112 protein-coding genes (2 of these 112 running past the window's edge) are annotated in these 112981 nt (G+C 65.0%); 54 read left to right on the forward strand and 58 right to left on the reverse strand.

All coding sequences use genetic code 11. From position 1 onward, the window contains the following. The 3 genes from Q0330_RS15360 to Q0330_RS15370 all read left to right on the forward strand — a co-directional run. On the forward strand, positions 1 to 524 hold the 3' portion of the coding sequence (locus Q0330_RS15360; protein WP_299481319.1) for an enoyl-CoA hydratase/isomerase family protein. 481 nt of this gene lie to the left of the window's left edge; only the last 524 of its 1005 coding nucleotides appear in the window; its start codon lies off the left edge, out of view; it ends in the stop codon at positions 522 to 524. 10 nt (positions 525 to 534) lie between these two features. Further along, entirely contained in the window at positions 535 to 1410 is an 876-nt protein-coding gene (mmsB, locus tag Q0330_RS15365) for a 3-hydroxyisobutyrate dehydrogenase (RefSeq protein ID WP_299481322.1), read from the forward strand. A gap of 99 nt (positions 1411 to 1509) precedes the next feature. Continuing rightward, positions 1510 to 1794, forward strand: coding sequence for a hypothetical protein (locus Q0330_RS15370; protein ID WP_299481325.1), 285 nt, complete (start codon positions 1510 to 1512; stop codon positions 1792 to 1794). Positions 1795 to 1796: 2 nt separating this feature from the next. On the opposite strand, the gene recN is transcribed toward Q0330_RS15370, so the two are convergent. From recN to Q0330_RS15415, 9 genes are all read right to left on the reverse strand, one after another. Continuing rightward, positions 1797 to 3437, reverse strand: coding sequence for a DNA repair protein RecN (recN, locus tag Q0330_RS15375; protein ID WP_299481328.1), 1641 nt, complete (start codon positions 3435 to 3437; stop codon positions 1797 to 1799). A 33-nt stretch (positions 3438 to 3470) separates the two neighbouring features. Continuing rightward, positions 3471 to 4319 carry an outer membrane protein assembly factor BamD gene (locus Q0330_RS15380; protein WP_299481331.1) on the reverse strand — a complete coding sequence of 283 codons (849 nt, stop codon included), beginning with the start codon at positions 4317 to 4319 and terminating at the stop codon, positions 3471 to 3473. A 139-nt stretch (positions 4320 to 4458) separates the two neighbouring features. Beyond that, on the reverse strand, positions 4459 to 5397 hold the full coding sequence (lpxC, locus tag Q0330_RS15385; RefSeq protein WP_299481648.1) for a UDP-3-O-acyl-N-acetylglucosamine deacetylase: 939 nt from the start codon (positions 5395 to 5397) through the stop codon (positions 4459 to 4461). Positions 5398 to 5628: 231 nt separating this feature from the next. Further along, a complete protein-coding gene (ftsZ, locus tag Q0330_RS15390) occupies positions 5629 to 7209 on the reverse strand; it encodes a cell division protein FtsZ (protein WP_299481334.1) in 1581 nt (526 codons plus the stop codon). A 221-nt stretch (positions 7210 to 7430) separates the two neighbouring features. Further along, positions 7431 to 8765 carry a cell division protein FtsA gene (gene ftsA / locus Q0330_RS15395; protein ID WP_299481337.1) on the reverse strand — a complete coding sequence of 445 codons (1335 nt, stop codon included), beginning with the start codon at positions 8763 to 8765 and terminating at the stop codon, positions 7431 to 7433. 15 nt (positions 8766 to 8780) lie between these two features. Beyond that, positions 8781 to 9743, reverse strand: coding sequence for a cell division protein FtsQ/DivIB (locus Q0330_RS15400; protein WP_299481340.1), 963 nt, complete (start codon positions 9741 to 9743; stop codon positions 8781 to 8783). A gap of 11 nt (positions 9744 to 9754) precedes the next feature. Next, positions 9755 to 10678 (reverse strand): D-alanine--D-alanine ligase, encoded by a 924-nt coding sequence (locus Q0330_RS15405; protein WP_299481343.1) that lies wholly within the window; start codon positions 10676 to 10678, stop codon positions 9755 to 9757. Between the two features lie 109 nt (positions 10679 to 10787). After that, positions 10788 to 11660, reverse strand: a complete 873-nt coding sequence (locus Q0330_RS15410; protein WP_299481346.1) for an NAD(P)-dependent oxidoreductase — start codon at positions 11658 to 11660, stop codon at positions 10788 to 10790. Further along, entirely contained in the window at positions 11657 to 12490 is an 834-nt protein-coding gene (locus Q0330_RS15415) for a glycosyltransferase family 8 protein (protein WP_299481349.1), read from the reverse strand. The genes Q0330_RS15410 and Q0330_RS15415 overlap by 4 nt, the downstream gene beginning before the upstream one ends. Before the next feature lie 120 nt (positions 12491 to 12610). On the opposite strand from Q0330_RS15415, the gene Q0330_RS15420 reads away from it, so the two are divergent. Beyond that, entirely contained in the window at positions 12611 to 13267 is a 657-nt protein-coding gene (locus Q0330_RS15420; protein WP_299481351.1) for a MarC family protein, read from the forward strand. A gap of 6 nt (positions 13268 to 13273) precedes the next feature. Here Q0330_RS15420 and murB read toward each other — a convergent pair whose 3' ends face one another. After that, positions 13274 to 14197, reverse strand: coding sequence for a UDP-N-acetylmuramate dehydrogenase (murB, locus tag Q0330_RS15425; RefSeq protein WP_299481354.1), 924 nt, complete (start codon positions 14195 to 14197; stop codon positions 13274 to 13276). 392 nt (positions 14198 to 14589) lie between these two features. On the opposite strand from murB, the gene Q0330_RS15430 reads away from it, so the two are divergent. Beyond that, complete coding sequence (locus Q0330_RS15430) at positions 14590 to 15771, forward strand: ester cyclase (protein ID WP_299481357.1); 1182 nt, start codon at positions 14590 to 14592, stop codon at positions 15769 to 15771. A 61-nt stretch (positions 15772 to 15832) separates the two neighbouring features. On the opposite strand, the gene Q0330_RS15435 is transcribed toward Q0330_RS15430, so the two are convergent. Then, complete coding sequence (locus Q0330_RS15435; RefSeq protein ID WP_299481360.1) at positions 15833 to 16882, reverse strand: nuclear transport factor 2 family protein; 1050 nt, start codon at positions 16880 to 16882, stop codon at positions 15833 to 15835. 222 nt (positions 16883 to 17104) lie between these two features. Between Q0330_RS15435 and Q0330_RS15440 the strand changes: the two genes are divergently transcribed. From Q0330_RS15440 to Q0330_RS15510, 15 genes are all read left to right on the forward strand, one after another. Further along, positions 17105 to 18340, forward strand: coding sequence for an extracellular solute-binding protein (locus tag Q0330_RS15440; RefSeq protein WP_299481363.1), 1236 nt, complete (start codon positions 17105 to 17107; stop codon positions 18338 to 18340). A gap of 154 nt (positions 18341 to 18494) precedes the next feature. Next, positions 18495 to 19523 (forward strand): sugar ABC transporter permease, encoded by a 1029-nt coding sequence (locus Q0330_RS15445; protein WP_299481366.1) that lies wholly within the window; start codon positions 18495 to 18497, stop codon positions 19521 to 19523. Between the two features lie 4 nt (positions 19524 to 19527). Next, complete coding sequence (locus Q0330_RS15450) at positions 19528 to 20409, forward strand: carbohydrate ABC transporter permease (protein ID WP_299481369.1); 882 nt, start codon at positions 19528 to 19530, stop codon at positions 20407 to 20409. 4 nt (positions 20410 to 20413) lie between these two features. Then, complete coding sequence (gene ugpC, locus Q0330_RS15455) at positions 20414 to 21466, forward strand: sn-glycerol-3-phosphate ABC transporter ATP-binding protein UgpC (protein WP_299481372.1); 1053 nt, start codon at positions 20414 to 20416, stop codon at positions 21464 to 21466. Between the two features lie 18 nt (positions 21467 to 21484). Further along, positions 21485 to 22813, forward strand: coding sequence for a histidinol dehydrogenase (gene hisD, locus Q0330_RS15460; protein WP_299481375.1), 1329 nt, complete (start codon positions 21485 to 21487; stop codon positions 22811 to 22813). Positions 22814 to 22816: 3 nt separating this feature from the next. Then, positions 22817 to 23581 (forward strand): SDR family oxidoreductase, encoded by a 765-nt coding sequence (locus Q0330_RS15465; protein WP_299481378.1) that lies wholly within the window; start codon positions 22817 to 22819, stop codon positions 23579 to 23581. Beyond that, positions 23581 to 24603 carry a LacI family DNA-binding transcriptional regulator gene (locus tag Q0330_RS15470; RefSeq protein WP_299481381.1) on the forward strand — a complete coding sequence of 341 codons (1023 nt, stop codon included), beginning with the start codon at positions 23581 to 23583 and terminating at the stop codon, positions 24601 to 24603. Before Q0330_RS15465 ends, Q0330_RS15470 begins: the two co-directional genes overlap by 1 nt. Further along, positions 24600 to 25571, forward strand: a complete 972-nt coding sequence (locus Q0330_RS15475; protein WP_299481384.1) for an ester cyclase — start codon at positions 24600 to 24602, stop codon at positions 25569 to 25571. The genes Q0330_RS15470 and Q0330_RS15475 overlap by 4 nt, the downstream gene beginning before the upstream one ends. Next, positions 25568 to 26536, forward strand: coding sequence for an ester cyclase (locus Q0330_RS15480; RefSeq protein WP_299481387.1), 969 nt, complete (start codon positions 25568 to 25570; stop codon positions 26534 to 26536). Before Q0330_RS15475 ends, Q0330_RS15480 begins: the two co-directional genes overlap by 4 nt. Before the next feature lie 138 nt (positions 26537 to 26674). After that, positions 26675 to 27640 carry a cupin domain-containing protein gene (locus Q0330_RS15485; RefSeq protein ID WP_299481390.1) on the forward strand — a complete coding sequence of 322 codons (966 nt, stop codon included), beginning with the start codon at positions 26675 to 26677 and terminating at the stop codon, positions 27638 to 27640. A 45-nt stretch (positions 27641 to 27685) separates the two neighbouring features. Further along, on the forward strand, positions 27686 to 28807 hold the full coding sequence (locus Q0330_RS15490; RefSeq protein ID WP_299481393.1) for a cobalamin-independent methionine synthase II family protein: 1122 nt from the start codon (positions 27686 to 27688) through the stop codon (positions 28805 to 28807). Further along, the gene (locus Q0330_RS15495) at positions 28804 to 29496 is read left to right on the forward strand and encodes an alpha/beta fold hydrolase (RefSeq protein WP_299481396.1); all 693 of its coding nucleotides are present in this window, start codon (positions 28804 to 28806) and stop codon (positions 29494 to 29496) included. Before Q0330_RS15490 ends, Q0330_RS15495 begins: the two co-directional genes overlap by 4 nt. After that, positions 29496 to 30191 carry an RraA family protein gene (locus Q0330_RS15500; protein ID WP_299481399.1) on the forward strand — a complete coding sequence of 232 codons (696 nt, stop codon included), beginning with the start codon at positions 29496 to 29498 and terminating at the stop codon, positions 30189 to 30191. Before Q0330_RS15495 ends, Q0330_RS15500 begins: the two co-directional genes overlap by 1 nt. 1 nt (position 30192) lies before the next feature. Continuing rightward, complete coding sequence (locus tag Q0330_RS15505; protein WP_299481402.1) at positions 30193 to 30348, forward strand: hypothetical protein; 156 nt, start codon at positions 30193 to 30195, stop codon at positions 30346 to 30348. Next, complete coding sequence (locus tag Q0330_RS15510) at positions 30335 to 31687, forward strand: amidase (RefSeq protein WP_299481406.1); 1353 nt, start codon at positions 30335 to 30337, stop codon at positions 31685 to 31687. Before Q0330_RS15505 ends, Q0330_RS15510 begins: the two co-directional genes overlap by 14 nt. Here the strand turns inward: Q0330_RS15510 and hisD (Q0330_RS15515) are convergent. Beyond that, complete coding sequence (gene hisD, locus Q0330_RS15515; protein ID WP_299481409.1) at positions 31675 to 32955, reverse strand: histidinol dehydrogenase; 1281 nt, start codon at positions 32953 to 32955, stop codon at positions 31675 to 31677. The two genes, Q0330_RS15510 and hisD (Q0330_RS15515), sit on opposite strands and share 13 nt — an antisense overlap. Positions 32956 to 33104: 149 nt before the next feature. Here hisD (Q0330_RS15515) and Q0330_RS15520 point away from each other — a divergent pair, with 149 nt between their 5' ends. Beyond that, complete coding sequence (locus Q0330_RS15520; protein WP_299481412.1) at positions 33105 to 33650, forward strand: cupin domain-containing protein; 546 nt, start codon at positions 33105 to 33107, stop codon at positions 33648 to 33650. A 140-nt stretch (positions 33651 to 33790) separates the two neighbouring features. Here the strand turns inward: Q0330_RS15520 and Q0330_RS15525 are convergent, their stop codons facing one another. The 5 genes from Q0330_RS15525 to Q0330_RS15545 all read right to left on the reverse strand — a co-directional run bounded on the left by Q0330_RS15525 (position 33791) and on the right by Q0330_RS15545 (position 39256). Next, positions 33791 to 35392, reverse strand: coding sequence for an ATP-dependent acyl-CoA ligase (locus Q0330_RS15525; protein WP_299481415.1), 1602 nt, complete (start codon positions 35390 to 35392; stop codon positions 33791 to 33793). 19 nt (positions 35393 to 35411) lie between these two features. Beyond that, positions 35412 to 36185 (reverse strand): cyclase family protein, encoded by a 774-nt coding sequence (locus tag Q0330_RS15530; protein ID WP_299481418.1) that lies wholly within the window; start codon positions 36183 to 36185, stop codon positions 35412 to 35414. Between the two features lie 15 nt (positions 36186 to 36200). Continuing rightward, positions 36201 to 37451: an SDR family NAD(P)-dependent oxidoreductase gene (locus Q0330_RS15535; protein WP_299481421.1), complete on the reverse strand. Its 1251-nt coding sequence runs from the start codon at positions 37449 to 37451 to the stop codon at positions 36201 to 36203. Continuing rightward, on the reverse strand, positions 37448 to 38620 hold the full coding sequence (locus tag Q0330_RS15540) for a thiolase family protein (RefSeq protein WP_299481424.1): 1173 nt from the start codon (positions 38618 to 38620) through the stop codon (positions 37448 to 37450). Before Q0330_RS15540 ends, Q0330_RS15535 begins: the two co-directional genes overlap by 4 nt. A gap of 165 nt (positions 38621 to 38785) precedes the next feature. Then, on the reverse strand, positions 38786 to 39256 hold the full coding sequence (locus tag Q0330_RS15545; RefSeq protein WP_299481427.1) for a MarR family transcriptional regulator: 471 nt from the start codon (positions 39254 to 39256) through the stop codon (positions 38786 to 38788). A 154-nt stretch (positions 39257 to 39410) separates the two neighbouring features. Here Q0330_RS15545 and Q0330_RS15550 point away from each other — a divergent pair, with 154 nt between their 5' ends. Together Q0330_RS15550 and Q0330_RS15555 are read left to right on the forward strand one after the other, a co-directional pair. Beyond that, positions 39411 to 41558 carry an indolepyruvate ferredoxin oxidoreductase subunit alpha gene (locus Q0330_RS15550; protein WP_299481430.1) on the forward strand — a complete coding sequence of 716 codons (2148 nt, stop codon included), beginning with the start codon at positions 39411 to 39413 and terminating at the stop codon, positions 41556 to 41558. Beyond that, complete coding sequence (locus tag Q0330_RS15555; RefSeq protein ID WP_299481433.1) at positions 41555 to 43072, forward strand: indolepyruvate oxidoreductase subunit beta family protein; 1518 nt, start codon at positions 41555 to 41557, stop codon at positions 43070 to 43072. The genes Q0330_RS15550 and Q0330_RS15555 overlap by 4 nt, the downstream gene beginning before the upstream one ends. A 7-nt stretch (positions 43073 to 43079) precedes the next feature. Here the strand turns inward: Q0330_RS15555 and Q0330_RS15560 are convergent, their stop codons facing one another. From Q0330_RS15560 to Q0330_RS15580, 5 genes are all read right to left on the reverse strand, one after another. Further along, complete coding sequence (locus tag Q0330_RS15560) at positions 43080 to 43598, reverse strand: MarR family transcriptional regulator (protein WP_299481436.1); 519 nt, start codon at positions 43596 to 43598, stop codon at positions 43080 to 43082. Between the two features lie 79 nt (positions 43599 to 43677). Beyond that, a complete protein-coding gene (locus Q0330_RS15565) occupies positions 43678 to 44397 on the reverse strand; it encodes an SDR family oxidoreductase (protein ID WP_299481439.1) in 720 nt (239 codons plus the stop codon). Continuing rightward, on the reverse strand, positions 44394 to 44861 hold the full coding sequence (locus tag Q0330_RS15570; RefSeq protein ID WP_299481442.1) for an aromatic-ring-hydroxylating dioxygenase subunit beta: 468 nt from the start codon (positions 44859 to 44861) through the stop codon (positions 44394 to 44396). The genes Q0330_RS15565 and Q0330_RS15570 overlap by 4 nt, the downstream gene beginning before the upstream one ends. Continuing rightward, a complete protein-coding gene (locus tag Q0330_RS15575; RefSeq protein WP_299481445.1) occupies positions 44858 to 46177 on the reverse strand; it encodes an aromatic ring-hydroxylating dioxygenase subunit alpha in 1320 nt (439 codons plus the stop codon). The genes Q0330_RS15570 and Q0330_RS15575 overlap by 4 nt, the downstream gene beginning before the upstream one ends. Positions 46178 to 46187: 10 nt before the next feature. Beyond that, positions 46188 to 47153 carry a PDR/VanB family oxidoreductase gene (locus tag Q0330_RS15580; protein WP_299481448.1) on the reverse strand — a complete coding sequence of 322 codons (966 nt, stop codon included), beginning with the start codon at positions 47151 to 47153 and terminating at the stop codon, positions 46188 to 46190. 90 nt (positions 47154 to 47243) lie between these two features. On the opposite strand from Q0330_RS15580, the gene Q0330_RS15585 reads away from it, so the two are divergent. The 5 genes from Q0330_RS15585 to Q0330_RS15605 all read left to right on the forward strand — a co-directional run bounded on the left by Q0330_RS15585 (position 47244) and on the right by Q0330_RS15605 (position 51339). Then, positions 47244 to 47960 (forward strand): nucleoside/nucleotide kinase family protein, encoded by a 717-nt coding sequence (locus tag Q0330_RS15585; RefSeq protein ID WP_299481451.1) that lies wholly within the window; start codon positions 47244 to 47246, stop codon positions 47958 to 47960. A gap of 118 nt (positions 47961 to 48078) precedes the next feature. After that, positions 48079 to 49098 carry a TRAP transporter substrate-binding protein gene (locus Q0330_RS15590; RefSeq protein WP_299481454.1) on the forward strand — a complete coding sequence of 340 codons (1020 nt, stop codon included), beginning with the start codon at positions 48079 to 48081 and terminating at the stop codon, positions 49096 to 49098. Next, positions 49095 to 49574 (forward strand): TRAP transporter small permease, encoded by a 480-nt coding sequence (locus tag Q0330_RS15595; protein ID WP_299481457.1) that lies wholly within the window; start codon positions 49095 to 49097, stop codon positions 49572 to 49574. Before Q0330_RS15590 ends, Q0330_RS15595 begins: the two co-directional genes overlap by 4 nt. 13 nt (positions 49575 to 49587) lie before the next feature. Next, a complete protein-coding gene (locus Q0330_RS15600) occupies positions 49588 to 50877 on the forward strand; it encodes a TRAP transporter large permease (protein ID WP_299481651.1) in 1290 nt (429 codons plus the stop codon). Positions 50878 to 50886: 9 nt separating this feature from the next. Next, positions 50887 to 51339, forward strand: a complete 453-nt coding sequence (locus tag Q0330_RS15605; RefSeq protein WP_299481460.1) for a MarR family transcriptional regulator — start codon at positions 50887 to 50889, stop codon at positions 51337 to 51339. A 12-nt stretch (positions 51340 to 51351) separates the two neighbouring features. Here the strand turns inward: Q0330_RS15605 and Q0330_RS15610 are convergent, their stop codons facing one another. The 8 genes from Q0330_RS15610 to Q0330_RS15645 form a co-directional block, all read right to left on the reverse strand. After that, positions 51352 to 51750 (reverse strand): RidA family protein, encoded by a 399-nt coding sequence (locus tag Q0330_RS15610; RefSeq protein ID WP_299481463.1) that lies wholly within the window; start codon positions 51748 to 51750, stop codon positions 51352 to 51354. Then, positions 51740 to 52159: a thioesterase family protein gene (locus Q0330_RS15615; protein WP_299481466.1), complete on the reverse strand. Its 420-nt coding sequence runs from the start codon at positions 52157 to 52159 to the stop codon at positions 51740 to 51742. The genes Q0330_RS15610 and Q0330_RS15615 overlap by 11 nt, the downstream gene beginning before the upstream one ends. Further along, a complete protein-coding gene (locus Q0330_RS15620; RefSeq protein WP_299481654.1) occupies positions 52156 to 53280 on the reverse strand; it encodes an acyl-CoA dehydrogenase family protein in 1125 nt (374 codons plus the stop codon). The genes Q0330_RS15615 and Q0330_RS15620 overlap by 4 nt, the downstream gene beginning before the upstream one ends. 43 nt (positions 53281 to 53323) lie before the next feature. Next, positions 53324 to 54136, reverse strand: a complete 813-nt coding sequence (locus Q0330_RS15625; protein WP_299481469.1) for an enoyl-CoA hydratase family protein — start codon at positions 54134 to 54136, stop codon at positions 53324 to 53326. A 30-nt stretch (positions 54137 to 54166) separates the two neighbouring features. Further along, positions 54167 to 54907, reverse strand: a complete 741-nt coding sequence (locus Q0330_RS15630; protein WP_299481657.1) for an SDR family NAD(P)-dependent oxidoreductase — start codon at positions 54905 to 54907, stop codon at positions 54167 to 54169. 98 nt (positions 54908 to 55005) lie between these two features. Continuing rightward, a complete protein-coding gene (locus tag Q0330_RS15635) occupies positions 55006 to 56193 on the reverse strand; it encodes an acyl-CoA dehydrogenase (protein ID WP_299481472.1) in 1188 nt (395 codons plus the stop codon). A gap of 10 nt (positions 56194 to 56203) precedes the next feature. Further along, entirely contained in the window at positions 56204 to 58552 is a 2349-nt protein-coding gene (locus Q0330_RS15640) for an FAD-dependent monooxygenase (protein WP_299481475.1), read from the reverse strand. Positions 58553 to 58670: 118 nt separating this feature from the next. After that, complete coding sequence (locus Q0330_RS15645) at positions 58671 to 59663, reverse strand: LacI family DNA-binding transcriptional regulator (RefSeq protein ID WP_299481478.1); 993 nt, start codon at positions 59661 to 59663, stop codon at positions 58671 to 58673. 196 nt (positions 59664 to 59859) lie between these two features. Between Q0330_RS15645 and Q0330_RS15650 the strand changes: the two genes are divergently transcribed. Genes Q0330_RS15650 through Q0330_RS15675 form a run of 6 tightly spaced genes read left to right on the forward strand, consistent with a single transcriptional unit; the run spans position 59860 to position 65729 of the window. Then, entirely contained in the window at positions 59860 to 60876 is a 1017-nt protein-coding gene (locus Q0330_RS15650) for a TRAP transporter substrate-binding protein (protein WP_299481481.1), read from the forward strand. Continuing rightward, on the forward strand, positions 60876 to 61409 hold the full coding sequence (locus Q0330_RS15655) for a TRAP transporter small permease (protein ID WP_299481485.1): 534 nt from the start codon (positions 60876 to 60878) through the stop codon (positions 61407 to 61409). Before Q0330_RS15650 ends, Q0330_RS15655 begins: the two co-directional genes overlap by 1 nt. Beyond that, on the forward strand, positions 61406 to 62683 hold the full coding sequence (locus Q0330_RS15660; RefSeq protein ID WP_299481488.1) for a TRAP transporter large permease: 1278 nt from the start codon (positions 61406 to 61408) through the stop codon (positions 62681 to 62683). Before Q0330_RS15655 ends, Q0330_RS15660 begins: the two co-directional genes overlap by 4 nt. 10 nt (positions 62684 to 62693) lie before the next feature. Continuing rightward, positions 62694 to 63233, forward strand: a complete 540-nt coding sequence (locus Q0330_RS15665; RefSeq protein WP_299481491.1) for a VOC family protein — start codon at positions 62694 to 62696, stop codon at positions 63231 to 63233. A gap of 1 nt (position 63234) precedes the next feature. Continuing rightward, the gene (locus Q0330_RS15670) at positions 63235 to 64500 is read left to right on the forward strand and encodes a ribulose-bisphosphate carboxylase large subunit family protein (protein ID WP_299481494.1); all 1266 of its coding nucleotides are present in this window, start codon (positions 63235 to 63237) and stop codon (positions 64498 to 64500) included. Next, positions 64500 to 65729 (forward strand): four-carbon acid sugar kinase family protein, encoded by a 1230-nt coding sequence (locus tag Q0330_RS15675; RefSeq protein ID WP_299481497.1) that lies wholly within the window; start codon positions 64500 to 64502, stop codon positions 65727 to 65729. Before Q0330_RS15670 ends, Q0330_RS15675 begins: the two co-directional genes overlap by 1 nt. A 103-nt stretch (positions 65730 to 65832) precedes the next feature. Here the strand turns inward: Q0330_RS15675 and murC are convergent, their stop codons facing one another. Genes murC through ftsW form a run of 3 tightly spaced genes read right to left on the reverse strand, consistent with a single transcriptional unit; the run spans position 65833 to position 69505 of the window. Next, complete coding sequence (gene murC, locus Q0330_RS15680; RefSeq protein ID WP_299481500.1) at positions 65833 to 67263, reverse strand: UDP-N-acetylmuramate--L-alanine ligase; 1431 nt, start codon at positions 67261 to 67263, stop codon at positions 65833 to 65835. Further along, positions 67260 to 68342 carry an undecaprenyldiphospho-muramoylpentapeptide beta-N-acetylglucosaminyltransferase gene (gene murG / locus Q0330_RS15685; protein ID WP_299481503.1) on the reverse strand — a complete coding sequence of 361 codons (1083 nt, stop codon included), beginning with the start codon at positions 68340 to 68342 and terminating at the stop codon, positions 67260 to 67262. Before murG ends, murC begins: the two co-directional genes overlap by 4 nt. After that, positions 68342 to 69505, reverse strand: coding sequence for a putative lipid II flippase FtsW (ftsW, locus tag Q0330_RS15690; RefSeq protein ID WP_299481506.1), 1164 nt, complete (start codon positions 69503 to 69505; stop codon positions 68342 to 68344). Before ftsW ends, murG begins: the two co-directional genes overlap by 1 nt. 207 nt (positions 69506 to 69712) lie before the next feature. Here ftsW and Q0330_RS15695 point away from each other — a divergent pair, with 207 nt between their 5' ends. The 5 genes from Q0330_RS15695 (at position 69713) to Q0330_RS15715 (ending at position 73308) form a co-directional block, all read left to right on the forward strand. After that, complete coding sequence (locus tag Q0330_RS15695) at positions 69713 to 69910, forward strand: twin transmembrane helix small protein (protein WP_299481509.1); 198 nt, start codon at positions 69713 to 69715, stop codon at positions 69908 to 69910. Next, positions 69910 to 70491, forward strand: coding sequence for a cob(I)yrinic acid a,c-diamide adenosyltransferase (locus Q0330_RS15700; RefSeq protein ID WP_299481511.1), 582 nt, complete (start codon positions 69910 to 69912; stop codon positions 70489 to 70491). The genes Q0330_RS15695 and Q0330_RS15700 overlap by 1 nt, the downstream gene beginning before the upstream one ends. Before the next feature lie 105 nt (positions 70492 to 70596). Then, positions 70597 to 71355, forward strand: coding sequence for an electron transfer flavoprotein subunit beta/FixA family protein (locus Q0330_RS15705; protein ID WP_299481513.1), 759 nt, complete (start codon positions 70597 to 70599; stop codon positions 71353 to 71355). Next, entirely contained in the window at positions 71355 to 72281 is a 927-nt protein-coding gene (locus Q0330_RS15710) for an FAD-binding protein (RefSeq protein WP_299481514.1), read from the forward strand. Before Q0330_RS15705 ends, Q0330_RS15710 begins: the two co-directional genes overlap by 1 nt. A 151-nt stretch (positions 72282 to 72432) precedes the next feature. Next, positions 72433 to 73308 carry a 3-hydroxybutyryl-CoA dehydrogenase gene (locus Q0330_RS15715; RefSeq protein ID WP_299481660.1) on the forward strand — a complete coding sequence of 292 codons (876 nt, stop codon included), beginning with the start codon at positions 72433 to 72435 and terminating at the stop codon, positions 73306 to 73308. A 69-nt stretch (positions 73309 to 73377) separates the two neighbouring features. On the opposite strand, the gene Q0330_RS15720 is transcribed toward Q0330_RS15715, so the two are convergent. From Q0330_RS15720 to Q0330_RS15745, 6 genes are all read right to left on the reverse strand, one after another. Beyond that, a complete protein-coding gene (locus Q0330_RS15720; RefSeq protein ID WP_299481517.1) occupies positions 73378 to 73794 on the reverse strand; it encodes a DUF2852 domain-containing protein in 417 nt (138 codons plus the stop codon). 161 nt (positions 73795 to 73955) lie between these two features. Further along, positions 73956 to 74570, reverse strand: a complete 615-nt coding sequence (locus Q0330_RS15725; protein ID WP_299481520.1) for a TetR/AcrR family transcriptional regulator — start codon at positions 74568 to 74570, stop codon at positions 73956 to 73958. A gap of 3 nt (positions 74571 to 74573) precedes the next feature. After that, positions 74574 to 74852, reverse strand: coding sequence for an HPr family phosphocarrier protein (locus Q0330_RS15730; protein ID WP_299481523.1), 279 nt, complete (start codon positions 74850 to 74852; stop codon positions 74574 to 74576). Further along, the gene (locus Q0330_RS15735; protein ID WP_299481526.1) at positions 74849 to 75265 is read right to left on the reverse strand and encodes a PTS fructose transporter subunit IIA; all 417 of its coding nucleotides are present in this window, start codon (positions 75263 to 75265) and stop codon (positions 74849 to 74851) included. Before Q0330_RS15735 ends, Q0330_RS15730 begins: the two co-directional genes overlap by 4 nt. Then, positions 75262 to 76215: an RNase adapter RapZ gene (rapZ, locus tag Q0330_RS15740; protein ID WP_299481529.1), complete on the reverse strand. Its 954-nt coding sequence runs from the start codon at positions 76213 to 76215 to the stop codon at positions 75262 to 75264. Before rapZ ends, Q0330_RS15735 begins: the two co-directional genes overlap by 4 nt. A gap of 30 nt (positions 76216 to 76245) precedes the next feature. Beyond that, entirely contained in the window at positions 76246 to 76674 is a 429-nt protein-coding gene (locus tag Q0330_RS15745) for a serine kinase (RefSeq protein WP_299481532.1), read from the reverse strand. Between the two features lie 165 nt (positions 76675 to 76839). Between Q0330_RS15745 and Q0330_RS15750 the strand changes: the two genes are divergently transcribed. Continuing rightward, entirely contained in the window at positions 76840 to 78438 is a 1599-nt protein-coding gene (locus Q0330_RS15750; protein WP_299481536.1) for a phosphoenolpyruvate carboxykinase, read from the forward strand. Positions 78439 to 78566: 128 nt separating this feature from the next. Here the strand turns inward: Q0330_RS15750 and Q0330_RS15755 are convergent, their stop codons facing one another. Both Q0330_RS15755 and cobT read right to left on the reverse strand, forming a co-directional pair. Further along, positions 78567 to 80357: an aminopeptidase P family protein gene (locus tag Q0330_RS15755; protein WP_299481539.1), complete on the reverse strand. Its 1791-nt coding sequence runs from the start codon at positions 80355 to 80357 to the stop codon at positions 78567 to 78569. A 26-nt stretch (positions 80358 to 80383) separates the two neighbouring features. Then, on the reverse strand, positions 80384 to 82255 hold the full coding sequence (gene cobT, locus Q0330_RS15760) for a cobaltochelatase subunit CobT (protein WP_299481542.1): 1872 nt from the start codon (positions 82253 to 82255) through the stop codon (positions 80384 to 80386). Positions 82256 to 82627: 372 nt separating this feature from the next. Here cobT and Q0330_RS15765 point away from each other — a divergent pair, with 372 nt between their 5' ends. Further along, positions 82628 to 83683 carry a Hint domain-containing protein gene (locus tag Q0330_RS15765; RefSeq protein ID WP_299481545.1) on the forward strand — a complete coding sequence of 352 codons (1056 nt, stop codon included), beginning with the start codon at positions 82628 to 82630 and terminating at the stop codon, positions 83681 to 83683. Positions 83684 to 83703: 20 nt separating this feature from the next. Here Q0330_RS15765 and Q0330_RS15770 read toward each other — a convergent pair whose 3' ends face one another. After that, positions 83704 to 84627, reverse strand: coding sequence for a glutaminase (locus Q0330_RS15770; RefSeq protein WP_299481548.1), 924 nt, complete (start codon positions 84625 to 84627; stop codon positions 83704 to 83706). Positions 84628 to 84776: 149 nt separating this feature from the next. Next, positions 84777 to 85754 carry a cobaltochelatase subunit CobS gene (cobS, locus tag Q0330_RS15775; RefSeq protein WP_299481551.1) on the reverse strand — a complete coding sequence of 326 codons (978 nt, stop codon included), beginning with the start codon at positions 85752 to 85754 and terminating at the stop codon, positions 84777 to 84779. A gap of 126 nt (positions 85755 to 85880) precedes the next feature. Between cobS and Q0330_RS15780 the strand changes: the two genes are divergently transcribed. From Q0330_RS15780 to Q0330_RS15800, 5 genes are all read left to right on the forward strand, one after another. After that, positions 85881 to 86906, forward strand: a complete 1026-nt coding sequence (locus Q0330_RS15780; protein WP_299481554.1) for a DUF808 domain-containing protein — start codon at positions 85881 to 85883, stop codon at positions 86904 to 86906. 249 nt (positions 86907 to 87155) lie between these two features. Continuing rightward, positions 87156 to 87659, forward strand: a complete 504-nt coding sequence (locus tag Q0330_RS15785; protein WP_299481557.1) for a YbjN domain-containing protein — start codon at positions 87156 to 87158, stop codon at positions 87657 to 87659. Between the two features lie 41 nt (positions 87660 to 87700). Further along, positions 87701 to 88504: a pyrroline-5-carboxylate reductase gene (proC, locus tag Q0330_RS15790; protein ID WP_299481560.1), complete on the forward strand. Its 804-nt coding sequence runs from the start codon at positions 87701 to 87703 to the stop codon at positions 88502 to 88504. Continuing rightward, positions 88501 to 88836 (forward strand): tRNA-binding protein, encoded by a 336-nt coding sequence (locus Q0330_RS15795; protein WP_299481563.1) that lies wholly within the window; start codon positions 88501 to 88503, stop codon positions 88834 to 88836. Before proC ends, Q0330_RS15795 begins: the two co-directional genes overlap by 4 nt. Beyond that, complete coding sequence (locus Q0330_RS15800) at positions 88836 to 89789, forward strand: D-glycerate dehydrogenase (RefSeq protein ID WP_299481566.1); 954 nt, start codon at positions 88836 to 88838, stop codon at positions 89787 to 89789. The genes Q0330_RS15795 and Q0330_RS15800 overlap by 1 nt, the downstream gene beginning before the upstream one ends. Before the next feature lie 47 nt (positions 89790 to 89836). On the opposite strand, the gene Q0330_RS15805 is transcribed toward Q0330_RS15800, so the two are convergent. Both Q0330_RS15805 and Q0330_RS15810 read right to left on the reverse strand, forming a co-directional pair. Further along, positions 89837 to 90430 (reverse strand): outer membrane lipoprotein carrier protein LolA, encoded by a 594-nt coding sequence (locus tag Q0330_RS15805; RefSeq protein ID WP_299481569.1) that lies wholly within the window; start codon positions 90428 to 90430, stop codon positions 89837 to 89839. Positions 90431 to 90598: 168 nt separating this feature from the next. Further along, on the reverse strand, positions 90599 to 91012 hold the full coding sequence (locus tag Q0330_RS15810; protein WP_299481571.1) for a VOC family protein: 414 nt from the start codon (positions 91010 to 91012) through the stop codon (positions 90599 to 90601). 342 nt (positions 91013 to 91354) lie between these two features. Between Q0330_RS15810 and Q0330_RS15815 the strand changes: the two genes are divergently transcribed. Beyond that, complete coding sequence (locus tag Q0330_RS15815) at positions 91355 to 92215, forward strand: D-amino-acid transaminase (RefSeq protein ID WP_299481574.1); 861 nt, start codon at positions 91355 to 91357, stop codon at positions 92213 to 92215. 37 nt (positions 92216 to 92252) lie between these two features. Here Q0330_RS15815 and Q0330_RS15820 read toward each other — a convergent pair whose 3' ends face one another. After that, entirely contained in the window at positions 92253 to 93440 is a 1188-nt protein-coding gene (locus tag Q0330_RS15820; protein ID WP_299481577.1) for an MFS transporter, read from the reverse strand. A gap of 309 nt (positions 93441 to 93749) precedes the next feature. Here Q0330_RS15820 and Q0330_RS15825 point away from each other — a divergent pair, with 309 nt between their 5' ends. Together Q0330_RS15825 and Q0330_RS15830 are read left to right on the forward strand one after the other, a co-directional pair. After that, positions 93750 to 95624: an extracellular solute-binding protein gene (locus Q0330_RS15825; protein ID WP_299481580.1), complete on the forward strand. Its 1875-nt coding sequence runs from the start codon at positions 93750 to 93752 to the stop codon at positions 95622 to 95624. A 72-nt stretch (positions 95625 to 95696) separates the two neighbouring features. Then, positions 95697 to 96032 (forward strand): hypothetical protein, encoded by a 336-nt coding sequence (locus Q0330_RS15830; RefSeq protein ID WP_299481582.1) that lies wholly within the window; start codon positions 95697 to 95699, stop codon positions 96030 to 96032. A 24-nt stretch (positions 96033 to 96056) separates the two neighbouring features. Here Q0330_RS15830 and Q0330_RS15835 read toward each other — a convergent pair whose 3' ends face one another. The 3 genes from Q0330_RS15835 to recA form a co-directional block, all read right to left on the reverse strand. Further along, positions 96057 to 97130, reverse strand: coding sequence for a DUF1513 domain-containing protein (locus tag Q0330_RS15835; RefSeq protein WP_299481585.1), 1074 nt, complete (start codon positions 97128 to 97130; stop codon positions 96057 to 96059). Further along, the gene (locus Q0330_RS15840) at positions 97130 to 98116 is read right to left on the reverse strand and encodes an imelysin family protein (RefSeq protein ID WP_299481588.1); all 987 of its coding nucleotides are present in this window, start codon (positions 98114 to 98116) and stop codon (positions 97130 to 97132) included. The genes Q0330_RS15835 and Q0330_RS15840 overlap by 1 nt, the downstream gene beginning before the upstream one ends. Positions 98117 to 98431: 315 nt before the next feature. Continuing rightward, positions 98432 to 99490 carry a recombinase RecA gene (recA, locus tag Q0330_RS15845; RefSeq protein WP_299481591.1) on the reverse strand — a complete coding sequence of 353 codons (1059 nt, stop codon included), beginning with the start codon at positions 99488 to 99490 and terminating at the stop codon, positions 98432 to 98434. 201 nt (positions 99491 to 99691) lie between these two features. On the opposite strand from recA, the gene Q0330_RS15850 reads away from it, so the two are divergent. Then, positions 99692 to 100261 carry a hypothetical protein gene (locus tag Q0330_RS15850; RefSeq protein ID WP_299481594.1) on the forward strand — a complete coding sequence of 190 codons (570 nt, stop codon included), beginning with the start codon at positions 99692 to 99694 and terminating at the stop codon, positions 100259 to 100261. On the opposite strand, the gene Q0330_RS15855 is transcribed toward Q0330_RS15850, so the two are convergent. Genes Q0330_RS15855 through Q0330_RS15875 form a run of 5 tightly spaced genes read right to left on the reverse strand, consistent with a single transcriptional unit; the run spans position 100258 to position 107779 of the window. Further along, positions 100258 to 102285, reverse strand: coding sequence for a PAS domain-containing sensor histidine kinase (locus Q0330_RS15855; protein ID WP_299481596.1), 2028 nt, complete (start codon positions 102283 to 102285; stop codon positions 100258 to 100260). The genes Q0330_RS15850 and Q0330_RS15855 overlap by 4 nt on opposite strands. Before the next feature lie 54 nt (positions 102286 to 102339). After that, the gene (locus tag Q0330_RS15860) at positions 102340 to 103509 is read right to left on the reverse strand and encodes an RsmB/NOP family class I SAM-dependent RNA methyltransferase (RefSeq protein ID WP_299481599.1); all 1170 of its coding nucleotides are present in this window, start codon (positions 103507 to 103509) and stop codon (positions 102340 to 102342) included. Positions 103510 to 103532: 23 nt separating this feature from the next. Next, the gene (locus Q0330_RS15865; RefSeq protein ID WP_299481602.1) at positions 103533 to 104843 is read right to left on the reverse strand and encodes a F390 synthetase-related protein; all 1311 of its coding nucleotides are present in this window, start codon (positions 104841 to 104843) and stop codon (positions 103533 to 103535) included. Beyond that, on the reverse strand, positions 104818 to 106689 hold the full coding sequence (locus Q0330_RS15870; protein WP_299481605.1) for an NAD-dependent epimerase/dehydratase family protein: 1872 nt from the start codon (positions 106687 to 106689) through the stop codon (positions 104818 to 104820). The genes Q0330_RS15865 and Q0330_RS15870 overlap by 26 nt, the downstream gene beginning before the upstream one ends. Before the next feature lie 19 nt (positions 106690 to 106708). Continuing rightward, the gene (locus Q0330_RS15875) at positions 106709 to 107779 is read right to left on the reverse strand and encodes a 3-oxoacyl-[acyl-carrier-protein] synthase III C-terminal domain-containing protein (RefSeq protein WP_299481608.1); all 1071 of its coding nucleotides are present in this window, start codon (positions 107777 to 107779) and stop codon (positions 106709 to 106711) included. Between the two features lie 148 nt (positions 107780 to 107927). Between Q0330_RS15875 and Q0330_RS15880 the strand changes: the two genes are divergently transcribed. Beyond that, positions 107928 to 108539 carry a TetR/AcrR family transcriptional regulator gene (locus Q0330_RS15880; protein WP_299481611.1) on the forward strand — a complete coding sequence of 204 codons (612 nt, stop codon included), beginning with the start codon at positions 107928 to 107930 and terminating at the stop codon, positions 108537 to 108539. Here the strand turns inward: Q0330_RS15880 and Q0330_RS19245 are convergent. Then, on the reverse strand, positions 108527 to 109171 hold the full coding sequence (locus Q0330_RS19245; protein ID WP_366518339.1) for a DUF6545 domain-containing protein: 645 nt from the start codon (positions 109169 to 109171) through the stop codon (positions 108527 to 108529). The genes Q0330_RS15880 and Q0330_RS19245 overlap by 13 nt on opposite strands. Here Q0330_RS19245 and Q0330_RS19250 point away from each other — a divergent pair. From Q0330_RS19250 to Q0330_RS15895, 3 genes are all read left to right on the forward strand, one after another. After that, positions 109088 to 109612, forward strand: coding sequence for a hypothetical protein (locus Q0330_RS19250; RefSeq protein WP_366518340.1), 525 nt, complete (start codon positions 109088 to 109090; stop codon positions 109610 to 109612). The genes Q0330_RS19245 and Q0330_RS19250 overlap by 84 nt on opposite strands. A gap of 94 nt (positions 109613 to 109706) precedes the next feature. After that, positions 109707 to 110930, forward strand: a complete 1224-nt coding sequence (locus Q0330_RS15890) for a glutathionylspermidine synthase family protein (protein ID WP_299481617.1) — start codon at positions 109707 to 109709, stop codon at positions 110928 to 110930. A 2-nt stretch (positions 110931 to 110932) separates the two neighbouring features. Beyond that, positions 110933 to 111538, forward strand: coding sequence for a DUF1190 domain-containing protein (locus tag Q0330_RS15895; protein ID WP_299481620.1), 606 nt, complete (start codon positions 110933 to 110935; stop codon positions 111536 to 111538). A 104-nt stretch (positions 111539 to 111642) separates the two neighbouring features. Here Q0330_RS15895 and Q0330_RS15900 read toward each other — a convergent pair whose 3' ends face one another. The 3 genes from Q0330_RS15900 to Q0330_RS15910 all read right to left on the reverse strand — a co-directional run. Next, positions 111643 to 111876, reverse strand: a complete 234-nt coding sequence (locus Q0330_RS15900; RefSeq protein WP_299481624.1) for an acyl carrier protein — start codon at positions 111874 to 111876, stop codon at positions 111643 to 111645. 160 nt (positions 111877 to 112036) lie between these two features. After that, positions 112037 to 112774 carry a 3-oxoacyl-ACP reductase FabG gene (gene fabG / locus Q0330_RS15905; protein ID WP_299481627.1) on the reverse strand — a complete coding sequence of 246 codons (738 nt, stop codon included), beginning with the start codon at positions 112772 to 112774 and terminating at the stop codon, positions 112037 to 112039. Beyond that, positions 112767 to 112981, reverse strand: partial view of an aspartate/glutamate racemase family protein gene (locus tag Q0330_RS15910; RefSeq protein WP_299481630.1) — the end only. Its footprint extends 496 nt past the window's final position; the window shows 215 of its 711 coding nt (coding positions 497-711); its start codon lies off the right edge, out of view; the stop codon is at positions 112767 to 112769. The genes fabG and Q0330_RS15910 overlap by 8 nt, the downstream gene beginning before the upstream one ends.

Consider the following 112981-nt stretch of genomic DNA (forward strand, 5'->3'; position numbering starts at 1 on the left):
AATATCTGATGCTGACCGCCGACCGCATGGGTCCGGGCGACGCGATCAAGGCCGGTTTCGCCGATTTCTACCTGCCCGAGGCCGAATGGCCGGCGCTGATCGAAACGCTGATCCAGACCGGCGATCTGTCGGTCCTGCACGGTCAGACCCCGCCCGAGGCCCCGCTTTCGGCGCGCGATCTTTCGGCCTTTGCCGGCGCGGATACGGCTGCGATCATAGCCGTCCTTGAAACGCAGGGCGACGAGGCGGCGCTGAAACCGATCCGCCGCAACTCGCCCCTTTCCATGGCCGCCGGGCTGCGGCTGGTGCGCGAATCGCGCGGCGATGCCCGGATCGAGGACAGTCTGGCGCGCGAATACCGCTTCACCCATCGCGCCACCCAGCTTGGCGATTTCGTCGAGGGGGTGCGCGCCCAGGTCATCGACAAGGATCGCAATCCGCAATGGACCGCCGATGCCTCGGACGCGGCGGTCGATGCCATCCTGGCCCCGCTCGGGGCCGAAGAACTGCATTTCGACAGATAGAGAGGACGCCATGAAGATCGGATTCATCGGATTGGGCAATATGGGCCTGCCCATGGCAGGAAACCTCGCCGGGGCCGGCCATCAGGTCACCGGCTTCGACACCGTCGCCCCGGTGCAGCCCCCGCTGAGTGCCGCGAGCTCGGCAGCCGAAGCCGCAGCCGGTGCCGATATCGTCATCACCATGCTGCCCAATGGCGATATCCTGCGCGCCGTCGCGGCCGAGGTGATCCCGGCCATGCGCAAGGGTGCGCTGCTCTGCGATTGCTCGACGGTCGATGTGGCCTCGGCCCGCGCTGTGGCGGAGCAGGCGAAGGCCGCCGGTCTCGGCGCGCTGGATGCGCCGGTTTCGGGCGGGGTCGCGGGGGCTTCTGCCGGCACGCTGACCTTCATGGCTGGCGGCGGTGATGCGGATTTCGAGACCATGCGCCCGCTTTTCGAGATCATGGGCGCGCGCGCCATCCATTGCGGCGCTTCGGGCGCGGGACAGGCGGCGAAGCTGTGCAACAACATGATCCTCGGCGTGACCATGATCGCCACCTGCGAGGCCTTCGCCCTTGCCGACAAGCTGGGGCTGGACCGGCAGAAGCTGTATGACGTGGCCTCGACCTCCTCGGGCAGCAGCTGGTCGATGAACGCCTATTGCCCGGCACCGGGCATCGGCCCCGATTCGCCCTCGGATCACGACTATCGCCCCGGTTTCGCAGCCGAACTGATGCTGAAGGACCTGAACCTGTCGCAGCAGGCCGCCGAGGGCGTCGATGCCGACACGCCGATGGGCCAGCTTGCCCGCCAGCTTTACGCGACATTCGTCGAGGAGGAAGGCGGGCGCGGGCGCGACTTCTCGGCCATGCTGCCGCGTTTTTCGGATCGGGGCAGAAAAGGCTGAAACCAGGGGCGCCGCCGTCGCAAGAAAATCTGACCCAGGCGGGGAACCGGGGCGGCTGCCCTGCGTTTCGTCAGACCGCATCAACCGCTGGGCCTATTCGTGAAGTTGCCAAGTAACCTCGTCCTGACACTGTCTCTTGCAACGCTTAGCCCTGCCGCGCTGCTGCCCGACATCGCATCCGCACAGGCCGAACAAGCGGTGGTCGTGGGCCAGCCTGCCCCCGCCGACAAGCTGCATATCGTGACCGAGCCGGGGCGTTACGGCCTTGGTCCCGAACTGCCGGGCAGCCATTATGCCGTGGTCGGCGACCAGTTGATCCGCATCGACGCGAAAACCAATGTCGTGCAATCCATCATCCGCAAGGTCGACGGCATCCTCGACTAGAATCAGCCGATCAGCGCCCGCGCCGCGTCGCGGGCGGCAGCGGTGATCTGCTCTCCCGAGAGCATCCGCGCGATTTCATCCACCCGCTCATCCGCGTTCAACGCATGGACACGGCTGGTGGTCATCTCGCCCTCGACCTCCTTAGCGACGCGGAAATGGGTCGCACCAAGGGCCGCCACCTGCGGCGAATGCGTCACCACCAGCACCTGAGCCCCTTCGGCCAGCCGCGCCAGCCGGCGCCCGACCGCATCGGCGGTGGCCCCGCCCACGCCCCGGTCGATCTCGTCGAAGATCAGGGTCAGCGCATCGTTGCCGCGCGCGAGACTGACCTTCAGCGCCAGCAGAAACCGCGACAGCTCGCCGCCCGAGGCGATCTTGTCCAATGCCCCCGCCGGCGCACCGGGATTGGTGGCCACGGTGAAGGAGACGACATCCCGCCCCTCCGGCCCGAATTCGCCCTCGTCCAACCGGGTCTCGAACACCGCGCGCTCCATCTTCAAGGGCGCGAGTTCCGCCGCCATGGCCGCATCGAGTTGCCCCGCCGCTTCCAGCCGCGCAGCGCTGAGCGCATCGGCGGCGGCCTCGTAGGATTGCCGGCGCTGAGCGGCTTCGTGCCTCATCTCTCCAAGCAGTTCCTCGCTGCCCGAGAGAAGGCTCCAACGGTTGCGCAGCTCAGTCGACAGATCGGCAAGCCCGTCAGGCTGGACATCGTGCTTGCGCGCCAGTGCCCGCAGCGCGAACAGCCGCTCTTCGGTGCGCTCCAGCTCGGACGGGTCGAAATCCATCGCCTCCAGCGCCGATTCGACACCGCCGAATGCCTCGCCCAACTCGATCAGCGCGCGGGACAGCGCCTCAAGCGGCGCATCGAAGCGCCCCTCGGCCTGATCGGCGGCACCTTCCAGCCAGCGCGTCGCATCCAGCATCGCGCCCTCGGCACCATCGGCGCCAAGCGCCTGCAATGCACGGGCCACATCGCCCCGGATCCGCTCCGCCGCCTGCATCTTGCGCCGTGCCGTATCCAGCGCCGCATCCTCGCCCGGCTGAGGATCGAGCTTGTCGAGTTCCTCTAACGAATGGGTCAGGAATTCCTCTTCCTTGCGCCGCGCCTCCTGCTCGGCCTCAAGCCTGTCGATTTCGGCCTGCAGGCTGCGCAACTCGCGCCATTCGCCGCGGATCTGAGCAAGGTCGATCCCGGCAAATGCGTCCAGCAATTGCCGGTGACCGCGCGGGTTCAGAAGCCCGCGATCGTCGTGCTGGCCGTGAAGTTCGACCAGCGTTTCCGACAGCGCCCGCAGCACCTCGCCCGAGGCGCGGCGGTCGTTGATCCAGGCGCTCTTGCGGCCATCGGCGCTGTTCACGCGGCGCAGGATCAACTCGTCCCCCGGCTCGATCCCGGCCTCGGCCAGAACCGCGCGCGCCGGATGACCCGCAGGCAATGAGAAAACCGCCGTCACCTCTCCCTGCATGGCACCCGCGCGGACCAGTTCCGCCCGACCGCGCCAGCCCAGCACGAAACCCAGACAATCGAGCAGGATGGACTTGCCGGCCCCGGTCTCGCCGGTCAGCACGTTCAGGCCGGGGCCGAATTCCAGATCCAGCCGGTCGATCAGCAGAATGTCGCGGATTTGCAATTCGCGCAGCATCGCCCGCCTCGTTGGATGCGCGTCAGCGCACCGTCACAGCCATTTGCCCCGGACCATCTGGCGATAGACATTGGTCAGCCAGCTATTGCCCTGCACCGTCGCCGTCAGGCCACGTCCGCGCAACTGATCATAGGCATCCTGATAGAAGGGCGAGGATTGGAAGTTATACCCCAGGATTGCACCAGCCGTCTGCGCCTCGTCGACCAGACCAAGTGCCAGATAGGCCTCGACCAGACGCATCAGGGCTTCGGGCGTATGGGTCGTGGTCTGAAAATCCTCGACGACGACACGGAAGCGGTTGATCGCCGCCGTATAGTGACCGCGCTTCAGGTAATAGCGCCCGATTTCCATTTCCTTGCCGGCCAGATGGTCGAAGGCGAGGTCGAATTTCAGGATCGAGCTGCGCGCATATTCGCTGTCGGGATATTCCTCGATCACCTCGCGCAGCGCCTGCAGCGCCTGAAAGGTCAGGCCCTGATCGCGGCCGATCTCGTCGATCTGGTCGTAATAGCTGAGGGCCAGCAGATATTTCGCGTAAGCCGCGTCGTCATCGCCGGGATAGGTGTCGATAAAGCGCTGCGCAGCGCCACGCGCATCTTCGTATTTCTTGGCCTTGTGATAACCATAGGCCTGCATGATCAGCGCCCGCTTCGCCCATTCCGAATAGGGATAAAGGCGCTCGATCTCGGAGAAATAGTAAACCGCGTTATCGGGCTTGCGGTTGTTTTCCAACTCGTATTCGCCGCGCTTGTAGATTTCCTCGGCGGTGAAATTGTCCACCGGCACACGGCCACCATTCGCCTCGCGCCCCGCGCAACCAGCGAGAACACTGCCCGCCACAATCAGCGCAACAAGGGACTTGGACGAAACGAAGCGGACCATCGAAACCTGCCTGTCAGAACTTAACGCCGGAAAAACGAGTCGAGCCCGTGCACAGCCCGGTCGTCCTAGCACAGAACATCAGGGGGCGCAAAATGGCAATGTGGTGATTTTACCGGGGCTTGCAGGTTGCCCCACAAGCTCAGGCTACGGCGGTGAGCGCCGGCGCGTTGACCGGGCCATAGGCGGCAACGCCGGCGCCCGGCAGCCGGCATTCCAGATCAGAGGCGCAGATCTCCCATTCCCAGGCGTCAGGCTGCGAAAACAGCGCGTGCAGAAGCTTGTTGGTCATGGCATGGCCGGCACGGTTGCCGGTATAGCGGGCCAGAAGCGGCGCACCGGCCAGGGCCAGGTCGCCCATGGCATCCAGCATCTTGTGGCGCACGGCCTCGTCCTGATGGCGCAACCCGCCCGGCGACAGCACCTTGTCGCCATCAACAACGACGGCGTTCATATAGGAACCGCCGAGGGCGAGGCCATTGGCGCGCATCGCCTCGACATCGGATTGGCGGCAGAAGGTGCGACTGTCCATCAGCTCACGCACAAAGGCGCCATTTGCCATGTCCAGTGCCTTCTCCTGCCGCCCAATGGCCGGGTCTACGAAATCGATATGAAAGTCGATTTCCAGATGATCGGCCGGCTCCAGCCGCGCCACGGCCTCACCTTCGCGCACCTCAACGGGGCGCTTGACGCGGATGGCATGCTGTTGGGCATCCTGCTCACGAATACCGACATTCAGGATTCCCGCCACGAATTCCGCCGACGACCCGTCAAGGATCGGGACTTCCGGCCCATTGATGCGGATCAGAAGGTTGCGGATGCCGGTCCCGGAAAGGGCCGCCATGATATGTTCGATGGTGGAGACCCGGGCGCCGTGATCATTCTCGATCAGCGTACACAGCTTCGAAGGCACGACATGATCCCAGAGCGCCGGAATACGGTTCCGACCGGTCGGCAGGTCGCTGCGTTCGAAGACGATACCATGACCGGCAGGTGCAGGCACCAGTTCCATGCGCACGGCAGCACCGGAATGAAGTCCGACACCCCGAAACTCTGTCACTCTTGCAATGGTCGCCTGCATGGTACTGCCCGTGTTCATTATTTACCGGGAATTAACTTTCCCCGTAACTTCCACCTAGGCGCAGAGGGCGGTCCACTCAATTAACGATTTGTGACTCTCTGTAACAATGGTGGCGACGAAAACACCAGAATTTCCGCAGATTGCAGCGTTTCCACGAAAAAGGGCCGCCCCGGGGCGGCCCTTCGGATCTCGTTCACACGTGGCCGTGACCGGCCCCGGATGCCCTCGTGATCAGTTCGCCTGACGGCGCAGGAAGGCCGGGATTTCCGAGCTGCCGGTTTGCGAATCGTCGGCCAGCTCGTCGAATTCCGCATCCTGATTTCTCGGGCGGTGGGACAAAACACGTTCGTTCACGCGATCCGCAATCGACGCTGCCGAGGGCTTTTCGGCATTATGGCCGGCCATGCGCTCGATCATGCGACCAAGCCCGGCCATGCGGCTTTCATTGCGGGCAGGCGCCGCCGGCGCCGGATTGCGCGCCTGCGCCAAAGGGGCACGAGCGCCCGCGCCGAGCTGGGCTTCGGCGATACGGCGCATCCGTTCCAGCACATCGGCAGGCGGCGTGCCACGCGGGGCGGCACCGCTGCGCGGGGCGATGAAGTTCTCGGCCTCGTCGCCGATCGGATTGGCAGGGGCGCTGGCACGGCTCGTCTCGCGCGGCTGATAGGCCGGGGCCGGCATCTCGTCCTCGATCCGGGCAGTCGGGGCCTGCTCCTCGGTGCGGGCGACGGGCGGCGCGGCGCGGCGCGGCGGCAGGTCGTCCAGCTCGGCCCGGGTCTCGACCTCGGGCTGATGTGCAACTGCCTCGACCCGGCGACGGGGTGCGGGCGGGGCGGCTTCCTCGATTGCGGCGTCGATGCCGGTGGCGACGACCGACACGCGGATCGTGCCTTCCATCGACGGATCCAGCGTCGAGCCGACGATGATATTGGCGTCGCCATCGACCTTGTCGCGGATGATATTCGCGGCCTCGTCCAGTTCGAACAGCGTCAGGTCGGTGCTGCCGGTGATGTTGATCAGCACGCCCTTGGCGCCGTTCAGGCTGATCTCGTCCAGAAGCGGGTTGGCGATGGCCTTCTCGGCGGCCTGCACGGCGCGGTTTTCGCCGGTGGCCTCGCCGGTGCCCATCATCGCCTTGCCCATCTCGTCCATGACGGCGCGCACGTCGGCGAAATCGAGGTTGATCAGGCCCGGGCGCACCATCAGGTCGGTCACACCCTTGACGCCCTGATAGAGCACGTCATCGGCCATGGCGAAGGCTTCGGTGAAGGTGGTCTTCTCATTCGCGAGGCGGAACAGGTTCTGGTTCGGAATGATGATCAGCGTATCGACATGCTTCTGCAGCTCGGCCACGCCGCTATCGGCCTGACGCATCCGCTTGGTGCCTTCGAACTGGAAGGGCTTGGTCACCACGCCGACGGTCAGGATGCCCATCTGGCGGGCGGCCTGGGCGATGATCGGGGCCGCGCCGGTGCCGGTGCCGCCGCCCATCCCGGCGGTGATGAAGCACATATGCGCGCCCTGCAGGTGATCGACGATATCTTCGATCGTTTCCTCGGCGGCGCGGGCGCCGACTTCGGGCTTGGCGCCGGCACCGAGCCCCTCGGTCACTTTCGGACCCAGCTGGATGCGGCTTTCCGATTTCGACTGCTTGAGCGCCTGCGCGTCGGTATTGGCGACCACGAAAACGCAACCCTCAAGCTGCTGTTCGATCATGTTGTTGACCGCGTTGCCGCCCGCGCCACCGACACCGAACACGGTGATGCGCGGCTTCAGATCGTCGTCGTCGTTCATCATCAGATTGAGGTTCATGGTTTCCGCCTGTTTTATCGCTACGTTCCGGGTCTTGTGCCCGACCGAATCCACCGTATTCGTCAAACTCTACCCAAGCCGGTGCCCAACGTCACCCGAAAAACACGATTCAACCCCAAAATCTTGTGGGCAATCCATGTGGTTCCGGCGGTATCTTGCCGACACCGCAGGATATAGCGGAGACCTCGAAAGCCGCCGCTACCAATGATTTCAGAGGCCTGTCACCAGTTGTTGCGAAACCAGCGATAGGCCCGGCGCAGGGAACGCCCCGGATAGTTTTCGGCAGGCATTTCGAAATCCCACCATTCGTCCTGCGGATGGGCGGCGAAAAGCGCCAGTCCGACGGTCGAAGCGAAGTTCGGACCGGTCAGTTGATGCGGCAGGCCCTGAATGCGCAGCGGCCGACCGATGCGCACATTGCGCCCCAGCATCCGCGCCGCCAGCCCGTCGAGACCGGGGATCTGGCTGCCGCCACCGGTCAGCACGACCTGCTGGCTGGGCATGTGGTCGAAGCCTGCGGCGTCAAGGATGGCCGCGACCTCCTCCAGAATTTCCTCGACCCGGGGGCGCATGATCCCGATCAGGTCGGCGCGGCTGACGCAGCGACGGTCGGTTTCCCAATCGCCGGTCTCGCCGCCCAACTCGATCAGGTCGCGGTCGTCGCGGCCGGTGGCCTCGACCCCGCCATTCAGCGTCTTCAACCGCTCGGCCACCGACAGCGGCACCCGCAGCCCCTTGGCGATATCCTGGGTCACCAGATCGCCGCCCATCGGCACGGCATCGGCAAAGATCATGTGCTTGCGCACGAAGATCGAGACGCCCGTGGCGCCCCCGCCCATATCGACGCAGGCCGCACCCAGTTCCTGCTCGTCCTCGACCAGCGAGGACAGCGCCGACATGTAAGAGCCAGAGGCCACGCCCGCCAGTTCCATGTCGCAGCGGCGGATGACGTGGATCAGGTTGTCGATGGCGTCGCCGTCGACGGTCAGCACATGCATGTCGACGCCGAGGTCCTGGCCCGAATGATCGCGCGGGTCCATCAGGCCCGAGCGCCCGTCGACCATGAAATTCACCGGCTGCGCATGAAGCACCTGCCGACCGCGCCCAAAATTCGGCACCTCGCAGGATGCCAGCACATGGGCGATATCGCCCTGCCCGACCTTGCCGTTCTTCAGCGGGATCTCTCCGGCCAGACCATAGGAAGCCGGGCGCGCGCCCGAGATGCAGGCGATGGCGTGATCGACGCGGACCCCGGCCAGCTTCTGGGCGGCCTGAACGGCGGTGCGGATGGCACGCTCGGTCTCGGCCATGGTCTCGATCTCGCCGAAACGCACCCCGCGCGAACGCGTGGTCGCCGCCCCGATGACACGGAAATTCGACTGCCCGGCCATGGGGCCGACCCCGTCGGTCTCGCGATAGATGCCGGGGCCGTCGAACTGCAGCACGAAACAGGCCACCTTCGAGCTGCCGATATCGAGAACCGCGATCACACCGCGCTGCAAGGCGGCCTGACGCATGTTCCGCATCGCGCGCTGCTGTTGATAGATGTCCTTCATCATCCGCCCTCGCCCTCAGCTTTTCTTGTCTTTTTGCGGGATCTCGCGCCCATCCGGGCCCAGCAGAGGCTGGCCGCGCAGTGCACGGATCTCGTTTAGCGCGTTGATTCCGATCCGCGCCACCGGCCTTGTGCCGTCACGCAGGTCCACCACCGCGACATCGCGGCCCAGCAGATCCTCGGCCCCGTCGAGCGCGATCAGCCGTTCCAGCGCCCCCACCGCGCCCTCGGCCGGCAGCAGGATGCGCTGCCCGCGATCCAGCACCAGATCCCAGCGGCGTTCACCCACCCGTTGCAGGCCGCGAAGCCGGGGCAGCAGCGGACCGGCGGCGCTGAAGATCTGGATCGCCTCGGCACTGGCCTTGTCGGCGCCCTCGCCCGCGATCAGCGGCAGTTCCGCGCGCACCGAGCGTTCGGTGACCGAAGCGACGCGATGGCCCTGCTCGTCCAGCATCTCGATCCCGCGGGCATGACGCCAGAGCATGACCGGCTTGCGCTCGATCACCGTCGCCGCCAGCACCCCGTCGGGCTTGATGCGCAGCTCGACATCCTTGACCGCGTCCAGCATCAGAATGTCGCGGCGCAGCTGATCCAGGTCGATATCGAAGCTCGATGCCGGCAGGTCCACCGGCAGCATCATCCTGAGCGCCTTGTCGACCGGCCCCGACGCGCCGTCGATGGTCATGACCTTGACCATGAACTGCTCTCGATTCTGCACCGCCTCGACCATGCCGGTCAGACCGCCGGCCAGACTGGCGCGGCGGTCGTCATCCGACAGCCACAGCAACGCGGTAAAGGCCAGCAGGAAGGCCGGCACGCCGATCCGCATCAGCCGCCGGAAATAGGGCGTTAGCCACATCCGCTGCAGCCGGTAGGCCAGCCGCGACGGCGCCGGATCGCGCTTCGGCTTCGCCGCCGGCTGCTGCGGGCGCGGCCAGCCCTTGCGGGGCGGCGTCGGCTGCGGAGAGAAACCCTGCATATGATCCTGATCTAGGCCCTGCACAGCGCATCCTCGACCAGCCATTTGCACAGGGCGGGGAAATCCATCCCCACCGCCGCCGCCTGTTCGGGCGCCAGCGAGGTCGGGGTCATGCCGGGCTGGGTATTGGTTTCCAGAAGGTAAAGCCCATCCAACCCGCGCGCCTCGTCCCAGCGGAAATCGGTTCGGCTGAGGCCCGCACAGCCAAGCGCCCGATGCGCGCGCAGCGCGTAATCCAGACAGGCCGCCGTGATATCCGCCGGAATATCGGCCGGGATCACATGGCGCGAGCCGCCGGTCTTGTATTTGGCGTCGTAATCGTACCAGCCCTCGGTCACGATATCGGTCACCCCGAGCGCCCGGTCGCCCAGAACGGCGGTGGTCAGTTCGCGCCCCGGCACATAGGTCTCGACCATCACCATCTCGGGCATCTGTTCGCCGATCTGCGCAGGGCCGTTGGCGCCGTCCTGCACGATATAGATGCCGACGCTCGATCCTTCGGCATTCGGCTTCACCACATAGGGCGGCGGCAGCGGATGGGTTTTCCGGGCGATCTCGGTCGGCACGATGATGCTTTCGACCACCGGCAGCCCGGCATCGCGGTAAACCTGCTTCGAGCGCGTCTTGTCCATCGCCAGTGCCGAGGCCAGCACCCCGGAATGGGTATAGGGAATGCGCAGCCATTCGAGGATGCCCTGAACGCAGCCATCCTCGCCCCAGCGGCCATGCAGGGCGTTGAAGACGACATCGGGCGCGGCCTCGGCCAGCCGCGCGGGCAGGTCCGCCCCCGCGTCGATCTCGGTGACCTCATAGCCCGCCTGCCGCAGCGCCTTGGCGCATTCCGCCCCCGAAGACAGCGACACCTCGCGCTCTGCCGAGGGGCCGCCCTTGAGGACTGCGACTTTCGGGGCTGCCCTGCTCGACTCGCCCGCCAATTTCGCCTTTCTGCCCGGTTGATCCCGGGTCCGGTTCGCCGCCCGGGTTGTCCCGGGTCATGCCTGTATCCGGCGATTCTAGCGAAGCATTGCGAATCAGGGAAGGGGCTTATGCGCCTCGGGGCGAAATTCCTGCCTGTTCGGCGATCCCGCGCAGGACATGGCGCAGCCCGTCCCGGCCTGCGGCCCGCCAGCCCAGAGCCTCCAGCCGGTCGGTGCGCATGGCGTTATAGCCGCTGGCATCGGCGCGTTCGGGCAGCGTCCCGACGATCCCGGTCACCGCCTGCCACTCAGTCAGCAGGTCGCGCCGGTCCAGAAGCAGGTCCGAGACATTATAAATCCCCTCTGCCCCCGCCAGCCCCAGCCGGACCGCAGCGGCAAGATCGTCGCCCAGAACCTCGGTCCCGGCGCGGGGCGCAATCGGGCGCCCGGCAGCGAAATCGTCAAAAGGATCGGCCCATTTGTGCCGCTGTCCCGGCCCCGGCACCCCGTAAACACCCGTCGCCCGCAGCACCGTGGCCGGTTGGCCAGAGGCCAGCAGCGCCTGTTCGGCGGCCAGTTTCGCCTGCCCATAAAGCGTGTCCGGGTGGCATTCCATATCCTCGGTCAATGCCCCCGGCTGAGGCCCATATACCGCCCGGGTCGAGATGAAGACGACCCACGCCCCGGCCTGCCGCGCCGCCTCGAACAGTCGCAGCGAACCGTCGAGATTGCGCTGCAAGAAGCCCTGCGCGTCGTCCCCCTCGCCACCGCGATAGCGACCGGGGATATGATCGAAGGCCGCATGGACGATGGCATCGAGCCCCGCGAGTTGGGGCGTAGCCGCGCCGAGATCGTAGGGCAGATCCGCCACCTGCCCATCGAAGAAACCCATGCGCGGCGGATTGCGCGTCATCACCGTCACCTCATGCCCGTCGCGCAACAGGCCGTTGACGATAAAACGCCCGACCAGCCCGGTGCCGCCGGTGACCGCGACCCTCATGCGGGCGCGGGCAGGCTGGCGATATCCAGCCTCGGCCCCTGCCCCGCGAACCCGCGCCAGATGTCGATCAGCGGGCGCAGACGCCCGGCCTTCTCATGGTCCTGCCAGGGCTTTTCGTATTGGTAATGCAGGATGTGGATCTCCTCCCACGACCACAGGTCGGGCATATTGAACCAGACATATTGCAGCATGTTGTAGAAGACCGGCAGCCCGTGCCAGTCGGGGAAGAAGCTTTCCAGGAAGGTCTGATCGGTGCGCCGCCAGAACATGCCGGGCCGGTCCAGCCGGTCCAGCATGAGTTGAAACGTCTCCGCCGAGGGCTGCGCCGTGAACACGCCAGAGTTCAGGCGGTGAAAATCCGTGAGGCTTTCATAGACATTCGGCGCGGCGCAGAATTCGGGATAGGCGAACAGCTTGTCGCAATTCCTCAGCATCACCGCATCGGCGTCGATGAAGACCACGGCCTCGTATTCGACCAACTGCCACAGCCGCAGCTTGGCGAAATTGTCCAGGGGCGTATGGAAAGGCGGCTTCACGCCCTTGGTAAATGCCGCGCGGGCGTGAAGCGCCTCGCGGGCATGGGTGGCGTTGAATTCGGTCGAGGTGTCCAGCAGATCCACCCCGATCAGCCGCGCCCCAACCTGTCGCAGCGGTTCCAGCCCGGCCTCGGGCACGGCGGTATGCAGCACCACGCAATCGGCCCCGGTTCCGGTGGCCTTGATCGAGTTCACCAATGCCAGCGCCCCAAGCGCGTAATCGGCATTGGTAGCCAGCGTGACATAGGCGAAACGGCTGGCGGGCGGGCCTTCCGGCATCAGACCGACGGACATGTGACCTCCTGCATGCTGGCGGCCCTTGCTATGGGCCGCGCGCGATTGATACTGCAAGCGACCGCCCGCCCGCAAACCCTTCCCGGCAGCAGCCCCGCCCGCCACGATGACAGGACCCGCATGGATCTGAACACCATCTTCCGCGAATTCATCACGCTTTTCGTGGTCATCGACCCGATCGGCTCGATCCCGGTCTTCCTGTTCGCGACGAAATACGTGCCGCGCGCCCTGCATCGCCGCTTTGCCATCCGCGCGGTGGCCGTGGCGACGGCGGTGCTGCTCGGGTTCCTGTTCTTCGGCCAGCTGGTGCTGGAGGCGATGGGGCTGCGCCTCGGTTCCTTCCAGATCGCCGGGGGAATCGTGCTCTTCATCTTCGCGATGACGATGATCTTCGGCGATAGCAAACCCCAGCGTGAGATCGAGGAAGCCGAACGCGACCACCTGGAAGGCGCGGTCTTTCCGCTGGCGATCCCTTCCATCGCCTCGCCCGGAGCCATGCTGGGCGTCGTCGTTCTGACCGACAACCATCAGAATTCGTTCGGAGATCAGCTAATTACAGCCGGCGCCCTGCTGGTCGTGCTGGCGATCACCCTGGCGCTGCTTCTGGCGGCGACCCGGGTCTATAAATATATAGGCAATACCGGAGCGAACATCATCAGCCGGGTGATGGGCATGCTGCTGGCCGCTGTCGCGGTCGATGCCATCCTGGGCGGCATGGATGTCATGGGGCTGGCCAATGTGGTCGGTGGCGCAGGCGAGATGCTGGCACCGAATTAGCCGGTCTCAGGCGGGATCGCCGATGCGGATCACTTCCCATTGCAACTCGTGGCCCGAGCTTTCGCGGACGCGGGTGCGGACCAACTCGCCCAATTCCTCCAGTTCCGCCGCCGTAGCGCCGCCGGCGTTCAGCAGGAAATTCGGATGTTTTTCAGACATTTGCGCCCCGCCGAGGCGATAGCCGCGCAGGCCCGCTTCCTCGATCAGTTTCCAGGCCTTCAATTCGTGCGTGTCGTCCTCGCGCCCGGTGGAGCTATAGCCGGCGGGGTTGCGGAAGGTCGAGCCGGCGGTGCGGTCCTTCGTCGGCTGGGTGGCGTCGCGCCTGGCCAGTTGATCTTCCATTTTCGCGTGCAATTGCTGGGGATCGCCGCGTTCCGCGCGGAAGCGGGCCTGGGTCAGAACCCAGCCCTCGGGCAAGTCGCTGTGGCGATAGGCGAAGCCCAGATCCCGGGGCGAGAGCGTCACCATGCGACCGTCGCGGGTCACCGCCTGGGCGTCGATCAGGTGGTCGGCGACATAGCTGCCATAGCAGCCGGCATTCATGCGCAGCGCGCCGCCGATGCTGCCGGGAATGGTGCGCAGGAAGGTCAGATCGAAGCCCGCATCGGCCGCCTTCCGCGCCACATGCGCATCCAGCGCCGCCGCCCCGACGATCACGGTTTCATCAGCGAAATCAATGCCATTAAAGCCGCGCCCCAGCCGCACCACGACCCCGCGAATGCCGCCGTCGCGCACGATGAGGTTCGAGCCGACACCGATTGGAAAGACCGGCATGGCGGGGTCGAGATCCTTGAGGAAGGCGGCCAGATCCTGCGCATCTGCGGGCTGGAACAGCCAGTCGGCGGGGCCGCCGACGCGCAGCCAGGTCAGCCCGTCCAGCGGGCGGTCAGGGGTCAGGGCGCCGCGCGGCGTGGGAAGGTCGATGCTCATGCCCCAAGCTGGTAGCCAGCCCGGCGCGAGGCGTCAACATCGCGCGCAACGGCAGCGTCCGCAGCCCGGCGCAACAGAGCCGGCGCGAGGGCGGATTCGGCCCGCAATTGCTGGATTTTCGAGGGGATTATTGCGTGCATTTCGCGTACATACCCCGTGCATATCCCGTCGATACGACGACAGGCCGCAATCATGCCGGCATGAGGCGAGATTTCGGGGACAGGGCTGCATCCTGACCGGGCCGGCCCCGGCGTCGGGGCAGGACCGGAAGACCGGCCCGAAAGCCGGCTTTGCGCAGTATCGCATCGCGCCGACAGAATCTCTTTGCATTCGTATGCAGTAACGATAGTATCCCGGCAGAGCTTTACCCAACAGCGTCAGCGAGGTGCAGAATGGCCAGTGAGGACAAGACAGGCGGCAAGGAGGAGGCGCGCGGCGCCAGACAGGCATCCGAGCCGGTCTTGCAGGTCGAACGGCGCGACTTCATCGAACTGGTTCCCGACGGCCGCAAGCGGGTTCAACCGATGCAGGGTTTCGACGACATCTATACCGATATCGTCGATTACATCATCCGCTGCACCCACAAGATCTGGGACGAGCGCGATATCGGGCTGATCTATACCCATTACACGCATAACTGCGTGCTCTATGGCACCATGGGCACGATCTATGACCGCGAGGATGTGGTGCGCGACACCATCCAGCGCCTGGTCAGCCTGCCCGAGAGGCGCGGCATGGCCACCCATGTCATCTGGGGCGGCAACGATCAGGACGGGTTCTATACCTCGCATCTGGTCACCGGCTCGGGCCGGCATACGCAGCATGGTCATTACGGCCCGCCCACGGGTCGCAATTTCGTCTCGCGGACCATCGCCGATTGCATGGTCCATGCCAACAAGATCTATCGCGAATGGGTGGTCTCGGACCAGATGGCGATCATCCAGCAGCTCGGGCTGGACCCCCATGCCTTCGCCGAGAAGGTTGCGAAACGGCTGTTCGACAAGGGGCTGGTCAATATCGATATCGGCGAGAACCGGCGCATGCTGGGGCAATATCCGCCCGATGCGGATGCCGATCTGAGCATTGCCAACACGGATCTGGAGCGCGAGACGCTGCAATGGCTGCACGCGGTCTGGAACCAGCGGATGCTGGGCCGGATCAAGGATGTCTATGCCGAGACCTGCCAGTATCACGGCCCGCTGATGGTCGAACTTTACGGGATCGCGGCGGTCACCCATCAGACGCTGGGGCTCATAGGTTCCCTGCCCGATGCGCGCTTCCGACCGCAGCATATCTGCTCGACCCCCTGCGAGGAGGGCGGCACCAAGGTCGCGGTGCGCTGGATCCTTGAGGGGCATCACCTCGGTTACGGGCTGCTGCACGAGTTGGGAGAGCCGACCGGCAAGCATGTGCAGATCATGGGGATCAGCCATTTCCACTACAAGAACGGCAAAATCGTCGACGAATGGCGCGTCTATGACGAGTTGTCGATCCTGATGCAGGTGAAGCTGGCGCAGATGGCCGACACGCCGGCGGCGCAGCCCGCGCCGCAAGCGGAAGCACAGGAAGACTGAACCCCGGACTCCCCGACTGCCCGGCGCGCATATGAATGCCGCCGGGCTTTTTTTGTTCGGATCAGGGCCTGAGGCCCAGTTGTTCCTGCAGGCGCCCGAGCACGTCGACGCCCATCTGCAACAGCAGGTCGAGGATATCGAGCGGCACCCAGTTCTCTCGGATCAGGCCTTCGTCATGGAGGTAGAAATCCATCACCCGCATGGTCACGGCGCGCCCGGTCGGCGGCAGGCCCATGAAGCCGCCGCCGGCATGTCTGGCAAAGACGCTCGGCCAGCCGCCGGTGACGGAATAGGGGCCGTCGCCGATGCGGATGTAATGGCCGCCGCCATGTTCGGCCTTCAGGGAAGCGATCTCGTCCCATTGGCCGCCGCCCTTGCGATTCGGGAAAGCGGTGCGGAAGGGCAGTTGATGGCAATCGACAAAGCCCGCCAGCCCGCGCGCGGTGCCGATGCCGCTGGGGCCATACCACATCATCTTCGGGTGCCAATGCTGCTTTTGCGGCATGTTCAGAAGCCCGTCGCGACCCTCTTTCGCCTCATCGTCATAGGCCCCCAGCGTTGCGTGCATGGCCAGCGTCTGCGCGATGCTGGCCGCGCCCTGCGCGGGGTCCTGCGGGGCAAGCACGATGCCGTCGCAGGTGATCGGGCCGGGCCACATCCCCTCGACCCCGAGGCTGGGGGCGACCGGCCAGAAGCCCGCCTGCCGGATCAGGTCGAGCACGTCCCATAGGCAATTGGACTGCACGATCTGGCCCCCGCGCAGCTCGTGCACCTCGCCATAGCGCAGGAAGATGGCACCGCCGGTGGCGGGGATGCCCAGCCAGTCCCTTTCGAAGGTGCCGCAATAATGACCGAGTGCTGCGATATAGTCCCGGCCCTGATAGCTGCCGCCAACGAAGATCGTGTCGCGCCGTTCCAGATCCGGGAAGGCCTGCAGAAGCGGCGCCCAGACGCGTTCCGCAATCGCCGCGGTCCCGCGCATCTCGTTCAGCGGATGCGCGCCGCGCCATTCGGCATCGCTTGCGTAAAGATCTGCCAGCGCCTCGCCCGGACCCGCAGGCCCCGCCCCGGCCAGCCGTTTCAACCCTTCCAGAATTCGTTTTCGTTCCATGCATCACCCATCTGCCTGACGATCATGTCTCTGACGATCCGAAATCCGGATCTTCGCCATCTAAATTTTTATTGCATTCGTATGCAAGTCTTGTTAGCGTCAATCTGCGACGGGTTATTTCCGCCCGGTTCGCCAACAAGAAACATTATTCCGACCGGCCCCATAGTCATGGTGCCGACCTGCCGCCCCGGGGCGGAAGCTGTTCTCAACAGGAGACGAAGAATGAACGGATTTCTGAAGGCCTCTGTCGCGATTGCCGCCCTTGTCGGCGGTGCCGGTATGGCGATGGCCGATTGCGGGATCGAAAAGGGATCGGTGCGCATCCTGTCGAACGATTTCGCGGCACTGCATGTCGTCGCAAGCGCGGCCGAGACCTGCGCCAGCGGCACCGTCACGGTGACCAAGAACCAGACGACCGAGCACAAGGACATTCAGGTGCCGGCGCTGACCACCAATCCGGCCAATTACACCGTCGCCATGATCGCGACCAACTCGGTCACGCCGCTTCTGACCAACGATCTGGTGCGCCCGCTGGATGAATATGTCGAGAAATGGGGGCAGGATCTTCAGGAAAGCCAGTTGATCCGCGTCGACGGCAAGATCATGGCCATCGCCTATATGGTCAATGCCGAACACCTGTTCTACCGCGAGGATATCCTGGCCGAGAACGGCATCGAGGTGCCGACATCCTTCGACGAGATGCTGGCCGCCGGCCAGAAGCTGCGCGATGCCGGGATCGCAAACCCGCTCGCTGTCGCTTATCAGTCGGGCTGGTATCTGGGCGCGGCCTTCGTGAACACCTATCTCGGCACCGGGGGCGAGTTCTTCAAGGACGGCACCGCCGAGGTCGATATCAACAACGAAAACGGCATCAGGACGCTGGAAACCCTGAAGGCGATGAGCGGCTACATGTCGCCCGATTTCATCACCTACAGCACCAATTCGCTGCGCCCGATGTGGGAAGCGGGCGATACCGCGATCCAGATCAGCTGGGGCTCGACCACCGGCCAGTATATCGCCGATGACAGCGCCGTGCCGGAAGTGGCCAAGGCGACGAAATTCGCCGCAGCCCCCACGATCAATGGCGGCAGCATCCCTTCGGCTGCGCTGTGGTGGGACGGGTTCGTGATCGCGAAGAACGTCTCGGACGAGGATGCCGAGGCCTCGTTCCGGGCGATGATGGTCGGGATCTCGCCCGACACCGCCGCGGCCAACCCGGAAGTCGCCGTCTGGCTGGTGAAGGGCTATGAGCCGACACCGGCAGCCGTCGGCGTCGTGGCCGACCTTGAAGGCGGCGCCCGGCCCTATCCGATGCTGCCCTATATGGGGCTTCTGCACACCGCGCTTGGCGACAACCTGGCCGAGTTCATGCAGGGCAAGGAAAGCGCCGAGCAGGCACTGGCCGATGTGACCGCCGCCTATACCACCGCCGCCAAGGAAGCCGGCTTCATCGAATAAGCAGCTTTGACGGGGGCGCCCTTGACGGGTCGCCCCCTTCTGTCCGCCGCAACCGGCCTGCGGGTTGAACCCCCCGCGCGCCTTGCATCCGCCCCTGCCCGAATGCGCAGGTGCGGGCGCAGGACCAGGGCCGCCACATCCGACGGAGTAACCAATGCCCCACAGGACGTTCATGGCCTTCATCTGGCCCTCGCTTCTGGCGATGATCCTGTTCATCGCGGTGCCGATCGTTTCGGTCGCCTATCAATCGCTGTTCGTCGAACATCAGCAGATCATGACCCAGGTCGAAAGCTGCGGCCCCTTCGGCTGCAAATCGGAAGCCCGCGTCGATGCCGCCGCCATGGCCGAACTGCGCACCGAAGAGCCGATGGGCCGCTATAACGGCCTTGGCACCTATACCAATGCCAGCCACCTGGCCTTCGGGGAACTCCGCGCCGCATGGGCGGCCAGCGAGGGCTTCGGCGATTTCTTCGACAAGGTGATGAACCTGCCCTTCTACAAGGCGCTGATCTTCACGCTGTGCTATACGTTCATCGTCACGCCGCTGGTGATCGTGCTGGGCTTCTGCATCGCTGTTGCGGTCAATGCGGTCTCGGCGCGGCTGAAGGGGCCGGTGATCTTCTTCTCATTGCTGCCGATGATCGTGACGCCGCTGATCGGGGCGCTGGTGCTGTTCTGGATGATCGATTCGCGCGGGATCATCGGGGCCACGCTGCAGGTGCTGTTCAACGATCCGCAACTGTCGCTGAAAGCCTCGCCCACGCTGACCTGGGTCACGCTGTTCGTGTACGGCGTCTGGCACAGCGCGCCCTTTGCCTTCGTGGTCTTCTATGCCGGTCTGCAGACCGTGCCGCAGGACACACTGGAAAGCGCCATGGTCGATGGCGCGAGCCGCTGGGAGCGGATCAAATATGTGACCATTCCCTATCTGATGCCGCTGGCGACCTTCATCGCGCTGATGCAGCTCATGGACAATTTCCGCGTCTTCGAGCCGGTCATCGGTTTCTCGGCCGAGGCAAGCGCCTCCTCGCTGAGCACGCTGATCTATTCCGATCTGCGATCCGGGGATTTCCCGCTGTTCGGATCGGCTGCGGCTACATCGCTGCTGACCATCTTCGGCGTGGTGATCCTTCTGTCTCCGGTGCTGATCCGCACCTGGCGCGAATTCAAGCACAAGGGCTGATCCAATGTCCCAGAGCATAAACCGGAAACCCATGCCCCTCGTCGCACTGTCCACGGGATTCGTGCTGCTATGGCTGTTCCTTGCCGCCTTCCCCTTCATCTGGACGGCCTGGGGATCGTTCAAGGTCGAGGCCGACTTCTTCTCTCGGACCGACTGGATGAACGCCTTCACCGGCCCGGCAACCGAGGCCCAGACCGGCAGTTCCTTCACCGGCAGCGGCTATCATGGCGCCTGGATCGAGCAGGAGTTCTGGCGCGCGGTGCTGAACACCTCGATCGTGGTCTTCTGCGTCGTCACCATTTCGCTGACCTTCGGCACGCTTGGCGGCTATGCGCTGGCACGGTCGGGGTTCAAATATACCTTCTGGATCCTGATCGCGGCGCTGATCTTCCGGGCCATGCCGCATGTGACGCTGGTGTCGGGCTATCTGCTGCCCTTCTTCGAGATGAATATCTGGGGCTACCTGCCGACCACGATCATCGTGCTGGTGGCGATCAACCAGCCCTTCACGCTGTGGATGCTGCACAGCTTCTTCATGACCATTCCCAAGGATCTGGACGAAAGCGCCATGGTCGATGGCTGCACCCGCTTCCAGGCCTTCCGGCTGGCGGTGATCCCGGTCATGTGGCCGGGCGTCGTGACCACGGGCCTGTTCAGCTTCCTGCTGGCCTATAACGATTTCACCGTCACCTCGATGCTGCTGAGCCAGGAAAACCAGACCATGATCCCCAAGATCAACAGCTTCCTCGGTTCCACCCAGCAGGAGGGCAAGGTCATGTATGCCGTCGCCGCCGCGGTTTCCGCGATGGCACCCCTGTTCGTGCTGGTGATGGTGTTCCAGCGTCAGATTGTCAGCGGCCTGACCGCCGGCGCAGTGAAAGGATAACCCAATGGCCGAGATCCATCTGAAAAATGTGAACAAACGCTGGGGCAATTTCGTCGGCGTCGACAATTTCGACCTGCATATCGCGGATGAGGAATTCATCGTCCTGCTGGGCCCGTCGGGCTGCGGCAAGTCCACCACCATGCGCATGATCGCCGGGCTGGAGGACGTGACCGATGGCGAGATCTGGATCGGCGACAGCATGGTCAACCGGCTGGAACCCAAGGACCGCGACATCGCCATGGTGTTCCAGTCCTATGGCCTCTATCCGCAGTTGTCGGTCTATGAGAACATCCGCTTCCCCCTGAAGGTCCGCAAGACCCCGAAGGAAGAGCACCACGAACGCGTCATGCGCGCCGCCGAGATGGTCGAACTGACCGAGCTGCTGGAGCGTCGCCCCGCCGCGCTCTCGGGCGGGCAGCGGCAGCGCGTGGCGCTTGGCCGGGCGATTGTCAGGAAGCCCACGGTCTTCCTGATGGACGAACCGCTGTCGAACCTTGATGCCAAGCTGCGTGTCTCGACCCGGGCGCAGATCAAGAACCTGCAGCACAAGCTGCGCACGACCACGATCTATGTCACCCATGACCAGATCGAGGCGATGACGCTGGCCGATCGCGTCGTGGTCATGAACAAGGGCCGCATCCAGCAGGTCGGCACGCCCACGGACATCTACGATTATCCGGCCAATACCTTCGTCGCCAGCTTCATCGGCAGCCCGGCCATGAACCTGGTCGATGGCCGGATCGCAAACGGCACCTTCGAGGCGCCCGGCATCCGCGTGCCCGGACTTGCCAGCGACCGCTCCGGCCCGATCACCCTGGGCTTCCGGGCCGAGGATGTGACCCTGGCACCGGATGGCGAGGGCGAATTGCGCGCCCCGGTCTATTCGATGGAGCTTCTGGGCGAGGCCTCGATGATCTCCTATCGGATCGGCGATTCGCTGGTGTCCATCAAGGCCCCCAAGGATTTCCGCATCGAGATCGGCGAGGAGGTCGGCACCGCGATCCCCGCCGAGATGTGCCACCTGTTCGACGCCGAAACCGGCGAACGCATTGCCTGACCCCTGAAGGAACCCGATATGGCCATTGAACATCTGAAATCCGGCAAACCCGCCGAGGCGCGGGCCGAGGACGACGCCAAGGTCCGGGCCACGGTCGAGGCCACCCTGAAGGATATCGAGACGCGCGGCGATGCGGCCGTGCGCGAGCTTTCGGCAAAATTCGACGGCTATGCGCCGCAGAGCTTCCGCCTGTCGCCCTCGGAAATCGAGGCCGCGATGGCTCAGGTCAGCACGCGCGATATGGAGGACATCCGTTTCGCGCAGACCCAGATCCGCCGCTTCGCCGAGGCGCAGCGGGCCTCGATGACCGATATCGAGGTGGAAACGATGCCGGGCGTGATCCTCGGCCATCGCAATATCCCGGTGCAATCGGTCGGCTGCTATGTGCCCGGCGGCAAGTTTCCGATGGTGGCCTCGGCCCATATGTCGGTGCTGACCGCCTCGGTCGCGGGGGTGCCGCGCATCATCGCCTCGGCGCCGCCGGTCAAGGGCGCGCCGCATCCGGCCATCGTCGCCGCCATGCATCTGGGCGGCGCGCATGAGATCTATGTCATGGGCGGCATTCAGGCGGTGGGTGCGATGGCGCTCGGGACCGAAAGCATCGAGCCGGTGCATATGCTGGTCGGCCCCGGCAATGCCTTCGTGGCCGAGGCGAAGCGCCAGCTTTACGGCCGCGTCGGTATCGACCTGTTCGCCGGCCCGACCGAGACGATGGTCATCGCCGATGACACGGTCGATGCCGAACTGGTCGCGACCGACCTGCTGGGACAGGCCGAACACGGCTATAACTCTCCCGCCTGCCTGATCACCACTTCCCGCAAGCTGGCGGACGGCACCCAGGCCGAGATCGACCGGCTGCTGGACCTGCTGCCGACGCGCGAAACCGCCGAGACCTCGTGGCGGGATTACGGCGATATCTACCTCTGCGACACGCATGAGGAGATGCTGGAGCTGGCCAATGAGCTTGCCTATGAGCATGTCCAGATCATGACCGACCGCGACGACTGGTATCTGGAGAACATGCATTCCTATGGCGCGCTGTTCCTTGGCCCGCGCACCAATGTCGCCAATGGCGACAAGGTGATCGGCACCAACCACACCCTGCCGACGAAAAAGGCCGGGCGCTATACCGGCGGGCTCTGGGTCGGGAAGTTCCTGAAAACCCACAGCTATCAGAAGGTCACCACGGATGAGGCGGCGACCCTGATCGGCGAATACGGATCGCGCCTGTGCCTGCTGGAAGGCTTTGTCGGTCATGCCGAACAATGCAATATCCGGGTGCGACGCTATGGCGGGATCAACGTCCCTTACGGCGAACCGGCACCCTATCACGAAGCGGCGGAGTAGCCCATGAGCCTGCCAAAGACCCCGTCCTTCCGGCTGGAGGAGCGCCGCGCGCTTGTCACCGGCGCGTCCTCGGGCATCGGCGCCGCCTGCGCCTCGGCCCTGGCGGAAATGGGCGCGCATGTGGTCTGCGCGGCGCGCGGGGCCGACCGGCTGCAGGCCGTGGTCGATGAGATCAACGCCCGTGGCGACAGCGCCGAGGCGCTGCCGCTCGACATGGCCGATCTCGATGCGCTTGGTGCCGCACTTGAGGCACAGCCGGCCTTTGACGTGGTGGTCAACTCTGCCGGGCTGGCGCGACACTCGGCGGCGCTTGAGACGCTGCCGCAGGATTTCGACGCAGTCATGGCGCTGAACCTGCGCGCGGCCTATTTCCTGTCCACCGGTGCGGCGCGCAAGATGATCGCGGCGGGCAAGGGCGGCTCGATCATCCATGTCTCCAGCCAGATGGGCCATGTCGGCGGCATCGACCGGGCGGTCTATTGCGCCTCGAAACACGCGCTTGAAGGCATGGTGAAATCCATGGCCATCGAATGGGGCCGCGACCGGGTGCGGATCAATACCGTCTGCCCGACCTTCATCCGCACGCCGCTGACCGCATCGACCTTCGACAACCCCGAGCGGGTGGCCTGGATCGAGGAGAAGATCAAGCTCGGCCGCGTCGGCGAGGTCGAGGATATCATGGGCGCGGTCGCCTATCTGGCGTCCGATGCCTCGTCGCTGGTGACGGGGACGGCGCTGATGGTCGATGGCGGATGGACGGCGGACTGATGGCAAACGAGAAGGTGACATCGCAGGACGTGGCGAAGCTGGCAGGTGTCAGCCAATCGGCGGTCAGCCGGGTATTCACGCCCGGTGCCTCGGTCTCGCAGGCGATGGCCAAGAAGGTGCGCGCGGCGGCGGCAGAGCTGGGATACCGGCCCAATGTGCTGGCGCGCTCGCTGATCACGGGTCGGTCGCGGATCATCGGGCTGGTGGTCGCCTATCTGGAAAACCAGTTCTATCCCATCGCCATCGAGAACCTGTCCCGCGCCCTGCAGGCCGAAGGCTATCACATCCTGATCTTCATGGCCGAGAACTCTGAAAGCCAGGTTGCCGAGGTCATTCAGGAGCTGATGGATTATCAGGTCGACGGGATCATCGCGGCCTCGGTGGCGATGACGCATGACCTGTCGGAACGCTGTGCGGCGGCGGGCATTCCGGTGGTGCTGTTCAACCGCGATCAGGACGGGCAGTCCCATTCCGCCGTGACCTCGGCCAATGTGCTTGGCGGGGCCAAGGTGGCGGAATTCCTGATCGCCGGCGGGCATGAGCGCATCGCCCATATCGCCGGCTGGCAGGGGGCTTCGACCGGGCGCGACCGGCAGAGGGGTTTCCTCGACGCGCTTGCCGCTGCCGGACGCGAACCGGTGGCGGTGATCGACGGCATGTATGCGCGCGACGGCGCGGCTGAAGCCGCACGGCAGATGATGGCCATGGCCGCGCCGCCGGACGCGATCTTCGTCGGCAATGACCATATGGCCTTCGCGGTGATGGATGTGCTGCGCAGCGAATTGGGGCTGTCGGTTCCGGGCGATGTGTCCATCGTCGGCTATGACGATGTGCCGCTGTCGGCATGGCCGGCCTTCGATCTGACCACGATCCGCCAGCCGGTGAACCGCATGGTCACGGCGACCGTGGAAACCATCCTCGCCAAGATCGAGGACCCCGCGCAAAAGCCCCGCCGCATCGAAATCGACGGCCCGCTGATCCTGCGCGGATCGGCCCGCATACCCGAAGGATGGCCCGCATGAGCGCCTATGAACGCTGGCAGGATTTCCCCGATTACATCATCGGCATCACCCGGGAGATCTGGGAAGATCGCGGCGTCGAGACGCTGAACCGCTATTACGCGCCCGATATTCCCGTGCGCTCTCCCATGGGCGTATCGCGCGGGAACCAGGCGGTGATCGCCGCGACGATGGGCACGATCCATGAGTTCCCCGACCGCAGCCTGCTGGCCGAGGATGTGATCTGGTCCAACGATCCGCAGGCGGGGCATCTGTCCTCGCACCGGCTGATCAGCATGGGCACGCATCTGCGCGATGGCCAGTTCGGCCCGGCCACCGGGCGCAAATGGACGGTGCGCGTCATCGCCGATTGCGCGGCGAAGGGCGAGGCGATCTATGACGAATGGCTGGTGCGCGATTATGGCGGTATCGTCCGCCAGCTCGGGCTCGACCCGCTGCAATTCACCCGCGACCTGATCGCGGCAGAAGGCGGGCCGGACGGCGCGACCCACCCTTTCCGGCCCGAAGACGATGTCGATGGCGGCTATCATGGGCGCGGCAATGCGAATGAATGGGGTCAGCGCTATGCCGATGACCTGCGTCGGGTGATGGACACGGATTTCAACCATATCCTGACCAGCTATGACCGCGCCGCCATGGGCCATTATCCCGGCGCCCGGACGGTGATCGGACGTGACGGTATCGCCGATTTCTGGTTGGGCCTGCGCTCCTCCTTCCCCTCGGCCCGGTTCGAGATCCACCACCAGATCGGCATGGATGCCGATATGCTGTCGCCCCGTGCCGCGATCCGGTGGAGCCTTGACGGCACCCATGACGGCTGGGGCGCCTTTGGCCGGCCCACCGGGGCGCGGGTGCATGTAATGGGCATCTCTCATGCCGAATACGGGCCATGGGGGCTGCGCCGCGAGACCGCGCTTTACGACGAGATCGCCATCTGGAAGCAGATATTGCTGCAAGCGGGGACCGCATGAGCACGCCGCGCTATCCCGATCCGACCAGCTATATCCTCGGCATCACCCGTGACATCTGGGAGGATCGCGGCATCTCGCTGCTGGAGACCGCCTATGCGCCCGAGATGATCATGCGCAATGCCGGCGGCATGAAGATCGGCAATGGCGCGGTCATCAACGACACGCTGGCCAAGATGGCCGCTTTCCCTGACCTTGAGATATTGGGCGAAGATGTGATCTGGGCCGGCGATCCGGGTGGCCGTTACCTGTCCTCGCATCGCAGCGTCATCACCGGCACCCATAGCGGGCATGGCGTCTGGGGGCCGCCCACAGGCCGGCGTTTCACCGTGCGCTGCATCGCCGATTGCTCGGTCCTGGATGAGGTCATCGACGACGAATGGCTGGCCTATGATACCGGCGATCAGGCCCGGCAACTGGGTCATGACCCGTCGGATTACGCCCGCGCCCGGATCCTGGCCGAGGGCGGGCCGGATGCTGCGGCCCGTCCTTTCACCCCCGATCAGGACCGGCCCGGCCCATATCTTGCGCGCGGCAATGACAGCGAATGGGGGCAGCGGCTGGCCGACATCCTGACCCGGATCATGTCCAAGAATATCAGCGCGATCCGCGCCGAATACGACCGCGCCATCCGCATCGAACATGCCGGCGGCATCGGCGGCTGGGGCTGGCAGAATGCCGAGGCGATCTGGATGCGCCTGCGCTCGGCCTTCCCGTCGGCCGAGTTCCGCATCCACCATGTCATCGGCCGCTCGGACCCCGCGCAGCCCCACCGCGCCGCGATCCGCTGGAGCCTCGACGGCCGGCATGACGGCTTCGGCCGCTTCGGCGACCCGAGCGGCGCGCCGGTTCACGTCATGGGCTTCACCCATGCCGAGTTCGGCCCCTGGGGCCTGCGCCGCGAGTTCACGCTGTTCGACGAGGTCGCGATCTGGAAGCAGATCCACCTGCATACGGGGGGATTCTGATGGCGCCCCTCAGCCCTGCCCTTTCCCGTTTCCATGTCTGGCGGCAGGCGCTGCGTTCTCGCCGGCTGAACCCGCATCCGCCGCCGGCCACGCTTTCCTGACCGTCCAAAACATATTTTTCAGTTACGGAACAAAGACATGACACCTCAGGAAATGGAAAACCGCATCGTCCGCTATGGCGACCTGCAACCCTGCAAGACCGCCTTCATCGACGCCCATACGCCGGGATCGGACCAGAAGGAAAACTTCACCATCATCGGCGGCGGGGTCAGCGAAAGCCCGGATCAGCACGTCCATATCTCGATCCCGCACGGGTTCAATATCGGCGCCGCCGGCCAGCCGCCGAAATGCCGCAACAGCCTGCATTCGCACCGCACCGCCGAGGTCTTCTTCGTCCTCAAGGGCCGGTGGCGCTTCTTCTGGGGTCGCTGGGGCAATGCCGGCGAAGTCGTGCTGGAGGAAGGCGACATCTTCAACATCCCGACCGGCATCTTCCGCGGGTTCGAGAATATCGGCACCGATTACGGCATGATCATGGCGATCCTCGGCGGCGACGATGCCGGCGGCGGCGTGATCTGGGCGCCGCAGGTGATCGAGGATGCCAAGGATCACGGGCTGATCCTGTCCGAGCAGGGCAAGCTCTATGACAGCAAGAAGGGCCAGTCCCTGCCCAAAGGCGTGGCACCGATGCCGCTGCTGACGGATGCGCAGTTGAAAGCCTTCCCCGAACCCACGACCGCCGATGTCGTGCCGCATTACATCGCCCGCTATTGGGATCTGGTGGCGCTTGCCGACAGGCAACCGGCCAGGGTCATCGGCGAGAATGCGAAACTGCGCGACAAGCCGGGATTCGAGGTCGATTTCCTGACCGAGAAAACCCCCAGCGACGCAAAACAGCGCCACGATGTTCCCGCCGTGCTGATGCCGGTGCGCGGGCATTGGAAAGTGACCTGGGCCGATGGCAGCGCCACGCTCGCCCCCGGCGACACGATGAGCGTGCCGGAGGGGCTGGAATATGCCCTCGCCCCCTCAATGACCGGCGAATCCGCGCTTTATCGCACGGTCGGCACCGCCGATCCGGCCGGCCTGACCTGGAAACCCTGATCCTGTCCGGGGCGCCCTTTGGCGCCCCGCTCCTCGGAGGACACCATGACCATCCTGACCACCCATGTCGGCAGCCTTCCCCGCAATCAGGAGGTCGTCGATTTCATCTTCGCCCGCGAGCATGGCACGCCCTATGACGCACCCGCCTTCGATGCCGCGATGACCCGCGCCGTGTCCGAGACCGTGCGCAAGCAGGTCGAGGCCGGGGTCGATATCGTCTCGGACGGCGAGACATCGAAGATCAGCTATGCGACCTATGTGAAGGATCGCTATACAGGCTTCGACGGCGACAGCCCGAGGAACGCCCCCGCCGATCTGAAACTGTTCCCCAGCTTCCTGAAGCGCATCGCCGAATCCGGCGGCACCCCGCAATATGCCCGCCCGATGTGCGTGGGCGAGGTGAAGTCGAAGGGTCAGGGAGAACTGGACAAGGACATCGCCAATCTGAAGGCCGCGATGGCCGAACATGGGGCCGAACGCGGCTTCATGAACGCAGCCTCGCCGGGGGTGATCTCTCTGTTCCTGCAGAACGATTTTTATCCGACACGAGACGCCTATCTGGCCGCGCTCGCCGATGCGATGAAGGCGGAGTACGAGACCATCGTCGCCTCGGGTCTGGACCTGCAACTGGACTGCCCCGATCTGGCGCTGTCGCGGCATATGCTGTTCACCGACCTCAGCGACGCCGAATTCGTGAAGGTCGCGGCGAGCCATGTCGAGGCGCTGAACCATGCCCTGTCCGATATTCCGCCCGAAAAGGTGCGCATCCATATCTGCTGGGGCAATTACGAGGGCCCGCATGTCTGCGACATTCCCATGGCGCAGATGTTCGACACGCTGATGTCGGCGCGGGCGCGCTATGTGCTGTTCGAAACCTCGAACCCGCGCCACGGCCATGAATGGGCAACCTTCCGCGACCGCCGCGCCGACATTCCCGACGACAAGGTGCTGGTACCGGGCGTGGTCGACACCACGACGAATTTCGTCGAGCACCCGGAACTGGTCGCGCAACGCCTGACCCGCTTCACCGAGATCGTCGGCCAGGACCGCGTCATTGCCGGTTCGGATTGCGGCTTCGGCACCTTCGCGGGCTTCGGCGCAGTCGATCCCGACATCGCCTATGCCAAGCTGAAGGCGATGGCCGAAGGGGCGGCGCTGGCATCGTGACACCGCTGGTCCTGCTGCCCGGAATGATGTGCGATGGCCGCCTGTTCGGCCCGCAGATCGCCGCCTTCGGGCTGAGCCGCGCCATTCATCTGCCGCCCATCGGCGGGCATGACAGCATGGCCGCCCTGGCAGCAGAGGTGCTGGCCCATGCCCCGCCCCGTTTCGCGCTGGCTGGCCTTTCCATGGGCGGGATCCTCGCCATGGAGATCATGGCGCGGGCGCCCGAACGCGTCGAAAGGCTGGCGCTTCTCGACACCAATCCCCGCGCCGAACTGCCCGAGGTTCAGGCCCGCCGCGCCCCCCAGATCGAGGCGGCACAACAGGGCCACCTGCACGAGGTGATGCGCGACGAGATGAAGCCGAATTACCTGACCGAAGGGCCGGGCAAGCAGGCGGTTCTGGATCTGTGCATGGAGATGGCGATGGACCTCGGTCCCGGTGTTTTCATCAACCAGTCCCGCGCCTTGCGCGACCGACCGGACCGGCAGGAGGTGCTGCGCGGGGTCAGCGTGCCGACGCTGGTCCTCTGCGGGCGCGAGGACCGGCTTTGCCCCATCGAACGGCACGAATTGATGCACGGGCTGATCCCCGGCTCGACACTGGAAATCATCGACGGCGCCGGGCATCTTCCGGTGCTGGAACAACCTGAAACGACTACGGCGGCACTCGCCCGCTGGCTGGAGGCATGATGGATAACGCTCTTCTCGACCTGCTGAAATCGGTCGATACCCCGACCGTCTGCAACGCCATCGAGGTCGCGCAGGGGCGGCGCGGTTTCGACCGCTTCACCCGTGGCACGGTGATCTGCACCGAGCCCGAGGCGGGTGCGGTGGTGGGCCTCGCCCGCACCGCCAGCCTGTCGGCCATAGCACCGCCGACCGAACCGCCCGAGGTGATCCGCGCCCGGCGCATGGATTATTACCGCTACATGGCGACGGCACCGAAACCCGCCATCGCCGTGGTCGAGGATGTGGATTACCCCAATGCCATCGGCGCCTATTGGGGAGAGATCAACACCACCGTGCACAAGGGCTTCGGTCTTGCCGGCACCCTGACCAACGGCGTGGTGCGCGATCTGGGCGATCTGCCGAAGGGCTATCCGGTCATTGCCGGCTCGGTCGGGCCGAGCCACGGTTACGTTCATGTGAAAACCATCGGTCAGCCGGTCCGCGTCTTCGGCCTGACCGTGGCCGAGGGCGACCTGATCCATGCCGACCGCCACGGTGCCCTGGTGATCCCGCCCGAGGTGATCCCGCAATTGGCCGAAGCGATCCGCAAGCTGCTGGAAACGGAAAAGCTGGTGCTGGAACCCGCGCGCACCGAAGGCTTCGACTTCGCCGCTTTCGAGGCCGCCTGGACCGCCTTCGAGAAGGCCCGGACCTGAAATGGCCGATGATGCGCAGGCCCGCTTCGATGCCGCACTGAAACGGGCCGGGCTGGCGCTCGACCCGCGCGACAATGCGGCGGCGTTGCGGGTTTTCGTCAGCCTTGAAGCTGCCGCATCATTGCTGAAGGCAAAGGACGCCGATGCACCCCGCTGACCGCCCCATCCCCGAGATCGCCGCAGCCCTGCGCCGGGGCGAATTGCGCGTGACCGAGTTGATCGAGGCGCATCTGGACCGCATCGCCGCCCGCAACCCGGCGCTGAACGCCATGGTCGGCATCGGTGCCAAAGCCGCGTTGGATGCCGCCGTGACCGCCGACCGCGAGTTACGCGAGGGCCAGGACAAAGGCCCGCTTCACGGCATCCCCTTCGCGGTCAAGGACCTGATCGACATGGAAGGCGCTGTGAACAGCTGCGGCAGCCGCCGCTTCGCCGGACAGGTCGCCCGCCACGACGCGGCAGTCATCGCCCGCCTGCGCGCGGCGGGTGCCATCCCCATCGGACGCGCCGCCACCTATGAATTCGCCCTGACCGGCCCAAGTTTCGACGCCGCCTATCCGCCCGCCGTGAATCCATGGTCGGCGGATCACATCACCGGCGGCTCCTCCTCCGGCTCGGCCTCGGCTGTGGCGGGCGGGTTGGTGCGGCTGGCGCTCGGCACCGATACCGGCGGGTCGGTGCGCAGCCCGGCGGCCTATTGCGGGATTACCGGGTTGAAGCCGACCTGGGGGCTGGTGCCGATGCAGGGCGTGTTTCCGCTGTCGCCCAGCCTCGACCATCTCGGCGCGATGGCCGCCAGTGTGGCCGAAGCCGCGCTGATGCTGGACGCGATGGCACCGGAATGCGGTGCCTCTGCCGCGCTTGGCATGGGTCTCAAGGGGTTGCGCATCGGCTATGCCCGCGACTGGTTTGCGCATGATCCCGAGGCCGCCCCCGATCTGATCGCGGCGATGGACGATGCGGCCTCGACCCTGTCCATGCTGGGCGCGCGGATCGCCTTGATCCCGATGCCGGATTACGCCCTGGCCGAAGCCGCAGGCGCCGTGATCCTACATGCCGAGGCGCTGGAAACCCATCGCGAGGGGCTACGCGACCAGTTCGACCTCTACGGTCGCCAACCCCGCCAGAGCCTCGCGGCCGGCGCCGGTCTGACGCCCGAAGATGTCGCCCGCGCGAAGGTTGCAGGCCAGCGGATCGCCCAGGACATCGACACGGCCCTGGCCGATCACGACGCGATCATCGCCCCCACCACGCTCGCCCCCGCCCCGCCGGTTGCGGCTTTCATGGGCGAGGAAACCGTGTGGACGGCGATGCGCACGCTGCCCTTCAACCTGACCGGCCATCCGGCCCTGTCGCTGCCCATAGGTTTTTCAGGGGGGCTGCCGCTGGGGATGCAGATCGTCGGCGCGAAACACGCCGAGCCGACGATCTGCCGGATCGGCGCGGGTTTCGAAGCCGCGACCGATCATTCAGCCCAACGCCCCTATTTTGCCTGAAGCCGCTCCAACCGCAGGGCGGCGGCGCGACGGTGGCCTTCCAGCCCTTCGCTGGCGCTCTGGCGCACGGCGGGCGGTGCGACCTGCTTCACCCCTTCCGGCGTCAGCCATTGATGCGTCACCACCTTCACATAGGCCCCGACCCAAAGCCCGCCGGTATAGCGCCCGGCGGCCATGGTCGGCAGCGTGTGGTTCGTGCCGGCGCATTTGTCGGAATAGACGACGCTCGCCAGCGGCCCGATGAAGAGCGAGCCGTAATTGCGCAGCTTACCCGCCGTCGCCTGCGGATCGCTGGTGTGGATTTGCAGGTGCTCGGCGGCGATCACATCGGAATAGGCTAGCATGGCGGCCTCATCGGCACAAACGGCGATCTCGCCATAGTCGCGCCAGGCCGCCCCGGCGGTTTCGGCGGTGGAGAGGGTCTGAAGCTGCGCCTCGACCTCGGCCAGAACCGCTCGGGCCAGTGCCGCATCGGTGGTGATCAGGCCGACACGGGTGCGCACGTCATGCTCGGCCTGGGCCAGCAGGTCGGTCGCCAGCATCTCGGCATCGCCGGTTTCGTCGGCGAGGATGTAGATCTCGGAGGGGCCGGCCAGTTGGTCGATACCGACGGGGCCGAAAACCTGCCGCTTGGCCTCGTTCACGAAGGCATTGCCGGGGCCGACGATCTTGTCGACGCGCGGCACGCTCTCGGTGCCATAGGCCATGGCGGCGATGGCCTGCGCACCGCCGATGCGGAAGATGCGATCCGCGCCCGACAGGTGACAGCCGGCAATCATCGCCTCATGCGCATTGGGCGGCAGGCAGGCGATGACCTCATCCACGCCCGCGACCTTGGCCGGCACGATGGTCATGATCGGCGCCGAGAGAAGCGGATAACGCCCGCCCGGCACATAGCAGCCGACACGTTGCAGCGGGATGACGCGATGGCCCATATGCACCCCGGGGCGGGGCTGGAAATCGTCCAGCGTGCCGATGGTGGCGAATTGCGCCTCGGCGAAGGCACGGACATTGGCAATGGCAAACTCGGTATCCGCGCGGGTCTGCGGGTCGAGAGCGGCCACGGCGGCCTCGCGTTCCTCGGTGGAGACCTCGAACCGGTCCAGATTGGCCTTGTCGAAACGCTGCGAATACTCGCGCACGGCGGCATCGCCCTCGGCCCGGACGCGGGCCAGAACCTGCGTGACGGTTTCAGCCACAGGCGCGTTATCCGAGGCGGCGCTTCGGGCCGGGGCTTTCAGATGGCTGACGCCGGGAATCTGGGTCATCGTGAACCTCCTTCGAATGGGTTGGCGAAAGCTTAGCGCAACGGCGGAAAACGCCTAGGAGGTTGAAGCGGTATGGAAACTATCCTTTCCAACCAATACCTATCCATGCAATAGAATTTTACCGTGATTACCATCCATCGGCATATATAATGGCCAAGATCGGCAAAGACCTGAAAGCCCTGCGCCAACGTCGGCAACTCAGCATGCGCGAACTCGCGATCCGCTCGGGCGTGTCGCATACGACCATTTCGATGATCGAGCGTGACGCGATCAGCCCAAGCATCGACACGTTGCAGGCGATTCTGGATGCGCTTGGCAGCCGGCTGGCGGAGTTTCTGGGTGGGTTGCGCGACGGGGGCGGCAGCCCGTTCTACCCGGCCCGCGACCTGCCAGAGATCGGCAATCCCGAAACGATTTCCTACCGCCTGATCGGGCTGAACCACCCCTATCGCAGCTTCCAGTTCCTGAAGGAAACCTATGCCCCCGGTGCCGATAGCGGCGAGGTCCTGTCCCATGTCGCGCAGGAAGCGGGCTATGTCGTTTCTGGCAGGGTCGAAGTCACCGTGGGCGGTCAAAGCCGCGAGTTGCGGGCCGGCGACGGCTATTATTTCGACAGCCGCGAACCGCATCGCTTCCGTAACACCGGGACCGGCAAGGCCGAGGTCGTCAGCGCGATTTCCCCGCCATCCTATTGAGTAGGGCCTTTACGCCAAGCCCGACACCGGAGGGATTCCGGCCAGCGGCGAGCAGTTTGCTTGTCACGGGCCGCAGCCAACGCCGAGGCGATGAAGCCGGCGCAACCGGCGCGGGCAAGGCCCATCTGGAAGAACCTGCCCTAGCGCTTGACGGTGATCCCGGCGGCCTCTCGGTCCCAGGTCGCGGCGCTCAGCCCACGTTCACGCAGGCGGAATTTCTGGATCTTGCCATTGGCGGTCTTGGGCAGTTCGGACATGAACTCGACGTAACGCGGGACCGCGAAATAGGCCATCTTGCCCTCGCAATGGCGGATGACCTCCTCATGGGTCAGCGCGGCACCGTCATGCAGAACGATGGCGCTCATCACCTCATCTTCGGCCAGGTCCGAGGCGACCGGGAAGACCACCACCTCGGCAATGCCGGGATGGGCGGACAGAACCTGCTCGACCTCGTAGGAGGAGATGTTCTCGCCCCGTCGCCGGATCGTGTCCTTCATGCGGTCGAGGAAGCGGTAATAGCCGTCCCCGGCGCGGACCAGCCGGTCGCCGGTATGCAGCCAGAGATTGCGCCAGGCCTCGACTGTCTTTTCCGGCATCCCGAAATAGCCGAGCGACATGGCGAAAGGTTCATCGGCACGGATCACCAGCTCTCCGGCCTCGCCATCGGGCAGCGGGTTGTCGGCCTCGTCCACGATCATGGCCTCGAACCCGTCCAGAAGCTTGCCCATCCAGCCCGGCTTGACCGTTTCCATGGTCGAGCCGATCACGGCATTGCTCTCAGTAGCCCCGTAAGCGTCCAGCAGCACCACGCCGGTGCGCCGGGTAAAGGCTTCGGCGGCGGGGGCGGGCACGCCGGGGGCAAGGGCCACGCGGATGGAATGGGCGCGCTCGTCTTCGGCCTCGGGGCGGGACAGCAGCATCGGCACCATGGCGCCGAGCACATAGGTCACGGTCGCGCCCGACCGCGCCATGGCCGGCCAGAACCCTGAGACCGAGAAACGCGGCTCGACCACCTGCCGGCAGCCATGCAGGAGCGCCTGGAAGAAGCAGTTGAGCGCATTGGTATGAAAAAGCGGCAGCGGCGTGTGCAGCACATCGCCCCGCCTGAGACCCAGCATATGCCCGGTATAGACGCCCCACCAGAAGAACTGCGCATGCGGGCAGACGACGCCCTTGGACGGTCCGGTGGTGCCCGAGGTATAAAGGATGGTCAGCGGGCTGTCGGGACGAAGCGGCGCCGGCTCGGCCTCGGTCCCTGACTGAGGCAGATGCTCGACCGCCATACCGGGCAGGTCCGGCAGCGCGCCCCCGCCGATGACCCAGAGCCGGGCGATGTCGAGCTTGCCGAGGTCCAGCCCGTCCAGCACGTCAAGCAGCCTGTCTTCGATCACCAGCAGCTTCGCGCCGGAATTCGACAGGATGTGCTGCAACTGGAACCCGCGCGAGGCGGTGTTGATCGGCACCGAGACCGCGCCCATCCAGCCGCAACCCAGAAACAGCGGCATGAACTCGGCCCGGTTGCTGCACAGGATGGCGACACGGTCGCCGGTGGCAATACCGGCCCCCATGAGCGCACCGGCGACACGGGCGGCGGCCTGCTGCATGTCGCGATAGCTCAGATGCAGATCGCCGCAGCTGAACAGGGGCGCATCGCCGAATTGCGCGGCGCGCGCTTCCAGCAGCTTGGGCAGCACCCGCATGGCCGGGGCAAATTCCTGCTTCAAATCCGTAATCGCATTCATCGCTGCCGTCCTGTTCCGTTCAATTTTCGACAAGTGCCAGCACGCGCAAAGGACTACCGGTGCCACCCTTGATCTTCAGCGGCGGCGCGATCAGCACCGCGCCGGTCGGCGGCAGCAGGTCGAGATTGCGCAGGCATTGCAGCCCATAGCGCCCGGCGCCGTGCAGGGTGAAATGGGCCGGATAAGGTGGCGTGTAATGCGCCCCCTGCCCGGCATCGGTGCCGATACATTCGGTGCCGAAGCCGCGAATCTCGCGCTCATGCACCAGAAGCCGGATCGCTTCCGGCGTCGGGCCGGGCGAATGGGGGCCGTCATCCTTCATGTTGAGATAGGCCGCACCGCTGCGCTTCGACCAGTCGGTCCGCATCAGCACCCATGACCCGGCGGGGATGAGACCGTGCCGCGCTTCCCAGTCGAGGATGATCTGAGGCGTCAGTTCGAAATCGTCATTCCCGGCAGTCCCTTCCGAGCAGTCTATGACCACGACCGGGCCGACCAGCATTGCCGGGTCGATCTCGTCCACGGCACCGTTGGGCACGTCGCGGCCGGAAATCCAGTGGCTCGGCGCGTCGAAATGCGTGCCGGTATGCTCGCCCATCGAGATATTGTTCCATTTCCAGGCCGGGCCGCGATGGTCATAGGCACTGATCTCCTCGATCCGGAAGGGCGCGCATTGGCCGAATTCCGGCGGCAGGACGATGACCGGGAAATCCGGGTCAAGCGTATGGGTCAGGTCCACCACCTGCACCGCGCCGGTGGCGAGCCTGGCCGTCAGTTCGGAAAGAGTGCTCATGGGTAACGACGCTCCTCAGCCTTGTCCGGTGGTCATTTCGCGTTCCAGCACCTTGGCGCCGGCGCGGAACCTCTCGATCAGGTCGCGCGCGACATCGCCGCAATAGACATCCTCAAGCCCCGCCTGCAGCCCGGCGACGAGGTCGCGCGCCAGTGCCTCTGGCGGCACCTTGGGCGGCGGCAAAGGCTGGTGCCAGTCATCCTCGGTCGGGCCGATGAAGACGTTCATCACCCTCAGCCCACTAGCCCGAAACTCTGCCCGCAGGCTCTGGCTCAGCGAGAGGGCCGCCGCCTGCGAGGCCGAAAAGCCACCGAGTTCCGGCAGGCTGACAAGCGCATGGGCCGACAGGATATTGACCCAGGCCACGGCCGAGTTGACCCCATCCGCCGTGCGCGCGCACATGCCCGGCCCGAATGCCTGCGCCAGCCGCATGAGACCGAGGTAATTCACCTCCATCTCCTGCTGGGCGAAGACGGTATCGCCGCGCGACAGCGCCCCGCCCGGACGCAGGAAGCGGGCATTGTTGATCAGGATATCGACCTTGCCGCCGATCTCTCCGGCCAGTTCTGCCACGCTGCGCGTATCGGTCACATCGAGCGGCAGGATCTGCACCCCCGGAATATCCTCCAGCACCGCGCGCATCGGGTTCGGGCGCCAGGCTTCGGCCTCACCGATGAAGACCTGGCCGGCGCCGGCCTTTTTCAGGGCGCGGGCGATGGCGGCGGCGTTTTCGCTGCGCGCATCGGCGATCAGCACGCGGCGATGTTTCGGGTCCGAGGTCATGGCACGCAATTGCGGATCGTCCTCCATATTCGGGGTCGGCTGCTCGGGCATGGCGATGAGAACACCCTGCCCGGCACGGTCAAGCCGGTTCCACAACACCACCCGCCCGTTCCGTTCGACATCGCCATGGACATGACAGATGATGACCGGCCCGACATCCAGCTGGACCGTTCCGGTCCGCCACGGCGCGCGCTCGCGGAAATAGAGATTGGTCGAGGTCCGCACCGTGGTCTCGGCCAGAAGCCTGCCTTTGGGCGAAACCTCCTGCCAGTGCAGGTCGGTCGACAGGCATCTGCTGCAGGCATCGCGCGCCGGGTAAAGCACCGTGCCGCAATCGGCACAGACCTGCAGCATGAACCGACCCTCGGCAGCGGCGGCGGTCAGGCCCATGGCCGCACGGCTGCGCATGGTCGGCGGCAGCGTGGGCGCGCTTGTGCGCAGCTGCGGGTTCTTCTTTGGCGGCGACTTCAGCGGTTCAGTCATGCGCCTGCCCCTTCCAGAATGGCCGCGCCGGTGCAAAGACCGCGGTCATAATTTATCATGCCAAAGCCCGAGACCATGGCCCGGCGCGCGCCCGCAACCTGGGTGCCGCCGGCAGTGCCGGTGACCTGCCGAATCGCCTCGACCAGGCCGATGAAGCCGCCCGCCGCACCTGCCTGCCCGCCGGACAACTGCCCGCCCGAGGTGTTATGCGGGAAGTCCCCGGTGGTGGTCAGGTCATGCTCGCGGACGAAGCGCGGGGCCTCGCCCTTTGCGCAGAAGCCCAGATCCTCGATCTGCATCATCGAGATCACCGGATAGTCATCATAGGTCTGCAGCAGGTCGATATCCGCCGGCCCGCAGCCCGCCTGCGCATAAAGTTCGTCGATATCCATGGTCCAGCCGCCGCGCAGCTGAATGGGATCTTCCGCATGGGCATTGTGGCGCTCGATGGCTCCGGCGATGGTGGCATAGGGAAGGTTGCGACGCTCGGCCTCTTCGACCGGCATGACCAGGAATGCCTCGGCCCCGGCGCAAGGCATGACGCAGTCGAACAGCGCGATCGGATCGGCGATCGGGCGGGCGGCGAGATATTGCTCCATGCTCAGCGGCTTCTTCATCACCGCGCGCGGGCTTTTCAGCGCGTTCTGGCGCTGCGAGACGCAGATGCGGCCGAAATCCTCGCGCGTGGCGCCGCATTCCTGCATGTAACGGTCGGTCAGCAGCGCGAAATTCGCATTCGGACCGCCATAGCCATAGGGATAGGCGGCATCGGTGGCGAAGCGCGAGAAGCTGGAAAGAAGTTGCCGGAAGCTGTCGATCTGATTGGTGTCCCCGGCCACGCAGGCGACAATGCTGGCATCGCCTGCCTGCACCGCCCGGGCCGCGCGGCGCAGCGCGACGATGCCCGCCGCACCGCCCATCGGGATGTGATCGAGCCAGCGCGGGCAAAGCCCCAGATGCTGGGTCAGCCCGACGGCGCTGTCGGGAAACAACGTGAAGCTGGCCAGCGATAGCCCGTCGAGATCGGCCGGACGCAGCCCTGCGACATCGAGCGCCTGCCGAAGCGCGGTCGCAATCCACCAATGCGCGGTTTCGATGGAGTAGCGCCGATACTCGGTCGAGGCCGGCGCCACCAGCGCCACACCCTCATAGGATTGGCGCGCATTCATGCCGCCAGTCGCCCGCACATCAATCCCACCGCGATCACGCCGCCCTCCTGCACACACAGGCAGCGGCACCGTGCCGCCGACCTTAAAGATGATTATTCATGTATAATCATCCAAGGCAAGCATTTTGATTCTGCGAGCCAGACAAAACCACAGGTAGAGTTCTGTTCAGACCGCCTGAAGATTGACGAGCATTCGCCGCAGCGAAGCCGTAAGCACCTCTCGTTGATCGGCACTCAATCCCTGGACAAGCGAGTCGTTGACTCGCGTGATCTCGGGGTAAATGCGATCAAACATCCCTTCCCCCGCAAGGGTCAGGTTTATCAGGCGCAGACGATTGTCGGTTTCGCTTGGCTGGCGCGCAATCAACCCCTGCGCCTCAAGGCTGTCGAGCGCGCGACTCATGGTAGGTTGTTCGGCAATGGCCCAGATGCACAGTTCTGTCACCGTGAGACTGCCGAAGGTTTGCAATGAAATGATGATCCGCATCTTCAACGCGGAAATTCCCGCCGGGCGCATACGCCCCTGAAGAACCTGATGATAACGGTGGACGATATGATTGAGCATGAAGGACGGCATCGAATCGAGCCGGGCGACCGGCCTGGACAGTTCGGCAGCAGGGGATTGAACCGCGTTCATGTGGACCTCCAAGACGGCGACGAAAGCTATTTGGTATCTCAAAAACCATAATACAACCTATGGTAGATTTTAAAAGTACAATCTACTTGCATTATCATATGATTTTTCATATAGTTCGTCGCACGGATGGAAGGGCAGGAAGCGGGGACCAGCCATGGCAGAGCGTTCATTCAAGGCAGAAGTCGCGCATCTGCGGCTTGGCGAAGGCGAAACGTTCACGGGTGAAGGCATTCTCGCCATCACCAAGGCATTGCTGCAATCGGGGGTCGGCTATGTCGGCGGCTATCAGGGCGCGCCGATCTCTCACCTCATGGACGTGCTGGCCGATGCCGAAGAGTTGATGGCAGAGCTTGGCGTGCGCTTCGAGGCCAATGCCAATGAAGCAGCGGCGGCGGCCATGCTGGCAGCCTCGGTTCATTACCCGATTCGCGGGGCGGTGACCTTCAAGGGGCCGGTCGGGGTCAATGTCGCCTCGGACGCATTGGCGAATCTGGCGTCCAGCGGCGTCACCGGCGGCGCCATGATCATCGTCGGAGAGGATTATGGCGAAGGTTCCTCGATCATGCAGGAACGCAGCCATGCCTTTGCAATGAAGTCGCAGTTCTGGCTGCTGGACCCGCGCCCGAACCTGCCCTCTATCGTTCAGGCGGTCAGCGACGGCTTCGAGCTGTCCGAGGCCTCGAACACGCCGGTCATGCTGATGGTGCGCATCCGCTGCTGCCATGTCACCGGGTCCTTCGAATGCCAGGACAACAAGCGGCCCGATTTCAGCGTCAAGGATGCCGTGGCCCATCCGCGTTCGGATTTCTCGCGCGTGGTGCTGCCGCCGGCGTCCTTCGCGCATGAGCAGGACAAGATCAACAATCGCTGGCCCGCCGCCGAGGCCTTCATCCGCGACCGCAAGCTGAACGAGCGTTTCGGTCCCGCCGATGCGCCTGTCGGCATCGTCCTGCAGGGCGGCATGTATAACGGTGTCATCCGCGCGTTGCAGCAACTTGGACTGGCCGATATCTATGGTAACACCCAGGTGCCACTTTATGTGCTGAACGTCACCTATCCGCTGCTGCCGGACGAATTCCACGATTTCTGCGCCGGAAAGTCCCACGTCCTTGTGGTCGAGGAAGGCCAGCCGGAATTCATCGAGAACCAGCTTGGCAGTTTCCTTTACCGCGCCAAATCCGATGTCCAGCTGCATGGCAAGGACGTCTTTCCGATGGCCGGCGAATATACCGGCGCGGTCATGCGCGACGGCATCGCGGGCTTCCTGAAAGAGGCCGCGCCCGATCTGCTGTCTGATGCGCTGCGCGCGCCGAACACGCCCACCCCGGCCATCCCGGATCTGTCGAAGACCGTTCCGATCCGGCCACCGGGTTTCTGCACCGGCTGCCCCGAGCGCCCGATCTTCGCCGCCATGAAACTGGTCGAGCAGGAATTGGGCAAACACCAGATCGCCGCCGATATCGGCTGTCATGTCTTCGCCGCCCTGCCTCCGTTCGAGATCGGCGGCGCGACCATGGGCTATGGCCTCGGGCCGGCGGCGAACGGCGCCTTCGATGGCGGCGGAGAGAAGCGGCCCGTCGCAATCATCGGCGATGGCGGGTTCTGGCATAACGGGCTGTCCTCCTCCTTCACCAATATGGCCTTCAACAAGTCGGACGGCGTGGCCATCGTGGTCGACAATTACTATTCGGCTGCGACCGGCGGGCAGGATGTGATGTCCTCTCGCGCGGTGAACGCGACCAAGGCGACGAAGAACCCGATCTCGAAGGCGCTGGCAGGGATCGGCATCGACTGGGTGCGCCAGATCGACCGCACCTATGATGTCGGCAAGATGCGCGACACCATCCGCGAGGCCCTGACCACGCCCGAAGCCGGGCCAAAGGTCATTGTTGCCTCGTCCGAATGCATGCTGAACCGGCAGCGGCGCGAAAAGCCCCTGCGTGCCAAGGCGATCAAGGAAGGCCGGCGCGTGGACATTCCCCGCTTCGGCGTCGATGAAGATGTCTGCACCGGCGATCACGCCTGCATGCGCTTGTCCGGCTGCCCCTCGTTGTCGCTGAAGACCCTGGACGACCCGTTGCGTGACGATCCCGTGGCCAGCATCGACCAAAGCTGCGTCGGCTGCGGCAATTGCGGCGAGGTGGCGGATGCCGCCATCCTCTGCCCCAGCTTCTATCGCGCCGATGTCGTCCATAACCCGACAGGGTTCGAGACCTGGCGCACCGGCATCCGCGCCCGCTTTCGCAACGCCCTGAGCAAGCGCCGCGCCAAACGCCGGCTGAATCTGGGGATCGCGCCATGAACATGCCCGTCCAGCCGCCCGCAAGCACCCCCTCCGGGATCATCAAGATCGCCATCCTCGCCGTCGGCGGTCAGGGCGGCGGGGTGCTGACCAACTGGATCGAGGCTTTGGCCCGCGCCAATGGCTATGTCGCCCAGGCCACCAGCGTCGCGGGTGTGGCACAGCGCACCGGCGCCACCGTCTATTACGTCGAAATGGCCCCCATCGGCCCGCAGATGCCCGTGTTTTCGCTGATGCCCGCCGCCGGCGATGTCGACATCATGATCACCGCCGAAATGATGGAGGCCGGGCGCGCCATCATCCGCGGCTTTGTCACCCCCGACCGGACCGTGCTGATCACCTCGTCGCATCGGGCACTGGCAGTTTCGGAAAAGATGGTGCCGGGCGACGGCATCGCCTCCAGCGCCGAGGTTCTGGCAGCGGCCGAGATCGCTGCCCGCCGGTTGATCTGCGCGGATTTCGACCGGCTGGCGGTGGAAAACGGCTCGGTCATCTCGGCGACGCTGTTCGGGGCGCTTGCCGGCTCGGGCGCGCTGCCATTCGACCGCACCGCCTTCGAGGAAGCCATCCGCGCCGGCGGCAAGGGGGTGGAACCGAGCCTGCGGGCCTTTGCCGCCGGTCACGATCTGGCAGTCGGCGGCGCAGCACCGCAGCCGGATCGTCCCGAGGCAACGGCAACCGAGATCAGCGGCCCGGAAGAATTGCTGCAGGAATGGCGCGCCTTGACCGCACGCGCCGCCAGTCTACCAGCCGCCGCGCAGGAGATGGCCTTGGCCGGACTGCGCAAGACCGTCGATTTTCAGGATGCGGCTTATGGCGCGGAATACCTGACCCATGTCGAAAGCCTCGCGCAACTGGGCAATGACGACCTGACCCGCGAGGCCGCGAAATACATCGCCAATGCCATGGCTTATGACGACATCATCCGCGTCGCCGATGCCAAGACCCGCGACGGGCGCGAGGCCCGGATCTCGCGCGAGATGCGCCTGCAGGATGGCCAGATCATGCAGGTGACCGAGTTCCTGCATCCGAGAGCCGAGGAGATCGTCTCGCTTCTTCCCGCGCGGATGGGCGCACGCTGGCAACAGAACCCAGGCCGGATGAAACTGATCGACCGGCTGTTCAATCGTGGCCGCCGCATCCGCAGCGACGGCATCTTCGGCTTCGGGCTGCTCTATCTGCTGGGCGGGGCGAAGTCGTGGCGACGCCGGACCCTGCGCCATGCCGAGGAGACGGCGCATCTGCAAAGCTGGCTGACCAAGGTCCGCGAAGCCGCCGGGCGCGATGCGGGTCTGGCCATCGAATTGCTGCGCTGCCAGCGCCTCATCAAGGGCTATTCCGACACCCATGCGCGCGGTCAGTCGAAATTCGCCCGGGTGATGGGTGGCGCCGATCTGGTTCAGGACCGGGCCGACGCCGCCGACTGGGTCCGGCGCCTGCGCGAGGCGGCGCTTCAGGACGAGAAGGGCGAGGCGCTCGACGGGGCGCTGGAAACGGTTCGCAGCTTCGCCTGATCCGCGCTCAGCCTGTCGGAGAAGTCAGGCTGTCGCGCAGCCGGCGCAGCATGTCACGCATCCGGTCCAGGTCCTCATCATCGAGGACCGCGAAAAGATCCCCGACCATTTCCAGATGCTCGGCGGCAAGCACCTCGAAGAAGGCCGCCCCGTCCTCGGTCAGCCGGACCGAGACCCGGCGGCGATCCTCGTCCGAGAGCAGCCGCTCGACCATGCCATCCTGGACCAGACGGTTGACCACGGCGGTCGCGTTTCCGTTCGAGATCAGCAACATGCGCGAAAGTTCCGTCATGGTCAGCCCGTCGCGGCGACGGTGCAGCATGGCCATGACATCGAAACGCGGCAGGGTCGTGTCATGGCTGACACGCAGGAACTCGCGCAGCCGGCCTTCGACCTGACGGGTCACGCCCAGCATCCGGATCCATAGCCTCAGCCGGCGCATGGCCAGCGGATCGCTGACCGGATCGTTTCGGACCGGCCTTGCGGTTTCAGGGGCGACCGGTTCCGCGCTCCGCTCTGATGTCATCTGAATCCGTCCATGGCCGAAAATGCTTTGAGGACGAATATTTCAGATTGTGCGCATTTTATCCAGCCGTGAGGTTGCGTCAGATCGGCACAGTTCCGATGCTGGCGCCACCGCAGACGAACAGCGTCTGGCCGGTGATAAAGCCGGCCTCTGGTTCGGCCAGGAACATGAAGGCGCGGGTCACATCCTCGACCCTGCCCAGCCGACCGACCGGGATGCGGCGCGAGAGGTCTTCCTCCTGCGCGCTGCCCTTCGGCACGATGCCCCAGAAATTGTCGGTCAGGATCGGGCCGGGGGCGACCACGTTCACGGTGATGCCATGCTCGGCCAGTTCCAGCGCCCAGGTCCGGGCCATGCCGATCATCCCTGCCTTGGACGCCGAATAGGCCGTCCGCGTCTTCGCCCCAAGCGCCGCTCGCGAGGCGTTGAACAGGATCCGCCCGAAGCCCCGCGCCTTCATCGCCGGCAGAAACGCCTGCGTCAGCGCCAGTGCCGAGCCGAGGTGAAGCTGGGTCAGCGCCAGCATATCGGCGGGCCGGGCATCCTCGATCAGGTTGGGCAGGATGATGCCCGCATTCTGGACGAAATGCGTGACCTCATGCCGGGCGGCGATATCGGCCCCGGCCTTCTCGACGGCATCGGGGTCGGACAGATCGCAGATGAGATGTTCCACATCTGCCGCCTCGCCCGGATGGCGCGCCAGCGACACCACATGCCAGCCGCGCGCTACCATCGCCGCCGCCAGATCGGCGCCGATCCCCTTGTTGCCGCCGGTGATGACGGCGGTGTAGCCGCTCATGGCAGCAACTGGATATTGCCGAAAGCGGCGTCGCAATTGAGGATGTCGACGCGCTTGCCGGCGATGCGGATGCCCTCAGGCGTGGCCTTCAGATCGTGGGTCACGGTCAGCGCCAGCAATTGCTGTTCGTCGAGCCGCGTTTCCACATAATGCATCTTGGTCGCAACACGGGCGCTGTCCTCGGTCAGTTCCAGGATCCGGGGCCGGTTCAGCACATGGTGACAGCGGCTTTTCGGCTTCTGGCTGAAGGTGCGCGCACCGTGCAGGCGTTCGATCCGCAAGCGCAGCATGAAATTGTCCTCATGCAGCAGCGAGGTTTCATTCACCGGATCCTGCTGGTTCCAGTTCAGCGGCATCCAGTAGACCGCATTCGGCAGCCAGAGGTTCAGCCAGTCGTGATACTGACCCTCGTCCAGCATCCAGGCCTCGTCATGGATGAAGTCGATCACCTCGTCCCGGTTCATGCCGCACCCCCGATCATGAAGCGCTTCCAGGCATCGAACTGGTTGCGCATCTGGCGTTCCGTGGTGCCGTTCAGCACCGCCTCCTCCGAAAAGTCCTCACCGTCTTCATAGAGCCGCTGGATATTCACCCATTCCAGCCCGTCGGCCATCAGCCCTTCCTGCGCACGCTCATACATCTCCAGGTCGTCATGGCCGACCATCGAGGTGGGCGCATTGATCATCCGGTTATACATCGCCGTGCGCGCGGTCAGCTCCGAGGGCGCCCCGTCGAGTGCGAAGATCCAGCTTTCCACCAGCGTCTTGTCGGGGCCGAGCGGGATGAAGTTCCGCAATTGCTGGATCGGTCCCTTGATCATGATATTGGGGAAATAGACGGTATTGTGCCGGTTCTCGCCCAGAATCGCATTCGCGCGTTCCTCGCCATAAGCGGCGACCATGGCGTCAAGATAGCCGGGGATGTCGGAATAGGCGGAATGGATCGAGTGATGCACCCCCGTATGTCCGTGACCATTGGGCCAGGTGCGGATGCCCATATTCTCGAAGAACTCATAGGGCGACATGAAGGGGGCGATGATCTCCATCGCCGCGGGCGTGGGCGTGCCCTCGGGCTTCTCCATCTCCTCCCAGATCTTCACGGCGGTGCCGGCGCTGGATTCATGGGCGACCATCGGGTGGCAGGTGTCGGTCTGGTTCTCGACCAGCATCTTCCAGTTGCACTTGTGCATATAGCGCAGGGGGGCGCCGGCCACGGTCAGTTTCCCCTCGGGAGAGCGATCGACCATATTGTCGAGCGACGAGAGGGAATCGCCGAAGAATTCCTCGAAACCGATGCCCTCGGGCGCCAGCCGGGCGAAGATGAAACCGCGATAATTCATCATCGCGCCGACCGGGGCGAGGCCATGCGATGCCTCGGTCTCCTCCAACCCCGTGCCCTCGTAACCCTTCTTCAGCGGGATCGCGAGCAGGCAGCCATCGGTCTTGAAGGACCAGGCGTGATAGGGGCAGCGGAAGAACTTTCCGGTATTGCCGGCCTTGTCGATGACGATCTTGGTGCCCTTGTGCGGGCAGCGGTTATAAAGAACGTGAATCTCGTTATCGGTATGGCGCACCATCAGCAAAGGCTGGTCGCCGATCTGGGCGGTGATGTAATCGCCCTTGTTCGGGGTCTGGCTGTCATGGCCGATATAGACCCAGACATTGCGGAACAGGTGCCGCATCTCCAGCGCATAGACCTCGGGGCTGGTATAGACATCGCGATGCACCTGCTGCGGTCGGATCAGGGCATCGACGCGGGATTTCAGGTCGGCTTCGGTCATGGCTTACTCCTTACAGGTCAAGCTTGAGACGGTCGGACAGCGCGCGGCTCACGCAGATCTGCATGACCTTGCCGGAGTCGCGCTCTTCCTTCGACAGCACCACGTCGCGGTGATCGGGCGTGCCTTCCAGCACATCGGTCTGGCAGATGCCGCAATCGCCGCGCTGGCAGTCATAGACCAGGTCCACACCGGCGGCTTCCAGCGCCTCGATGATGGTCTGGTCGGCGGGGACGGTAATGACCTGCCCGGTCGAGGCGATCTCGACTTCGAAGGGCCGGTCGCCGGCCTCGTGAGAGGTATTCTCGAACAGTTCGGCATGGAACTGTGCATCCGCGCGGCCAGCGGCTTCCATCGCGGCGCGGGTGGCATCGATCATCGGCTTCGGGCCGCAGACATAGACATGGGCGGCAGGGTCGGCCTTGGCAATCAGTTCTGCCACCGGGACCGGGCCGCCGGCCTGATCGTCGTGATGAAGCTGAATGCGCGCGCCATGGGCCGCGACCAGCCGGTCGGCAAAGGCCGCAGCGGCAGGGGAGCGGCTGGCATAAACCATGCGGAAGTCACGCCCACGGGCCGTAAGCGCCGAAGCCATGGCAATGAGCGGCGTCACCCCGATGCCACCGGCCAGAAGCAGAACCGGCCCCTGCCCATCGTCCAGCGGAAAATGGTTCTTCGGCCCGGTCGCATCGAGCCGGTCGCCCGCCTGCAAACCGTGCATGAAGCGAGAGCCGCCATTGCCCGCATCCTCCCGTCGGACCCCGAGCAGATAGGCGGCGGGCGCTGCCGCATCCCCCGCGAAATCGATCAGCGAATAGGCGTTATGCCCACCTTCCGGTAACGTCACCTCGATATGCGCGCCAGCCTCGAACGGGGGCAGCGGCGCCCCGTCGGGTCGGACCAGTTCGATTTCCCGGATCAGCTCTCCGACCTCGTCGGTGCGCCGGACGATCAGCGTCAAATCGGTCAATGCCTTCATCCCTGCTGGGCGTGGGTTATGGGAAAACTATCCGCCAAGGATGGGCCGCCCGTCAAGTTTTAAGTTTGAAATAGTGAAAATTCATACAAATTGGCTCGCGGTGAATATGTTTGGCGGCAGCCCGGGACCGGCTTAGTCTGTCCTGCACAAGGCAGGATCGCAGGGACGGAACGCATGCCCGACAACATTGATTTCAAACAGCTTGAGAACCTGGCCACGGCACTTCTGGCAAAGCCGGGGCCGGGCCGGCAGATCATTGCCATTACCGGCGCGCCGGGTTCCGGAAAGTCTACATTGGTGGAACGGCTGGCCGATACACTCGGCATGGATGCTGCCATTCTGCCCATGGACGGCTTCCATTACGACGATGCCGTGCTGGAACAGATGGGACGTCGTCCATGGAAAGGCGCGCCCGATACCTATGACGTCGGCGGCTTGCGTAACATCCTTGCCCGCCTGCGCAATCCGGACGAAGGCGCGGTCGCCGTCCCGGTCTTCGATCGCGATCTTGAGATTTCGCGTGGCAGCGCCCGAATCATCGGCCCGGACGCCCGCCTGATTCTGGTTGAGGGCAATTATCTGCTGCTCAACATCGATCCCTGGCCCAGCCTGAGGCCTGCCTTCGACCTTACCATTCGTATCGAGGTTCCAGAACCAGAGCTGCGCCGGCGCCTGACCCGCCGCTGGCAAAGCTATGGCCTTACCGAAGCCGAGATCGCCTTCAAACTCGACAAGAACGACCTGCCAAACGGGCATATGGTCGTCAGCAACAGCGCCGCGCCTGACCATCTGATGCATGTCAAATAAGCATCTTCCGTATTTATTTGAATTTAAAATAGTGAATATTCATATTTTTCTTGCCTGAAATATTCGCAGGTGGCAGGCTGGAATGGAGAATCGCAGCAAATCGCCACGGGAGAAAGACATGCGACTGACAGGGAAGTTCGTTCTGCCAAGCCTGCTGGCACTGGCCTTCGCGGCCGGCGCCAGTGCTCAGGAAACCACATTGCGGCTGTCGAACTGGCTGCCGCCCTCGCATCCCGTGGTGAAGGACATCATGGTCCCCTGGGCCGAGCAGGTGGCTGAGGCGACCGAAGGTCGCGTCGCCGTGCAGATCCTCGACGCACCGCTGGGCCCGCCGCCGGCGCATTTCGACCTCGTCGCCAGCGGCGCAGCCGATATCGGTTTCTCGGCCCACAGCTATACGCCCGGCCGCTTCACCCTGACCGAGATCGCCGAGCTGCCCTTTCTGACGCCCAGCTCCGAGGCCAATTCGCTGGCGCTCTGGAATGTCTGGACCGAGATGCTGGCCGAGAAGAACGAACATGCCGGCGTCAAGGTGCTGGCGCTGTTCGGACATGGGCCGGGGCACCTCTTCACCACCGACCGCGCAGTGACGCCGCTGAGCGAGTTGAGCGGCGCCAAGATCCGCGTCGCCGGTGCGATCACCGACCAGCTGGTGCAGGGCTTGGGCATGGTCTCGGTTCAGGCGCCGTCTTCGGAAAGCTATGAACTGCTGTCGAACGGGGTCGCGGACGGGATCGTCTTCCCTTACGAATCCGTCCCCTTCTTCCGGCTTGACGACGTGGTCAAGAACGGCCTCCGGGTCGAGGGCGGGATGTATAACGTGTCCTTCTTCTTCGTCATGAACCAGGCCCGTTTCGACAGCCTGTCCGAGGCAGACCGCGCCGCCATCGACAAGGTCTCGGGCGAGGCCCTGGTGCGCATGGCCGGCAAGGCCTGGGACGCGGCGGATGCCGCCGGACTGGCGGCACTGGAAGGCAAGGTCAGTTTCCACGACGCCACCCCCGAGGAACACGCCGTGATCGAGGAAGACGCAAAGGCGATCTATGACCGCGTTGCCCAGGGCTACGCCGCCAAGGGCGTGGATTTCGAGGCTGCGCTGGCAATGTTCCGTGACGAGCTTGGCAAGGCCGGGCAGTGAGGATCGAAAAGCTGCGGATGCGGGTCCGCACCGTCTCGGCCATCATCCTCGGGGTGATGCTGGTGGCGCTGACCTGCATCACGGTTCTCGATGTGGTCGGGCGCTACCTTTTCAACGCGCCGCTGTCCGGCGGGACCGAACTGACCGAGCTTCTGGTCATGGGCGTCATCTTCGCCGGCCTGCCGGCGATCAGCCTCGATGACGGCCATGTCACCGCCGACCTGCTGTCACAGAACCTCAGCCGGCGCGGGCGGACGATCCAGTTGTTCCTGGCCCGGCTTTGCGCGGTCATCGCGCTGTCGCTGGTGACGATGGAGATGTGGAAGCACGGCGCCCGGTTGAGCAGCTACAACCAGACCACAGTCTTCCTGCACATCCCGGTCGGGCTGATGGTGCAGGCTGCGGCGGCGATCTGCGGGTTGTCGACGCTCATCGTGGCGGTGCTGGCGCTGACCCGTGCCCCGCATGGCAATTAACGCATAAAGGGCGATCATGGATTGGCCGATCGGAACTGCGATACTTTTCGCCATGCTCTTTGTCGGCGTGCCTATCGGCTTTGCGCTGACCTTGGTGGGCTTTGCCGGCGTGGCCAGCATCATCGGCATCAACCCGGCACTGGCAATGATCGGGCAAGTCTATTCCGACAGCGGCCGCAGTTATACGCTGTCGGTGGTGCCGTTGTTCCTGCTGATGGGCAACATGATCGTGCAATCCAAGATTGCCGACGAGATCTATGACGCCGCCAATGCCTGGTTGCGCCACCGCAAGGGCGGGCTGGCCATGGCCACCATCGTCGCCTGCGGCGGCTTCGGTTCGGTCTGCGGATCGTCGCTCGCCACCGCCGCGACCATGGGCAAGATCGCCCTGCCAGCGATGCGCCGCCACGGCTATTCCGACCGGCTGGCGACCGGATCCATCGCGGCGGGTGGCACGCTTGGCATCATCATCCCGCCTTCGGTGATCCTGGTCATCTATGGCATCCTGACCCAGCAGGATATCGGCAAGCTGTTTCTGGCCGGGATCGTGCCGGGGCTGATGGGGATCGTCGGTTACATGCTGGCGGTCCGGCTGTCGTTGTTCCTCCACCCTGAGCCGCTGGCGCCCCTGCCCCGGCTCAGCCTCATCGCCCGGATTCACGCCACCCGAGGCGTCGCCCCGGCACTGGCGCTTTTCGCCTTCGTGCTGGGCGGGATCTATCTTGGCATCTTCACCGCGACCGAGGCCGCCGGCATGGGCGCAGGCGCCTCGATCCTGCTGACGGCGCTGCGCGGGCGGCTGACCTGGCGGGCGACGCTGGAAACGCTGTTCGACACTGGCAAGACCACGGCGGTGATGTTCTTCGTCCTGTTCGGGGCGCTCTATTTCCTGAACTACGTCAACCTCTCGGGGCTGTCGACCGATATCCGGGGTTGGGTGCTGGGGCTCGACCTGCCGCCCGTCGGCGTGATCCTGATGATCATGCTGATGCTGCTGGTTCTGGGCAGCCTGCTGGAAAGCCTGTCGATGGTCATGCTGATCACGCCGATCCTGTTTCCCATCGTCACCGCGCTTGGCTTCGATCCGATCTGGTTCGGGGTCTTTCTGGTCGTCGCGACCGAGCTGAGCTATATCACCCCGCCCATGGGCATGAACGTCTTCGTGCTGCGGGTCGTCGCCCGCGACGTGCCCATCGGTGAAATCTTCCGGGGCGTGGTTCCCTTCGTGCTTCTGGATGTGTTACGGCTGCTTCTGCTGATCGGTTTCCCCATTCTGGTCCTGCTGATCCCCAACGCGATGTAGAGGCCACCCTTGCCGGATCCCGACACAGCCCATCCCGGCTTTCTCGAAAACTACACCCTGTTCCTGATGGCCGTCGCCAGTGCCCAGGTCAGCCGCAGCTTTCACGAGATTGCCGCCGCGCAGGGCCTTTCCGTCGCCGAATGGCGGGTGCTGGCCTGCCTGCACGATCTGGGCAGCGCCAGCGTGTCGGAGCTGGCGCGGCTGTCGCTGCTGGAACAGTCGCGGCTGACCCATTTGATCGGCCGCATCCAGAACCGCGGGCTGGTCCTGCGTCAGCGCAGCAACCGGAACCGGCGCAGCGTGCTGGTTCGACTGACCGACGAGGGGGCGAGACTGGCCGCCGATCTGGTCGCCCAGGCCAAGGCGCACGAGAGGCAGGCGGTCACCGACAAGCTCGGCCGTGCCGATACCGAGAAGCTGCACGAGATCCTGCGCAAGCTGATCGGGCATCCGCCGGTCTGACGAAGGCCCCGATCAGTCGGGGATCACCGCCGTCGCCTCGATCTCGACCTTGGCGCGGTCCTCGACCAGGGCCACGACCTGCACCAGTGCCATGGCCGGATAGCTCTTGCCGATGACCTCGCGATAGGCCCGCCCGGTTTCTTTCAACGCCGCAAGGTATTCCGCCTTGTCGGTGACATACCAGGTCAACCGCACCAGATGTTCGGGCTTTGCCCCTGCCTCGGCCAGAATGGCCACGATGCTGCGCAACGCGGTTTCGACCTGAGCGGCAAAATCGTCGGTTTCAAACTCCTGATCGGCGTTCCAGCCGACCACCCCGCCGGTAAAGACCATGCGCCCGCGTGCGGCAATGCCGTTCGAATAGCCGGGGGTCGCTTTCCAGCCCTTTGGGTGCAGCACCTCATGTTGCATCGCATTGCTCCTTGAATTTCATCATCGTCTCGCGGATCCCGTCCGGCCACGGCGTGGCCTTTCCGCCATCCGAGACCCAGACAACCGTCAGCATCGCCGCCAGCCGCTTCTCGCCATCGCAGTCTGCGCGCAGATCGAAAGCCGCGCTCGCGCCGCCGATGCGATGGATCTCCAATGTGAAATCCAGCAGGTCACCAAGGCGGGAAGGGGCGGAGAATTCGGCCTCGATGCGGACCGTCGGCACGCCCGTGCCCTCGTCGAGATGCATCCGGCGGAAGGGATAGCCGACGACTTCGGCAAAGAAGTTCTCGACGACCGAGTTGGTCATCTCGAAATAACGGGGATAGAAGACGATCCCCGCCGGATCGCAATGGTTGAACTCGACCTGAATGCGACGGCGATAGATCATGGCATTACACTTCGCGCGATGATCAGGCGCTGCACGTCGCTGGCACCTTCATAGATGCGCAGGGCGCGGATCTCTCGATAAAGCTCCTCGACCTTGACGCCATGCTTCACGCCGTCGCCGCCATGAAGCTGAACCGCCATGTCGATCACCTCCTGCGCGGCCTCGGTGGCGTAAAGCTTGGCCATCGCCGCCTCGCGGCTGATGCGCGACGCGCCCCGGTCCTTGGTCCAGGCGGCGCGATAGATCAGCAGCGCCGCCGCGTCGATCTTCAATGCCATATCGGCCAGATGCCCCTGCACCATCTGCAACGAAGCCAGCGCCTCGCCCTGAATGCGGCGGCTGGCCGTTCGCGCGAGCGCCTCGTCAAAGGCCCGTCGCGCCATGCCAAGCGCCGCCGCGCCAACTGTCGGGCGGAACACGTCCAGAACCGACATGGCCAGCTTGAACCCCTGCCCCGGCTGGCCGATCAGCGCCGCATCGGGCAGGAAGGCACCCTCCATCCGCAGGGTCGCCAGCGGATGCGGGGCGATCACCTCGATCCTCTCTGCGATGGAGAGGCCCGCAGTCTCTGCCGGCATCAGGAAGGCCGACAGGCCGCGCGCGCCCGGCGCCTCGCCGGTGCGGGCGAAAATGACGTAAAGATCGGCGATGCCGCCGTTGGAGATATAGGTCTTCTCGCCGCTCAGGCGGTAGCCGCCCTCGACCTTCTCGGCGGTGGTCGTGGTGGCGGCCACGTCGGAACCCGATCCCGGCTCGGTCAGGGCGAAGGCTGAAATCGCGGTGCCGGCGCGGGTGCGGTCCAGCCAGGCGCGTTGTTCGGGCGTGCCGAAAAGGCTGATCGCCCCCATGCCCAGCCCCTGCATGGCAAAGGCGAAATCGGCAAGCGCATCGTGCCGGGCCAGCGTCTCTCGGATCAGGCAGAGCGTGCGCACGTCAAGCGCCTCGCCCCCCGAATGGCGCAGCCAGCCGCCCTGCCCAAGCGCCGCAACCAGCCCGCGACAGGCCGCGTCCACATCGCCATGATCGACCGGCAGATTGGCGGCGCACCAATCATCCAGCGCCGCCGCCAGGTCGCGGTGGTGATCCTCGAAAAACGGCCAATCCAGAAAACTGCGATCCATAACCTTACCCAAATCCTGACCGGGGGCGCTTGCCCCTGCGTGGTCAATTCCCTTCGAAAACCGGCTTTTCCTTGCCGACAAAGGCGCGATAGGCGCGGGCGAAATCCTGTGTCTGCATACAGATCGCCTGCGCCTGCGCCTCGGCCTCGATGGCCTGTTCAAGACCCATGTTCCATTCCTGGTTCAGCTGGGTCTTGGTGATCCCATGGGCAAAGACCGGCCCCGCCGCGATGCGATGCGCCAGCTTTTGCGCCTCTGCCTCCAGCCCATCGGCGGGGTGCAGGCTGTTCCAGAACCCCCAGGCCGCACCTTCTTCGGCGCCCATCACCCGACCGGTATAAAGAAGCTCTGCCGCGCGGCCTTGGCCGATGATCCGGGGCAGCATGGCGCAGGCCCCCATGTCGCAGCCGGCAAGGCCGACGCGGGTGAACAGGAAGGCGCATTTCGCCTCGGGCGTTGCCAGCCGCAGATCCGAGGCCATGGCGATGATCGCCCCGGCCCCCACGCAGATCCCGTCCACCGCCGCGATCACCGGCTTGCCGCAGCCGATCATCGCCTTGACCAGATCGCCGGTCATGCGGGTGAAGGCCAGAAGCCCTTTCATGTCCATGCCGACCAGCGGGCCGATGATGTCATGCACATCCCCGCCCGAGCTGAAATTCCCGCCATTCGAGGCGAAGACGACCACATCGACATCACTTGCATAGGCCAGGGCACGGAACGTGTCGCGCAACTCGGCATAGCTTTCGAAGGTCAGCGGGTTCTTCCGCTCTGGCCGGTCGAGCCGGATGGTGGCGATGCGGTCGTGGCACTGCCAGAGGAAATGTTTCGGGGTGATCCCGGCCATCTCGGTCATGTCATATCCTTGGTTCACGGTTTCGGGCGCTCATATCTCGCCACCGGCAATGGCAATGGCCTGCCCGTTGATCGCGTCCGAGCCTGCCCCGCAGAGCCAGAGCGCGGCGGCACTGACCTCGGCTGGCTGAACCAGCCGGGCCTGCGGGTTGGATGCGGTCAGCGCCGAAAGCGCCTGCGCCCGGTCGCCGCCGGTCTTCTTCATGATATTGGCGATGGAACGCTCGGTCATTTCGGTGTCGAGAAAACCGGGGCAGAGCGCATTCGCCGTCACTGGCCGCTTCGCCACTTCCAGCGCCAGGCTGCGGATCAGCCCGACCACGCCATGTTTCGCCGCCGCATAGGGCGCGACATAGCGATAGCCCTTCAGCCCGGCGGTCGAGGCGATGGCGATCAGCCGACCCCAGCCGTCCATCCGCAGAAGCCCTTCGCGCAGGGTCAGGAAGGTGCCGGTCAGGTTGACTGCCAGCATGGCATTCCAGTGATCCAGATCGACACGGTGAAATGGCGCGCTATTGGCCGCACCGGCATTGGCGATGACGATATCGCAGGGGCCGGCGGCGTCGAACATGGCCCGGGTGCTGGCCTCGTCGGTCACATCGGCGGTCACGGCAAGGGCACCGGGCAGCGTGGCCGCCAGGCTTTCCAGCGGTTCCGCGCGACGCCCGGCAATGACGACACGCGCACCGGCACCGGCAAAGGCGCGTGCCAGATCGGCACCCACGCCCGAGCCCCCGCCCGTGATCAAAACCTGCTTGCCTGCAAGCGCCATTGCCTGCCCCCTCCACTCGCCCTGCTCAACGAACCGTGCCATAGCCATAAGTTTATATCAAACACAAATAGTTTGAACACGAAGCACCTTCTGCGCGCTCAAAAGAACGCCTGCAACCCGGTCTGGGCGCGACCGAGGATCAGCGCATGGACATCATGCGTGCCCTCATAGGTATTCACGGTTTCCAGGTTCACCATGTGGCGGAAGACCGGGAATTCGTCGGAAATGCCGTTGCCACCATGCATGTCGCGCGCCATACGCGCGATTTCCAGCGCCTTGCCGCAATTGTTGCGCTTGATGAGAGAGATCATCTCGGGCGCCATCTTGCCCTCTTCGAACAACCGCCCGACACGCAGCGCGGCCTGAAGCCCGATGGTGATTTCGGTCATCATGTCGGCCAGCTTCTTCTGGTAAAGCTGGGTCTGCGCAAGAGGCCGGTCGAATTGCTTGCGGTCAAGCCCGTATTGCCGCGCCGCATGCCAGCAGGTCTCGGCAGCCCCCATCGCCCCCCAGGCAATGCCGTAACGCGCGCGGTTCAGGCAGCCGAAGGGGCCGGCAAGGCCCTCGATCTCCGGGAAGATCGCGCTTTCCGGAATCTCGACATTCTCCATGACGATCTCGCCGGTGATCGAGGCGCGCAAGGACAGCTTGCCTTCGATTTTCGGCGCCGACAGCCCCTTCATGCCCTTTTCCAGCACGAAGCCTCGGATCTTGCCGCCATGCGCCTCGGACTTGGCCCAGACCACGAAGACATCGGCAAGGGGAGCGTTCGAGATCCACATCTTGGTGCCGTTCAGCACATAGCCGCCCGGAACCTTTCGCGCCACCGTGCGCATGCCGCCCGGATCGGACCCCGCATCCGGTTCGGTCAGGCCGAAACAGCCGATCCACTCGCCCGAGGCCAGCTTGGGCAGGTATTTCTGCCGCTGCTCTTCCGAGCCATAGGCATGGATCGGATACATCACCAACGAGGACTGCACCGACATCATGCTGCGATAGCCGCTGTCCACACGCTCGACCTCGCGCGCGACAAGGCCATAGGCGACATATCCCGCGCCGATGCCGCCATATTCCTCGGGCACGGTCACGCCCAACAGGCCCTGCGCGCCCATTTCGGCGAAGATCTCGGGGTCGGTCTGCTCGTTGCGGAAAGCCTCGCGGACGCGCGGTTCCAGCTTCGACTGCGCATAGGCGCGGGCGCTGTCGCGGATCATTCGTTCTTCGCTGCTCAACTGCTGATCCAGCAGGAAGGCATCGTCCCAGACGAGCTTGTTGGTGTCTTTCATTATCCTGTCCTCATCCCCGCATATGCTGGCCGGGGGCGGCCTTGCGCTGGAGTTCCAGCAGTTTCTCGCGCGCCTTCTCGGCCTCTCGGAAAGCCTGCGCCCCGCCTGCGGCATAGGGCTTCGGCCAGGCCTTGCGGTTCTGCGCGCCATACCAGGCCGCGGCCTGATTGGCGAAGAAGGGGTTCGACAGATGCGGTCGGCCAATGGCGACCAGATCGGCGCGGCGGGTGTGCAGGATGGTATTGACCTGCCCCGGCTCGGTAATGGCGCCCACGGCCATGGTGGCCATCTTCGGCACATTGCGCACGGCCTCGGCCAGGTGGGTCTGGAACATGCGGCCATAGATCGGCTTCTGGTCCGGCACGGTCTGCCCGGCAGACACGTCGATCAGGTCGCAGCCGGCATCGCGGAAGGCCTCGGCAATGGCGAAAAGATCCGCCTCGCTCAGCCCGCCCTCTTTCCAGTCGCTGCCCGAGACGCGCACCGACATCGGCCGATCCTCTGGCCAGACGGCGCGCATGGCCGCGAAGACCTCCAACGGAAAGCGCAGGCGGTTTTCAACGCTGCCGCCATAATCATCGCCGCGCAGATTGGTCAGCGGCGACAGGAACGAGGCCAGCAGGTAGCCATGGGCGCAATGCAGTTCCAGCATGTCGAAGCCGGCCCGCGCGGCGCGTTCGGTCGCCTGCACGAAATCGGCCTTGATCCGGTCCATGCCCGCCCGATCCAGTTCCGCCGGAACCTGGCTTACGCCCTCGAACCACGGAATCGGAGAGGCCGAGACAAGCGGCCAATTCTCCCCGCTCTCGGCAATCGGATGATCCATCCTTTCCCAGCCAAGCTGAGTCGAGCCCTTGCGACCCGCATGTCCCAACTGCATCGCCACCTTGGCGCCGGTATTGTCGTGGATGAAATCGACGATCTCGGTCCAACGACGTTCCTGCTCGTCGGTCCACATGCCGGGGCAGCCCTGCGTGATGCGGGCATCGGCGGAAGGACAGGTCATTTCGGTGAAGATCAGCCCCATGCCGCCGGTGGCATGGCTGCAATAATGCACCTTCAGCCAGTCGGTCGGATTGCCGTCGCGGTCGCAGCTGTATTGCGCCATGGGCGACATGACGACACGGTTCATCAACTCCATCCCGCGCAGGCGGAAGCGCGAGAACATCGGCGTCGGCCGGGTCTCGCGCAGATCCTCGCCGGTTTCGCGCAGGTGACGAGAATACCATTCGTCATCGGCGCAGCGCACGAAATCGGGGTCACGCACGATCAGGTTGTCATAGGTGATCGACTTGGCGCGGCACATGACCACCATGGCGAACTGGTATGGCTCCATATCCCAGGACCGGTTCATATGCTCGAACCAGGCGAGCGACACATCGGCATTGTGCTGGATGATCTGGCAGGGCGTCCGCCGGGCCGTGTCATAGGCGCGAAAGGCCGCCTGCACATCGGTCTCGGCATGTTCCAGCAGCGCATCCGACAGCGCAATGGCGCATTCCATCGCCAGCTTGGTCCCCGACCCGATCGAGAAATGCGCGCTCGCCTTCGCATCGCCCAGGATGACGATATTGTCGACGAACCAGTTCTCGCAGAAGACGCGCGGGAAATTGCGCCAGTTCGAGCGGTTCAGCAGCAGCGGATGGCCCTGCAATTCCTCGGCAAAGATCGCCTCAAGCTTGGCCTTGGAACCTTCCTCGTCGAATTCCTGAAATCCGTGGCCCTGCCAGGTGGCTTCGTCCATCTCGAAGACCCAGGTCGAGCGGTCCTTCTGATACTGATAGCAATGCGCGACCATCTGGCCATGCTCGGTCTCGCGGAAGAAATAGTTGAACTCGTCCATGGGCCGGCTGGAGCCCATCCAGCAGAAACGGTTCGATTTCCAGACCGTGCTTGGCTGGAAACCATCCTTGTAATGCTCGCGAATGGCCGAGTTGATGCCGTCGCCGGCCACGATCACGTCGGAATCGGCGAAGCGGGTCTTCAGGTCCTCGGGCTTGATCTCGACCCCGAATTCCAGGCGCACACCCAGTTCGGCGCAGCGGTCCTGCAGGATGGTCAGCAGGGTCTGGCGCGAGGTGCCGCAGAAGCCGTTGCCGGCACAGCGCATTTCCTGCCCCTTGAAATGCACGGCAACGTCGTCCCAATAGGCGAATTCGTCGCGGATGCGGTCGAAAACCGGCTTGTCGCGGCTGAGAAACTGGTCGAGCGTCTCGTCCGAGAACACCACCCCGAAGCCGAACGTATCGTCCGGCTGGTTGCGCTCATAAACCTCGATATCCCAGTCGGGCCGCGCCTTCTTGGTCAGAAGCGCAGTATACAGCCCGCCCGGGCCACCGCCGATTACCGTGATTTTCAATGCAACCTCCTGCGAATCGAAGTTCATGGGCTGACCAATCCCTAACATGCCTGAGTTTATATTTTAAGCTCAAAATATATGAAGTTGAAACTCATCTTTCATGGCGAGGTCCCGCCCCTCAGTTCAGGTTCTCACGAAAGAAGATGTCCAGCTTCGGCGCCAACGCCGCGCCATCCTGCGCCGCCAGCCGGGCAATGGTGGCCTCGATCAGCAGGTTCGGGTCCAGTTCGAAAACCGCATCCATGGTGCCGTCGATCAGCGCCCGGCGGGTATCGGCGGTCAGCCCGTGCCCGATCAGGACCACATCCTGTCGCCCCCTCTCGCGCAGCGCCCGACAGATCCCGCCCGAGGCACCGCCGATATTGTAGATGCCGACGAGATCCCGGTTCTGTTCCAGCAGGGTCAGGGTATGGCGATAATTTTCGCCCGGATCGTCATGACCCTCGCGCAGCGCCATGACGGTCAGGCCGGGAAACATCTCTTCCATGATGCTCTGCACGCCCGCCTCACGCTCGGAATGCGCCCGATACTGGCGAGAGCCGGCCAGCAGCGCCACCGAACCCGTCGCACGACCGGCGAAACGCCCGATCAGCATTCCCGCCGTGCGGCCGACGGCGTGATTGTCCAACCCGACATGGGCAATCCCCGAGGCAAGGCCAAGATCGGAAACGAAGGTGACAAGGGCGGTGCCCTGGGCGGCGACCTCGGTCGCGGCCTGCCGGACCGCCGGATGCTCGATGGCGAAGAAGGCGATGCCATCGGCCCAACCGGCATTCTTGCGCAGGGCATCGGCCAGGGCATCGGCGTTGAACCCGTCAATGAAGAAGCAGCGCAGGTTGGGCGCCCCCGGCATGATCGTCGCCGCCATCCGCGCGCGCAGCTTCTCGCCCAGAAGCTGCAGATAGGGATTGCCGCCCGAAGGCAGCAGGAAGACGATATTCGGCGGCGGTCGGGTGGTATAGGCGGCGGCATCCTCGGCGCTGAGAAGTCCCATCTCGCGGGCCAGTTCCAGCACCCTCAACCGGGTGCGCTCTTTCACGCCGCGCCGCTGGTTGATGATCCGGTCGATTGTGGCCAGCGACACCCCTGCCGCATGGGCGAGGTCTGGCAAGGTCGGGCGGCGCGGCCCATCCCCAGCAGGCTCAGAGGGTTTCGAGCACATCAAAACACATCATTTCATTCATTTTGACGGATGATCGCGCGATCCCTACCCTTGGTCAATACCGTTGATGCTGCGATTCATACGGCCCGAGGAGAGGCCACTCGCACATCAAATCACATCATTCCGGGTAAGGGGGAGGAAACCCATGACCAAGAGCTTCACTCAGATCCACCGTCGCGGCTTCATGGCGCTTGGCGCCGGTGCTGCCGCCATGTCGCTGCTGCCGCGCCGCGGCTTCGCGCAGACCAGCCTGCGTTACGGCCATAACAACGAGCCCGCCTCGGTCGCGGGCGCACAGGCCGACTGGTTCGCCGAGGCGCTCGGCCAGACCTCGGGCGGCGATATCGAGGTGCAGGTCTTCCCGGCAAGCCAGCTCGGCAAGCTGCAGGAACTGGCCGAAGCGGTCTCGCTTGGCACCATCGCATTCTCGCATAACACCGCCGGCGCGCTAGGTTCGCTGTATGAGCCCTTCGCGGCGCTGGATACGCCTTACCTTTACCGCGACGTGGATCACCTGATGAAGGTGACCGATGTCGACAGCCCGGTCATGCAGGAACTGAACAAGGGCCTGATCGAGGCGGCGAATGTCCGCGTGATCTATGCCCATTACTTCGGCAAGCGGAACCTGACCTGCAACAAGGCAGTGATGTCGCCGGCCGACCTTGCGGGCGTCAAGATCCGCGCCGTGCCCTTCCCGATCTATACCACCGCGGTCGAGGGCATGGGCGCCGTCGCCGTGCCGGTCGACTGGTCCGAAGTGCCGACGGCGCTCGCGACCGGGGTCGTGCAGGGGCAGGAAAACCCGGTCAATGTGGTGCTGAACGTCAAGCTTTACGAGGTGCAGTCGCATCTGATGCTGACCGGCCACATGTCCAATGCCGAGGTCGTGGTGATGAACGAGGACGTCTGGCAGGGCATGTCCGACACCCAGAAGGACGCGGTGCGCGAAGCCGCCAGCCAGACCCGCGAGAAGGCGACCAAGGCCATTCTGGACAATGAAGAGGCCGAGACCCAGCAGCTTCGCGATCTCGGCATGACCGTGATCGGGCCGGATGAGGGGCTGGATATCGAGGCCTTCCGCGCCTCGGTCAGCAAGCTGGTCGAGGAACGCTTCGGTGCGCAATATGGCGATCTCTACGCCCAGATCGCGGCGATCGAGTGATGCAGGCCGGGACGGAAAGGCCGGGCCTTCTGTCCCGGTTGACCCATTGGGGCATCGGCGCGGGCATGGTGCTTCTGGCGCTGATGGCCGGGCTGGTCGTGCTGCAGGTGCTGGCGCGGAACCTCGTCGATATGGGCCTGCCCTGGGCGGATGAGCTGGCGCGGTTCTGCGGGATCGGGCTGGTCTTTCTGGGCGTGCCGGCGCTTGCCGGGCGCGGGGTCATGGTCTCGGTGACCATGCTGCCCGACGCGGCTCCGGCTGCGGCGCGGCGCTGGATGGTGCTGTTCGCCGATCTTGCGACGCTGGCTTTCGCGGGCCTGCTGCTGTGGAGCTTCGCCGAATTCCTGCCCCGCGCCGGCAAGTTCCTGACCCCGGCCATGCGACTGCCCAACTGGGTCTATTATTCGCTGGCGCTCGCGGGCAGCCTGATGCTGTTCGCGGTCGCCCTGCAGCGCATCGTTGCGACGCTGCGCGGCAACAATCCCGCGACCGCCTTCGGCGGCGACGATCACGACACGGTGCCCCAGCCATGAGCCTTCTTCTCATCGCCATCTTCGCCCTGCTGCTGGCACTGGGCGCGCCGGTCGCGGTCTGCCTCGGGTTGTCCTCGGCGGTCGTGATCGTGACCCAGGGCCTGCCGGTCTCGGTGCTGGCGCAGCGCAGCCTGAACGCGCTCGACAGTTCGCCCCTGCTGGCGGTGCCGCTGTTCATCTTCGCCGCCAGCCTGCTGAACGCGACCGGCGTCACCACCCATATGTTCGACCTCGTGCGGATGATCTTCGGGCGCATCCGGGGCGCGGTGGCGCAGGTCAGCATCTTCGTCTCGCTGATCTTTTCCGGCGTTTCCGGCGCGGCGCTTGCCGATATCGGCGCGCTCGGCAAGATCCAGGTGGACGAGATGACGCGGCAGGGCTATCGCAAGGATTTCGCCGCCGGGCTGACGGTCGCGGCGGCCACCATCGGGCCGATCTTCCCGCCCTCGATCCCGATCATCATCTATGCCTCGGTCGCCAATGTCTCGGCGGTGAAGCTGCTGATCGCGGGGATCGTGCCGGCGCTTCTGCTGACTGCCTTCCTGATGATCCAGGTGGCCGTCATCGCCCGGCTGAAATCGCTGCCGCGCGATGACATCCGCCCCGCCGCCGGCGACGTGCTGCGGAAATTCGTCTTCTCGGTCCCGGCGCTGTTCGCCCCGGTCCTGCTGATCGGCGGTCTGCTGAGCGGCTATTTCGGCCCGACCGAGGTCGCCGGCGTCACCGTGGCCTATGCGCTGCTGATCGGCATCTTCGTCTATCGCAGCCTCGGCCTGCGCAAGATCCTGGGCGCACTGCGCGAGACCACGGAAGCGACCGCGAATATCCTGTTCGTCGTCTCCACCGCCGCCTTGTTCGCCTGGGTGCTGACGCTGGACCAGGTGCCGATGAAGGTCTCGGCGCTGATGCTGGGCGTGTCGGAAAACCCGCTGGTGCTGCTTCTGCTGGTCAATCTCCTGCTGCTGGTCGTCGGCATGGTGCTGGAAAGCATCGCCGCGATCCTGATCATCGCCCCCATCGTCGCGCCGGCCCTGACCGCCGCCGGGGTCGATCCGCTGCAGCTTGGCATCGTTTTCGTGCTGAACCTGATGATCGGGTTGCTGACGCCGCCCGTGGGGATGAGCCTCTACATGATCTCGATCGTCGCCCGGATGCCGATCGGGCGGGTGATCGCGGGGGTCATGCCCTTCTTCATCCCGCTGCTTCTGTCCCTGCTGGTCGTGACGCTGGTGCCCCAGCTGTCGACCTGGCTTCCCGAAACCCTGATGAAGTGAGGCGCGCGAGATGAGCACCTTCCTTGGCCCGATCCGCCAGCTTGGCTATGTCGTCGACGATATCGAGGCGGGCATGAACTACTGGTCCGAAACCATGGGCGTCGGCCCCTGGTTCTACAATCCCGCCGTGCCGATCCGGGATTATACCTTTGACGGTCAGCGTTACGACGTGACCAATTCCGTCGCGCTCGCCAATTCCGGCGAGATGCAGGTGGAACTGATCCAGACCCGCAGCGACACGCCCTCGATGTATCGCGACTTCAAGGAACGGGGCCTGCGCGGCTTGCAGCATGTCGCCTTCTGGACCCGCGATTACGACCGCGACCTGAAGATGATGCTGGATCGCGGCTTCACCCCGAAGATGAGCGGTTACGTCGGCAAGAACGGCCGCTTCGTCTATTTCGCCGAGGAACATCACCCCGGCACCTGTATCGAACTGTCCGAGGTCATGGGTCCGAAAGGCCGCATGTTCGACCTGATCCGCGATGCCGCGAAGAACTGGAATGGCAGCGACCCGGTGCGGCCTTTCCCCGACCTGTCGGGCGACTGAGATGGGCCGCATCGTCGCCGAATACCGGCTGGAAACCCCCGCCGACCCAGGCGAAGTCGCCGCCATGATGGCGGGCGAGCAATCCAGCGGCACCTTCATCCGCGTCGCCGGCGAGACCGACGAATTGCGTGCCCGCGCCGCGGCCGAGGTGCTCTCGGTCGCGGAACTGCCGCCAGTGGCGCAGCCTTCGCTGCATTCCGCCTATCTGGACCGCAAGGGGATCTCTGGCCCCTACCGGCGCGCGCGGGTCCGCATCGCCTTTCCGCCGGACAATATCGGGAAGAACCTGCCGACCCTGGCCGCGACCGTGTCCGGCAATCTCTACGATATCGGCGAGATCACCGGGCTGAAGCTGACCGGGCTTTCCATCCCCGCCGATTATCGCACAGGCTATCCCCTGCCCGTGCATGGCATCGAGGGCACGCGGGCGATAACCGGGGTCGTGAACCGGCCTGTCTTCGGCACCATCATCAAGCCCAATGTCGGCATGCGCCCCGCCGAGATCGCCGCCCTTGTCGACCGGCTCTGCGCGGCGGGCGTCGATTTCATCAAGGATGACGAGGTCTGCGCCAATCCAGACATTGCGCCGCTGTCCGAACGCGTCCCCGCCGTCATGGCGGTGATCCGCAAATGGCAGCAGCGTTCGGGCCGGCAGGTGATGATGGCTTTCAACATCACCGACGAGGTCGATGCCATGCGCCGCCATGCCGATCTGGTCGCGGCCGAGGGCGGCTCCTGCGTCATGGCCAGCCTCAACTGGTGCGGGCTATCGGGAATGGAGAGCCTGCGCGCGCATACGCCGCTGGCCATTCACGCGCATCGGAACGGCTTCGGCGCGATGTCGCGCCACCCCGCGCTCGGCATGGGTTTCCAGCCCTATCACGCGCTTTACCGGCTGGCGGGGATCGACCACATGCATGTCCATGGCATCGGCGGCAAGTTCGTCGACACGGCGGAAGAAGTGACTGAGGCCACCCGCGCCTGCCTGTCGCCGCTGTCCGAAGGCGGCCCCGACGACCGGGTGATGCCGGCCTTTTCCTCGGGCCAATGGGCCGGGACGCTGCCAGCGACGCTGGAAGCCGCGCAGGGGCCGGAACTGATGTTCATGTGCGGCGGTGGCATCCTCGCCCATCCCGAGGGGCCGGAGGCCGGCGTCGCCTCGCTGCGCGAGGCCTATGACACGTTGCGCGATGGCGACACGCTGGAAGACGGCGCCAGGACGCGGCCGAACCTTGCCGCAGCACTCCGCTTCTTCGGCGGGCGCTGATGGCGGCGCGGGTCGTCTTTCTGGGCGACGATTTCACCGGCGCATCGGACAGTCTGGCCCGCTATGCCCAGGCCGGATGGCGCAGTCGCCTGCTGATCGAAACGGGGCACGCAGCCGATGATCTCGACGCGCTCGGCATCGCCACCGACCTGCGCTCTCGTCCGCCGGAGGAGGTAGGGGCCGAAATCGCCCGGCTCTGGCCGCTGATCGCCGCGCAGGACCCGCAGATCGTCCATCTGAAGATCTGCTCGACCTTCGATTCCTCGCCCCGGATCGGCTCCATCGGGGCCATGGTCGCGGCGCTTCGCCAGCACTTCCAGCCCGAGGTTACCGCCATTATCGGCGGCCAGCCGAGCCTTGGCCGATACCTCGCTTTCGGGCATCTTTTCGCGCGCGGCCCGGACGGGGAAATCCACCGCATCGACCGCCACCCGGTCATGGCCCGTCACCCGGTCACGCCGATGCGGGAAGCCGACATGCGCCTGCATCTGGCCGCGCAGGGCCTGCAATCGCTGGACCTTGTCACGACAGACATGCTTGCCGATGCCGATGCGGTTGCCGTGCGGCTGCGGGCGGGGGCGGTCGTCTTCGACATCCTTCGCCAGCAGGACCTTGAACGGGTCGCCGAGGCGCTTCGCCGTGCAGGCGGGCGGCAATTGCTGGTCGGTGCAAGCTCGGTCGCGGAGATGCTGACCGGGGCCGGTCATCAGCAGAGGGCAGCCGCCGAAACGCCGGTGCCGCGGCATGGTGGCGTGCTGATCTTCGCCGGCAGCCGGTCGCCCCTGACCGGGGTGCAGGTGGCGGGTTTCCGGGATGGGCCGGTGATGCGGGCGGGGCCCGCAGACCTGGCCTCGGAGAGCTTCGCCGAGGGCTGTGCAGGGCAGTTGCGCAAGGGCCGGCCGGTGCTGGTGGCGCTGGATCCTGAGGCCGATTACGCCATGTCGCCCGACGCTCTGGCGGATCGCTCGGTCGCGCTTCTGGCACGCATTCTTGCGCAGGTTTCGCTGGGTTATCTGGGCATTGCCGGTGGCGATACCTCCAGCCGTATCTGCGCCGGATTGGGCTTTCATGCGCTGGAGTTCGACCACCAGATTTCGCCGGGAGTCAGTGTCTGTATCGGGCGCCATAGAGACCCGGGACGGGACCGGATGCGGCTGATGCTGAAGGGTGGGCAGATGGGCGATCCGGCACTTTTCGGGCGCTTCGTGGACTGGGCCGGAAGGCGCTGAAACCGCGTCCATATTGCGTGCATACCCCCGTACATACCGCGTCGATATTCCGTCGATACGGTTTTGCAGCCCTGCGGGAGGACGCGACAGACAGCGAGGGGCGTCAGGCGGCCTTTTCGGTCAGCCGTTCCGGCAGCGCATTGGCCCATGTGGAAATCGTGCCGGCGCCGAGGCAGACGACCATGTCGCCGGGGCGGGCCTGTTCGCGGACCAGCCGGGCGAGATCGGCCTCGTCCACCACGGCGCGGGCGTGGCGGTGGCCGTGGGCGATCAGCCCGGCGACCAGATCGTCGCGCGAGGCGCCGGGGATCGGGTCTTCGCCGGCGGCATAGACTTCGGCGATGCCGACCACATCGGCCTCGTTGAAGCAGGTGCAGAAATCGTCGAAGAGGCTGGAGAGCCGCGAATAGCGATGCGGCTGGTGGACGGCGATGACGCGACCCTTGGTGGCCTGACGCGCGGCTTTCAGCACGGCGGCGATTTCGACCGGGTGGTGACCGTAATCGTCGATGATGGTGACCCCGTTCACCTCGCCCACGCGGGTGAAGCGGCGCCCCACCCCGCCGAATTTCGCCAGCGCCTCGCGGATCTCGCCGCGTTTCATGCCGAGGTGGCGGGCTACGGCGACGGCGGCAAGCGCGTTCGAGACGTTGTGATCGCCCGGCATCGGTAGGGTGCAGCCCTCGATCACCGGGATCTCGCCGCTTTCGTCCAGATCGGCCTCGCCCTGAAGGGCGATGTCGAAATGCGCGATGCCGTTTTCATAGGTCAGGTTCATGGCCCGCACATCGGCCTGGGCGTTGAAGCCGAAGGTGACGACGCGGCGGTCGGAGAGTTTGCCGACAAGCGCCTGCACCTCGGGGTGGTCGGTGCAGCAGACGGCGAGGCCGTAGAAGGGCACCGAGGAGGCGAAGTTGTAGAAGCCTTCGCGCAATCTGTCGAAATCGCCCCAGTGCTCCATATGCTCGGGGTCGATATTGGTGATGATGGCGATGGTCGCGGGCAGGCGGTTGAAGCTGCCGTCGCTTTCGTCGGCCTCGACCACCATCCATTCGCCGGCGCCGGCGCGGGCGTTCGAGCCGTAGGCGTGGATGACGCCGCCATTGATGACGGTCGGGTCGAAATTGCCGGCATCGAGCAGGGTCGCGACCATGGTCGTGGTCGTGGTCTTGCCATGGGTGCCGCCGATGGCGATGTTGGATTTAAGGCGCATGAGTTCGGCCAGCATCTCAGCCCGGCGGACGATGGGCAGGCCACGGCGGCGGGCCTCCTCAAGCTCGGGATTGCCCTTCTTGATCGCGGTCGAGATCACCACCACGCCGGCATCGCCGATATTTTCCGCCCGCTGGCCTTCGAAGATCCGCGCGCCGAGCTTTTCCAGCCGGTCGGTGATCTTGGATTTCTTCGCGTCCGAGCCCTGCACGTCATAGCCGAGCGTCATCAGCACCTCGGCAATGCCCGACATGCCGATGCCGCCGATGCCGATGAAATGGATCGGGCCAAGCTCTCCGGGCAGTTTGGTGGCGGCGTTCATGCGGCGATCTCCGTGACGATTTCGTAAAGCCGCGCGGCGGCGTCGGGGCGGCCCAGTTCCCGGGCGGCCTCGGCCATGCCGGAGGCGCGCTCTGGGTCGGTCAGAATGGCGAGGATGTCGCGCGCGAGCGTGTCGGGGTCAAGTATACTTTCAGGCAGGACCATGGCGGCGCCGGCATCGGCAAGGGACCGCGCATTGGCGCTCTGGTGATCGCCCGAGGCGGCGGCATAGGGGATCAGGATCGCGGGCCGGCCGATTGCGGTGATGTCGGCGACGGAGGACGCCCCGGCGCGGCTGACGACCAGATGGCAATCGGCGAGGCGTTGCGGCACGTCCGAGAAGAAGGGCTGCACTTCTGCGGTGACGCCGGCAGCCGCATAGGCGCCGGTCACGCGGTCATGATCCTCGGCCCGGGCCTGATGGGCGACGTTGAGGCGGGCGCGGGTGTCTTCGGGCAGCGCGGCGATGGCGGCGGGCACCATGTCCGAGAGGACCCGCGCCCCCTGACTGCCGCCGATCACCAGCAGGTTCAGGGAACCGTCGCCGGGCGCGGCATAGGGGCTGGCGGCGCGGTCGAGCACGGCCTTGCGCACGGGATTGCCGGTATGGATGCCCGAGACGCCTTGCGGCAGGGTGGTGGGCCAGATGCCGCAGGCGACGCGGTCGACGCGGGGGGCGAAAAGCGCGTTCACCCGGCCCATGACGCCGTTCTGTTCGTGGATCATGCGCGGGATGCGGCCAAGACGCGCCGCCGACATGGCCGGGATGGTCGGATAGCCGCCGAAGCCCACGACCACATCGGGCCGGTCCTTGGCGAAGGCGCGCCGCGCCGCCAGCACTCCGGCGGCGATCTTGAAGGGCGCGCTGAGCTTGCCCATCAGTCCGCCGCGTGCGGTGGTGGCCGATGGCACGACCTCGCGGATCACATCCACAGGGAAAGCGCCGGCATAGCGGGCGCCGCGATCGTCGGTGGAAAGCTTCACCCGCCAGCCATGGGCCAGGAGCACCTCGGCCAGGGCCTGGGCCGGGAACATGTGCCCGCCGGTGCCGCCGGCGGCGATCAGCGCATAGCCGGGCATCAGTGCCGCCGCCCGAGCACGTCGGAAATCTCGCCCTGGGGACGGTTGCGGGTCAGGGCCAGCAGCATCCCCATGGCGATGCCCGAGGCGATCACGGACGAGCCGCCATAGCTGACGAAAGGCAGGGTCATGCCCTTGGCCGGCAGAAGCCGCACCGCAACCCCCATATTGATCAGCGCCTGCACGCCGAAGGCACAGGCCAGCCCGGTGCCGGCGATGCGCGCGAAGGGGTCGCGTTCACGCAAGAGCCGCATCAGCGAGCGGAAGACGATGGTGGCGTAAAGCGCGATGATGACGAGGACCAGGATCAGGCCGTATTCCTCGGCCGCGACGGCGATGATGAAATCGGTATGGGCATCGGGCAGCGACCATTTCACCGTGCCCTCGCCCACGCCGACGCCGAAGAAGCCGCCTTCCTGAATGGCGTTGGTGGCATAGCCGATCTGGGTGCGGGGGTCGATCTCGGCGGTCAGGAAGCCGTCGATGCGGCGGGCGAAATGCTCGGACGCGCCATAGGCGAAGACGCCGCCCATCACCGTCATCGCCGCGACCCCGCCCAGAAGCCAGAGCGGCGCACCGGCGACGAAGAACATCACGCACCAGGAAAACAGCACCAGCGAGCCCTGTCCGAAATCGGGCTGCATGACCAGCATTCCGACCACGCCCATGGTGATGACGAAGCTGATCGACTTGCCGGGCGGGCCGCCGACCTCCTGGCTGGCGGCCATGCACCAGGCCATGGCAGCGACGAAACAGGGTTTCAGGAATTCCGAGGGCTGGACCGAGGCGAAGCCGAGGCTGAGCCAGCGCGTCGCCCCCTTGCCGAAATCGGTGCCGATCACCGGCAGAAGCGCCACCACCACGACCGAGACGACAAAGCCGATCACGCCGATCCGGCGGATCTGCTGGGGGCCGAACATCGAGATGACCAGCATCGCCGCCAGCCCTACCCCGCCGAAGAAAGCCTGGCGGATGACGTAATAGAAGGGCGGCAGGTTGTTCTTTTCGGCCAGCGGCACCGAGGCGGCGAGGCCCAGAAGAAGCCCGATGGCAAAGAGGATGAGCACCGCGAACAGGGACCAGCGGTCCACCGTCCGCCACCATCTTGGAAGAATCGGATCGCCAACCCGCGCGGGAATCGCGCCGAATACCATCTCGGTCATGAGAATACCGCCGTCACTGCCTCTGCCCGTTGCCCGGTTATCCGGGTCTGATGGGGCAGCATAGCGTGATTATCCGCATCGCGCTACAAGTGATTCGGTCCTGCCGGACCGCTGCGCGAAGCCCCGCCGGAAGGATCCCGTGCGCTTCGCGGTGGACCCGCCCGGCGCCTGCCGCTAACCTGCGCGCGTCCAGCCAGAGGCGCGCCCATGTCCAACGATCCGCTCTATATCCTGATCCTGCTGGCGATGCTGGCTGTGGTGGTCATCCTGATGATCGGAATCGGCGGCTTCGGCATCGGCGGCAAGTTCAACGCCAAGCATGGCAACCGGATGATGCGTTGGCGGATCATCGCCCAGGCCATCGCCATCGCGCTGATCCTGCTGTTCATCGCGGTGCGCGGCTGATGGTGGTCCTGAACCGCATCTATACCCGCACCGGCGATGGCGGCGAGACCGCGCTTTCGGATGGCAGCCGGGTCGCCAAGACCGATCCAAGGGTCGAGGCCTATGGCACGGTCGATGAACTCAACGCCGCGATGGGCCTGTGCCGGTTGCATGGCGGCGCGATGGCAGACCCGCTCGCGGTGATCCAGAACGAGCTGTTCGATCTGGGCGCGGACCTGTCGCGGCCCGACATGGCCGGCGATGCAAAGGCCCCCTATCCCGTCCTGCGCATCATCGACGAGCAGGTGACGCGGCTGGAGGCCGAGATCGACGCCATGAATGCGCGGCTGGCCCCCCTGCGCAGCTTCATCCTGCCCGGTGGCAGCCCGCTGGCCGCGCATCTGCACATGGCCCGCACCATCGCCCGCCGGGCCGAACGTCAGGCGGTCGCGCTTGCGGCGCTTGGCGACGCCAACCCTGCCGCCCTGCGCTATCTGAACCGGCTGTCGGACTGGCTTTTCGTCGCCGCAAGGGTTGCCAATCTGGACGCGGGCGGCGACATTCTGTGGCAGCCGGGCGCCAGCCGGGGGGCGGAAAGCTGACCTGTCATCAACGCAGCGTCAAAGAATTTTTTTCTGTCGTCGCGGGACAGGCGCCGCTATCAATTGCAACGAATTGCTTGAGGTCAGGAAAGGGAGTGAGCACCGATGAAGGTTCTCGTGCCGGTAAAACGGGTGATCGACTATAACGTGAAGGCGAGGGTGAAATCCGACGGTTCCGGGGTCGATCTGGCCAATGTGAAGATGTCGATGAACCCCTTCGATGAGATCGCAGTGGAAGAAGCGATCCGGCTGAAGGAAAAGGGCGCGGCCGAGGAGGTCGTGGTCGTTTCCATCGGCGTCAAGCAGGCTCAGGAAACCCTGCGCACGGCGCTGGCCATGGGCGCGGACCGGGCGATTCTGGTCGTGGCCGCCGATGATGTGCACACCGATATCGAGCCGCTGGCGGTCGCGAAGATCCTGAAAGCGGTGATCGACGCCGAACAGCCCAAGCTGGTCATTGCCGGCAAGCAGGCCATCGACAATGACATGAACGCGACGGGTCAGATGCTGGCCGCCCTGCTGGGCTGGCCGCAGGCGACCTTCGCGTCGAAAGTGGAAATCGAGGGCGAGGCCGCCAAGGTCACCCGCGAGGTCGATGGCGGTTTGCAGACCATCGAGGTCAAGCTGCCGGCCATCGTGACGGCGGACCTGCGCCTGAACGAGCCGCGCTATGCCAGCCTGCCCAACATCATGAAGGCGAAGAAGAAGCCGCTGGATGAAAAGACCGCCGCCGATTACGGCGTCGATGTCTCGCCCCGGCTGGAGATCGTCTCGACCCGGGAACCCGAGGGCCGCAAGGCCGGGATCAAGGTCGGCTCGGTCGATGAACTGGTCCAGAAACTCAAAGAAGCGGGGGTTGTGTAATGGCTGTTCTGCTGCTTGCCGAAGTCACCAATGGCGAACTCAGCCGCGATGCCACCGCCAAGGCGGTGAACGCGGTCAAGGCTCTGGGCGATGTGACGGTGCTGGCCGCCGGGTCCTCCGCCAAGGCCGCCGGTGCCGAGGCCGCGAAGATCGACGGCGTGGCGAAAGTGCTGGTCGCCGAGGATGCGCTTTACGGCCACCGTCTGGCCGAGCCGACGGCGGCGCTGATCGCCTCGCTGGCGGGTGATTACGAGCATATCGTGGCGCCGGCGACGACCGATGCCAAGAACATCATGCCGCGTGTGGCGGCTTTGCTGGATGTGATGGTGATCTCTGACGTGTCGGGCGTCGTCGATGCCGACACCTTCGAGCGCCCGGTCTATGCCGGCAATGCCATCCAGACGGTGAAATCGAAGGACGCGAAGAAGGTCATGACCATCCGCACCGCCAGCTTTGATGCGGCGGGCGAGGGTGGCGCGGCTGCCGTTGCCGATCAGGCCACGGGCGAGGATCCCGGCCTGTCGAAATGGGTTGCGGACGAGGTGGCGAAAAGCGACCGGCCGGAACTGACCTCGGCGGGCCGGGTGGTTTCGGGCGGGCGCGGTGTCGGTTCGGAGGAAAACTTCGCCATTATCGAGGCGCTTGCCGACAAGCTGGGTGCTGCGGTCGGGGCCTCGCGTGCCGCCGTCGATTCGGGCTTTGCGCCGAACGACTGGCAGGTCGGGCAGACCGGCAAGATCGTCGCACCCGAGCTTTATATCGCGGTCGGCATCTCGGGCGCGATCCAGCACCTTGCCGGGATGAAGGACAGTAAGGTCATCGTGGCGATCAACAAGGACGAGGAAGCCCCGATCTTCCAGGTCGCCGATTACGGGTTGGTGGGCGATCTGTTCCAGGTCGTCCCGGAACTGACCGAGAAGCTGTAAACGGCGGGCCCGAACCAATCGTGAAGCCGCCCGGCCCCCCGGGCGGCTTTTTCATGCGCGGCGCATATGCCCCCTGCCCCGCGCATTCCGGCATTGATCCGCAGGGCTTGCCCGCCTATCGTCGCGCGGAAATCGAAAAGGGGCGATGATGATGGCGATTCAATCGGTAGGCGTGATCGGCGCGGGCCAGATGGGCAACGGGATTGCCCATGTTTTCGCACTGGCGGGATATGACGTCCTGCTGACCGATGTCAGCGAAGAGGCGATGAAGAAGGCACTGGCGACGGTCACGAAGAACCTCGACCGGCAGGTCAAGGGCGAGAAGATCACCGAGGCCGACAAGGCCGCCACGCTGGGGCGCATCCGCACCACGCTGGTGCTGGCCGAACTGGGCCAATGCGATCTGGTGATCGAGGCCGCGACCGAGAAGGAGGCCGTCAAGCAGGCGATCTTCGCCGAGCTTCAGCCGCATCTGAAGCCCGAGACCATCCTGACCTCGAACACCTCGTCGATCTCGATCACGCGGATGGCCAGCCGCACCGACCGGCCCGAGAAATTCATGGGGTTCCACTTCATGAACCCGGTCCCGGTCATGCAGCTGGTCGAGTTGATCCGGGGCATCGCTACCGATCAGGAAACCTATCAGACCCTGGTCGAGGTGGTGGAGCGCATCGGCAAGACCTCGGCCACCTCGGAGGATTTCCCGGCCTTCATCGTCAACCGCGTCCTGATCCCGATGATCAACGAGGCGGTCTATACGCTTTACGAGGGTGTCGGTTCGGTCAATTCGATCGACCAGTCGATGCGGCTGGGGGCGAACTGGCCGATGGGGCCGCTGGAACTGGGCGATTTCATCGGGCTGGACACCTGCCTGGCGATCATGAACGTGCTGCATGACGGGCTGGCGGATACCAAATACCGACCCTGCCCGCTGCTGGTGAAATATGTCGAGGCCGGCTGGCTGGGCCGCAAATCGGGCCGCGGCTTCTATGATTATTCGGGGGAAAGCCCGGTGCCGACGCGCTGAAAAGGCGCGTCAGATACAGGAAGGGCCGGAGGCGAACCTCCGGCCCTTTTCTCATTGCGCGGGGCGCGGTTACAGCGTGACCGGGCGATTCGCGGCTTCGCGGCGTTCGGTCAGGAACTGGTCGAACTCGGTCTTGTCGCGGGCCTCGCGCAGGCGCGCCATATATGCCATGAATTCGCGATGTTCCTCTTCAAGACGCTTCAGCGTCTCGTCGCGATAGGAATCGAAGGCGACATTGCCGGTCGATCCGGTGAAGTGATTGCGCGCCGAATTCCGGCGATGCGAGCAGTTGAACATGCGATTGCTCCCGATCATGTAGATGAGAATGGCCAGACCGACCGGCCAGACGAAGATGAAGCCCGCGATCATGGCGAGGATCCAGGCACCCTTGCCCTTCGCGTCCAGCCAATCCCGGGCCTGGATCAGCACGCCGTTGATGCGGCTGAACAGTCCGGGCCGATAGGTTGAGGTCGCACCATATTCCATTTTTGTTACCCTTCGCTTGTTATGTGAAGACCATTCACATTAACAGAGATGGGGGGCGCAATCCGCGTATCAAGACCCACGGGTCGAAAAATCGACCTGCGGCGGAAAGACGCGAAAAAAGGGCCGGCCCAAAGCCGGCAACCACATCGAGCGGCGGGGTTTCAGTGAACGACGAGGTTGAGGCCGCGCAGATAGATCAGCACACCCGAGGCCAGCATATCCTCGGGCGAGACCGGGCTGCGTGAGAAGTTGCGGTTGCGCGAGAACAGCTCGACCACGCCATGGCTCAGCGCCCAGATGTGGTTGGCGACCATGCGCGCGGGCGGTCGCTCTTCCTTCGGCAAAGGCTCGGACAGGGCTTCGGCGGCGCGAACGAGCACCCCGAAGGCGCGTTCCGAGGTCTCCCACAGTTCGGAATTCGAGACCACGGCGACGTTACTTTCAAACATGGCCATGTAATAGCCGGGATTCCTGCTGGCGAAGTCGAGATAGGCATTGCCGACGCGTGACAGCGCCCGAAGCGGGTTCGGCTTGCCGTCGTCATAGGCGTCGTTCATGCATTCGGCGAAGGCGATGAAACCGCGCCGTGCGACTTCCTCCAGCAGATCGTCGCGATTCTTGAAATGGCGATAGGGGGCGGCGGGCGAGACGCCGGCGCGGCGCGCGGCCTCGGACAGCGAAAAAGCCTGCGGGCCGCTTTGTTCGATCAGCGCGACGGCGGCTTCCACAAGCGCCTCACGGAGATTGCCGTGGTGGTAGGATTGCCGCCCTGCCAAGGCTCAACTGTCCTCGCCGAAACGCTGAGCGACCAGTTCGGTCAGGGCATCGGCAAGGGCCCGGGCGTCGGCGCCCGAAACCGCGAGCGCGATCTCGCTGCCGCGCCCGGCGGCCAGCATCAGAAGGCCCATGATCGAATCGCCCGAGACGGTCATGCCGTCGCGGGTGACCTGGGCATTGGCATCGAAACGCTCGACCATCTCGACGAATTTCGCCGAGGCGCGGGCATGGAGGCCCTTTTCGTTGACGATGGGCAGGGTGAGGCGGATGGGATCGGTCATTGGGCGACGTGGCGGGGCGCCAGTTCCTCATGGACCGTGTAGCTGTCGATATATTTGCGCCCGGCGGCGACAGCATGGGCGGCGGCCTGCTGGGCCGGCAGGTTGCGCAGTTTCGCGAGCTTGACCAGCATCGGAAGATTTGCACCGTAAAGGATGATGCGATTGCTTGCCGAACAGGCCGGCAGCGACAGGTTGGAGGGCGAGCCGCCGAAAAGGTCGGTTACCACAACCACCCCGTCGCCCTCGTCGACCTCGTCGGCGGCGATGCAGATCTCGCGGCTTTTGGCGTTGCGGTCGTGATCGTCCTCGATGGTGATGGTGCGCACCCCGGGCTGCGGGCCGACCACATGTTCCATCGCTGACCGATATTCTCGTGCCAGACCGCCATGTGCGACGATGACAATTCCGATCAAATCTGCGTTCCCCGAGCGGCCGAACCCGGAAGCGTCAGCTGCGGTCGTTCCGCTTCGCGACGTTCGAGTTCCCTGTGACGTTTGGACACCTGCCAACCATGTTCAGCAAGCGCTTTTGACATAATCTCTGCCAGAGTGACAGAGCGATGTTGCCCGCCCGTGCAGCCGAAACCGATGGCCAGATGGGTTTTTCCCTCGGCCAGATGCGCAGGCAGGACAAAAAGAACCAGATCCAGCACCTTCTGCAGGAATTCGGCGAAGCGCGGATCATCCTCGACGAATCGCTGAACGGCACCGTTGCGCCCGTCGAGAGCGCGTAATTGGGGATCCCAATGCGGGTTTTCAAGGAAGCGGCAGTCGAACATCATGTCGATGCCGCGCGGAACGCCGCGTTTATAGGAAAAGCTCTGGACCGAGACGGTCAGGCGGCTGCCCGGTTCGACATCGAAGAAGCGCGCCAGTTCCGCCTTCAGGTCATGGGGCGACATCTCGGTCGTATTGACCAGCACATCGGCCCGCGACCGGATCGGTGCCAGCAGGTCCTTTTCGGTCAGGATACCGTCAAGCGGCGCGCCCTCGCCGGCGATGGGATGGCGGCGGCGCGTCTCGTTGAAGCGGCGCACCAGCGTGGTGGAATCGCAGTCGAGATAAAGCACTTCGGCGGTATAGCTCGGGTGTCGGGTCAGCCGGTCGATCAGTTCGATCACCGCCGAGGCCGAGAAATCGCGGTTGCGCACATCGAGACCGAGGGCCAGCGGCGCATTGCGCGGCGGCCCGTCGAGAAGTCGCGGCACCAGAGAAAGCGGGAGGTTGTCGATGGCCTCGTAACCGAGATCTTCCAGCACGTCGATCGCGGTCGAACGCCCGGCACCGGAAGGGCCGGTGACGAGCACCAGCCGGGTCGCGGCGCTGTCCGTTGCGGCCGTCCGGGCAGGATCGCTGGGAGTCATGGCTTCGTTCATCGCTTGACCGGCAACAATTCATACGTCGGGGGCGATCCAGCCTCCCCGCAATAACAGACTGATCGCAGATGAAAGATGATCGGTTAACGGGCCGAGGACAAGGGGCAGTAACATGTCCTTTACGCAGGTGTTGCGGATTGGCGGCAGCCTTTCCGGACAGGTCTGGCCCAGATCGGCGACCAGCACGATGGGACCGGGGGCATGTGCGGTGCGGATCAGGCCGACATGGCGGGCCTCGATCAGCCCCGCCAACGCGGCCGGGGCCTCGGCCCATAACGTTGCGTCACGCCGGGTCAGGATCACCCGGTCATCGGCGATCAGCACCCCGCCAAGCGCGATCAGCCGAAGTGCCAGCGCGGATTTGCCGCTGCCCGAGGGACCGAGGATCAGGACGCCACGCCCGTCCATCTGCACGGCGCTTGCGTGAACGGTTTCAACTTCAACCAATTCCACCCCCTCCAACGCCTGCAAACGCGGCAGCGCGAGGCCTGTTTGCGCTAAACATTCCTGATTTCGCTAACATGGGAAAATCGCCTCTTTTTTCACAAATTTGCCATGTTATAGGGGCGAAGACCAACGTGCCTGTCCAGCCAGAAGCGGAGATATCCCCCCATGTCGCAGACCCGAGTTAACCCCGATTTCAAACTTGAGGACCAGGGTATCGAAGGGGTGGGTTCTGTCTATTACAACCTGCTCGAACCGGCACTGGTCGAACATGCCGTCCGCCGTGGCGAGGGCAAGCTGGGCCTTGGCGGTGCGTTCCTGGTTTCGACCGGCAAGCATACCGGCCGCTCGCCCAAGGATAAATTCGTCGTCCGCACGCCCCTGGTCGAAGATTCGATCTGGTGGGAAAACAACCAACCGATGGAGGCCGAGGCCTTTGATCGGCTCTATGAGGACATGCTGGCCCATATGCAGGGCCGCGAATATTTCGTGCAGGACCTTTATGCCGGTGCCGATCCCGAACAGCGCCTCGATGTCCGGGTGGTTTCGGAACTGGCCTGGCACAACCTGTTCATCCGCCACCTGCTGCGCCGTCCCAAGGCCGACGAGTTGGCGAGTTTCAAGGCCGAATACACGATCATCAACTGCCCCAGCTTCAAGGCCGATCCGGCCCGCCACGGCTGCCGTTCGGAAACCGTGATCGCGCTGAATTTCGACCGCAAGCTGATCCTGATCGGCAATACCGAATATGCGGGCGAGAACAAGAAGGGCGTGTTCACGCTGATGAACTACATCCTGCCGGGGCGTGGCGTCATGGCCATGCATTGCAGCGCCAACCACGCCCCCGAGGATACCAGCGATGTCGCGATCTTCTTCGGCCTGTCGGGCACCGGCAAGACCACGCTGTCCGCCGACCCGGACCGGGTGCTGATCGGTGACGACGAACATGGCTGGTCCGACAAGGGCGTCTTCAACTTCGAAGGCGGCTGCTATGCCAAGACCATCAACCTCTCGCCCAAGGCCGAGCCGGAGATCTATGCCACGACCTCCAAATTCGCGACCGTGATCGAGAACATGGTCTTCGACCCGGCGACGCTGAAACTGGATTTCGAGGACAGTTCGCTGACCGAGAACATGCGCTGCGCCTATCCGCTGGAATATATCTCGAACGCCTCGGAAACCGGCATGGCCGGCGTGCCGAAGAATGTCATCATGCTGACCTGCGACGCCTTCGGCGTGCTGCCGCCCATCGCGCGGCTGACCCCGGCGCAGGCGATGTATCACTTCCTGTCGGGCTTCACCTCGAAGACGCCGGGCACCGAGGTCGGCGTGACCGAGCCGATCCCGACCTTCTCGACCTGTTTCGGTGCCCCCTTCATGCCGCGCCGCCCCGAGGCTTATGGCGCGCTGTTGCAGGACCAGATCGCCAAGACCGGCGCGACCTGCTGGCTGGTCAATACCGGCTGGACTGGCGGCGCTTTCGGTCAGGGCTCGCGGATGCCGATCAAGGCGACGCGCGCGCTGCTGCATGCGGCGCTCGACGGTTCGCTGAACGATGTGGAATTCCGCAAGGATCCGAATTTCGGCTTCGAGGTTCCGGTCTCGGTCGAAGGTGTGTCGGATGTGCTGTTGGACCCGCGCCGGACCTGGGGCGACGGACCTGCCTATGATGCGCAGGCGAAGAAGCTGGTGCAGATGTTCTCGGACAATTTCGAGCAATATATCGACAAGGTCGACGCACAGGTGAAATCGGCCGCCATCGGCTGATATCCCGGCGATGAAAAGGAAAACGCCCGCCGGATGGCGGGCGTTTGCTTTATTGGCTGCAAGTTCAGCATCACGCGTCTTGCGGCCCAAAGCAAGCGGTTCATTCGTAAAACTCTAACGAGTGCCGCTCAGACCGGCGCCGTCGCCCGCTCCAGCCAGCGGCGCGTCTCGGCATCGACCAGAGGGGCGACCTTCGCCAGCACCTCGGCGTGATAGGCGTTCAGCCAGTCGCGCTCGACCGGCGAGAGCATCTCGGCAACGATCATGCGCCGGTCGATGGGCACGAAATTCAGCGTCTCGAAGCCCAGCATCTCGCGCCCATCGGGGCTGTCGGCAGGGGCGACAACGAGCAGGTTCTCGATCCGGATGCCGAAAGCGCCCTCGCGGTAATAGCCGGGTTCGTTGGACAGGATCATGCCGGGGGACAACGGCACCTCAGACGCGCGGGAGATCCGGGCCGGGCCTTCATGGACGCAAAGCGCGGCCCCGACGCCATGGCCGGTGCCATGGTCGTAATCCATGCCCACGGACCAGAGCGGCGCGCGGGCGACGGCGTCGATATCGCGCCCCGACAGCCCCTTCGGAAAGCGCAGCCGCGACACCGCGATCATGCCCTGCAGCACGCGGGTAAAGGCTTCGCGGATCTCAGGCGCCATCCCGCCCACGGCCATGGTGCGGGTGATGTCGGTGGTACCGTTCGGATATTGCCCGCCGGAATCGACCAGCAGGACCTGACCCTCGGCAAGCGGCAGATCGCTCGCCTCGGTGACGTGGTAATGCGGCAGGGCGGCATGGGGACCGACCGCGCTGATCGTGTCGAAGCTGATATCGAGAATGCCTGCCTCGCGGCGCATCTGTTCCAGCCTTTGGGCCACGGCGATCTCGGTCAGCCCGCCGGGTGCGGTGGCATCGAGCCAGCAGAGGAAGCGCGCCATCACCGCCGCGTCGGTCAGATGGGCGGCGCGCATCCCGTCAAGCTCGGCCTCGTTCTTGCACGCCTTGGGCAGGACGATGGGGTCCTCGCCCTCGGCAATCTCGATCTCGCATTCGGCAAGTGCCGCAAAGACCGCCTCGGGGGCCGAGGCCGGATCGACGCGAACCGGGCCGTCCAGCGTCCTGAGCGCGGCGGCGAAGCTTTCGGGATGGATGATTGACACCTCGGGGCCGAGATGGGCGCGCAGCTCATCCGGGAACTTGTCGGGATCGACGAAAAGCTGGACCGAGGCATCGGCGCCGATCACCGCGAAGCCCAGCAGCACCGGGTTGCGGGGGATGTCGCTGCCACGGATGTTCAGCAGCCAGGCCAGCGAATCCGCCAGTGTCACGACCGCAAATTGTTGGCCCTGCTTGCGCAGATCGGCGGCGATACGGGCGCGTTTCTCGGCCGCCATCGCCCCGGCGATACGGTCATCATGCAGCCGGACCCGCCCCTTGGGCGGTGCCGGGCGGTCGGTCCAGATGCGATCCACGAGGTTTTCGACCGGGACCAGCCCGATATTCGCCGGTGCCAGCGTCTTTCGCATCTCCTCGATCTCGCGATGGGGGTGCAGCCATGGATCGAAGCCCACGCGCCCGCCTTCCGGCAGCGCCTCGGGCAGCCAGCCGGCGGGGCGGGTGGCCGGGAAGTCGACGGGGGTGAAATGGCCGAGATCCAGTTCCGCCCGCGCCTGCACCTTGTAGCGGCCATCGACAAAGACCGCCGCCTGATCGGCGGTGATCACGGCAATGCCGGCGCTGCCGGAAAAGCCGGTGAGCCAGCGCAGCCGGGCATCGGCATCGGCCACATATTCGCCCTGATGCGCATCGGCGCGGGGGATCAGGAAGGCATCGACGCCTTCCGCCGCCATCGCCTGACGCAATGCGGCAAGGCGCGGCGGATGCAGCGCGGGATTGCCGGTTTCGGTGAAATTCTGGAACATCTGCGCCCTTCCCCTGCCCGCGCCGATCAGCCGATCCGGCGCTGCAAGCCCCGTCCCATGACCCGCGCCCGCTGGCGCGGATCGGATTCGAACAGCCCGGCCAGTTGTTCGGTCATGGCGCCGCCCAATTGTTCCGCATCGGTGATGGTGACGGCGCGTTCATAGTAACGCGTCACGTCATGGCCGATGCCGATGGCCAGCAATTCGACCTGCCGGCGCTTCTCGATCATGGCGATCACGTCGCGCAGGTGCTTTTCCAGATAGTTCGCCGGGTTCACCGACAGCGTGCTGTCATCGACCGGCGCCCCGTCCGAGATCACCATCAGGATCTTGCGCGCCTCGCCGCGCCGGACCAGCCGGCGATGCGCCCATTCCAGCGCCTCGCCGTCGATGTTTTCCTTCAGCAGCCCTTCCTTCATCATCAGGCCCAGATTCGGGCGCACCCGACGCCAGGGCGCATCGGCGCCCTTGTAGATGATGTGGCGCAGGTCGTTCAGACGCCCCGGCAAGGCCGGGCGGTTGTCCTTCAGCCATTGCTCTCGGCTTTGGCCGCCCTTCCAGGCGCGGGTGGTGAAGCCCAGTATCTCGACCTTGACCTGACTGCGTTCCAGCGTGCGGGCCAGCACATCGGCGCAGATCGCGGCGATAGAGATCGGCCTGCCGCGCATGGAGCCGGAATTGTCGATCAGCAGCGTCACCACGGTGTCGCGGAATTCGGTATCCTTCTCGATCTTGAAGCTGAGCGGCGTGGTCGGGTTGGCAACGACGCGAGCAAGACGCCCGGCATCGAGCACACCTTCCTCCTTGTCGAATTCCCAACTGCGGTTCTGCTGGGCCTGAAGTCGGCGCTGCAGCTTGTTGGCCAGCCGGCTGACCGCGCCCCGCAGGGGTTCAAGCTGCTTGTCGAGATAGGCGCGCAGCCGTTCCAGTTCCGCCGGCTCGGCCAGATCCTCGGCCTTGATCTCCTCGTCATAGGCCTGGGTATAGACCTTGTATTCGGCGCTGGCTTCGCTGACCGGGGGCGGCAGTTCCTCGGGCATCTCGCCGTCGGGCATTTCGCTGTCCTCGGCGAATTCCTCCTCCGAGGAATCGTCCATCGAGACCTGCGCCTGCCGTTCGTCCTGGGTGCGTTCCTGGCTCCGCTCGGGCGAGGATTCGCTGTCCTCGCTGTCATCCTGATCGCGGGCCTGGTTGTCGCCGGCCTCGGGATCGGGCTCGGCTTCCTCGGAGGCATCGTCTTCCGGTTCCGCATCCGGGTCTTCGCCAAGCTGATCGCCGTAGCCCAGATCCTCGATCATCTGCCGGGCAAGGCGGGCGAAGGCGGCCTGATCTGCCATGGTTTCGCGCGCGGCTTCCAGCACATGACCGGCCTGCTGGCTGACGAAAGGCCGCCAGAGTTCTGCCGCATGGGCGGCAGCGGCGGGCAACTTGCGCCCGGTCGCGGCCTCGCGCAGCAGGTAACCGGCGGCCACCGACAAAGGAATGTCGGCGGGCTGCTTGACCTGAGCGTAGCCGCGCCGCTCGGCCTCGGCCCCCATCTTCGCGTCAATATTCGACAGGGCACCCGGCATTTCGCGCGCCCCGAGCGCCTCGACCCGTGCGGTCTCCACCGCCTCGAAGATCTCGCGCGCCATCGGGCCACTGGGGGCGTATTTCGCATGCGTGGCCGGGTCGTGATGCCGCAGCCGCATCGCCAACGCATCGGCGGTGCCGCGCGCCTGCACGATCTCGTCACGGGTCATGCGCCGGCTGACCTGCGGCAGCCGCATCGTGTCGCCCGCCACGCCCGAGGGATCGGCGGTGAAGGTCACGTTCAACTCGGCCTCGTCCGCGAGCGCACGCGTCGCCTCGGTCAGGGCCTTCTTGAAGGGATCGGCGGGGTTGTCGGATTTGTTCATACAGGGTCGATCAGTCAGCGCATCATTCGGTCGGCGACAGGCTAGGCCCTTTGGCGGCGGATGACCAGCATTCGCAGCGATGGCCGGCCAGATTTCCACCCGCCTTCAGTATGGTGCAATAGGCAATACGACAGCCCCCGCACGGACCATGCCAACAGCACGCACTTATGCGCTGCCAGATATACCTCCGATCATGTCCCGTGCCTGAACCGGGCATGCTAAGCAGAGGACGCGTCGTCGGGTGGTCCACGTCGATTCACCCCTTATTCACCGTTCAGCCATGTTCCCGGCCAAGGTGTGCAGCCCCCACTGGCTGTCAAAGAGCCAGAAGGGACTTCGGCACCAATTCATGTCAAGGCGAAGAGCAGCCAAATGGTCGCAAGCAATACTTATGGCGTAATCTATCTCGGCACCGTCGCGGATCTGGACCCGACCGAGGGCAACCCGGTTGCCGAAAATGCCAATACCATTCTGAACACGACCTTCGGCAGCAGCGTGGACCCGCTCTGGTCGCATGTCGGGACCATGTCCCCGGTCGGATCGCCCGGCGACTATTACCGGACCAATAACAACTCCTTCACCGATCAGTTCACCATCGACGGCGGCTCCGCCCAGACCTTCGATTCGATCAGCCAGTATACCGCCACCTTGACCTATACCGACGGCACCACCGCGACGCTGAACACTGCGGTTGTCTTTCAGGACTCCACCGGGAAACTCTATCTCGCGCCCAAGCTGACAAATGATGCCGACCAGCAGGCTCTGGCGGCGAAGTCGATCCGGTCGATTACGCTGACGACCTTGAACAATAATAGCAACTTCGGCATGGATGTGGTCCGCGTCCAAACCGATTTCGTGTGCTTCGCCCGTGGCACCCTGATCGAGACCAGCATCGGCCCGCGCCCGATAGAGGAATTGCGGCCCGGCGACGCCTTGCGCACCGCCGATCGCGGGTTCCAGCCGCTTCGCTGGGTCGGCTCTGCCACGGTCGCGGCCATCGGCCGGCTGGCCCCGGTGCGGATCGCCGCACATGCCATCGGGAATACGCGTGCCCTCGTCGTCTCTCAGCAGCATCGCATCCTGAGTTGGGGCGAGTTGAAGGACGGAACGGGGCGGATGGCCGAGTGTTTCATTCCGGCCAAGAAGCTGGTCAATGGCAGCACCATCCGGCTGCAGGAGGGTGGCGAGGTCGAATATTTCCACCTGCTTCTCGACCGGCACGAGGTGCTCTACTCGGAAGGGGTGCCGACCGAAAGCTTCTATCCGGGCAGGGAAGGCTGGAAGATGCTGACCGAACGCAGCCGTCTGGAAATTCTGGATATCTTCCCGGACCTTCATTTCAAAGAGGACGGCACCAGCAGCTATGGCCCGCTGGCCCGGCCGGCGGGCAAGCCGGCAAAGCAGGGGAAACTTGCCCGGGCCTGCTGATCGGCAGGCCCCGTCCGGGATCAGGACGAACGGAAGACCGACCAGTCCATGACCCGGGCCAGCCGTTCGGCGGCATAGGATCCCATCTGCGAATTGCCGTTGCCGTTCAGCCCCGGCGACCAGATCCCGATCGAGGCCCGCCCCGGCGCGACCAGCAGGATGCCGCCGCCGACCCCGCTTTTGCCGGGCAGGCCGACACGGAAGGCGAAATCGCCCGAGGCATCGTAATGCCCGCAGGTCATCATCAGCGCATTCAGCCGCCGAGCCCGCTGTTCCGACAGCAGGCTTGGCGCGCCGGGCAGACCGGCAATGCAGCGCCCGGCAAGGGCAAGCTGTTCGCAGGTCATCTCGATGGCGCATTGGTGGAAATAGGTGCCGAGCACGTAATCCACCGGGTTCTTCAGATTGCCATAGGATTTCAGGTAATTCGCCAGCGCCCGGTTGCGAAAGCCGGTCTCGTCCTCGGACTTCGCGACATGCTTGTCGATATGGATGTCACCGTCGCCCGTCGCCGCCGTCAGGAAGCCGAGGATTTCCGACAGCGCATCGCGCGGACTGCGCCCGGTCAGAAGCTCGTCCGTGGTGACAAGCGCGCCGGCATTGATGAAGGGGTTGCGCGGCCGGCCCTTTTCCAGTTCCAGAAGCAGGATCGAATCGAAGCGCGACCCCGAGGGCTCGCGCCCAACCCGGGTCCATATCTGTTCCCCGATCCTGCCCAGAACGCAGGCCAGCGAGAAGACCTTGGAAACCGACTGGATCGAGAAGCGCTTCCGCGCATCCCCGGCGCTGATCATGGTCCCATCGGCAAGCGCCACGGCAATGCCGAATTGCGCCGGATCGACGCGGGCGAGTTCGGGGATGTAGTCGGCCACCCTGCCCCAATCCGCGCGATCCCGGATGTCGCGGTCGAGCTGGGGCAGGAAATCGGCAAGATCAGTGGTCATGCTGGTTTTTTTTTTCGGCGACAGGCTTACGAACAGCTTAGCCGTCGTAAGCCTGTCTGGGAAACCACTCAATCCTATTCATGCGTGACGCAAGCGCAGACAGCCGTCCGGGACCCAACTGAGCCCCGGATGCCGCTTCGTCGTATGGATCACCCCGCCTTGGCTGCGGCACTTTCCGGCAGTTCCTCGTCGAACAGGCGCTGATAGAACTCGGCCACGGTCTGGCGTTCCAACTCGTCGCATTTGTTCAGGAAGGTCAGGCGGAAGGCGTAGCCGACATTGTCGAAGATGCGCGCGTTCTGCGCCCAACTGATGACCGTGCGCGGCGACATGACGGTGGACAGATCGCCCTGCATGAAGGCGGTGCGGGTCAGGTCGGCCAGCGTGACCATGCGAGAGATCACGTCGCGACCCTTCTCGTTATTGTAGTTCGGGTTCTTGGCCAGAACGATGGCGGCCTCGGCATCGTGGGAAAGATAGTTCAGGGTGGACACAAGCGACCAGCGGTCCATCTGGCCCTGGTTGATCTGCTGGGTGCCGTGATAAAGGCCGGTGGTGTCGCCCAGACCCACCGTGTTCGCGGTCGCGAACAGGCGGAAGAACGGGTTCGGGGTGATGACCTCGTTCTGGTCCAAGAGCGTCAGCTTGCCGTCAGCCTCCAGCACGCGCTGGATCACGAACATGACGTCGGCGCGGCCGGCATCGTATTCGTCGAAGACGATGGCGGTCGGGTTGCGCAGGGCCCAGGGCAGGATGCCTTCGTGAAAGACCGTGACCTGCTTGCCGTCGACCAGCTTGATCGCGTCCTTGCCGATCAGGTCGATCCGGCTGACATGGCTATCGAGGTTCACGCGCACACAGGGCCAGTTCAGCCGCGCGGCGATCTGTTCGATATGGGTGGATTTCCCGGTGCCGTGATAGCCCTGGATCATCACCCGGCGGTTATAGGCAAAACCCGCCAGAATCGCGAGCGTAGTATCGGGGTCGAACTTGTAGGTGGTGTCGATATCCGGCACCCGGTCGGTCTTCTCGGCAAAGCCCTTGACCTTCATGTCGCTGTCCAGCCCGAAGACCTCGCGCAGGTCGATTTCCTCGGTCGGTTTCGCTTTTGCGTCCAGATCGGCCATGGTCTTGCCCTTTCGCTTGCATCGCCGCCGTGATGAAGGATTCGCCGGGACAGTGCAAGCGATGGCGGCTCTGGAACCTTTCCATCTGGCCAGTATTATACCCGGCGAACCGGGAAAGGACTGTGAATGAGCGGATTGATCGCGCTACTCGACGACGTGGCAGGCATTGCCAAGGTGGCGGCGGCCTCCATCGACGATGTGACCGGGATGGCGGCGAAGGCCGGTGCCAAGGCCGCCGGCGCGGTCATCGACGATGCAGCGGTGACGCCGAAATATGTCCATGGCTTCAGCGCCAAACGCGAATTGCCGATCATCTGGAAGATCGCGAAAGGCTCGATCTTCAACAAGGTGGTGATCCTTCTGCCCATTGCGCTGCTGCTTTCGGCCTTTGCGCCCTGGGCGATCTCTCCCTTGTTGATGCTGGGCGGGTCCTACCTGTGCTTCGAAGGTGCCGAGAAGATCTATCACGCCATCTCGCCACATGGCGATCCGCATGACCATTACGAGGGCGGCACCGGCGATCCCGCGCATCTGGAGGAAAAGAAGGTCTCGGGCGCGATCAAGACCGACTTCATCCTGTCGGCCGAGATCATGACCATCACATTGAACGAGGTCACTGCGCTGATGGCCGACAGCCCGCTGCATGGTGCAGCGAAATTCGCGATGGAGGCAGGTGTGCTGTTCGTCGTCGCATTGGCGATCACGGCGGTCGTCTATGGCTCGGTGGCGCTGATCGTGAAGGCGGATGACCTGGGCCTCGCCATGGCCGGAGGACGCAGCAGACTGCTTGCCGCGCTTGGCCGCGGGCTGGTCCGGCTGATGCCGGTGCTGATGAAGCTGCTGACCATTATCGGCACGGCGGCGATGATCTGGGTTGGCGGCAACATCATCGTCCACGGTCTGCACGAGTTGGGCTGGCACACAGCTTATGACTGGATCCACCATCAGGCAGAGGCCGCTGCCCTCGCGGTCCCGCAGGCACCGGGACTGGTCGGTTGGGCCGTCACCGCGTTCTTCGACGGGATCATCGGGCTGATCTGGGGCCTGATGCTGATCCCGCTGTCGGAATATCTGATCGTGCCCCTTGCCCGCGTGACCATCCTGCCGCTGATGAACGCGGCAAAATCGCTGTTCAGGCAGGGCGAAGCCTGACGGCCCGACCCGGATCACACCGCAGGACCAGCCGCTGCCAGCCCACCGCCGCCCCGGATATCCCCCGGGCATCTGGTAGGCTGGCGGATTTCATCCACAAGATTTTGCGGAAATTAACGAAAAATTCCTTTACAGCGGCCGCCCGGTGGCACACCCTTATCTTGTAGGGCGCGAAGGGCAAACCACATCCTGTCGCGGTTCTACACGAGACAAGGTGGGTTCACCACCGAAACACAGGGGACGGCAGGCATGGCACAGGCGGACGCGTATATCCACAGCAGTGAAATCCATCCCATCGACATCGTCGAGACCATCGCGACCCATCACGACTGGGATTTCGACCGGCTCGCCGATGACCAGATCGCCATGGCGGTCGAAGGCCAGTGGCGCAGCTATTCCATCACCCTCGCCTGGTCGGGGGCCGAGGAAATGCTGCGCCTGATCTGCACCTTCGACATGGACCCGCCGGCAGAGCGGATGGGCACGCTCTACGAGGCGCTGAACCTTGCCAATGATCAGGTCTGGGACGGCGCCTTCACCTTCTGGCCCTCGCAACGGATGATGGTCTGGCGTTACGGGCTGTGCCTCGCGGGCGACAGCATCGCCAGTGCCGAACAGATCGATCACATGATCCGCAACGCGGTCGAGCAGGCAGAGCGGCTTTATCCGGCCTTCCAGCTGGTCGCCTGGGGCGACAGCACCGCCGAGGCGGCACTGGACATCGCCATGGGCGCAGCCTACGGACGGGCATAGCCGGGCCGCAACCGACGCGCCCCCGGCGAAAGGGGGACGCAATGGATTTTACCGATATCAATTCTCGTGGACTGGTTCTGGTCGGCTGTGGCCGCATGGGCGGCGCCATGCTGACCGGCTGGCTGAAGAACGGCATCCATCCCGGCGCGGTGACGGTGATCGACCCGAACGTGCAGGCGCAATGGGCGGATCGGGGCGTGCGGCTGAACCAACCGCTGCCCGGGAATCCCGCCGTGCTGGTGCTGGCGGTCAAGCCGCAGATGATGGGCGCGGTGCTGGACGGGCTGCAGGTCGGAGCCGACACGCTGGTGGTTTCGGTGGCCGCCGGGGTGACGCTGGCGGCCTATGGTCGGGCCTTCCCCAGCGCGCGGATCGTGCGCGCCATGCCGAATACACCCGCCGCCATCGGGCGCGGCATCACCGCCCTGATCGGCAACGAGGCTGCGGGCGCTGAATCCCTCGACCTGGCCCAGGGGCTGATGTCCGTGGTCGGCGAAGTTGTGCGGCTTCAGGACGAAAGCCAGATGGATGCGGTCACCGCCTTGTCGGGGTCCGGCCCCGCCTATGTCTTCCACATGATCGAGGCTTTAACCGAAGCAGGCCGCGCTCAGGGCCTGCCCGAGGCACTGGCGCTGCAACTCGCGCGCGCGACCGTGGCCGGGGCCGGCGCATTGGCCATGGCCGACGACACGCCCCCCGCCGCCCTGCGAGAGGCCGTCACCTCGCCCAATGGCACCACCGCCGCCGGGCTGGCGATCCTGATGGACGCAGGCACCGGCCTGCCGCCGCTGATCGCGCGCACCGTCGCCGCTGCCGCCGACCGCTCGCGGGAGTTGGGGAAATGACCATCACCTATGACGATTTTCAGGCCGTCGATATTCGCACCGGCCGCATCACCCGGGCCGAACCCTATCCTGAGGCGCGCAAGCCCGCGATCAAGCTCTGGGTCGATTTTGGCGGCGAGATCGGCGAGAAACGCAGCTCGGCCCAGATTACCGCGCATTACAAACCCGAGGAGCTTGTCGGCAAGCAGGTGCTCGCCGTGGTCAATTTCCCGCCGCGCCAGATCGGCAAATTCATGTCCGAAGTGCTGGTCCTCGGCCTGCCCGATGCCGATGGCGAGGTGGTGCTGATCGGGCCGGATCTAGACGTCCCCATCGGTGGAAGGATGTTCTGATGAAACTGCTTGTCACCCGCCCGATGACCAAGGCGGCCGAGGCCGCCATCGCCGAACGTTTCGAGACCCGCTTTCGCGACACCAATGTGCCGATGACCGAGGCCGAGGCGGCAACGGCGCTGGCAGAATACGACCTGATCATGCCCACGCTCGGCGATGCCTTCCGGGCCGGCGCGTTTCAGGCCGCGAAGCCGCGCACAAGGCTGCTGGCGAATTTCGGCGCCGGTTACAACCATATCGACCTCGACGCCGCGCGAGCGGCCGGGGTCGCCGTCACCAATACGCCGAATGTCGTCACCGCCTCGACCGCCGAGCTTGCGGTAACGCTGCTTCTGATGACCGCGCGTCGCGCCGGCGAGGGCGAGCGGCTGGCGCGCAGCGGCACTTGGACCGGCTGGCACCCGACGCAGATGCTGGGCGCGCCGGTTACCGGCCAGAAGCTCGGCATCGTCGGCATGGGCCGGATCGGGCAGAGCATCGCCCGGACGCTGCATCGCGGCTTCGACATGGAGGTGGTGTTCTTCAACCGCTCGACCGTCAGCGGGCTGGACTTTCCGGCGCGCCAGCTTGGGACGGTTGCAGAGCTGATGCGCGAGGCCGATTTCGTGGTGATCGCAGTGCCCGGCGGGGCCGGCACCCATCACCTGATCGACGCGGCAGCGCTTGAGGCACTTGGCCCCGAGGGGATCGTCGTCAATATCGCGCGTGGCGACGTGATCGACCAGCAGGCGCTGATCGCGGCGCTGAGCACGGGGAAGATCCGTGCCGCCGGGCTGGATGTGTTCGAGTTCGAACCCGAGATCGCGGAGGCGCTGCGCAGCCTCGACAATGCCGTGCTGCTGCCGCATCTGGGCACCGCCGTCGAGGCGACGCGAACCGAGATGGCGCTGCGCGCGCTCGATAACCTGATCGCCTTTACTGAGGGCCGCACACCGACCGATCTGGTCGCCTGAACCCCGGCCAGCCATGAGGCGGCTCGGACAAGCCGCCTCACTCAGGACTAGCGGCGGTCAAGCTCGCTCTGGATGGCGAAGGTCGACGGCTTGAAACTGACGCCCTTGCGGCCTTCGCCCAGAATGACCGTGGTCTTCTTGCCGGTATCGTCGGTCACGATCCACTGGCGCAGCTCGGTCGGGTTGGTGAAGACCATCTGGATATTGCCGTATTCGGGGTGCTGAGGATCCTGCGCCGTCACCACGGTGCTGTTCTTCACCTCGCTATGGCCAGTGACCATGCCCTGACGCGCCAGGTTCACATTCGCCGCCAGGATGATCGAAAGCGGCGTCTCGCTCAGCGGAAATATCTGCGGTCCCTGGTTGGATTTGGAATCGAAGACCGCCACCTGCCCGCCCGAGGCCAGCACCAGCTGTTTCGAGTTCTTGTATTCGAAGCGCACCCGGTTCGGTCGCTGAATATAGACCGTCCCCGCCGAGATCGTCCCATCCGGGTTGATCTGCGTGAACTCGGACTGCAGCGTCGTCAGCCCGTTCAGGTAATTCGAGATCGTGTTGAGCGGAATCTTCTGTGCCAGCGCCGCCGGGGCGGTGACCAGAAGGGCGATGACGGGCGCGAGTGCGAGAGCTAACTTTTTCATGCGGCCTTTATGCAGTCCTTTGGGGCGGTTTGCACATCACCTTGCGGCGACGTTTCTCTGCTTGAACGCGCACCGTTATGTTACCGTTCCGAGACCTTTGGCCCCTGCATCGAATTCGTGAAGGTGCCGGAGCCGGGTCGCGCCCTTGTAAACAGGTCCCGTTGACGGTCAGCGCGCGAAAATCCCGTCCCAGTCGCGAAACCCCTTGATCTCGATGGGATTGCCCGACGGATCGGTGAAGAACATCGTCGACTGCTCGCCCGGCTCACCGGCAAAGCGGGTCTGGGGCGGCAGGATGAACGCGATCCCGGCGGCCTCCAGCCGGTCGGCCAGAGCGCGCCAGTCATCCTGATGCATGACCAGTCCCAGATGCGGCATCGGCACCATGTGATCGCCGACCTTTCCGGTGCGCGCGGTGGCGAAAGGCTCTCCCAGGTGCAGGCTGATCTGGTGGCCGAAGAAATCGAAATCGACCCAGGTTTCGGTGCTGCGCCCCTCTTTACAGCCCAGAACGCCGCCATAGAAGCCGCGCGCTTCATCAAGATCGCGAATGTGATAGGCAAGGTGAAAGCGGGTTTCCATATTGGCCTCCTGATCTGCAGCGATGCGGAGTCTGCCCTGCCTGCGTGGCAAGGCCAAGCCCCGGCGTGGCGGCTTGAAACCGGGTCCGGAAACGCAACAGGCCCTTCGCACCATGGCGAAGGGCCTGTCTCCTCCCGCTTATGGGCGCCCGGGCCTCCCCGCCCCGCACCCAGCGTATTCTGCATCGTCACGAAAGCATCACATCTGCTTGACGATGGCGCAGTTCTGCCCGATCGCGGGGCAACCTGTCAACGATTCATATTATAAACTGCATATCGCTCGACTTGACGCCCCGGCCATGCGGGCGCATGACGACTTCCATATCTGCCAAAGGAGTCGCGCATGTCCCGGATCGTCTTTCTCAACGGCGAATACCTTCCCGAGGCCGAGGCCAAGGTCTCGATCTTCGACCGGGGGTTTGTCATGGCCGATGCCGTCTATGAGGTGGTCAGCGTTCTGGACGGCAAGCTGATCGATTTCGACGGGCACCAGGCGCGGCTGAACCGGTCGCTGTCGGCGCTGGAGATCGGCAATCCGATGGCCGACGCGGATTACCTGGCCATGTTCCGCGAATTGGTGACACGCAACGGGATCACCGACGGCATGATCTATCTGCAGGTCACGCGCGGCAATCCCGGCGACCGCGACTTCGCCTATCCGGCCGCAGACACGCCGCAGACGGTCGTGGCCTTTACGCAGTCCAAGCCGGGGCTGGCAGACAGCCCGGCCGCAAGAACCGGCTGGAAGGTCATCAGCATTGCCGACGAACGCTGGGGCCGGCGCGACATCAAGACGACGCAGCTGCTTTACCCCTCGATGGCGAAGATGGCGGCGAAAGCCAAAGGGGCCGACGACGCCTGGCTGGTCGAGGAAGGCGCCGTGACCGAGGGCACCTCGAACAACGCCTATATCATCAAGAATGGCACCATCGTTACCCGCCAACTCAGCCATGACATCCTGCACGGCATCACCCGTGCCGCCGTGCTGCGCTTCGCCCGCGAAGCCCAGATGAAGGTTGAGGAACGCCCCTTCACCATCGAAGAGGCGCAGGCGGCTGACGAGGCCTTTGTCACCTCGGCCTCGGCCTTCGTGATGCCGGTGGTCGAAATCGACGGCCAGAAGATCGGCAGCGGCACCCCCGGCCCGGTCGCGGGCAGGCTGCGCGAGATCTATCTGGACGAGATGCGCAAGGCGGCGATCTGATCCTGTCCGGCCCGGTTGGCAGAACCGGGCCGACCGCTCAGCGAGACGGCGCGACCCGCAGAACCGGGGCCATCGCCGCCGCCCAAAGCGCCAGCAGGGCCAGCATCGCGAAGGACACCCGCAATCCGAAAAGCTCGGCGACAAAACCCACCACCGGCGGGCCGAGCAGCATGCCGCTGTAACCCACGGTGGCAACGCTGGCGATGGCCGGTCCCGGCGGCAGGTCCGGGTCGTTCGCCGCACGAGAGAAGACAAGCGGCATGATCAGCGCATAGCCGATTCCGACAAGCGCAAAGCCGAACAACGCCCAGGACAGCCCCGGCGCGAAGATGACGATCACCAGACCGAGGCAGGCCATCAGCCCGCTCATCCGGGTCACACCGACGGGGCCCAGCCATTGCACCAGCAGCCCGCCCGCCAGACGCGTCAGCACCATGGTCGCGCTGAACGCCGCATAGCCGAGCGCAGCCTGCGCTTCGCTGACCTGAACGACACGCTGAAGGAAGACGGCGCTCCAATCGGCCATGCCGCCTTCCCCCATCGAGATCGCCAGGGCGACCAGCCCGACCAGCAAAAGCGGCCCCTTCGGCAGCGCGAACAGCTTCCGCTCGGCATGGCTGGCGGCAGGGATGGGCGGCGTCGCATCCCGTTCGGGCCACATCAGCCGCAAGGCAATGGCACCACCAATGCCCGCCATCAGCAGGAAATGCGCGGCGGGCGCCAGCCCCAGCTTCACGGCGATATAGCCACTGGCCGCGCCAAGACCGGCACCCAGGCTGAACATGGCGTGAAAGATCGACATGGTCGGACGCGCCATGCGCGTCTCGACTTTCGCCGCCCAACCGTTCATGGCGACATCCATCGAACCATGCATCGCCCCAAAGACGAACAGCGCCATCCCCAACAGAATGACCGATGGCGCCAGCGACAGCGCCACCAGGGCCGGGCAATAAATGATGGCGCAAAGCACCGTCATCCGCGCGGCACCCAACCGTTCGCTGAGACCGCCGGCAAACGGGAACGAGGTGATGGCACCGCCGGCCAGGCCCAGAAGCAGGAAACCAAGCGTCGCCTGCGAGAGCGCGAACTCCTCCTTGAAGCTGGGGATGCGCGAGGCCCAGACGCCGAACAGAAAGCCGTTCAGGGTAAACGCAGCCGTAACCGCGCACCAGCCGCTGTCCGACCAAAGGGCGCGAGAGGGCTGGCGAATCGATTGGTCAGACATAATGCTCCCACCTCTCCGGGGCCGGCGGGCCGCGGAGACATCCTGAAATTGCCTCAATATGGTATGACCTGCCCTAACCCGCCAAAGGCTTCAATATCCCGGCAAGGGCGCCATCAAAAAAAAGCGCCCGCACAAGGCGGGCGCAAGTCATGAGGCAGGTTTCATACAGGCAAGAAACCTATCGAGCAGTGACTCATGTATAGGCGAAACCGCGCGTGAGTCCAAGGCTGTTGTTTGTCACGGTAAACTCGCTCGGCTAGTCTGAGCTTTGAAATAACTGGCATTTGCCACAAGCAACCCGGGGTCGAGATGCGAATCTTCAAAAAACCTAACAAATCCGCGATCACGGGGCATTTTCTTGCCGCCCTGCTCGTCGTTTCGACTGTTGCCGCGATGCCGCGCGCAACCCTTGCCGAACCGTCGCATGGCATTGCAATGTATGGCGAACCTGCCCTGCCCGCGGACTTCACAAGCCTGCCCTATGCGAATCCCGAGGCCCCGAAAGGCGGCACGATTCGCCTGGCCGAATCGGGCTCTTACGATTCGCTGAAGCCGTGGGTCCTGCGCGGCAGCCCGGCCTGGCCCGTCTTCACCATGCCCGGCGTGCTGGCCGAAACGCTGATGCTGCGCTCGCTCGACGAGCCTTTCACCCTTTACGGCCTGCTGGCAGAATCGGTCGAAACCGATCCCGAACGGAGCTGGGTCGAATTCACCCTGCGCCCCGAGGCCAAATTCTCGGACGGATCGCCGGTCACGGTCGAGGATGTGATGTGGTCCTACGAGACGCTCGGCACCCAGGGTCATCCGCGCTATCGCTCGGCCTGGACGAAGGTCGAGAAGATGGAACAGACCGGCCCGAACAAGGTCCGCTTCACCTTCAACACCGAAGACCGCGAACTGGCGCTGCTGATGGGGATGCGCCCGATCCTGAAAAAGGCGCAATGGGAGGGCAAGGATTTCAGCCAATCGGGGATGGAGGTGCCGATCGGATCCGGCCCCTATGTGATTTCCGCCGCCGATCCCGGTCGCAGCCTGACCTTCACCCGCAATCCCGACTGGTGGGGCAAGGATCTGGCCGTCAATCAGGGCCTGCATAATTTCGACAGCGTGATCTACGACTATTACGGCGACAACAACGCCATGTTCGAATCCTTCAAGGCCGGCGAAATCGATGTCTGGCGCGAACTGGACCCCGCGCGTTGGGCCAGCGAGTTCAACTTCCCCCGCGCCACCTCGGGCGAGATCGTGACTTCGGAAATCCCCAACCAGCGACCCTCGGGGATCATGGGGCTGGTGATGAACACCCGCAACCCGATCTTCGCCGACTGGCGCGTGCGTCAGGCCATGATCGAGGCCTTCAACTGGCAGTTCATCAATACCGCGCTGTCGGGCGGGGCCGAGACGCGCATCACCTCGTATTTCGCCAATTCCGATCTTGCCATGACACCGGGCACACCCGCCGAGGGCCGTGAACTGGACCTGCTGGAGCCATTCGCGGGTGAGCTTCCTCCGGACACGATCGAGGGCTACAGCCTGCCCGAAGGTTCTGAGCAGCCGACCGACCGCCGCGCCATGCGGCGTGGGTTGAAGCTGCTGGAAGAGGCCGGCTGGACGGTTCAGAACGGCACCCTGTCCGATGCGGGGGGTCGCCCCTTCGCCTTCGAGATCCTGCTGAACCAGTCCGGCGCGGCGATGACAAGCGCCTCGGAGATGCGGGAAATCGCCCAGATCTTCAGCGAGGCGCTGCGCCAATACGGCATCCAGGTCACCGTCACCATGCTGGACAGTGCCCAATATGTCGAACGCACCAACAATTACGAATTCGACATGACCTGGTATGACCGCGCGCTGTCGCTGTCGCCCGGGAATGAGCAGATGCTCTATTGGGGCCGCGCCGGTGTGACCGAACCCGGCACGAGAAACTGGATGGGCATGGATTCCCCCGCCGCCGAGGCGATGATCGCCGAGATGCTGACCGCCGCCTCGCCCGAGGATTATCGGGCCGCGGTCCATGCGCTCGACCGGATCCTGACCGCCGGGCGCTATGTGATCCCCGCCGGTTACTCGCCGATCAGCCGCCTCGCCCACGATTCCGCGCTGAAATTCCCCGCCGAGATCCCGGTCTATGGCGATTATCCCGGCTTCCTGCCAGAGACATGGTGGCGGGAAGATGGCGCGAATTAGGGAACCGGGTGGCCGGGGCCGGTGTTGCGCCAGAAGGACCGCGATCCGGCCCCTGTTATCAAGGAGTTGCAAATGAAGTGGCACCATGTCGCCGGCAACTGGCCGGCTTTTTACGAGGCGATCATCGAACGCTGGCCGGATGTGGACGAGGCCGAACTGGACGAGATCGACGGCGATCAGCGCGGCTTCCTGCGCTATATCGCCGAGATCGAGGGGCTGGAGCCCGAAGAAGCCCGCGAGGAGGTTCGCGAATGGCTGGCCGGCGAGATTCCCGCCGATGTCGTCATGGATGAAAGCCACGACAATATCTCGATCCGCAACTCGGCCAAATATGTCGGCGAGGGCGAGGACGAATATGACGACGACGCCCGTTTCGGCGATGACGACGAAGATGGCGAAACCGGCTGATCCGTCGGGTTTCGCCCTCCGTTCTCAGGCCTGAGCGGCGATCCTGACCAGATGATTGTCCCAGGCGAGCGGGTGACGCGCCAGCAGGCGCAGCCCGTCCGGGTCCGCCGCCCAGACCGCACCGCCGCCATCGGTCAGCGCGAAACTGTCCGCATCGCGCGCCGCCGCCCCGCAGATATCGGCCCGCCTCAGGCTGGCCAGATGCGCCCCATCCAGATCGTGAATCATCGCAATCCCGCCCACCGGAGAGGTGATGGCGATCATCCCCCCGGTCGCCGCGACCGAACCGGCATAGCCCTTCATCGCATAGGCCTCGCTCTCCGGCACGGGATGGGCGACCAGATCCCCCTCGACCGGTGCAATGCCCAGAAGCGGCACCGGATCGGACGGGTCGCCCTGCCACTGCATCGCGAAGGCCACGCCATCGGGCAAAAGCGCCAGATGCCGGATCGAGTCCTGCGCCAGATCGGGCCCGAAGGCACGCACCGAAACCGCCGCCCCCTCGCCATCCAGAACGGTCAGGTTTGGCTGCATCCGGTCCAGGTTCAGCGGCGTGCGATCCTCGGGATCGGTCTCGATCCCGCCATTCGCGATCACCAGATTGCCATCTGCCATCAACCGCAGCTCATGCGGGCCGATGCCCTGGCTGTCCCATTCGCCAAGCCGTCGATAGCCGGCGCGCACGTCCCAGACTCCGACCCGCCCGGCGGACCCCTCGGCCACGACTTCCGAGGTATAAAGCCGCGTCCCATCGGCCGAGAACGCGCCATGCCCGTTGAACTGCCGCCCTTGCGGCGGGCTGAGGCGGTGGCTGACATGGCCGTCGCGACAATCGACGACCAGCCCGAATGTGCCAGGCCGGCGCGCAAAAGCCACGACTTCGGCGCGATAAGGATGGGCGGCAGCGGCATGGCCGCGATCCGGCAGGGGCACCGCGAAGGTGATGCCGCCAGCGGCGTCGAGGCCGTGAAGCGCATGGCTGTCATCCGGCAACCTGCCCGCCGCGACCCATTCCGGCGCCCCGACCGCCGCCCAGCCCCGGATCGGCAGGATCGCGGCGGCTGCCAGCCCCTTCAGCAAGGTCCTGCGGTTAGCCATCAGTCGCCATCCTTGGAATTGAACCCGACGCTCAGCCCGAGCGCCTCGCCGATATCGCTTTCTACCGCCAGCTTGGCCGACCAGACCGCGCGTTCGACCGCCAGGGCGCGCTTGCGCCCGTCAGGATCTGAGACGCCCTCGAAAACCGGATCATCCAGCGCCTCGGCCTCGGCAATCGCCTTGTCAAACGCCGCCCGCGCCTTTTGCGCCTCGGGGCGCAAGGCCATGGCCAGATCGCGCATCCCCTGCAGCGACAGGGCGACATTGCGCAGGCTGCGACCCGCCGCGCGGGCCTCGGCGGCGTCCGGGCGCGGCTTTTCGGGGGTGCCGATGGGGCGTCCCAGCCGCACCTCAGCGAGATGATCGAGCCCGGTAACAAGTTGGGTATAAAGCGCCTGCCGCGCCTCGACCGGCGCCAGATATCGGCTGTTCTCTGGCGCGCCCGCCGTGGTCAGACTGCCCTCGAAATCGGGCCAATCCGCCGCGATCTCCGCCGCTGTCCGGGCCAGGTCCGTCGCCGTCGCACGGCGCATCCGGCACAGCACATCCTCATCGCCCTCGACGCCGGGCTGATAAAGCAGGCGCTCCATCCCCGACAATCCGCGCGCCGCGACCGAGACCGTCGCGAAAGCCTCGGGATCGTCAATCACCGGCGCATTGGCGTCGATCAGCGCCTGTTGCGCCCGCTGGCCCGAGGATTTCTTGTCGGGCCAGAAGCTGACGGCAAGCGCGCGCCCGCCCTGTTCGACCGGGCCAAGCTGAAAATAATCGATCGAGGCCCAGGCATCCCAGGCCGCCTGATAAGGCGCCTGCAAGGCCGCGGCCGAACAATCCGCCTGCGCCGCCTGGTCGAGCGCGGTCGCAGCTTCGGCAAAATGCCGATAGGCCGGCCCGATGACATCGCGCGCCGCCTGATCGACATCGGCGCTGGCTGCAGTTCCTGTCAGGACGCAGAAGGCGCATAGCGTTACGGTTTTAAATCTCATGGGCATTCTCCGCTGCCTTGACGGGCTGGCAAACCGGGCTGGCCGTTTTGATTGCAGTCCGGGTCCGCAGTGGGTCCCGGCTTCTTGACGGGATCGGATTGGCAGATTTGGTGCCGGCGTTCAACTGCCGCCGGCATTCCGCTGCGTTACATGCACGAACGACCCGCTTTGGGCAAAGCCCTGCATCCGCAATCGCGGCAAGGCAGGTTCACCCTTCCGCCCAACGCGGCGCAACCGTCTCAAACCGGAGCAATACCGAAAACGAAAAGGCCGGCGCAAACAGCGCCGGCCTTTTCAGCATGGGTTCGCTGCCGATCAATCCTCCGACAGAACGTCCGATTCGCTGTCGGTCACGTCGAATTCCAACCCGTGGCTGGCACGGATCTTGTCCTCGATCTCCAAGGCCATGGCCGGGTTGTCCTTCAGGAACTGCTTGGCATTCTCGCGGCCCTGGCCGATCCGTTCGTCGCCATAGGAATACCAGGCACCGGATTTCTCGACCACGCCGGCCTTGACGCCAAGATCGATCAATTCGCCCCGCTTCGAGATGCCTTCGCCATACATGATGTCGAACTCGACCTGCCGGAAGGGCGGCGCGACCTTGTTCTTCACCACCTTGACGCGGGTGCTGTTGCCGACCACCTCGTCACGATCCTTGATCGAGCCGATGCGGCGGATATCCAGACGCACCGAGGCGTAGAATTTCAGCGCATTGCCGCCCGAGGTCGTCTCGGGGCTGCCGAACATCACGCCGATCTTCATGCGGATCTGGTTGATGAAGATCACCATGCAGTTGCTACGCCCGATCGAGGCGGTCAGCTTGCGCATCGCCTGGCTCATCAGACGGGCCTGGGCACCGACCTGATGGTCGCCCATATCGCCCTCGATCTCGGATTTCGGGGTCAGCGCCGCGACCGAATCGACCACCACCATGCTGACCGCGCCCGAGCGTACCAGCGTATCGACGATTTCCAGCGCCTGCTCGCCCGTATCGGGCTGCGAGATCAGCAATTCGTCCAGATTGACGCCCAGCTTGCGGGCGTAATGCGGATCCAGCGCATGTTCGGCGTCGACAAAGGCGCAGACGCCGCCCTTTTTCTGCTCTTCCGCGATGCAATGCAGCGTCAGCGTGGTCTTGCCCGAGCTTTCCGGGCCATAGATCTCAACGATGCGCCCCTTGGGCAAACCGCCGATGCCAAGCGCGATATCCAGCCCCAGAGAGCCGGTCGAGGTCGCCTCGATCTCGGTCACCGGATTGTCGGCACCCAGCTTCATGATCGAGCCCTTGCCGAACTGCCGTTCGATCTGCGCCAGTGCGCTGTCGAGCGCCTTCTGCTTGTCGGCCGATTTCTTGTCCATTTCCGTATCGCTCATCCTGCCTACTCCCAGCCCTTATGTCAGACCCACCACCCCTGCTCAATCGGCGCGGCATTATGTTCCATAAATGTTCTCATACGCCAGCACCGCCATTCAGGCAAGCACCTTACGCCAAGGCCTAGCAGGATTTTCTTAACCAAAGGTTTACACCCGAGAGCCGAGGGCTTAGTTCCGCCCCGAGCTACGGGAGGCAACGACATGCTGATTTTCTGGGATCAGAGGCTGGTGTTCCTGGCAACCCCCAAAGCCGGATCGACCGCAGTAGAGGTGGCGCTTGAGCCCCTCGCGAGCCTGGCCGTGCAGCGCCCGCATGCGATGAAACATGTCAATGCGACGCAGTTCCGCCATCATCTGCAGCCCTGGTTGCGCGAGATCGCTGCGGAAGATTTCACCACCGTCGCACTTATGCGCGAACCCGTAGAATGGCTTCGCAGCTGGTATCGATTCGAGCTGCGCGACAGCGACGCCGATCAGTTGCCGGATTTCGAGCATTTCACCCGCCGTTACCTGAGCGAGCCTGGCGCCGTGACCAACGGGATCGGCACACAATCCGCATTCCTGGGCGGCGAGACACCGGTTGACCGGATCTTCCGTTACGAGGATATCGACGCCTTTACGGCCTTTCTCGACGACCGGCTCGGTTGCGAAATCGTGCTGCCACGGGTCAACGTTCCCCCCGCAGCTGATGTGACCCTCTCCCCGGCCACCGAAGCCCAGTTGCGCGAAACGCTGCGTCAGGACATCCTGCTATACGAAAGTCTCAGCTAGGCGGCACGGTTCAGTTCACCGGCCACGGCTGCGATCAGGTCGCTCAGCGAGAATGGCTTTTGCAGAAATGATGCGCCCTCGACCGGGTTGCGACCGTCCTCGAAGACATCTTCGGTATAGCCGGACATGAAAATCACCCTCGTGCCCGGCCGGTCCTTGAGCGCCTGACGCACCCAGCTGACACCATCCAGTCCGGGCATCACCACATCTGACACGATCAGCTCGATCTGAAGGCGGTTATCGGTCAAGAGGGACAGCGCCTGCTCTCCCGAACTGGCTTCGGTCACCTTGTAGCCACGCAACTTCAACGCCCGGCTTGCGAATGCGCGAACCGGCTCTTCGTCCTCGACAAGAAGGACATGCTGCATTTGCCCGGCATTGGCTGTCGCCTCAGGCAGGGGCAGCGCGACATCGTCCATTGGCTGTTCGCTGCCCGAATGGACCGGAAGAAAGATGGTGAATGCCGTCCCGACCCCGACGGTACTCTCGCAAAGAATATAGCCCCCGGTCTGCTTGACGATGCCATAGGCGGTCGACAGGCCCAGCCCGGTGCCTTCGCCGATGCGCTTCGTGGTAAAGAAGGGCTCGAAAATCTTGCCCTGCAATTCGGGCGCAATGCCGCAGCCCTGGTCGGCGACGGTGACCTGGACATAGCGGCCAGCGGGAACTGCGAAACGGCCCTGGTGGAGCGGCTTCTCCAGGTCGAGATTCTGCGTAGAGATGTCAATGCAACCACCATCTGGCATGGCATCGCGGGCATTCACGACAAGGTTCATGATCACCTGCTCGATCTTGCTGCGATCCGCGCGCACCGTTTCAAGGCCGGGATCATGTCGAAAGTCGAGCGTGATCTTCTCTCCCACCAGCCGGTTCAACAGATGCGACAGGTCCGAAATGGCCTCTCGCATGTCAAGCAGTTGCGGCTTCAGCGTCTGCTTGCGTGAGAAGGCAAGCAGATGACTGACCAGATTGGCGGCACGATTGGCATTCTGGCTGATCTGGTCAAGATCTGCGTAATCGGGATCGCCCTTGTCATGGCGCAGCATGAGCAGGTCGCAATGACCGCTGATCGCTGTCAGCAGATTGTTGAAATCATGTGCAATTCCACCAGCCAGTTGACCGATGGCCTGCATCTTCTGGCTTTGGACGAATTGCGCCTCCAGCGTCTTCAACGCGCGCGCATCCGAGAGGACGGCGATCAACGTGCCCTCTGTCCCCTCTTCCGGGTGAAGCGAGATCTGGATGAAGCGGTCCGGCCCTGCCTTTGGCGCGCGCAGCACTTCGGGCGGAAGGGGCTGGCGCGATTGCTTGGCTTCTGCCAACCAGCCCTCAAACGGTCGGCCCAAGCCATCAAGCAGTTTCGAGACATGTTGCCCCGAAGCGCCATCGCCACAATAGGACCATGCCGCCCGGTTCGCCTTCAGGATCACGCCATCGCCGGACAGGCGCAAGATCGCGACAGGCAGCTTGTCGTAATCCATCGGATCCGGAATTTGTGCGGACTGGCACGACACGAAATGAAGATGCACCACCTTCGAACCGACGCGTTCAGCCCGAAAGGCATTCCCATTCTGCAGCGGAATCTCATACTTGCCGTGCCGCAATGTTCGGGTCAGCAACCGGTCAGCCTCCCCTTCCGCATCGGCGATATGGCTGGACAGAACATGTGCGAGCGGCCGTCCCACAAAATCCCCGCGGATTTCCTGCGCGGCGGCTGATTGCGCCAGAATCAGCCCGGCAGAATCGACCGCCCATTCGGGGTTTCGCGCGGCATCCAGCGCCGGTTGCAGCCGTGACAGTTGCCGCCGCCGCATGAGTCCTTCGCGCGCATGGGCCAGTGCAAGGCCGCCGCCCAGAAAATACCAGCCGACCAGCGCCGTCGCGACGCCCATCGACAGCGCAGCACCCGGATTGGGTCGGAGCCCCGCCGCATGTAGCCAGATCTCGCCGATCAAAAGCGGCAGCACCAGAACCGGCACCCAAAGCCCGATGTGCTTGGGCAACCGCTTCAACAGCTTCTTCATGAGGGCATTCCAAACTGTTTTCACGAGGAATAGCCGTGCCGCCTTAAAGAACCGTTAATGGGGGCCAATGCGTCGCAGCAGCGACAGATAGAACCCATCAGAGCCCTGCGGGGCGAGCCATTTGCGCTCGAACTCCTGCGAAAATCCGGCATTCTCGCGCATAAAATCAGCGATCTGGCCCGCATTCTCCTGCGCCAGCAGCGAGCAGGTCATATAGGCGAGATGCCCGCCCGGGCGCACCATCGGCGCGACCTCACGCAGAATCCCGGCCTGCGTCCTGATCAGCCGGTCCAGCCCGGCCGGGTCGAGACGCCATTTCGCATCCGGCGTCCGCCGCCAGGTTCCCGAGCCGGAGCAGGGCACATCGACCACCACCAGATCGTAATCCCGCCCCAACTGCCCCTGTGAGGCTATCGCAATCTCGACGCCCGCCCGGACCGCGCGGGCCGGCAAATCGGCCATGCGCGCCGGGGCCGCGTCATGCGCCGTCAGCGCAATCTCGGCGCGCGCGGCAAGCGCCAGCGACTTGCCGCCACCACCGGCGCAGTAATCCAGCACCCGCGCGCCCGCCTGCAATGGCAGCGCCGCGCAGGCCAGTTGCGGCGAGAGATCCTGCAACTCGACCTTGCCCTCGCGATAGGCGGTGGATCCAGCGATCCGGCGCTCGCCCGCGACCACACGCAATGCGGTGGGCAGATCGGGCGTGGCCTCGGTCTCGATCCCGTCGCGGGTCAGTTCGGCGCGGACCTCATCCGGGGTTGCGCGGCGCGGGTTCACGCGCAGCCAGACCGGCGCGCGCGACCGCATCGCCTCGGCCGCCGTGCGCGCATCGGGGCCGAGCGAGGCCTGCCAGTCGGGCCAGATCCAGTCCGGCAGATCGCTCAGCGCATCCGCCGCCTCGGGGCTGGCACCTGCCGCGCGTTCTTCGGCCAGAAGCGGCGGCGGGGCGTGGCGCTGACCGGTGAAGACCTCATCCGGGTCCTCGCCGCGCAGGCGCAGAAGCCCGATCATCAGCCCGCGCCCGCTCAGGCCGCCGCCGAGTGCGGCCAGACTGTCGCGGCGGCGCAGGGCCTCGAAGACCAGATCGCGAATGGCGGCACGGTCGCCCGATCCGGCAAAGCGGCTGGCCCTCGCCCAGCCGAGCAGCGCAGGCTCTGCCGGTTGCCCGGCAAGAATGGCGTCGAGAATGCCGATCGCGGCGTCGATACGGGCGGCGGGGGTCATGGGAAGTCCGGTTGCAGATGGGTTCAGGCGAAGAGGCGGAGGATGCGGCGACGCTTGACACCATCGGCGGCGGGCATCTGCGTCGAGACCTCGATCCGGGGTATCACGCAGCCCTTCCGATGCGCAAGCTCGGCACATGCGGCCCGCAGCTGCGGCAGCGCCGCAGCCGGATCGGCGCCGGTCAGATGAAAGCGCAGCCGGTCGGGCGCGGTCTGGGCAAGCGCCCAGTCCCGGACCCCGGGAATGCCGAAGGCGATGCGGCGCAACGCCTCGCTGCTGATCCAGCGCATGCCATCCGGGGCCGGCAGGAAGATCGCATCGTCCAGCCGCCCCTCGATCCGAGCAATGCCGGTCGAGGCGCAACCGCAGGGGCATGGCTCCGGGTCGGGCAACAGCACGTCGTCCAGCCGATAGTTGAGCACCATCAGGCTGCGCCGCGAAAGGTCGCTGATGATCGGCAGGAAGGCCCCGGTCCCGGCGTCGATGACCTCGCGGCGGAAGGCGATATGGCCTTCGTTCAGATGCAGCCGGCCATGGCGGCAGGTCATGGCCAGCACGCCCTCGGTGCATTGATAGATGATGTCGGGGCGGATGCCGAAGGCCTGTTCCAGCCGGCTGAGATCCTGCGGCTCGGCCGGCTCGGCCCCGCACAGGACCACGCTCGGGCGCAGGCGCAGGCCCAGTGCAGCGAGCGCCTCGGCAAGCGCCAGCAGGGTCGAGGGCGGGCCGGCCAAAACGGTCGGATCGAATTCGGCGATGCCTGCGACATGGACTTCCGCCGGCAGCATCGCCCCGAAGAAGCGCAGCCGCAGCGGCCCGGCATTCAACGCGTCGTAAAGCCGGTTATCGGCGCGCAGGAACAGCGCGGTCCGCTGCGGGCGCAGGGCCGGGCGCGGCCAGAACCGCCCCGCCAGCGCCCCCGCCCAAAGCCGCCGCTCGGCCGGGCCGGTGACATAAAGGCCGCGCCGTCCCGACGTGCCGGTGGAGAACCCGGCGGCCAGCCCGTCCCGGCGCGACGGCAGGGCCGGCGCACCCGGTTCGGCGGAACGCGCCATGGCCTCGGCTTCGGCCCGGGTCAGGCCAGACGTGGTCAGCCCGTCGAATTCGGCCATCAGCCGGTCGCGATCCATGGCCGGCAGATCATGGGGATCGGCGGGATCGAGGCCCCGGTAAAACCCCGTCAACGGCAGCAGGTCACGCCGCATCCGCGCCCATTCCCGGCGCTGATGCGTCTCGATCGCCGCGCGGTCGGCGAAGCCGCCCCAGCGATGCCGGGCGAAGGCCCGGATCGCCGCCCAGATCCCGCGCTCAGGAGGTGCGGACATGCGGGTCATGCGAGACGATGATCTCGATCCCTTCCGAGGCCAGACGGCCAAGCGCCTCGAAGGTGCGGCGATAGGCGACCGGGTCGCCCAGCCGGGCTAGAATGGCGGCTGGCGGCAGCACGCCGTCGCGCAGTGCCGCACCGGAAAACGCCGCATCCGCCGCCAGCAGCACCGGCCCGCGAGAGCTGCGCGGCAGCCACAGCCCGATCTGGCCATTGCCATGCCCCGGCAGGGCGACCGAGATCATGCTGCCATCGCCCCTGAGGTCGTGGCCCGGCCCGAAACCCGCAAGCGCGGGCGGCAGGGCGCAGGTGGGTGCGGCCTCGATCTCGGTCAGCCGGCCATCCGTGACAAGCCCCTGCAATTGCCGGGCAAGCGCCATGGGCAGCGCCTCGAACAGGGCCGCGACCCGACCCGCAGCGCCCTTCCCAGGTGCAATCCGGGCCAGCTTCGCCAGCGCCTCGCGGCTGGCCAGACAGGGCGGCATCGGGTCGAGGTCGAACAGCCCGGTGACATGATCGGCATGAAGATGCGAGAAGATCACCCGCGAGACCTGCCCTACCCCCAGCCGGCGCAGCGAAACGTCAAGCTGCTGACCCGCCGGGATGCGCGACGGCACTGCCAGCCGATAGGCGAATTCCGGCAGCCGTCGGGTGATCCACGACCAGGTCCGGCCATAGCCGGTATCGAACAGGCTGACCTCATCGCCATGGTCCAGCACCGCCACAAGCGCCGGCACCACGCGCGGCACCGGGGCCGCATCGCGCCGCAGCGCCGTGCCGGGCGAGACGCAATCGCCGACGCGCAGCATCTCCAGCCGGATGGCATTGTCGCGCGGTTGGGCCGGAACCGGGACCGGACGGGGGCCGGTCGATGGCCTGCTCAGCCCCGAGAGCCCCTCCTCCAGCGAAACGCGCGGCACATAACCCAGATCGCGCCGCGCGGCCGAGATATCCAGCGTCAGCGTCAGGCCGAGTGCGGCCACCGCATGTCGGGTCAGGCGCGGCTCCTGCCCTGGATCGCGCAGGCGCTGAATCCTTTCGGTCAGGCTGGCGGCCGTGGCGGCGGCGGCATAGGGCATGAAGCGGCGCGGAACCTTGCGGCCGACAATCGGCGCCAACCGGTCGAGAAGTTCATTGACCGTCACCGATTGCCCCGAGGTGATGTTATAGGCCCGCCCACCGACCGTCGCCGCATCCGCCAGCGCGGCAAGGCGCATGGCCTGCGCGGCATCGCTGGCATGGGTCGGGTCGATAAGCGCGGTGCCGTTGCCCGGCAGGGTCAGGGGCCGGCTGTCATCCGCATCGCCCAGGGCCTTCAGCAGACGTGGCAGCAAGGCCCGGTCATGGGGCCCGTAGATCGCGCGCGGGCGCAGCACCACGGTGGTGAAATCCGCGCCGCTCGCCGCCCGCACCAGCGTTTCGGCGATGAATTTCGTCCGCGCATATTCGGTCAGGAACTGACGCGGCAGGGGTGCCTCCTCGGCCAGATCCTCGCGCGGGCGGCCATTGATATAGATGCTGGGCGTCGAGGCGAAGACGAAGCGCCGCGCCCCCGCCCTGCGCGCAGCCGCCAGAAGACGCTCGGTCGCGGTGACATTGGCGGCGTGGAATTCCGCCGCCGCGCCCCAGGCCGAGGACAGCGCGGCACAGTGAAACACCGTATCGACCCCCTGCAGCGCATCCTCGGGCAGCGGATCCGACCCCAGATCGAGGGCGTAATGGCGTGCGACCGGGGTCTCGGGCGGGGCCGGGTGGCGCGACAGGCTGCGGATGGTCCAGCCCTCGCGGGCCAGATCGGCGCAAAGCGCCTGACCCAGACAGCCGGTGGCGCCGGTGACAAGGGTAAGTGGCATGATATGTCCTTTCCCGGTCTCAGACCCGGATCAGCGCGCCGCCGACCGAGATCCCGGCCGAGGTGCCGATCAGCAGGGCCAGCTTGCCCTTCTCCATCCGCCCTGTCGTCACGGCGTGATGCAGCGCAGTCGGAATCGATGTCGCGATCTGATTGCCATGGGTGGCGAAGATATCGACGACCTGCGTCTTGCCGAAACCGATCAGGGCGCGGGCATGATCCAGCGCCTGTGCGCTTGCCTGATGGGGGATGACCACGTCGATCTGATCGCGCGCCACCCCGGCCGAGGCCAGCAGCCGCGCCAGAAACCGGGGCAGCCGCCGCGCAGCGACGCGGAAGGCCGCCTGCCCATCCATGCGAAACAGCGCATCCGCCGGCGCGATGCCGTCGTCGCGCGCCGGATTGATGCGGGTGCCGCCGGCAGCGAGCACACAGGCCTCGCGGCCCTCGGACCAGGTCTCCATCCGCAAGGCCAGAAGCCCGGCCTGACGCCCGGCCTGACGCCCGCCCGCCTCGGCTTCCGGCTGGCGGCCCAGAACCACCGCCGCCGCGCCATCGCCGAAGATCGCCGCGGCCTCCGGGTGCGACCAGTCAAGCCCGACCGAGGCGATATCGGCCGAGACGATCAGCACCCGCCGCACCTGCCCGGCCGCGATCTTCAGCGACGCCTGATCGAGCGCAGCCATGAAGGACAAGCAGGTCGCACCGATGTCATAGGCGGGAATGCCGCTCTGCTGCAGGCCAAGCTGCGCATGGACAAGCGCCGCCGTCGCCGGGATCGGCTGCTCGCCCACCCCGAAAGCGCCCAGCACCAGATCGACCTCATCCGCCGCGATCCCCGCCGCATCCAGCGCCACGCGCGCCGCCCGCGCGGCCATGACCGAGCTGGTTTCATCCGGCCCGGCCACCGCCCGGCTCTCGATCCGATAGCTCTGCGCCGTCTGGCCGGAACGCCAGCCAAGCCGGCAATCGATCTCGGCCGAGTTCAGCATTTTGCGCGGCCGATAGACGCCGGTGCCTTCGATGCGGATCGGCAGGATCGGATTGCGATCACGCGTAATTTTCTTATGCAAATCAGCGGGAAGATACATGTCCACACCTTTTCTGAACACTGTTCAATATCAGAGCTTGACGAAAACAGGCCAACCCGTCAAGTTGATTTTGAACAGCGTTCACCCCCCTTTCAGACTGCGGGAAACCCTGGCAATGGATAGCGATAACCCGGCGCAGCCCCCTGAAATGCCTGACGACAAGGCCCCTCGCACCCGCCGCTCTCGCGAGGAATTGCGTCGTCTGACGCTGGAGGCGGCAAGGGATATCATCCTTCAGGACGGTCCCGAGGCATTGACGGCGCGCCGATTGGCAAAGGCGGTGGGCTATACGCCCGGCACGATATACAACCTTTTCGATAGCCTTCCCGATGTGCTCTGGCAGGTGAACCGAACGCATTTCGCGCGGATCGCGGCATTGTTCAGCGACCTGCCCGGCGCCAATCCGCCCGACCGACTAAGGACCCTGGCCGCACGTTATCTCGATCTGGTCGAGGCAGAGCCGACCCTGTTTCGCTCGCTTTTCGAAGGGCCACGCCGGTCCGACGACTTCCCCGACTGGTATCTGAAGGCGATCGACGACCTGCTGGACATGGCGGCAAGCGAACTCATAATGATCGCGCCCGGGTTGGACAGGGACTCCGCCCGGCGCGAGGCGGCAAGCCTGTTCGCAGCCATTCAGGGCCTGGCACAGCTTCGGGCCAGCGGTCGGCTGGACCTGCTGACCGATGCCAGCGCGAAGCAGCTCGCCGATGGTCTGGTGGTCCGCTTCCTGCGCGACATAGAGCATCAGCAGGCTTGAGCGAACAATTCCACGCAAACCGCGACGCCAGCGGCATGAGCGGGGCCCTTCTGCTCGGCTCGGCGCGCTGCGGCTCGACACTGATCTCGGCCATGCTGCGCAGCCATCCCGAGGTGCTGAGCCTGTCGGAATGCTTCGCCATGATCGGCCCCCGCGCCTTTCGCCCGGCCCGTTGCGATGGCGCGAGTTTCTGGCGCGCGCTTTCCGAACCGCTTCCGGGCATGTCGCGGATCGGCAATCCCGATAACGCGCCGGACGAGTTCCTGTATCACCTGACACCCGATCCCCGGCACGATCCCTGGCGCTGCCCGCCGCTTCTGGCGATCACCTTGCCGCATCTGGAAACCAACCCCGACGCCGCCTTCGCAGACTTGCGTCCACAGCTTGCGAATCGCCCTGACGGCCCGCTTGCCGACCACTATTTGACGCTGTTTCGCGCCCTCGCCGCCCGGCAGGACCCGGCCCCGAATGTCTGGGCCGAACGCTCGGGCGGTTCGCTGGCCGCAGCCGGCACGCTGCGCAGGATGTTCCCGAAGGCGCGACTGATCGTGCTGCTGCGCGCCGGGGCCGACACGGCGCTGTCGCTGCGCGATTACCCGCCGGGCCGGCTGGCGATCTGGCTGTGGAAGCACGGGTTCGGCCTGCTCGATCCGATTTCACCGAAACGCCATCTCGGGCGCGGGGCGGTCTGGCCCTTGCTGGCCCGGGTCGGTGGCGGCCTGCCGCTTGGTGCGATCCTGCGGCACCGCCCCACGCTGCGGGATTGCGGCAGGTTCTGGTCTGCGCTGATGCAACGCGGCGAAGCGGCCCTGACAGACCATCCGATCACCACGCTGCGGCACGAAGATCTGTTGGCCGATCCATTGGCCGGCGCTCATGCGCTTGGCATGGCCGTCGCGGGCACCGCGCCAGAGCGCTGGTTACTACAGGCCCGGCAACTGCCGCAGCGCCGCCCCTCGCGTGTGGATCGGCTTTCCACCGCCGAGGCCGAAGTTCTCATCAATGCCTGCGCCCCCGGGGAAGCCGCCGCCGCACGATTGCATCAGCGCGGTTGCGCCCAACGAGACTGCTGACAAATCTTGCATTCCCGGCGACAAAACGCCCGGCCCCGCTTGTAACCTTTCCGTCGAGCAGCAATCTGTAGATCGACAGAGGATAGGACCACAGATGAAGAAGATCGACCTGCCAGAGCGCCCGGGCTGGCGCGACCGCGCCGCCGAACTGGGCTTTACCTTCGCCGATATGGGCGGAGAACCCTATTGGGACGAAAGCAGCGCCTATCGCTTCACCCTGGCCGAGGTCGAGAACGATATCGAGGACCCCTCGACCGAGTTGCACACCATGGTCCGCGAGGCCGTGGCCACAGCGCTTGCCAGCGACGAATGGCTGAGCCGGATGGACATCCCGTCCGAGCATTGGGATTTCATCGCCGACAGTTGGAAGGCGGGCGAGCCCGAGCTTTATGGCCGCATGGATCTGGCCTATGACGGCAATGGTCCGGCAAAGCTGCTGGAATACAACGCCGACACACCGACCTCGCTTTACGAATCCGCCTCGTTCCAGTGGCTCTGGCTGGAGGATCAGCAGCGCCTCGGCGTGCTTTCGCCCGGGACCGACCAGTTCAACGCCATCCACGAAGCACTCGCCACCCGTTGGGCCGAGATCGCCGCGCCCGGCACCGATATCCATTTTGCCGCCGACAAGCAGAACCCCGAGGATTACGCCACCGTCGAAGCCCTCGGCTGGGCCGCGCGCGAGGCCGATCTGGGCGCGCATTTCACCGATCTGGCCGGGATCGGCCTGACCGAAGAAGGCCAGTTCGCCGATGACGAGAACCGGGTGATCGGCACGCTGTTCAAGCTTTATCCGTGGGAGGACATGCTCCGCGACGATTTCGCACAGCATCTCGCCTCGTCGCAGACCCGCTTTATCGAACCGCCCTGGAAGGCGGTGGTCTCGAACAAGGCGATCCTGCCGCTGCTGTGGCAGATGTTCCCCGGCCATCCGAACCTGCTGCCGGCCTTTTTCGAGGCGGATGTGGCCGAGGCCATGCGCGGTGGCACCCCCGCCCCCCGCATCGCAAAGGCCTTCGAGGCGGCGCGCGACGCCCTGCGCGCGGGCCATGTGTCAAAACCGATCTTCTCGCGCGAGGGGGCGGGCGTCGTCATCCATCAGCAGGGCAGAGAGGTTGAGCGCGCGCCCGATGACAGCTATGACCACCATGTCCGCATCGTTCAGGCACTGGCGCCGCTGCCCGATTTCGGCGGTTTCTACCCGGTGGTCGGCGCCTGGATCGTGGGCGAGGCCTGTGTCGGCATGGGCCTGCGCGAGGATGCCTCGCGCATCACGCATAACCTGTCGCGCTTCAAGCCGCATTACATCGAGGGCTGACCATGACCAGACCGACCCGCAAACGCTCTCGCCATGTGGCGCTGTTCCTGGCCGGTTCTGCCGTGCTGACCCTTGCCGCCTGCGAGGAGGAAAAGACCGACGCCGCCGCCTTCCCCGACCTGCAAAGCTGCGTGGCCGAGGCACAGAAGGGCTCGCTCTTCTTCACCGAGGCGGATTGCCAGACCCAATTCGCCCAGGCCGAACAGACCCATCTGGAAACCGCGCCGCGCTACGATTCCAAGCAGCTTTGCGAACAGGAACACGGCGTCGGAAATTGCGAAACCGACCCGTCGGTGCAGAATCAGTCCGGCGGCGGTTCGATCTTCATGCCGATGCTGATGGGCTACATGATCGGCTCGATGCTGGGCGGCGGGCGCGGGGTGATGTCGCAGCCGATGGTGCGCACCGCGCAGGGCGGCTTTGCCACCCCGGACGGCAAGCAGACTTTCGCCAACAATCGCGGCACCGGGAAAGTGTCGGGCTCGACCTTCACTAAGGGTCCCTCGACCATCGGCAAGGCCCCGATGACGCCCGCGCAGGTCAGCCAGCGCGGCGGCTTCGGCGCCTCATCGACCGCGCGCAGCGGCAGCCGCAGCTATGGCGGCTGACGCGCACTGAATCTTGGCCGCCGCAAGGCGGCATCCGCTGCCCAAAGCCCAAAAATGAAAAACGGCGCCCGAAGGCGCCGTCTTCCGAAACTCTTAAGGCTGGATCAGACCGCGCCCTTGATGAAGCCCACGGCGTCGCCGAAGGTCTGGATGGTTTCGGCGGCGTCGTCCGGGATCTCGATGCCGAACTCTTCCTCGAAGGCCATGACCAGCTCGACCGTGTCGAGGCTGTCCGCACCCAGATCGTCGATGAACGAAGCGGTCTCGACCACCTTGTCCTCGTCAACGCCGAGATGCTCGACAACGATTTTCTTCACGCGATCAGCGATATCGCTCATGTCTTATCCTCATGTTCGCGGGCATCAGCCCAAGGTTTGCGGCCATGCCGCGATGCCGGGGTCAGCCCCCGCGCCTCATCACGGGATATAGCAGCGGATCACGCCCATGCAACCGCTTTTGCCGCGTTTTCGGTTCCGAGAGACCTGTAGATGGACAGGTTCAGAGCATCGCCATGCCGCCATTCACATGCAGCGTGGCCCCGGTGACATAGCCTGATTCGGGTGAGGAGAGATACAGCACCGCTGCCGCAATATCCTCGGGCGTGCCCATCTTGCCGGCGGGAATCTGGGTCAGGATCTTGCCCTTCTGTTCCTCGTTCAGCTTGTCGGTCATGGCGGTGGCGATGAAACCGGGGGCAACGCAGTTCACGGTAATGCCTCGGCTCGCGACCTCGTAGGCCAGCGATTTCGACATGCCGACCAGCCCGGCCTTGGCGGCGGCATAGTTGCCCTGCCCCGGATTGCCGGTCGCGCCGACGACGCTTGTGATATTGACGATCCGACCCCAACGCGCCTTCATCATCCCGCGCAGCACCGCCCGGCACAGCCGGAAGGAGGAGGTCAGGTTCACGTCGATCACCTGCGCCCATTCCTCGTCCGACATGCGCATGAACAGATTGTCGCGGGTGATCCCGGCATTGTTGACCAGAATGTCGATCCCGCCTATCGCCTCGGCCGCGGCTTTCGGCAGCGCCTCGACGGCCTCCGCATCGCCCAGATTCGCGGTCACGACATGGGCGCGCTCGCCCAGCTTCGCGGCCAGTTCGGCCAGCGGCGCCTCGCGCGTGCCGGACAACGCCACCGTGGCACCGGCGGCGTGCAGCGCCTCGGCGACGCCGCCACCGATGCCACCCGAGGCACCGGTGATCAGCGCGCATTTCCCTGTCAGATCAAACATATGTCTCTCCTGTCTCGAAAGAGGCGGCTTCCAGCGCCGCCCGGCAGTGAATTTCGACCGTATCGAAGACCGGTGCGGGGACGTTGCCGGCATTCAGCAGCAGCCCGACCTCGGTGCAGCCGAGGATGACGCAATCCGCACCTTCGGCGACCAGCTTCGCGGCAATCTCCTCATAGGTCCGGCGACTGGTGTCGTTCACCTCGTCGC

The sequence above is a fragment of the uncultured Paracoccus sp. genome (genome assembly GCF_937873615.1).
In the GTDB taxonomy this organism is placed as follows: domain Bacteria; phylum Pseudomonadota; class Alphaproteobacteria; order Rhodobacterales; family Rhodobacteraceae; genus Paracoccus.

Coding starts and splice junctions, on each gene's coding strand:
- mmsB (WP_299481322.1), top strand. CDS start 535: ATGAAGATCGGATTCATCGGATTGGGCAATATGGGCCTGCCCATGGCA.
- recN (WP_299481328.1), bottom strand. CDS start 3,437: ATGCTGCGCGAATTGCAAATCCGCGACATTCTGCTGATCGACCGGCTG.
- Q0330_RS15380 (WP_299481331.1), bottom strand. CDS start 4,319: ATGGTCCGCTTCGTTTCGTCCAAGTCCCTTGTTGCGCTGATTGTGGCG.
- lpxC (WP_299481648.1), bottom strand. CDS start 5,397: ATGCAGGCGACCATTGCAAGAGTGACAGAGTTTCGGGGTGTCGGACTT.
- ftsZ (WP_299481334.1), bottom strand. CDS start 7,209: ATGAACCTCAATCTGATGATGAACGACGACGACGATCTGAAGCCGCGC.
- ftsA (WP_299481337.1), bottom strand. CDS start 8,765: ATGAAGGACATCTATCAACAGCAGCGCGCGATGCGGAACATGCGTCAG.
- Q0330_RS15400 (WP_299481340.1), bottom strand. CDS start 9,743: ATGCAGGGTTTCTCTCCGCAGCCGACGCCGCCCCGCAAGGGCTGGCCG.
- Q0330_RS15410 (WP_299481346.1), bottom strand. CDS start 11,660: ATGAGGGTCGCGGTCACCGGCGGCACCGGGCTGGTCGGGCGTTTTATC.
- Q0330_RS15415 (WP_299481349.1), bottom strand. CDS start 12,490: ATGTCCGTCGGTCTGATGCCGGAAGGCCCGCCCGCCAGCCGTTTCGCC.
- Q0330_RS15420 (WP_299481351.1), top strand. CDS start 12,611: ATGGATCTGAACACCATCTTCCGCGAATTCATCACGCTTTTCGTGGTC.
- murB (WP_299481354.1), bottom strand. CDS start 14,197: ATGAGCATCGACCTTCCCACGCCGCGCGGCGCCCTGACCCCTGACCGC.
- Q0330_RS15430 (WP_299481357.1), top strand. CDS start 14,590: ATGGCCAGTGAGGACAAGACAGGCGGCAAGGAGGAGGCGCGCGGCGCC.
- Q0330_RS15435 (WP_299481360.1), bottom strand. CDS start 16,882: ATGGAACGAAAACGAATTCTGGAAGGGTTGAAACGGCTGGCCGGGGCG.
- Q0330_RS15440 (WP_299481363.1), top strand. CDS start 17,105: ATGAACGGATTTCTGAAGGCCTCTGTCGCGATTGCCGCCCTTGTCGGC.
- Q0330_RS15445 (WP_299481366.1), top strand. CDS start 18,495: ATGCCCCACAGGACGTTCATGGCCTTCATCTGGCCCTCGCTTCTGGCG.
- Q0330_RS15450 (WP_299481369.1), top strand. CDS start 19,528: ATGTCCCAGAGCATAAACCGGAAACCCATGCCCCTCGTCGCACTGTCC.
- ugpC (WP_299481372.1), top strand. CDS start 20,414: ATGGCCGAGATCCATCTGAAAAATGTGAACAAACGCTGGGGCAATTTC.
- hisD (WP_299481375.1), top strand. CDS start 21,485: ATGGCCATTGAACATCTGAAATCCGGCAAACCCGCCGAGGCGCGGGCC.
- Q0330_RS15465 (WP_299481378.1), top strand. CDS start 22,817: ATGAGCCTGCCAAAGACCCCGTCCTTCCGGCTGGAGGAGCGCCGCGCG.
- Q0330_RS15470 (WP_299481381.1), top strand. CDS start 23,581: ATGGCAAACGAGAAGGTGACATCGCAGGACGTGGCGAAGCTGGCAGGT.
- Q0330_RS15475 (WP_299481384.1), top strand. CDS start 24,600: ATGAGCGCCTATGAACGCTGGCAGGATTTCCCCGATTACATCATCGGC.
- Q0330_RS15480 (WP_299481387.1), top strand. CDS start 25,568: ATGAGCACGCCGCGCTATCCCGATCCGACCAGCTATATCCTCGGCATC.
- Q0330_RS15485 (WP_299481390.1), top strand. CDS start 26,675: ATGACACCTCAGGAAATGGAAAACCGCATCGTCCGCTATGGCGACCTG.
- Q0330_RS15490 (WP_299481393.1), top strand. CDS start 27,686: ATGACCATCCTGACCACCCATGTCGGCAGCCTTCCCCGCAATCAGGAG.
- Q0330_RS15500 (WP_299481399.1), top strand. CDS start 29,496: ATGGATAACGCTCTTCTCGACCTGCTGAAATCGGTCGATACCCCGACC.
- Q0330_RS15505 (WP_299481402.1), top strand. CDS start 30,193: ATGGCCGATGATGCGCAGGCCCGCTTCGATGCCGCACTGAAACGGGCC.
- Q0330_RS15510 (WP_299481406.1), top strand. CDS start 30,335: ATGCACCCCGCTGACCGCCCCATCCCCGAGATCGCCGCAGCCCTGCGC.
- hisD (WP_299481409.1), bottom strand. CDS start 32,955: ATGACCCAGATTCCCGGCGTCAGCCATCTGAAAGCCCCGGCCCGAAGC.
- Q0330_RS15520 (WP_299481412.1), top strand. CDS start 33,105: ATGGCCAAGATCGGCAAAGACCTGAAAGCCCTGCGCCAACGTCGGCAA.
- Q0330_RS15525 (WP_299481415.1), bottom strand. CDS start 35,392: ATGAATGCGATTACGGATTTGAAGCAGGAATTTGCCCCGGCCATGCGG.
- Q0330_RS15530 (WP_299481418.1), bottom strand. CDS start 36,185: ATGAGCACTCTTTCCGAACTGACGGCCAGGCTCGCCACCGGCGCGGTG.
- Q0330_RS15535 (WP_299481421.1), bottom strand. CDS start 37,451: ATGACTGAACCGCTGAAGTCGCCGCCAAAGAAGAACCCGCAGCTGCGC.
- Q0330_RS15540 (WP_299481424.1), bottom strand. CDS start 38,620: ATGAATGCGCGCCAATCCTATGAGGGTGTGGCGCTGGTGGCGCCGGCC.
- Q0330_RS15545 (WP_299481427.1), bottom strand. CDS start 39,256: ATGAACGCGGTTCAATCCCCTGCTGCCGAACTGTCCAGGCCGGTCGCC.
- Q0330_RS15550 (WP_299481430.1), top strand. CDS start 39,411: ATGGCAGAGCGTTCATTCAAGGCAGAAGTCGCGCATCTGCGGCTTGGC.
- Q0330_RS15555 (WP_299481433.1), top strand. CDS start 41,555: ATGAACATGCCCGTCCAGCCGCCCGCAAGCACCCCCTCCGGGATCATC.
- Q0330_RS15560 (WP_299481436.1), bottom strand. CDS start 43,598: ATGACATCAGAGCGGAGCGCGGAACCGGTCGCCCCTGAAACCGCAAGG.
- Q0330_RS15565 (WP_299481439.1), bottom strand. CDS start 44,397: ATGAGCGGCTACACCGCCGTCATCACCGGCGGCAACAAGGGGATCGGC.
- Q0330_RS15570 (WP_299481442.1), bottom strand. CDS start 44,861: ATGAACCGGGACGAGGTGATCGACTTCATCCATGACGAGGCCTGGATG.
- Q0330_RS15575 (WP_299481445.1), bottom strand. CDS start 46,177: ATGACCGAAGCCGACCTGAAATCCCGCGTCGATGCCCTGATCCGACCG.
- Q0330_RS15580 (WP_299481448.1), bottom strand. CDS start 47,153: ATGAAGGCATTGACCGATTTGACGCTGATCGTCCGGCGCACCGACGAG.
- Q0330_RS15590 (WP_299481454.1), top strand. CDS start 48,079: ATGCGACTGACAGGGAAGTTCGTTCTGCCAAGCCTGCTGGCACTGGCC.
- Q0330_RS15610 (WP_299481463.1), bottom strand. CDS start 51,750: ATGCAACATGAGGTGCTGCACCCAAAGGGCTGGAAAGCGACCCCCGGC.
- Q0330_RS15615 (WP_299481466.1), bottom strand. CDS start 52,159: ATGATCTATCGCCGTCGCATTCAGGTCGAGTTCAACCATTGCGATCCG.
- Q0330_RS15620 (WP_299481654.1), bottom strand. CDS start 53,280: ATGGATCGCAGTTTTCTGGATTGGCCGTTTTTCGAGGATCACCACCGC.
- Q0330_RS15625 (WP_299481469.1), bottom strand. CDS start 54,136: ATGACCGAGATGGCCGGGATCACCCCGAAACATTTCCTCTGGCAGTGC.
- Q0330_RS15630 (WP_299481657.1), bottom strand. CDS start 54,907: ATGGCGCTTGCAGGCAAGCAGGTTTTGATCACGGGCGGGGGCTCGGGC.
- Q0330_RS15635 (WP_299481472.1), bottom strand. CDS start 56,193: ATGAAAGACACCAACAAGCTCGTCTGGGACGATGCCTTCCTGCTGGAT.
- Q0330_RS15650 (WP_299481481.1), top strand. CDS start 59,860: ATGACCAAGAGCTTCACTCAGATCCACCGTCGCGGCTTCATGGCGCTT.
- Q0330_RS15655 (WP_299481485.1), top strand. CDS start 60,876: ATGCAGGCCGGGACGGAAAGGCCGGGCCTTCTGTCCCGGTTGACCCAT.
- Q0330_RS15660 (WP_299481488.1), top strand. CDS start 61,406: ATGAGCCTTCTTCTCATCGCCATCTTCGCCCTGCTGCTGGCACTGGGC.
- Q0330_RS15665 (WP_299481491.1), top strand. CDS start 62,694: ATGAGCACCTTCCTTGGCCCGATCCGCCAGCTTGGCTATGTCGTCGAC.
- Q0330_RS15670 (WP_299481494.1), top strand. CDS start 63,235: ATGGGCCGCATCGTCGCCGAATACCGGCTGGAAACCCCCGCCGACCCA.
- Q0330_RS15675 (WP_299481497.1), top strand. CDS start 64,500: ATGGCGGCGCGGGTCGTCTTTCTGGGCGACGATTTCACCGGCGCATCG.
- murC (WP_299481500.1), bottom strand. CDS start 67,263: ATGAACGCCGCCACCAAACTGCCCGGAGAGCTTGGCCCGATCCATTTC.
- murG (WP_299481503.1), bottom strand. CDS start 68,342: ATGCCCGGCTATGCGCTGATCGCCGCCGGCGGCACCGGCGGGCACATG.
- ftsW (WP_299481506.1), bottom strand. CDS start 69,505: ATGACCGAGATGGTATTCGGCGCGATTCCCGCGCGGGTTGGCGATCCG.
- Q0330_RS15695 (WP_299481509.1), top strand. CDS start 69,713: ATGTCCAACGATCCGCTCTATATCCTGATCCTGCTGGCGATGCTGGCT.
- Q0330_RS15700 (WP_299481511.1), top strand. CDS start 69,910: ATGGTGGTCCTGAACCGCATCTATACCCGCACCGGCGATGGCGGCGAG.
- Q0330_RS15705 (WP_299481513.1), top strand. CDS start 70,597: ATGAAGGTTCTCGTGCCGGTAAAACGGGTGATCGACTATAACGTGAAG.
- Q0330_RS15710 (WP_299481514.1), top strand. CDS start 71,355: ATGGCTGTTCTGCTGCTTGCCGAAGTCACCAATGGCGAACTCAGCCGC.
- Q0330_RS15715 (WP_299481660.1), top strand. CDS start 72,433: ATGGCGATTCAATCGGTAGGCGTGATCGGCGCGGGCCAGATGGGCAAC.
- Q0330_RS15720 (WP_299481517.1), bottom strand. CDS start 73,794: ATGGAATATGGTGCGACCTCAACCTATCGGCCCGGACTGTTCAGCCGC.
- Q0330_RS15730 (WP_299481523.1), bottom strand. CDS start 74,852: ATGACCGATCCCATCCGCCTCACCCTGCCCATCGTCAACGAAAAGGGC.
- rapZ (WP_299481529.1), bottom strand. CDS start 76,215: ATGACTCCCAGCGATCCTGCCCGGACGGCCGCAACGGACAGCGCCGCG.
- Q0330_RS15750 (WP_299481536.1), top strand. CDS start 76,840: ATGTCGCAGACCCGAGTTAACCCCGATTTCAAACTTGAGGACCAGGGT.
- Q0330_RS15755 (WP_299481539.1), bottom strand. CDS start 80,357: ATGTTCCAGAATTTCACCGAAACCGGCAATCCCGCGCTGCATCCGCCG.
- cobT (WP_299481542.1), bottom strand. CDS start 82,255: ATGAACAAATCCGACAACCCCGCCGATCCCTTCAAGAAGGCCCTGACC.
- Q0330_RS15765 (WP_299481545.1), top strand. CDS start 82,628: ATGGTCGCAAGCAATACTTATGGCGTAATCTATCTCGGCACCGTCGCG.
- Q0330_RS15770 (WP_299481548.1), bottom strand. CDS start 84,627: ATGACCACTGATCTTGCCGATTTCCTGCCCCAGCTCGACCGCGACATC.
- cobS (WP_299481551.1), bottom strand. CDS start 85,754: ATGGCCGATCTGGACGCAAAAGCGAAACCGACCGAGGAAATCGACCTG.
- Q0330_RS15780 (WP_299481554.1), top strand. CDS start 85,881: ATGAGCGGATTGATCGCGCTACTCGACGACGTGGCAGGCATTGCCAAG.
- Q0330_RS15785 (WP_299481557.1), top strand. CDS start 87,156: ATGGCACAGGCGGACGCGTATATCCACAGCAGTGAAATCCATCCCATC.
- proC (WP_299481560.1), top strand. CDS start 87,701: ATGGATTTTACCGATATCAATTCTCGTGGACTGGTTCTGGTCGGCTGT.
- Q0330_RS15795 (WP_299481563.1), top strand. CDS start 88,501: ATGACCATCACCTATGACGATTTTCAGGCCGTCGATATTCGCACCGGC.
- Q0330_RS15800 (WP_299481566.1), top strand. CDS start 88,836: ATGAAACTGCTTGTCACCCGCCCGATGACCAAGGCGGCCGAGGCCGCC.
- Q0330_RS15805 (WP_299481569.1), bottom strand. CDS start 90,430: ATGAAAAAGTTAGCTCTCGCACTCGCGCCCGTCATCGCCCTTCTGGTC.
- Q0330_RS15810 (WP_299481571.1), bottom strand. CDS start 91,012: ATGGAAACCCGCTTTCACCTTGCCTATCACATTCGCGATCTTGATGAA.
- Q0330_RS15815 (WP_299481574.1), top strand. CDS start 91,355: ATGTCCCGGATCGTCTTTCTCAACGGCGAATACCTTCCCGAGGCCGAG.
- Q0330_RS15820 (WP_299481577.1), bottom strand. CDS start 93,440: ATGTCTGACCAATCGATTCGCCAGCCCTCTCGCGCCCTTTGGTCGGAC.
- Q0330_RS15825 (WP_299481580.1), top strand. CDS start 93,750: ATGCGAATCTTCAAAAAACCTAACAAATCCGCGATCACGGGGCATTTT.
- Q0330_RS15830 (WP_299481582.1), top strand. CDS start 95,697: ATGAAGTGGCACCATGTCGCCGGCAACTGGCCGGCTTTTTACGAGGCG.
- Q0330_RS15835 (WP_299481585.1), bottom strand. CDS start 97,130: ATGGCTAACCGCAGGACCTTGCTGAAGGGGCTGGCAGCCGCCGCGATC.
- Q0330_RS15840 (WP_299481588.1), bottom strand. CDS start 98,116: ATGAGATTTAAAACCGTAACGCTATGCGCCTTCTGCGTCCTGACAGGA.
- recA (WP_299481591.1), bottom strand. CDS start 99,490: ATGAGCGATACGGAAATGGACAAGAAATCGGCCGACAAGCAGAAGGCG.
- Q0330_RS15850 (WP_299481594.1), top strand. CDS start 99,692: ATGCTGATTTTCTGGGATCAGAGGCTGGTGTTCCTGGCAACCCCCAAA.
- Q0330_RS15855 (WP_299481596.1), bottom strand. CDS start 102,285: ATGAAGAAGCTGTTGAAGCGGTTGCCCAAGCACATCGGGCTTTGGGTG.
- Q0330_RS15860 (WP_299481599.1), bottom strand. CDS start 103,509: ATGACCCCCGCCGCCCGTATCGACGCCGCGATCGGCATTCTCGACGCC.
- Q0330_RS15865 (WP_299481602.1), bottom strand. CDS start 104,843: ATGACCCGCATGTCCGCACCTCCTGAGCGCGGGATCTGGGCGGCGATC.
- Q0330_RS15870 (WP_299481605.1), bottom strand. CDS start 106,689: ATGCCACTTACCCTTGTCACCGGCGCCACCGGCTGTCTGGGTCAGGCG.
- Q0330_RS15875 (WP_299481608.1), bottom strand. CDS start 107,779: ATGTATCTTCCCGCTGATTTGCATAAGAAAATTACGCGTGATCGCAAT.
- Q0330_RS15880 (WP_299481611.1), top strand. CDS start 107,928: ATGCCTGACGACAAGGCCCCTCGCACCCGCCGCTCTCGCGAGGAATTG.
- Q0330_RS15890 (WP_299481617.1), top strand. CDS start 109,707: ATGAAGAAGATCGACCTGCCAGAGCGCCCGGGCTGGCGCGACCGCGCC.
- Q0330_RS15895 (WP_299481620.1), top strand. CDS start 110,933: ATGACCAGACCGACCCGCAAACGCTCTCGCCATGTGGCGCTGTTCCTG.
- Q0330_RS15900 (WP_299481624.1), bottom strand. CDS start 111,876: ATGAGCGATATCGCTGATCGCGTGAAGAAAATCGTTGTCGAGCATCTC.
- fabG (WP_299481627.1), bottom strand. CDS start 112,774: ATGTTTGATCTGACAGGGAAATGCGCGCTGATCACCGGTGCCTCGGGT.